This window comes from Streptomyces sp. NPDC026394, assembly GCF_055567735.1.
This window is the reverse complement of the sequence record NZ_JBVHPX010000011.1, coordinates 1-115,343: the sequence shown is the minus strand read 5'-3', so window position 1 is coordinate 115,343 and position 115,343 is coordinate 1. Positions and strand designations below refer to the sequence as shown.

Sequence of the window (115,343 nt, the reverse complement as noted above, 5' to 3'; positions counted from 1 at the left end):
CGCCCTGGCGCTGATCCTGCTGGTCTTCGTCGTCCGGCTGTTCCAGGTGCAGGCCGTGGACGCCGACGCGTACGCGGCCAAGGCCAACGTCAACCGGTACGTTCCGGTCAAGCTGGCCGCCGAGCGGGGCGCGATCACCGACCGGGACGGCGTGGACCTGGCCACCACGGTCGACGCGTACGACATCACCGCCGACCCCAGCCTGCTCGCGCCCGACAAGATCAAGATCCAGGACGCCCCGCGGCAGGCCGCCGCGCTGCTCGCGCCGATCCTCCACGAGGACCGGGCCGCCCTCGCCAAGAAGCTCGCCACGCCCGGCTCCCGCTACGTACGGCTGTCCCGGCAGCAGACCCCGCAGGTCTGGAAGCAGATCAAGGACCTGCGCAAGGAGCTGGACGCCAAGGCGGCCGAGCAGCCCAAGAGCGAGCGCCGCCCCAACGTCCTGGTCGGGATCTTCGCGGACAAGCACAGCAAGCGCGTCTACCCGAACAAGGACCTCGCCTCCGGGGTGCTCGGCTTCGTCAACAGCGAGGGCCGGGGCGGCGGCGGTCTGGAGGCCCGGCTCGACCGGCAGCTGGCGGGCAAGGACGGCAAGCTGGTCTACGCCCAGTCCGGCGGGCGGCGGGTGCCCACCGCGGGCGCCCAGGAGCACCCGGCCGTGCCGGGCACCGACGTCGAGCTGACCCTGGACCGCGACATCCAGTGGATGGCCCAGCAGGCCATCACCCGGCAGGTCGCCGCGTCGCAGGCCGACCGGGGCTACGTCGTCGTGCAGGACACGAAGACCGGCGAGATCCTGGCCCTGGCCAACGCCCCCGGCTTCGACCCCAACGACATCTCGAAGGCCGACCCGGAAGCGCTCGGCAACGCCGCCCTCACCGACGCCTTCGAACCCGGCTCCACCAGCAAGCTCATGTCGATGGCCGCCGTCCTGGAAGAGGGCGCGGCGACCCCCGCCACCCGGGTCACCGTCCCCAACCGGCTGCACCGCGGCGACCGCAACTTCTCGGACGACATCGACCACCCCACCTGGCACCTGACCCTCAACGGCGTCCTGGCCAAATCCAGCAACATCGGCACGATCCTGGCCACCGAACAGCTCGGCAGGACCCGTCAGGAAGCCAACCGGGTGCTCTACTCCTACCTGCGCAAGTTCGGCCTCGGACAGCCCACCGGACTCGGCTTCCCCGGCGAGACCCCGGGCCTGCTGGCCCCGCCGCAGAAGTGGAGCACCTCGCAGCAGTACACGATCCCCTTCGGGCAGGGCCTGTCGCTCAACGCGGTCCAGGCCGCCTCGGTCTACTCCGCCATCGCCAACGGCGGCGAGCGCATCGCCCCCACGCTCATAAGGGGCACCACGGGCCCGGACGGCCGGTACCGGCCCGCGCCGCAGCCGCACAAGAGCCGGGTGGTGAGCGAGAAGACCGCCAGGACGCTGGCCACCATGCTCGAATCGGTGGTCGACGACAAGGAGGGCACCGGCGCCAAGGCGAAGATCGACGGGTACCGCGTCGGCGGCAAGACCGGCACGTCCAACCGGGTGGACCCGAAAACCGGCCGCTACCACGGCTACACCGCCTCCTTCGCCGGGTTCGCGCCCGCCGACCAGCCCCGTGTCACCGTCTACTGCGCCGTCCAGAACCCGACCAGGGGGAGCTACTTCGGCGGCCAGGTGTGCGGCCCGATCTACCAGCAGGTCATGGAGTTCGCGCTCAAGACGCTCCAGGTCCCGCCGAGCGGCGCCCAGCCCCCGCGCCTGCCCGTCACCTTCAAGCCAGGCGAATGAAAACGAGGCAGCACCGCCGTGACGACCATCACCCCCGACCCCGGGAACCGCTCCAGCTCGCGGCCCTCACTTCGCCCCGAGGCCGCCGCGCCCGGTACGCTCACCGCCGTGTCACACGCTGATCAGTCCCACCACGCCCAGAAGGACGCCCCCGGAAAGTTTCCGGGAGCGCCCCGCCCAGAGCGGGTCCGCGCCACCCCCCTCGCGGACCTCGCCGAGCAGTTGGGCACCTCGGTGCCGGCCGCGGCGGACGCCGCCGACGCTGTCGTCACCGGCATCACGCACGACTCCCGGGCCGTGCGCCCCGGCGACGTCTACGCCGCGCTGCCCGGCGCCCGCTTCCACGGCGCCGACTTCGCCAACCAGGCCCGCGACCTCGGTGCCGCGGCGGTCCTGACCGACCCGGCGGGCCGCGAGCGCGCCGCCGCGACGGGCCTGCCCGTCCTGGTCGTGGACGAGCCGCGGGCCCGTATGGGGGCGCTCGCCGTCTCGATCTACGGCGACCCCGGCAGCGATCTCCTGCAGATCGGCATCACCGGCACCTCCGGCAAGACCACCACCGCGTACCTCATCGACGGCGGCCTGCGCGCCGCGGCCGAGAGGGCCGCCCGGGAGGAGCGGCGCGCAGCGGCTCTGCCGGGGGACGGCGGCGGGCGCCGGGCGGGCCTGACGGGCCTGATCGGTACGGTCGAGTCCCGGATCGGCGACGAGCGCCTGAAGTCGGAGCGCACCACGCCCGAGGCCACCGACCTCCAGGCACTGTTCGCCGTCATGCGCGAGCGCGACGTGCGGGCGGTGACGATGGAGGTCTCCAGCCACGCGCTGGTCCTCGGCCGCGTCGACGGCTGCGTCTTCGACGTCGCGATCTTCAACAACCTCAGCCCGGAGCACATGGAGTTCCACTCCGGGATGGAGGACTACTTCCAGGCCAAGGCGCAACTGTTCACCAAGGCGCGCAGCAAGGCCGGCGTGGTCAACCTGGACGACGAGTACGGCAAGCGGCTGGCCGCCGGCGAGTCCGAGGTGCCGGTCACCACGTTCTCCGCCGAGGGCCACCCGGACGCCGACTGGCGCGCCGCCGACGTCGAGGTCGGCACGCTCGGCTCCACCTTCACCGTGCTGGGCCCCGACGGCGTGTCCGTACGGGCCGCCTCGCCCATCCCGGGCCCGTTCAACGTCGCCAACGCGCTCGCGGCCGTCACGGCGCTCGTCGTGGCCGGTGTGGACCCGCAGACCGCCGCCGACGGCGTCGCCGCGGTGCCCGGCGTCCCCGGCCGCCTGGAGCGCGTCGACGTGGGCCAAGACTATCTCGCGGTCGTGGACTACGCCCACAAGACCGACGCGGTCGAATCGGTCCTGCGCGCCCTGCGCAAGGTCACCGGGGGCCGTATCCACGCCGTGCTGGGCTGCGGCGGCGACCGCGACCCGCACAAGCGCAAGCCGATGGGCGCGGCGGTCGCCCGCCTCGCCGACACCGCCGTACTGACCTCCGACAACCCCCGTGGCGAGGACCCCCTCGCGATCCTCGCCACCATGCTGGCGGGCGCCGCCGAGGTGCCCGTCCACGAGCGCGGCACCGTGCTGGTCGAGGAGGAGCGGGCCACCGCCATCGCGGCCGCCGTCGCCCGCGCCGAGCCCGGCGACACCGTGATCGTCGCGGGCAAGGGCCACGAGCAGGGCCAGGACATCGCCGGAGTGGTCCGCTCCTTCGACGACCGTCAGGTGCTGCGCGAGGCCATCGAGGCTTCGTTGAACTCGCAGCAGCCGAACCACCAGGGATGACACACCGCCATGCGCGCAAAACCCTTCGAACGGCACGACCTGCCCACGGCCGGGGGTGAGAAGTGATCTCCCTGTCCCTCGCCGAGATCGCGACCATCGTCGGCGGGCAGCAGCACGACATACCGGACCCGGAGGCCCAGGTCACCGGCCCGGTCGTGTTCGACTCCCGTGAGGTGTGCCCCGGCAGCCTCTTCGCGGCCTTCGCCGGCGAACGCGTGGACGGCCACGACTACGCCGCACGCGCCGTCGAGGCGGGCGCGGCGGCGGTCCTGGCCGCCCGTCCCGTCGGCGTCCCCGCGATCGTCGTGGACGACGTGGTCGCCGCCCTCGGGGCGCTGGCCCGCGCCGTCGTCGGCCGGCTCGGCGCCTGCGTCGTCGGGCTCACCGGCTCGGCCGGCAAGACCAGCACCAAGGACCTCATCGGCCAGCTCCTGGCCCGCCGGGGGCCGACCGTGTGCCCGGTGGGCAACCTCAACAACGAGATCGGGCTGCCGGTGACCGCGCTGCGCGCGGACGACGGCACGAAGTTCCTCGTCCTGGAGATGGGCGCCCGCGGCGTCGGCCACATCCGCTACCTCGCGGAGCTGGTCCCGCCGCGCATCGGCGTGGTCCTCAACGTGGGCTCCGCGCACATCGGCGAGTTCGGCGGCCGCGAGCAGATCGCGCAGGCCAAGGGCGAGCTGGTCGAGGCGCTGCCCACCGCGGACGAGGGCGGCGTCGCCGTGCTCAACGCCGACGACCCGTACGTACGCGCCATGGCCTCCCGTACGAAGGCCCGTACGATCTTCTTCGGCGAGTCCGCCGAGGCCGACGTGCGGGCCGAGAACGTCCGGCTCACGGCGCTCGGGCAGCCCGCCTTCACGCTTCACACACCCTCCGGGTGCAGCGACGTGACCATGCGGCTGTACGGTGAGCACCACGTGTCGAACGCGCTTGCCGCGGCCGCCGTCGCCCATGAGTTGGGCATGCCCGTGGACGAGATCGCCGTCGCGCTCTCCGAAGCCGGCACGCTCTCCCGCTGGCGGATGGAGGTCACCGAGCGCGCGGACGGTGTGACGGTCGTCAACGACGCCTACAACGCGAACCCGGAATCCACGCGGGCGGCGCTCCGCGCGCTCGTGGCGATGGGCGAAGCCTCCAAGGAAACGGGAGGCCGTACGTGGGCGGTGCTCGGTGAGATGGCCGAGCTCGGCGGGGAGTCACTCGCCGAACACGACGCGGTCGGGCGCCTGGTCGTCCGGCTCAACGTCAGCAAGCTCGTGGCGGTCGGCGGCAGGGAAGCGGCCTGGCTCGACATGGGCGCCAAGAACGAGGGTTCGTGGGGTGAGGAGTCGGTGCACGTGTCCGACGCGCAGGCGGCGATCGACCTGTTGCGCAGCGAGCTGCGGCCGGGTGACGTCGTGCTGGTGAAGGCGTCCAGGTCGGTCGGCCTGGAACGGGTCGCCGCGGCATTGCTGGGCGACGCCGGTGTCGAGGGCGGAGCCGCCACCCGATGAAGCAGATCCTCTTCTCCGGAATGATCGGACTCTTCCTGACGCTGATCGGCACCCCGCTGCTGATCAAGCTGCTGGCCAGGAAGGGCTACGGGCAGTTCATCCGTGACGACGGCCCGCGCGACCACCACAGCAAGCGCGGTACGCCCACCATGGGCGGCATCGCCTTCATCCTGGCCACGCTCATCGCCTACGCGCTGACCAAGGTCATCACCAGCAGCAACCCGAGTTTCTCCGGTGTGCTGGTGCTGTTCCTGATGGCCGGCATGGGCCTGGTGGGCTTCCTCGACGACTACATCAAGATCGTCAAGCAGCGTTCGCTGGGCCTGCGGGCCAAGGCGAAGATGGCCGGCCAGCTGATCGTCGGCATCGCCTTCGCGGTGCTCTCGCTCCAGTTCGCCGACCTGCGCGGCCAGACCCCGGCCTCCGACCGGCTGTCCTTCACCCAGGACTTCGGCTGGCAGATCGGCCCGGTGCTCTTCGTCATCTGGGCACTGTTCATGATCCTGGCGATGTCCAACGGCGTGAACCTCACCGACGGCCTCGACGGCCTGGCCACCGGCGCCTCGGTGATGGTCTTCGGCGCGTACACCTTCATCGGCATCTGGCAGTACCAGGAGTCCTGCGCCAACGCGATCAGCGCCGGGCCCGCCTGTTACGAGGTACGCGATCCGCTCGACCTCGCGGTCGTCGCCTCCGCCCTGATGGGTGCCTGCTTCGGCTTCCTGTGGTGGAACACCTCGCCCGCGAAGATCTTCATGGGTGACACCGGTTCGCTGGCCCTGGGCGGCGCGCTGGCCGGTCTGGCCATCTGCTCCCGCACGGAGCTGCTGATGGCCGTCCTGGGCGGCCTCTTCGTCCTGATCACCATGTCCGTGGTCATCCAGGTCGGGTCCTTCCGGCTCACCGGCAAGCGGGTCTTCCGGATGGCGCCACTACAGCACCACTTCGAACTCAAGGGGTGGTCCGAAGTCCTTGTCGTGGTCCGGTTCTGGATCATCCAGGGCATGTGCGTGATCGTCGGCCTGGGCCTCTTCTACGGCGGCTGGCAGGCCGCCAAGTGACCGGCCTCGACCTCGCCGGACAGCACGTGACCGTGGCCGGTCTCGGCGTGAGCGGCGTTCCCGCCGCCCGCGCCCTGGCCGGCCTCGGCGCCGTCGTCACCGTCGTCAACGGCAGTGACGGCGAGCGGGAACGGGCTCAGGCGGCGCCGCTGGAGGAGCTGGGCATCACCGTCCGCCTCGGCGACGGCGACACGCTCCCCGAGGGCACCGACCTCGTCGTCACCACCCCCGGCTGGAAGCCCGCCAGCCCGCTCTTCCGGGCCGCCGAGGCGGCCGGCGTCCCCGTGTGGGGCGACGTGGAGCTGGCCTGGCGGATGCGCGGCCCGGACTCCCCGCCCTGGCTCGCGATCACCGGCACCAACGGCAAGACCACGACCGTACGGATGCTGGCCGCCATCCTGGAGGCCGAGGGGCTGCGTACCGCGGCCGTCGGCAACATCGGGGTGCCGCTGGTGGACGTGGTGCTGGAGCCGTCCGGTACTTATGACGTTCTCGCCGTCGAGCTCTCCAGCTACCAGTTGCACTGGGCGCCCTCCGTACGCGCCCACTCCGCGGCGGTCCTCAACCTCGCCCCGGACCACCTCGACTGGCACGGCTCCATGGAGGCGTACGCCGCCGACAAGGGCCGGATCTACGAGGGCAACACCGTGGCCTGCGTCTACAACGTCGCCGACCAGGTGACCGAGGACCTGGTGCGGGAGGCCGACGTCGAGGAGGGCTGCCGCGCCATCGGCTTCACCCTCGGCACCCCGGGCCCCTCCCAGCTCGGCGTCGTCGAGGGCATCCTCGTCGACCGGGCCTTCGTCGAGAACCGGCAGAAGCAGGCACAGGAGCTGGCCGAGGTCTCGGACGTGACGCCCGCGGCCCCGCACAACATCGCCAACGCGCTCGCCGCGGCGGCCCTGGCCCGCGCCTTCGGCGTCAGCCCCCGGTCCGTACGCGACGGCCTGCGCGCCTTCCACCCGGACGCGCACCGCATCGAGCACGTCGCGGACGTCTCCGGGGTCGCGTACGTCGACGACTCCAAGGCCACCAACACCCACGCCACCGAGGCGTCGTTGGCGGCGTACGAGCACATCGTCTGGATCGCCGGCGGCCTGGCCAAGGGCGCCACCTTCGACGAACTGGTCCGGAAGTCCGCCGGGCGGCTGCGCGGCGCGGTCCTCATCGGCGCCGACCGGGCGCTCATTCGGGAGGCCCTGGCGCGACACGCCCCGGATGTCCCGGTGGTCGACCTCGACCGGACCGACACTGGGGCGATGTCCGAAGCCGTACGGGAGGCAGCGCGCCTGGCCCGGCCGGGCGATACGGTCCTGCTGGCCCCGGCCTGCGCCTCGATGGACATGTACCTGAACTACAACAAGCGGGGCGAAGCCTTCGCCGACGCGGTCCGCTCGCTGGCCGCACAGGAACAGTAGTCCGTACGTCCCCGCCGCCGTCGAGGACGCACGGCGCAGCGCACCCGTGGAGGGGACGAGGATGACGGCCCGATCGGCGAAGGCCGCGCCGCCGCGCCCGGCACGGCGCCCCGGCCCGCGCCTGCCGCGCGGCGGCGCCCCCCGTAACCCGCGCGGCCTGTACACCCAGGTCCGCCGGGCCTGGGACCGGCCGCTGACCGCCTACTACCTGGTGGTCGGCGGCAGCCTGCTGATCACCGTGCTCGGCCTGGTGATGGTCTACTCGGCCTCCCAGATCAAGGCTCTCCAGCTCGGTCTGGCACCGACGTACTTCTTCCGCAAGCAACTGTTCGCGGCGGTGCTCGGCGGCATCCTGATGCTGGTGGCGGCCCGGATGACGGTCCGGCTGCACCGCACGCTGGCGTATCCGCTGCTGGCCGTCTCGGTCTTCCTGATGACCCTGGTGCAGATCCCCGGGATAGGGGTCGCGGTCAACGGCAACCAGAACTGGATCAACCTGGGCGGCCCCTTCCAGATGCAGCCCAGCGAGTTCGGCAAGCTGGCGCTGGTCCTGTGGGGCGCCGACCTGCTGGCGCGCAAACAGGACAAGAAACTGCTCGCCCAGTGGAAGCACCTGCTGGTGCCGCTGATCCCGATGGCCTTCCTGCTGCTCGGTCTGATCATGCTGGGCGGCGACATGGGCACCGCGATCATCCTGACCGCGATCCTGTTCGGCCTGCTGTGGCTGGCCGGCGCCCCCACCCGGCTCTTCGTGGGTGTGCTCGGCGCGGCCGTCGTCATAGGGGCGCTGCTGATCAAGACCAGCGCCAACCGGATGGCCCGGCTCGCCTGCATCGGCGCGACCGACCCCGGGCCGCAGGACCAGTGCTGGCAGGCCGTGCACGGCATCTATGCGCTGGCCTCCGGCGGATTCTTCGGTTCGGGACTGGGCGCCAGTATGGAAAAATGGGGTGAACTCCCTGAACCGCACACCGACTTCATCTTCGCCATCACCGGGGAGGAACTGGGGCTTGCGGGGACGCTGTCGGTGCTCGCCCTCTTCGCGGCTCTAGGCTATGCGGGTATCCGCGTGGCCGGACGCACGGAGGATCCCTTCGTGAGGTACGCAGCGGGAGGCGTGACCACCTGGATCACGGCCCAGGCCGTGATCAACATCGGTGCGGTGCTCGGTCTGTTGCCGATCGCCGGTGTCCCGCTGCCGCTGTTCTCCTTCGGGGGCTCCGCCCTGCTGCCGACGATGTTCGCCATCGGTCTGCTGATCGCCTTCGCGCGTGACGAGCCCGCTGCACGGGCGGCACTGGCCATGCGGCAGCCTGTTTTCGGCAGGAAACTGGCTGGGGTGAGACGGAAGACGATGAGACGGCGCGTCAAGAAGCGACCGTCCGGAGAGCGGTGAATTTCGGTGCATGTCGTACTCGCCGGTGGGGGGACCGCCGGCCACATCGAGCCCGCGCTCGCCCTCGCGGACGCCCTGCGCAGGCAGGACCCGACCGTGGGGATCACGGCACTCGGCACGGAGAAGGGGCTGGAGACCCGGCTGGTGCCGGAGCGGGGCTACGAGCTGGGGCTGATCCCGGCCGTACCACTGCCGCGCAAGCCCACGCCCGAACTGATCACCGTCCCCGGGCGGCTGCGCGGCACGATCAAGGCCGCCGAGCAGATCCTGGAGCGCACGAAGGCGGACTGCGTGGTCGGCTTCGGCGGCTATGTCGCGCTGCCCGGCTACCTGGCCGCCAAGCGGCGCGGGGTGCCGATCATCGTGCACGAGGCCAACGCCCGCCCCGGGCTGGCCAACAAGATCGGTTCGCGGTACGCCAAGTACGTCGCGGTCAGCACCCCGGACAGCAAGCTGCGGGACGCCCGGTATGTCGGTATTCCGCTGCGCCGCTCCATCGCGACCCTCGACCGGGCGGCGGTCCGCCCCGAGGCGCGGGCCGCCTTCGGGCTGGACCCCAACCTGCCGACGCTGCTGGTCTCCGGCGGCTCGCAGGGCGCCCGGCGGCTCAACGAGGTCATCCAGGCCGCCGTGCCGGCGCTCCAGCGCTCCGGCATCCAGGTGCTGCACGCGGTCGGCCCGAAGAACGAAATGCCGCACGTGGACAACATGCCGGGTATGCCCCCGTATGTACCGGTACCGTACGTGGACCGGATGGACCTCGCGTACGCCGCGGCCGACATGATGCTCTGCCGCGCGGGCGCGATGACCGTCGCCGAACTGTCCGCCGTCGGGCTCCCGGCCGCCTACGTACCGCTGCCCATCGGCAACGGCGAGCAGCGGCTGAACGCCCAGCCGGTGGTCAACGCCGGCGGCGGCCTGCTGATCGACGACGCGCAGCTCACGCCGGAGTGGGTGCAGGGCCAGGTGCTCCCGGTGCTCGCCGACCCGCACCGGCTGTACGAGATGTCCCGCGCGGCGTCCGAGTTCGGCCGCCGGGACGCGGACGAGCTGCTGGTCGGCATGGTGTACGAGGCGGTCGCTGGCCGCTGACGGACGGTACGGCCGTGCTGCCCCGGGGGTGAACCCCGGGGTGGCGGCCGGAAGGAGAGGGAGCGTGGCCGGACCGACGACCGCCCGACGCGGTGAGAAGAAGTCCGCGCGCTCCGGCCCGCCCTCGTCCGGGAAGGCCGGGAAGACCGGCAACGCCGGGTCCGGCAGCGGCGGCGGGGGCAAAAAGCCCGCGAAGCGGGGCGAATCCGGCTTTCCGGGCGGGCGCTCCGGCCTGCGGGCCCACTTCAAGGTGCCGCCCCGGCGCACTCTGATCATCACACTGGCCGGTGCGGTGCTGCTGGCCGGTTTCGGCGCCTGGTCCCTGTACGGCTCCACCTGGCTGCGCACGGAGGCCGTCAAGGTGAGCGGTACGGGCGTCCTGACGGTCGATGAGGTCGTACGGGCCGCCGCGGTGCCGATGGACACCCCGCTCGCCTCGGTGGACAAGAAGGCCGTCGCCGACCGGGTGCGCGCGAAACTCCCGCGCGTCAAGTCCGTTGCGGTCAGGCGCTCCTGGCCGCACACGGTCAGCCTGAAAGTGACCGAAAGGCAGCCGGAACTCGTTATTCAAACGGGCGGAAAGTTCGTCGAAGTGGACGCCGAAGGGACGCGTTTCGCCACGGTCGCCGCCGCCCCGAAGGGTGTTCCGCTTCTGGAAATGGCCGTACGTGACAGCCCGGGACTGCGGCGGTTCGGCGCCGACCGGCTCCGGCGCGCGGCCGGCACCGTCGTCACCGCCCTGCCGAAGGCGCTCCACCAGGACGTTCGCACCGTCGAGGTGCGCTCCTTCGACGCCATCACCCTGAAGCTGACGGGCGGCCGTACCGTCGTTTGGGGGAGTGACGAACGCAGTACGGCGAAGGCCAAGGTGCTCGCCGCGGCCCTGAAAGCGGCGCGTGACGCGCGCCACTTCGACGTGAGTGTTCCCACCGCACCCGCAGTGTCGGGGAGTTGACGTGTGTACCCGCAGGCCAGCACCCTGGATGGCTACCACTATGGGTGATCACATAGGGTGAAAAGAAAAACGGGAGGTTCGGCGTGTTCGTTGAACGTGCGCCACTTGTCGACTTAGTGTCTCGTTCCAAAGAGTCCCAGGAACACAGGCACTGGTAACCCTAAACTTCAGCGTTAGGGTTCGGGTCGGCACTACGAACCGTCCCATCGGCATCAGTCGACGTCCGCACCCCGGTGCGGCGGCGACACGTAACTCGAGGCGAGAGGCCTTCGACGTGGCAGCACCGCAGAACTACCTCGCAGTCATCAAGGTCGTCGGCATCGGCGGCGGTGGCGTGAACGCCATCAACCGGATGATCGAGGTCGGGCTCAAGGGCGTCGAGTTCATCGCGATCAACACCGATGCACAGGCCCTGCTGATGAGCGACGCCGACGTCAAGCTGGACGTCGGCCGGGAACTCACCCGTGGTCTGGGCGCAGGCGCCAACCCAGACGTCGGCCGCAAGGCGGCCGAGGACCACCGTGAGGAGATCGAGGAGGTCCTCAAGGGGGCCGACATGGTCTTCGTGACCGCGGGAGAGGGCGGCGGCACCGGCACCGGCGGCGCCCCCGTCGTCGCCAACATCGCCCGCTCGCTCGGCGCCCTGACGATCGGTGTGGTCACCCGCCCGTTCACCTTCGAGGGCCGTCGCCGCGCGAACCAGGCCGAGGACGGCATCGCCGGCCTGCGCGACGAGGTCGACACCCTCATCGTGATCCCCAACGACCGACTGCTGTCCATCTCGGACCGCCAGGTGAGCGTGCTCGACGCGTTCAAGTCCGCGGACCAGGTACTGCTGTCGGGTGTCCAGGGCATCACCGACCTGATCACCACCCCGGGTCTGATCAACCTCGACTTCGCCGACGTCAAGTCCGTGATGTCCGAGGCCGGCTCGGCCCTCATGGGCATCGGCTCGGCGCGCGGCGACGACCGCGCGGTGGCCGCCGCGGAGATGGCGATCTCCTCGCCGCTCCTGGAGGCGTCCATCGACGGCGCCCGCGGTGTGCTGCTCTCCATCTCCGGCGGCTCGGACCTCGGTCTCTTCGAGATCAACGAGGCCGCGCAGCTGGTCAGCGAGGCGGCCCACCCCGAGGCGAACATCATCTTCGGCGCGGTCATCGACGACGCGCTCGGCGACGAGGTCCGGGTGACCGTCATCGCCGCGGGCTTCGACGGCGGCCAGCCGCCGGCCCGTCAGCAGACCGTGCTCGGCAGCCAGAACAACGGCAAGCGCGAGGAACCGGCCCCGGCCCCCAGCCGCCCGGCCCCGCAGGCCGAGTCCCGGCCGTCGTCCTTCGGCGGCCTGGGCTCGGTGCCGGTACGGGACGAGGAACCGGCCCCGGCCGACCCGTCCCCGCTCGGCGAGGTGCCGCCGCCCCCGACCGCCTCGCCGCAGGTTCCGCCGGCCCGTCCGTACTCGGACACCGCGGCCGAGGAACTGGACGTCCCCGACTTCCTGAAGTGACCGAAGTCCCGACGTGATAGGGCAACAGCACCCGGTGCTGACGAACGACACGAGCGGCGCGCACTTCGCCTCCACCGACCGGTGGGGCGGGGTGAGCGCCGCTCCGTATGCCGAGCTGAACCTCGGGGGCGCGGTCGGTGACGACCCCGGCGCGGTACGGACCAATCGCGAACGGGCGGCCGAGGCGCTGGGCCTGGACCCGGCCTCGGTCGTGTGGATGAACCAGGTGCACGGCCGTGACGTGGCCGTGGTCGACGGCCCCTGGCGCGACGGCTCCGAGATCCCTTGCGTGGACGCGGTGGTGACGGCCCGCCGGGGCCTGGCCCTCGCCGTCCTGACCGCCGACTGCACCCCGGTGCTCCTCGCCGACCCGGTCGCCGGGGTCACCGGTGCCGCGCACGCGGGGCGTCCGGGGCTGGTGGCCGGGGTGGTTCCGGCGACCGTCGAGGCGATGACCGCGCTCGGCGCCGACCCGGCCCGGATCGTCGCCCGTACCGGACCCGCGGTCTGCGGACGCTGCTACGAGGTGCCCGAGGCGATGCGTGCCGAGGTCGCCGCGGTGGTGCCCGAAGCCTGGGCCACCACCTCGTGGGGCGCGCCCGCGGTGGACATGGCCGCCGGGGTCCGTGCCCAACTCGCCGCGCACGGCGTCCGGATGGGTGAGCATTCCCACATCTGCACGCTGGAGTCGGCGGACCACTTCTCGTACCGGCGGGACCGCGTCACCGGGCGGCTCGCGAGCTATGTATGGCTGGGATGCTGAGCTGTGACGGATCGTAGGACCGAACTGGCGGACAATCTGGCGCGCGTGGAGGAACGAATCTCCACCGCGTGCGACAAGGCCGGTCGCAAGCGGGAGGACGTGACCCTCATCGTGGTCACGAAGACCTACCCGGCGAGCGACGTGCGGCTGCTCGCGGAACTCGGCGTCCGCCAGGTGGCGGAGAACCGCGACCAGGACGCGGCACCGAAGGCCGCGGCCTGCTCGGATCTGCCCCTTACCTGGCATTTCGTCGGTCAGTTGCAGACCAACAAAGTGCGGTCTGTGGCCAATTACGCCGATATTGTGCAGTCGGTCGACCGCGCCAAGCTGGTCACCGCGCTGTCGAAGGAAGCGGTACGGGCCGGCCGTGAGCTCGGCTGCCTGCTCCAGGTGGCGCTTGACGCCGAGTCGGGTGACACCCGGGGAGAGACCGGAGCGCGTGGCGGGGTCGCCCCGGCCGGTGTCGCCGCGCTCGCCGACGCCGTCGCGTCCGCCGAAGGGCTGCGCCTGGACGGCCTGATGACGGTGGCTCCGCTGACCGGCCGTTATGCCGGCCTTCCCGGTGCCGCTTTCGAGCGTTTGATGGAAATCTCATCCGGCCTGCGCGTGAACCATCCTGCTGCGAACATGGTGTCGGCAGGGATGAGCGCGGACCTCGATGAAGCCGTGGCTGCCGGGGCGACACATGTGCGCGTCGGCACTGCGGTACTCGGAGTCCGACCACGGCTCGGGTAACGTCGCCAAGCAAGTCGGACCACAGCACAAAATATGGTCATTGCCCCCAAAAGGAGGGCAGACCGCGTGGATTCAAGGCACCTGGTGACGGAGCCGATCCACCACAGAGCGGAGGACGCAGAGAATGGCCGGCGCGATGCGCAAGATGGCGGTCTACCTCGGCCTCGTGGAGGACGATGGGTACGACGGCCGGGGGTTCGACCCCGACGACGAGTTCGAGCCCGAGCTTGACCCGGAGCCCGAACGGGGGCGGCGACAGCAGACCCAAGTACCCACCGAGCCGCACCCGGAACGGGACGAACCCGTCCGAGTCGCCCAGCCGCCCGCTCAGCGTGAGTCCGCCCCTCTGGCTGCCGAAAGCGGACGACCCGCCCGAATCGCCCCCGTGGCGTCCATCACACCCGACCGTCCGAATCTGGAGAAGAACGCACCGGTGATCATGCCCAAGGTTGTGTCCGAGCGGGAGCCGTACCGCATCACGACGCTGCACCCCCGGACCTACAACGAAGCCCGTACCATCGGGGAACACTTCCGTGAGGGCACTCCGGTGATCATGAACCTCACGGAGATGGACGACACGGACGCGAAGCGACTTGTCGACTTTGCGGCCGGTCTCGTCTTCGGCCTGCACGGCAGCATCGAGCGGGTGACGCAGAAGGTGTTCCTGTTGTCGCCTGCTAACGTCGATGTCACGGCGGAGGACAAGGCCCGTATCGCAGAGGGCGGGTTCTTCAACCAGAGCTGAGACGCAACACCGGGCACACCGGGCCGAAAGCGCCCAACACGACAGCATGGCAAGGGGAGAGGACACCGCGGATGAGCATCGCTGGACAGGTGATCTACATCGCGTTGTACTGCTTCCTCATCGTGTTGATCTTCCGGCTGGTGATGGACTATGTCTTCCAGTTCGCCCGTTCATGGCAACCCGGCAAGCCGATGGTGGTCGTTCTGGAGGCCACCTACACTGTCACTGATCCGCCACTCAAGCTCTTGCGGCGGGTCATTCCGCCGCTGCGTCTCGGGGGCGTGGCGCTCGACCTGTCCTTCTTCGTATTGATGATCATCGTCTACATCCTGATCACCGTCGTGAGGTCGGTGTTGTTGGTGTGAACGATACGGTCTTGCCGATTGCCGACGACTACGTTGAGGTGAAGTAGAGATGCCGTTGACCCCCGAGGACGTGCGGAACAAGCAGTTCACGACCGTCCGCCTCCGAGAAGGCTATGACGAGGACGAGGTCGATGCCTTCCTCGATGAGGTCGAAGCCGAACTGACCCGACTGCTGCGGGAGAACGAGGACCTGCGCGCCAAGCTGGCCGCCGCGACGCGGGCCGCCGCGCAGAACCAGCAGCAGAACATGCGCAAGCAGCAGGAGCAGCAGCAGGACCAGGGGCAGCAGCACCAGCAGGGCAGGCCCGGCGCTCCTGTGCCCGCCGCCATATCCGGTCCGCAGCCGGTGCCGCCGCAGCAACAGCAGCAACAGCAGCAGTTGGGCGGCCCACCGCAGCTGACCGGAGGAGCCCCGCAGCTCCCGGCCGGGCCCGGTGGCCACGGCCCGCAGGGCCCGCACGGCCCCGGCCCGATGGGGCCCGGCGGTCCGCTGGGCGGCCCGATGGGTGGCCCCGGTGGACACGGCGGCCCGCAGCTGCCGCAGCCGGGCCAGGGTCCGGGCGGTGACAGTGCCGCTCGCGTGCTGTCGCTCGCGCAGCAGACCGCCGACCAGGCGATCGCGGAGGCCCGTTCCGAGGCCAACAAGATCGTGGGCGAGGCGCGCTCGCGTGCGGAGGGGCTGGAGCGGGACGCCCGTGCGAAGGCGGACGCACTGGAGCGGGACGCGCAGGAGAAGCACCGCGTCGCGATGGGGTCGCTGGAGTCGGCCCGCGCCACGCTGGAGCGCAAGGTCGAGGACCTGCGCGGCTTCGAGCGCGAGTACCGTACGCGGCTGAAGTCGTACCTGGAGAGCCAGCTGCGCCAGCTGGAGAACCAGGCCGACGACTCGCTGGCGCCGCCGCGGACGCCGGCGACCGCCTCGCTGCCGCCGTCGCCGTCGATGGCTTCGGCCGGTGCCGGGTCCATGGGGGGCAACCACTCCATGGGTGGCGGGCAGTCGATGGGTGGTCACGGTGGTGGCTCGGGCAGCGCGCCGTCGTACGGCGGGCAGCAGCAGATGTCGCCGGCGATGACGCAGCCGATGGCTCCGGTGCGGCCGCAGGGGCAGCAGCCCATGCAGCAGGCGCCGTCGCCGATGCGTGGGTTCCTCATCGACGAGGACGACAACTGAGCGGAGCCGCGCTTCGCGCGTAGTCGTTGCGTGTAGCGCGTGGTCGGCAATCAGGGCTGGGCCCCTGGGGTGATTCCCCGGGGGCCCGGTTCTTTTGTTTGCGGCCTGCGGCCCGGCCCCGGTAGGGGTGCGTGTGCTGCGCGGTCTGTCCGGTGGTGGGGGGCTCAGGGCCACGCCAGCGTGGTCACTCTCCCCCAGCCTTCGGCCGGGGGTCCCCACGGCATCCTTGAGCTTCAGTGAATCGGATTCGTGGGCCAGCGTCCGGACCGCCTGCGGCGAGACCCCTGCGTGCCCCCGAGCCCTGGCCGTTCGGCAGCTTTCGGTGCGAATTGGGCTGATGTCGCATAGAAACGCCCGAGTGCTGGTACGGGAACGGCCCCCGACGCGTGGTGCGTCGGGGGCCGTGGTGTTGCTACACCGGTTCGGTGACTACGCCTCGGTCTTCTTGAGGCGGAACGTGAGGGCCAGGCTCTCGTCCTCGAACGCCTGGCCGTACGTGGCGTCGGCCTCGCCCTGTGCGAAGTCGGTGGCCAGAACCTCGTCCGAGATGAGGGACTGGTGGTCGGTCAGAGCGGTGCGGGCCTCTTCGTCGGTGGTCCGCCAGCGGAGGGCGATGCGGTCGGCCACGTCCAGGCCGCTGTTCTTGCGGGCTTCCTGGATGAGGCGGATGGCGTCGCGGGCCAGCCCCGCGCGGCGCAGGTCGGGGGTGATTTCCAGGTCGAGGGCCACGGTGGCCCCCGCGTCGGAGGCCACCGACCAGCCCTCGCGCGGGGTCTCGGTGATGATGACCTCGTCGGGGGAGAGGGCGACCGTTTCGCCGTCCACCTCGACGGTGGCGGTTCCCTCGCGCAGGGCGACGGAGAGGGCTGCGGCGTCGGTTGCGGCGATGGCCTTGGCCACTGCCTGGACGCCCTTGCCAAAGCGCTTGCCCAGGGCGCGGAAGTTGGCCTTCGCGGTCGTGTCGACCAGGCTCCCGCCCACCTCGGAGAGGGAGGCGAGGGTGGAGACGTTCAGCTCTTCGGTGATCTGGGTGCGCAGTTCGGGAGAGAGTGCTGCGAAGCCGGAGGCTGCCACCAGCGCGCGGGAGAGGGGCTGGCGGGTCTTGACGCCGGACTCCGCGCGGGTCGCGCGGCCCAGTTCGACCAGGCGCCGCACCAACTGCATCTGGCTGGAGAGCGTCGGGTCGATGAGGGCGGTGTCGGCCTCGGGCCAGGTGGAGAGGTGGACCGAGTCGGGAGCGTCGGGGGTGACCGGGACGACCAGGTCCTGCCAGACGCGTTCGGTGATGAACGGGGTGATGGGAGCCATCAGCCGGGTGACCGTCTCGATGACCTCGTGGAGCGTGCGCAGGGCCGCCTTGTCACCCTGCCAGAAGCGGCGGCGGGAGCGGCGTACGTACCAGTTGGAGAGGTCGTCGACGAAGGAGGAGAGGAGTTTGCCGGCGCGCTGGGTGTCGAAGGTTTCGAGGGCGTCGGTGACATCCCGGGTGAGGGCGTTCAGTTCGGACAGCAGCCAGCGGTCGAGGAGGGGGCGGTCGGCCGGTGCGGGGTCGGCCGGGCTGGGGGACCAGCCGGAGGTGCGGGCGTACAGGGCCTGGAAGGCGACCGTGTTCCAGTAGGTGAGGAGGGTCTTGCGGACCACTTCCTGGATGGTGCCGTGGCCTACACGGCGGGCTGCCCAGGGGGAGCCGCCCGCCGCCATGAACCAGCGGACGGCGTCGGCGCCGTGCTGGTCCATGAGCGGGATCGGGTCGAGGGTGTTGCCCAGGTGCTTGGACATCTTGCGGCCGTCCTCGGCGAGGATGTGGCCCAGGCAGACCACGTTCTCGTAGGAGGACTTGTCGAAGACGAGGGTGCCCACGGCCATGAGGGTGTAGAACCAGCCGCGGGTCTGGTCGATGGCCTCGGAGATGAACTGCGCCGGGTAGCGCTTCTCGAACAGTTCCTTGTTCTTGTACGGGTAGCCCCACTGCGCGAACGGCATGGAGCCGGAGTCGTACCAGGCGTCGATGACCTCGGGGACGCGCGTCGCGGTGCCCTGGCAGGTGGGGCAGGGGAAGGTGACGGCGTCGATGTAGGGGCGGTGCGGGTCCAGGCCGGACTGGTCGGTGCCGGTGAGCTCGGTGAGCTCGGCGAGGGAGCCGACGCAGGTCAGGTGGTCCTCGGCGCAGCGCCAGATGGGCAGCGGGGTGCCCCAGTAGCGGTTGCGGGACAGCGCCCAGTCGATGTTGTTGTTGAGCCAGTCGCCGAAGCGGCCGTGCTTGACCGACTCGGGGAACCAGTTGGTGCCCTCGTTCTCGCGCAGCAGGGCGTCCTTGACCGCGGTGGTCCGGATGTACCAGGACGGCTGGGCGTAGTAGAGGAGCGCGGTGTGGCAGCGCCAGCAGTGCGGGTAGCTGTGCTCGTAGGCGACGTGCCGGAAGAGCAGGCCGCGGGCGTCGAGATCGGCGACGAGGTGTTCGTCGGCCTTCTTGAAGAACTGGCCGCCGACGAGGGCGAGGCCCTCCTCGAAGGTGCCGTCGGGGCGTACCGGGTTGACGACCGGCAGGCCGTAACCGCGGCAGGTCTTGAGGTCGTCCTCACCGAAGGCGGGGGCCTGGTGGACCAGGCCCGTACCGTCCTCGGTGGTGACGTAGTCGGCGTTGACGACGAAGTTGGCGTCTTCCAGCTCGACCAGGTCGAAGGGGCGGCGGTAGGCCCAGCGCTCCATGTCGCGGCCGGTGAAGGTCTGTCCGGTCGTGGTCCAGCCTTCGCCGAGGGCCTTTTCGAGGAGGGGTTCGGCGACGACCAGGTTCTCCCGGCCGTCGGTGGCCACGACGTAGGTGACGTCGGGGTGGGCGGCCACGGCGGTGTTGGAGACCAGCGTCCAGGGGGTGGTCGTCCAGATGAGCAGGGCCGCTTCGCCGGCCAGCGGGCCCGAGGTGAGGGGGAGACGGACGAAGACCGAGGGGTCGACGACGGTTTCGTAGCCCTGGGCCAGCTCGTGGTCGGAGAGGCCGGTGCCGCAGCGGGGGCACCACGGGGCGACGCGGTGGTCCTGCGCCAGCAGGCCCTTGTCGAAGATCTGCTTGAGGGACCACCAGACCGACTGGATGTAGTCGGGGTCCATGGTGCGGTACGGGTCGTCCAGGTCCGTCCAGTAACCCATCCGGGTGGTCAGGTCGGCGAACGCGTCGGTGTGGCGGGTCACCGACTCGCGGCACTTGGCGTTGAACTCGGCGATGCCGTACGCCTCGATGTCCTTCTTGCCGTTGAAGCCCAGCTCCTTCTCGACGGCCAGCTCGACCGGCAGGCCGTGGCAGTCCCAGCCGGCCTTGCGGCCGACGTGGTAGCCCCGCATGGTGCGGAAGCGCGGGAAGACGTCCTTGAAGACGCGGGCCTCGATGTGGTGGGCACCGGGCATGCCGTTGGCGGTCGGCGGGCCCTCGTAGAACACCCACTCGGGGCGTCCCTCGGACTGCTGGAGGGTACGGGCGAAGACCTTCTGCTCGCGCCAGAAATCGAGCACCGCGTGCTCAAGGGCGGGCAGGTCTACCTGGGCGGGTACCTGGCGGTACTGAGGCTGTGACATCGGGGCGTTCCTCCGGCGGACACCTGCTGCGTTCTCCGTCCGGAGGGACGAGAGCCTGGGCTCCCGCGGTACCACCCTCCTTGGCGGTGCGTGCTCCACCGCCCCCTCATTGGGGTCGCGAAGCCGGTTCTACTGACCCGTGGGCCGCTTGCGGGCCGCCCGTGGGCGTTCTTCCGGCGGCTCGGGGGTGATCTTCACGTCGCGCACGCCTCCGGGCTCGCACCGTCCCCGGATCGCTCATCGCTGCGTACGACGCTACTCGTCCCGTCGGCGCCTTTCGCTGCCCACAGTGTACGGGGCACCGACGGGGCGGACCGACCGGTTTTCCGGGCTGCGCCGAGTGAGGTAGCGGGCGCCGAGAGCGTGACCCGAATGGCGATACGCAGGGCGCGGGAGTCGGCGCCCGCGCGTCGGGCGGCCCGTGGCGGGCTCCCGGCGGGCCGTGGGCTGGCGGATTACCGCGCGGGCAGGGGGGCACAACGGATGCAGACCCGGCTGCCGTGGGGGAGACCGGGCGGGAAAGGGCGGTGCGTCCCGTTGCCGCGTGCCTTGAGGCGATTTATCGTTCCGGTCACGATTCGCGAACATGATCACATACGTGAAGGGGTCGCGGCCATGGTGGCGAAGAAGACCGCCGCGAAGAAGAGCACGGCGGACGCCGGGAAGGCCGTGGCCGACAAGCCCGAGCCCACGGCGAAGAAGCGGGTGTCCGCCACGGCGATGAGCGCGGAGGCCGTGCCGGACGCCCCGGCGGAGGAGCCGGAGCACCCGCCCGCGGCCAAGAAGGCGGCCAAGAAGGCGGCGAAGAAGACGCCGGGGAAGACGCCGGGGAAGACGCCGGGGAAGAGGGCCGCCGCGAAGAGGGCGGCGAAGGAGGCCGGGGAGCCTCCTGCGGACGGCGGGCCCGCGCCCCGGAAGGCCGCCGCGAAGAAGGCGGCCAAGAAGACCGCACCTGCCGAGAAGGCGGTGCCCGCGAAGAAGACGGGAGCCAAGACGGTGGTGGAGAAGCAGACTCCGGGCGGGGCACCGGCCGCCGAGGCGGAGCAGGACGGGACGGCGGGCGCGGTGCCCAAGGCGCGCGCCGCGGACCCCGGCGAGCTGGCGGTACGGCCCGGCGAGGACCCCTGGACGCCGGCCGAGGTGGCCGAGGCCCGCACGGAACTGCACGACGAGGTCGCCCGGCTGCGTACCGAGATCGAGGCGTCCGAGGACGCGCTCGCCGGGCTGATGCGGGACTCCGGCGAAGGCACCGGCGACGAGGCCGACACCGGCAGCAAGAACATCACCCGCGAACACGAGATGGCGCTGGCCTCCAACGCCCGCGAGATGCTGCTCCAGACCGAACGCGCGCTGGAGCGCCTGCACGCGGGCACGTACGGCCTGTGCGAGAACTGCGGCAAGCCGATCGGCAAGGCCCGGATGCAGGCGTTCCCCCGGGCGACGCTGTGCGTGGAGTGCAAGCAGCGGCAGGAGAGGAGGTAGGGGCGGGAGGGCGGTAGAGGCGGGAGCCGCGGTGGGGGTGGAGGGTGCCGGGAGGCCGGCCGGGACGGTGAGAGGCGCGTGGCCGGTGACCGCCTCCGGATGAATCACCCGAGGCCGAGGGGACCGTACCCGCGGTGTCCGTACGCCTGTGCCGTACCCTCGTCCTCAGCCGGGGGCGGCCTGGCGTGCGGGACTCGACGGGCTGAGGGGCTCACAACGTGGCAGAGGCGGAGCGCATCACCGGTACGCCGGAGACCGGACCGGATTCCGAGCCGGGGACGGCGGCGGTGCCCGGAGCCGGGGGGAGCGCCGAGGGGACGGCGTCGCGGGAGCGGCAGCCGGACGAGGACCGGGACGAGAACGCGGACGGCGGCGAGGCCGGCGCCACCGCGGCGAAGGCCAAGGGCCGGGGCAAGCGGCGGATCGGCACGCTGTTCCTGGTCGCGGCCGTCGTCTACCTCCTCGACCTGGGCAGCAAGGCGCTGGTGGTCGCGAAGCTGGAGCACCACGCCCCCATCGAGGTGATCGGTTCGCTGCTGCGCCTGGAGGTGATCCGCAACCGCGGTGCCGCCTTCAGCATCGGCGAGGCACTGACGATCTTCCTCACCATCATCGCGGCGATCGTGATCGTGGTGATCATCCGGATCGCCCGCAAGCTCTACAGCCTGCCGTGGGGCATCGCGCTCGGCCTGCTGCTGGGCGGCGCCTTCGGCAACCTCACCGACCGGATCTTCCGTACGCCGGGCGTCTTCGAGGGCGCGGTGGTGGACTTCATCGCCCCCGCCCACTTCGCGGTCTTCAACCTCGCGGACTCCGCGATCGTCTGCGGCGGCATCCTGATCGTGATCCTGTCCTTCCGCGGCCTGGACCCGGACGGCACGGTCCACAAGGACTGACAGCGGCTTCGCGGCGGCCGGACACCGTACGTACGGGGTCCGGGCGACGGGGCCGGCGGGAGTGTCACAGCGGGCTGACATACTCGGTGATGTGAGCACGATTCCCGAGATCCGCACCCTGCCCGTACCGGACGGCCTGGAGGGCGAGCGCGTCGACGCCGCGCTGGCCCGTATGTTCGGCTTTTCCCGTACGAAGGCCGCCGAGCTGGCGGCCGGCGGGAAGGTCCGGGTGGACGGCGCCGAAGTCATGAAGTCCGAGCGGGTGCACGGCGGTGCCTGGCTGGAAGTGGAGATGCCGCAGGCCGCGCCGCCGGTGGAGATCGTCGCCGAGCCGGTCGAGGGCATGGAGATCGTGCACGACGACGACGACATCGTCGTGATCGTCAAGCCGGTCGGCGTCGCCGCGCACCCCAGCCCCGGCTGGACGGGCACCACCGTCATCGGAGGGCTGGCCGCCGCGGGCTTCCGTATCTCGACCTCCGGCGCCGCCGAGCGCCAGGGCATCGTGCACCGCCTCGACGTCGGCACCTCCGGCCTGATGGTGGTGGCCAAGTCCGAGCGCGCGTACACCCTGCTCAAGCAGCAGTTCCGGGAGCGTACGGTCGACAAGCGCTACCACGCCCTGGTGCAGGGCCACCCGGACCCGATGAGCGGCACTATCGACGCCCCCATCGGCCGGCACCCGCAGCACGACTACAAGTGGGCGGTGACGGCCGACGGCAAGCCGTCGGTCACCCACTACGACCTGATCGAGGCGTTCCGGGCGGCCAGCCTGCTGGACATCAAGCTGGAGACGGGGCGTACGCACCAGATCCGGGTCCACATGTCCGCGCACCGCCATCCGTGCGTCGGCGACGTGACCTACGGCGCCGACCCGACGCTCGGCAAGCGGCTGGGCCTCACCCGGCAGTGGCTGCACGCGATGCGGCTGGGCTTCGAGCACCCGGCCGACGGGCAGTGGGTGGAGTTCGAGAGCGCCTACCCCGAGGATCTTCAGCGCGCCCTGGACCGGGTGCGGGCCGAGAGCGCCTGAGCCGGACGCTCCGACCCGGCCGTCCGGGCGGTACGCGCCGCGCCGGCCGTCCGGGCGCCGTGCGCGGGTAGGCCGGACGGCCGTGCGGCCGGACCGCTCGTCCGAGCGGTTTTTGTGCGCTTCATGGCAGGCTTGGGTCGGTACGTGATCGATCTCGACCCCGGAGTGCAGCCACCGTGGACCAGCTGGCCCTGATGTTCGTCCTACTTCTCGGGGCCGTGGTCATGGTCCCGGTCGGTGACCGGCTGGGCCTGCCGTCGCCGGTCCTGATGACGCTCGCCGGCGCGGTGCTGGCGCTGCTGCCGTTCGTGCCGAACGTGGAGGTACCGCCGGAGTTCATCCTCCCGCTGGTGCTGCCACCCCTGCTCTACGCGGCCGTGCAGCGCACCTCCTGGCGGCAGTTCACGGCCAACATCCGGCCCATCTTCCTGCTGGCGGTGGCCCTGGTCTTCGCGACCACGGCCGCCGTCGCCGCCGTGGCGCACGCCATCGTCCCCGGGATGCCGATCGCCGCCGCGGTGGTGCTCGGCGCGCTCGTCGCACCGCCCGACCCGGTCGCCGCGACCGCCGTCGCGGGCAAGCTGGGGCTGCCCCGCCGCATGGTCTCCATCCTGGAGGGCGAGGGGCTGTTCAACGACGTCACCGCGATCGTGCTGTACCACGTCGCGCTCGCCGCCGCCGTCAGCGGCTCCTTCTCGGTACCCTCCGCAATCGGCTCGCTGGTGCTGTCCGCCGTGGTCGCGATAGCGGTCGGGCTGGTGCTGGGCTGGATCACCAACAAGCTGATGGGCCTGCTGGGCGACCCGACGCTGCAGATCGGCCTGACGCTGCTGGTGCCGTTCGTCGCGTACGTCCTCGCCGAGGAGTTCGAGGGCTCCGGAGTGCTGGCGGTGCTGACCACCGCGCTGTTCCTCGCCGAGTACGCGGTGGACGCCGACGACGTGATGGGTCGGCTGGCCGGCTACACCTTCTGGGAGATCGTCGACACCCTCGTCACCGGTGTCGCCTTCGGGCTGATCGGCCTGGAACTGCACAACGTCATCAAGGTGGCCTCCGGCCGCTGGGGCGAGATGCTCGGCGTCGGCGCCGCCGTCGTGGTGGTCGTGGTGGGCGTCCGGCTGCTGTGGCTGCTGCCCGCCGCCTGGCTGGCCAAGCGGATGCACAAGCGCCGCGACTTCGACGAGGACATCCCGCTGAGCTGGCGGGAGACCGTGATCATGTGGTGGTCCGGGATGCGCGGTGTGGCGTCCGTCGCGCTGGCGCTGGCCATCCCGTACACGATCGACGGCGGCGCGGACTTCCCGGCCCGTGACGAGATCCTGTTCATCGCCTTCGCCGTGGTGCTCTCCGGGCTCGTCGTCCAGGGCCTGTCGCTGCCCACCCTGGTCAAGAAGCTGCGGGTCAAGGCCGACTCGGAGGCCGAGGAGAAGCTGGAGCACGAGCTGGCGCTCCGGGTGATCAAGGCGTCCAAACGGCGTCTGAAGGAGATCCTGGAGGTCGAGGAGCTGCCGGAGGAGATCAGCGAGCAGCTCGCCCGGCGCGCCTACGACATGGGTGCGCGCATCGCGCCGGACATCGTGGACGACGACCGCCGGGAGCACTTCGAGAAGCGCATCACCCGGATGAAGAAGGTGCAGAGCATCCAGAGCGAGATGCTCTCGGCCGCCCGCCACGAGGTGCTGGCGGCGCGCAGCGAGCCGGGCGCCGACCCGGAGATCGTGGACCGGGTGCTGCGCCAGCTGGACATGCGCAGTCTGCGGGGCGCTCCGCTGCCGTAGGGCGAGGACCGGGTGCGGCGCCTGCCCCGGCATCGCGCCCCGGCATCGGCAGCCGGGTGCTGTCAGCCGTCCAGCCCCGGCCCCTTGTCCAGGGTCCCCGGGCGCCGCTCCCCGTCCGTCCGCGCCAGCCGGGCGGTGTCCTCCCCGCTGTCGGGCGCGGCGGCGGTGACCACCCGCGGCAGCGCGTACGGGTGTTCCGCGCGCAGCCAGTCGATCATCCGCTCGCGGACCTCGCAGCGCACCGACCAGATGGAGTCCGAGTCCCGGGCGGTGACCAGGGCGCGTACCTGGATGGTGGTCGGGGTGGTGTCGGTGACCACCAGGCTCCAGCCGCGGCCGTCCCAGTCGGTGCTGTTCTGCAGGATCTCGTGCAGCCGCTCGCGCATCTTCTCCACGGGGGCCGCGTGGTCCAGGTGGAAGAAGACGGTCCCGGTCATCTGCGCGCCCCCGCGTGACCAGTTCTCGAACGGCTTGCTGGTGAAGTAGGACACGGGCATGGTGATCCGCCGCTCGTCCCAGGTCCGTACGGTCAGGAAGGTCAGGGTGATCTCCTCGACGGTGCCCCATTCCTTGTCCACGACCACCGTGTCCCCGATGCGGACCATGTCGCCGAAGGCGATCTGCAGGCCGGCGAAGAGGTTGCCGAGGGTGGACTGCGCGGCGACACCGGCCACGATGCCGACCAGTCCCGCCGAGGCCAGCATGGACTGGCCGACCGTCTGCATCTTCGGGAAGGTCAGCAGCATCGAGGCCGCGGCGACGACGATGACGATCGCCGTGACCACCCGCTGGATCAGGGTGACCTGGGTACGGACCCGCCGGACCCGGGCCGCGTCCCGCGCGCCGGCCGCGTACCGGGAGTACGAGGACTCCACGATGGCCGCCGACGCCCGGATGGCGAGCCAGGCGGTGGCCGCGATCAGGACGAGGGAGAGAATCTGGCCGAGGCCCGCCTCGTGGTCCTCGATGAACGCCAGGCCCGTTCTGTCGTAGAAACCGCGCAGCAGCGCGGTGACCAGCACCACCTGCAGGGGGACGCGGCAGCGCCGCAGCAGTCCCCACAGTGGCGTGTCCGGGCGGGCCGTGTCGGCCCGGCGCAGTGCCAGGTCGGCCAGCCAGCCCAGGACGAGCGTCACGACTATGGAGCCGCCTACGACGATGAGCGGACGAAGCACGTCCTCCATGGACACTTCCGGTCCTCCTAGGTGTGGTCAGCTTCGTGCCGGTACCTACTGACCGTAACTGGCACGATGGTGGAAGTGCGATCCAATGACAGGGAAGTGAATTCAGTGGCCTCTTCGCCCGCCTCGCCGTCCGCGCCGTCCGCGAAACCCTCGACGGTGGTTCTGTTCCATTCGGTGTGCGGTCTGCGGCCCGCGGTGCACGCCGCCGCCGACCGGCTGCGCGCGGCCGGCCACGAGGTCGTCGTACCGGACCTCTTCGACGGGCGGACCGCGGACACCGTCGAGGACGGAGTGGTGATCAAGGACGAGATCGGCAAGGACGAGCTGCTGCGCCGCGCGGTGACCGCCGCCGCGCCGTACTCCGACCGGGGCGTGGTCTACGCGGGCTTCTCCTTCGGCGGCGCGGTCGCGCAGAACCTCGCCCTGGGTGACGAGAAGGCGCGCGGCCTGCTGCTGATGCACGGCACCTCGGACATCGCCGACGACGCGGCGGTCGACGAGCTGCCCGTCCAGCTCCACGTCGCCGACCCGGACCCGTTCGAGCCGCACGACTGGCTGAACGCCTGGTACCTGCGGATGGGGCGGGCCGGCGCGGACGTGGAGGTCTACCGCTACCCGGGCGCCGGACACCTGTTCACCGACCCGGACCTGCCGGACTTCGACGAGGAGGCCGCCGAGAGCGCCTGGAAGGTCGCCCTCGGCTTCCTCGACTCGCTGTAGAGGGGGGTACGGGGCGGGTCAGCGCACCGGCTGCCGGACCCGCTCCACCCGCTGGGTCCCCGACAGGGTCCGGTAGGAGCGCGCCAGTGCGGTGGTGGCGTGCGGATCGGTCCGGTCGGAGACGGTGAAGTAGTCCATCTGTGTGCGCTCGGCGCTGACGTCCAGGACGCCGTAGCCGTGCGAGTCCATGTCCAGCCACTTCACATGGCGGTTGGCGGCCCGGACCGCGGCGACGCCGACCAGCGAGACGGTGTGCGGCGCGACGTGCAGGAAGTCGTCCACGTTGTCGGAGGTGACCGAGGTGACCACGAACTCGGTGGCCACCGGCGGCGTGGCCGGGTAGGTCGCGGCCTTCACCGGCACCTCGTTGGCCCACGCCATGTGGATGTCGCCGGTCAGGAAGACGGTGTTGTCGATACCCCGGTCGCGCAGGTGGGTCAGCAGCTCGCGCCGGTCGTCGGTGTAGCCGTCCCACTGGTCGGTGTTGACCGCCAGGCCCTCCTTGGGCAGGCCGAGGAGTTCGGCGAGCGGCGCCAGCAGGTGGGCCGGTACGGAGCCGAAGGCGACCTGGGAGATCATCACGGAGGTGCCGATCAGCCGCCAGGCGGTGTCCGAGCGCTCCAGCCCGGCCTTGAGCCAGTCCAACTGGGCGCGCCCGGTGATCGAGCGCCCCGGGTCGTCCACCGTCCCGCTGCCCGGCTCGGCCTGTTCGTCCCGGAAGGTCCGCAGGTCGAGCAGGTGCAGGTCGGCGAGCTTGCCGAAGCGCAGCCTGCGGTAGGTGGTGCCCGCCGTGGAGGTCCGCACGGGCATCCACTCGAAGTAGGCGCGCTTGGCGGCGGCCATCCGCGTCGCCCAGTCGCCCTCGGTGCCGGGGGTGTGGTTCACGGCGCCGCCGGACCAGGCGTTGTCCGCGAACTCGTGGTCGTCCCAGATCGCGATGAGCGGGTGCGCGGCGTGCATGGCCCGCAGGTCGGGGTCGGTCTTGTGGACGCCGTGCCGCGTGCGGTAGTCGGCGAGCGTGATGATCTCGTGGGTGGGGGAGTGCTGCCGTACGACCTTCCCCGAGGCGGGGAAGCCGCCGGTCGCGTACTCGTAGAGGTAGTCGCCGAGGTGCAGCACCGCGTCCAGGTCGCGGCGGGCCGCCAGGTGCCGGTACGCGGAGAAGTAGCCCGCCTCCCAGTTGGCGCAGGAGACGACGCCGAAGCGGATGCTGGGTGCTTTCGCGTCGTGGGCGGGGGCGGTGCGGGTGCGGCCCACGGGGGAGCGGGCGCCGACGGCGGTGAAGCGGTAGTAGTAGGCGGTGGCCGGCGCCAGGCCGCGTACGTCGGCCTTGACGGTGTGGTCGGCCGCGGCCGTGGTGGTCGCGGTTCCCCGCGCGACCACCGAGCCGAAGTCCTTGTCGGTCGCCACTTCCCAGTCCACCGTGGTGTCCGGGCCACGGCCGGAGCCGGGCACCGCGCCGGGCTCGGGCGTGACCCGGGTCCACAGCAGGACGCCGTCCGGGAGCGGGTCGCCGGAGGCCACGCCGTGCTGGAAGACCTGGGCGTCCGTACGGGGGCGGGCGTCCGTGCCGGTCCGGGTGTCCGGGCCGGTCTGAGTGGCACGGGCGGGGGCGGCGGTGGCGAAGGGCAGCAGGGCGGCGGAGGCGGCCGCGGCCGTGACAGCGGTGCGACGTGATATCTGGTCATGATCGGTCACGGCCGATCACCATACTGTCGGGTAGGGCGCTACGGGAGGGCTCGCGCAGGAAGTTCGCCCTCCCGTCAGCACCTGGCCACCGGGCCGGTGCTCCGGCCTCCGCGGTTACTTCTTCGCGTCCTTCGCGGGCCCGAACTCGTCGTCGATCATCTTGTTGAAGTTGGCCGTGGCCAGCTCGTGGTACTGCTCCTTGGTCATCTGCTTCTGCGGGACCGGCGGCAGCGTCAGCTTCTTGTCGCCGTGCAGGAACGCCGGCGTCCCGGTCACGCCCTTGCGGCCGAAGAGCGCGGTCATCTCCATGGTCCAGCGGTCGTACGTACCGTTCTTGACCGCCGCCTGGAACTTCTTGTTGTTCTTCAGCTCGGGCACCTGATCGGCGACCTCGATCAGCTTCGTGTCCTTGGCGTAGGCGTCGTCGGCCTCTTCGGGGTGGTTCTTCTCCGCGTACAGCGCGGTCTTGTACTTGAGGAACGCCTCCGGACCGACGTCCAGGGCCGCGCCGAGCGCGCTGAGCGCGTTCTTGGAACCCTCGCCGCCCTGCCCGCCGTCGATGAAGGTGTACATCGTGAAGCGGACCTTGTAGCGGCCGTCCTCCATGCCCTTCAGGAGGGCCGGGCCCGCGCTCTGCTCGAAGCCCGCACAGGCCGGACAGCGGATGTCCTCGAAGACCTCCAGGGTCTCCTTCGCCTCCGGCTTGCCGATGACGATCTCGGTGCCGTTCTTGCCGCTGGTGTTGGCGGGTTTGACCAGGTCGGCTTCCTTGGCCGCCTCCCAGCCGGTGGGCTCGTTCGCCTTCATGACCCCGAAGCCGATGCCGCCGGCTATGACGAGGACACCGACCACCGAGCCCGCCACCACGAGCTGCCGGCGGATCTTCTCCTTCTTCTTCTGCCGCTCGCGCTCGGCACGGATCCGCTCGCGGGCCGCCTGCTTGCTCGCCTGGCTGTTGCGGTCGCTCATGGTGCTTACCGACTCCCTGTTCCTGGTACGTGCCGTGGTGGACCCCCCGTCGTACGGGCGCCCCGCACGCCGCGTCAGTACGCGGCGCAGGGGCCGGGCAAGGGAGGGCCGCGCCGCACGACGCAGTGTCCGAGCCGGGGGAGCGGCCGGGGAAGAGGGAGCTGGCGTACGGGCCGGGCGCGGCGGTGCTCCGGGCCGGGTCCGGCGGCTGCCACCGCGGCCGCCAGCCGCAGCGGCCGGAAGGCGAACCCCGGCACGGCGCGCAGCAGCCGCTCCAGCGCGGTGGCCACCGCGGCGCGTACCGCGCGCAGGGGGGCGCCGGAGGGCGTCCACGGCCGTGCTCCGGTCCGCTCCATGCCCGGAGTCTGCCATGGGCACGGCGACTTGCCGGGTCAAGATTTGGCATCGGCAGGGGCGGTGACCGGTACGTACGGCAGCGGCCGGCGCGCGAGATGCACGCCGGCCGCTGCCGTACGCCGGAAACCTGGACCGGAGCCCCGGGCCAGGGCTCCGGGAAAAGCTCCGTCAGCCCTTCATGGCCTTGTCGACCTCGGCCGTGAACGCGTCCGGCGTGGACGGCGCGACCTTGCCGTTCGCGGAGTCGGTGCCCAGCACCGTGTCGTCCAGCTTGACCGTCGGAGTGCTCTTGACGTCCTTGAAGCCGTTGAAGGCCTCGGACATCTCCATCGCCCAGCGGTTGTACGTACCGGCCTTCACCGCGTCCTGGAACTTGGCGTTGCCCTTCAGCGCGGGCACCGTGTCGGCGACCTTGAGCAGGTAGTCGTTGTCGGCGAACTTGTCCTGCCGCTCGTCGGGGTGGAACTCCTTCGAGAACAGCGCTTCCTTGTACTTCAGGAACGCGTCCGGACCCACGTTGAGCGCGGCACCCATCGCGCTGAGCGCGTTCTTGGAGCCGGTGCCCTGGAGGTTGTTGTCCAGGAAGGTGCCCAGGTGGATGGAGGCCTTGTACTTGCCCTCCTTCAGGTCCTTCTGGATCGTCTCGCCGACGTTCTGCTCGAAGCTCGCGCAGCCCGGGCAGCGGGCGTCCTCGAAGAGCGACAGGGTGTGCTTGGCGTCCTTCTTGCCGACGGTGATCTCCGTGCCGTTCTTGCCGGAGGTGTTGGCCGGCTGCACCAGCTTGGCGCTCGCCGCGTCGGACCACTTGGCGGAGCCGCCGCCCGAGTCGCCGCCGCCCGAGTTGGCGACGGCGACGCCGATGCCGCCCGCGACGGCCAGCACGGCGACGATCGAACCGCCGACGGTCAACTGCCGGCGGACCTTCTCCTTCTTCTTCTGCCGCTCGCGCTCGACGCGCAGCCGCTCGCGGGCTGCCTGCTTGTTGGCCTGGCTGTTGCGGTTGCTCATGACTGTCCTGCTCCTGGGAAAGGTGTGAACGGGTGCCTGTCCATAAGCCGCGGCCCGAAGGCTACGCGGCGAGGGAGCAGGGCGGTCCACGCCGTACGACGCAGTGCACGAGCAGCGGGACGGCCCGCGGAGCCGGTTCCGTACGCGCGGGCCGGGCGGCCGGACGGAGCGGCACGGGCAGCGCCCGGACGACCGCCACCGCCAGCAGCAGCGGCCGGAACGCGAACGCCGTCACCGCTCCCAGCAACTGGGCCAGCGCCGCCTCGCCCCGCCGCAGCCAGGCCGCCGCGAGCAGCCCGACGGCGACGTGCACGGCGAGCAGCAGCAGCCAGGTCGCGACGGGCGTCCGGTCCTCCGGCGACAGGTGCGCCAGGGGCGTGCCCACGTCACCGCCGCCGCACAGCAGATCCACGCCCAGGGACCGCAACGGCCCGGTGACCGGACCGCCGGCCCGCCCGTAACAGGTGTGCTGGCCGGCACTGAAGACCGTGTCGGCGGCCAGCTCCAGCGGTACGAGCAGGGCGGCGATGCGCCAGTAGCCGCGCTCCCGGCCGGCCAGCGCGTACGCGACGGCGAAGACGGCGGCCGACAGGAGGGCGACGGTGGTCAGCGGCAGCGGCATCCGGGACAGTAGCACATGACCCGCAGCGGACAGCGTCACGCACAGCGCCGTGAAGAGCGCTGCGCGCAGTGCCCGCAGGTGTGCCGCCGAGATGTCCATTGCAGCGAGTCTGCCATGGTCCGGTGTAAGTGGGCACTAAGAGGCGCGAACCCGTCGCTTCTCCGCCCCCTCACCCGGTGGCGCGGCTCACAGACCGGGAATGCGGCCGTTGCGGAAGAGATCCACGAACGTCTGGTGGTCGGCGCGGGCCCGGGCGCCGTACGCGTGCGCGAAGTCCACCAGCAGGCGGCCGAAGCCGTCCTCGTCGGCGGCGATGGCCGCGTCGATGGCGCGCTCGGTGGAGAACGGCACCAGGGAGTGGCCGCTCTCGTCGTCCGCGGCGGCGTGCATCGTGGCGGTCGCCCGGCCCAGGTCCGCGACGACCGCCGCGATCTCCGCCAGGTCGTCGATGTCCGACCAGTCCAGGTCGACCGCGTACGGGGAGATCTCGGCCACGAGCTGGCCGGCGCCGTCCAGCTCGGTCCAGCCCAGCCACGGGTCGGCGTGGTCCTGGAGGGCCCGCTGCGAGATCACCGTGCGGTGCCCTTCGTGCCGGAAGTAGCCGCGCACCCGCGGGTCGGTGATGTGCCGGGAGACCGCCGGGGTCTGCGCCTGCTTCATGTAGATCACGACGTCGTTCTCCAGGGCGTCGCTGTTGCCCTCCAGCAGGATGTTGTACGAGGGCAGGCCCGCCGAGCCGATGCCGATGCCGCGGCGCCCCACCACGTCCTTGACGCGGTAGGAGTCCGGGCGGGTCAGGCTGGACTCGGGCAGCGTCTCCAGATAGCCGTCGAAGGCCGCCAGGACCTTGTAGCGGGTCGCGGCGTCCAGCTCGACCGTGCCGCTGCCCGCGGTGAAACGGCGCTCGAAGTCGCGGATCTCGGTCATCGAGTCCAGCAGGCCGAAGCGGGTCAGCGAGCGGGCCATCCGCAGCGCGCCCAGCAGCGGCCCCTCGGCGGTGTCCAGGGTGAAGGGCGGCACGTCGTCGTCCTTGGCGCCGGTGGCCAGGGCGTGGATGCGCTCACGGTAGGCGGCGGCGTAGATCCCCACCAGCTCGCTGATCTGCTCGTCGCTCAGCGCCTTGGCGTAGCCGATCAGGGCGACGGAGGCGGCGAAGCGCTTGAGGTCCCAGGTGAAGGGGCCGACGTACGCCTCGTCGAAGTCGTTGACGTTGAAGATCAGCCGGCCGGTGGCGTCCATGTACGTGCCGAAGTTCTCGGCGTGCAGATCGCCGTGGATCCACACCTGGCCGGTGCGCTCGTCCTCGTACGGGCCGCTGCCCGGGCCGCCGTCCAGGGCGTGGAGGTCGTGGTAGAAGAGGCAGGCCGTGCCCCGGTAGAAGGCGAAGGCGGAGGCGGCCATCTTCCGGAATTTCACACGGAAGGCCGACGGGTCGGCGGCGAGCAGCTCCCCGAAGGCGGTGTCGAAGACGGCGAGGATCTCCTCGCCGCGCTGAGCGGCGTCCGGCGCCGGGACGAGCTGGGACGACATCGCGGGGTGCCTCCTGAGGCAGGTGCTGCGGACGGGTGTGCCGTCTCTTCCAACGGCCGAGGCTACTCACGAGTGCCCGCCCGTCACCCGACCCCCACCCCTCACGGAGGCGCTGCGCGCCGCCGCCCGGGCGGATTCTCTTCGTGGAGCGGCCGCCGTCCCCGTCAGGTTGTCGGCGGAGGGTCGTAGACTTCGAGACCGTCCCCGTTCTCGCCCGCCGCGGCCCGGTCCCGGCTCGGCCGAGGCGTCGGCGTGCCCGCAGTACCCAGTCTCCGGAGGTCTTCCGCCGTGGCCAAGCCGCCCTTCACGCACCTGCACGTGCACACCCAGTACTCGCTGCTGGACGGCGCCGCGCGGCTGAAGGACATGTTCGAGGCGTGCAAGGAGATGGGGATGACCCACATCGCCATGTCCGACCACGGCAACCTCCACGGGGCCTACGACTTCTTCCACTCCGCCCAGAAGGCCGGCATCACGCCGATCATCGGCATCGAGGCGTACGTGGCGCCCGAGTCGCGGCGCACCAAGCGCAAGATCCAGTGGGGCCAGCCGCACCAGAAGCGCGACGACGTCTCCGGTTCCGGTGGTTACACCCACAAGACGATCTGGGCGTCGAACAGCACCGGGCTGCACAACCTCTTCAAGCTCTCCTCCGACGCGTACAAGGAAGGCTGGCTGCAGAAGTGGCCCCGGATGGACAAGGAGACGATCTCCCAGTGGTCCGAGGGCCTGATCGCCTCCACCGGCTGTCCCTCCGGTGAGCTCCAGACCCGGCTGCGTCTCGGCCAGTTCGACGAGGCCCTGAAGGCCGCCTCCGAGTACCAGGACATCTTCGGCAAGGACCGCTACTTCCTGGAGCTGATGGACCACGGCATCGAGATCGAGCGCCGGGTCCGCGACGGCCTGCTGGAGATCGGCAAGAAGCTCGGCATCCCGCCGCTGGTCACCAACGACTCGCACTACACCTACGCGCACGAGGCGAGCGCCCACGACGCCCTGCTGTGCATCCAGACCGGCAAGAACCTCTCGGACCCGGACCGCTTCCGGTTCGACGGCACCGGCTACTACCTGAAGTCCACGGACGAGATGTACGCCATCGACTCCTCGGACGCCTGGCAGGAGGGCTGCCGCAACACCCTCCTGGTCGCCGAGCAGATCGACACCACCGGCATGTTCGAGAAGCGCGACCTGATGCCGAAGTTCGACATACCCGAGGGCTACACCGAGGTCACGTGGTTCAAGGAGGAGGTGCGGCGCGGCATGGCCCGCCGCTACCCCGACGGGGTCCCCGAGGACCGGCAGCGGCAGGCCGAGTACGAGATGGACATCATCCTGCAGATGGGGTTCCCGGGGTACTTCCTCGTGGTCGCGGACTTCATCATGTGGGCGAAGAACAACGGCATCGCGGTGGGTCCGGGCCGAGGCTCCGCGGCCGGCTCGATCGTCGCGTACGCCATGGGCATCACCGACCTCGACCCGATCACCCACGGACTGATCTTCGAGCGGTTCCTCAACCCCGAGCGCGTCTCCATGCCCGATGTCGACATCGACTTCGACGAGCGCAGGCGCGTCGAAGTGATCAGGTACGTGACGGAGAAGTACGGCGCCGACAAGGTCGCCATGATCGGTACGTACGGCAAGATCAAGGCCAAGAACGCGATCAAGGACTCGGCCCGTGTGCTGGGTTACCCGTACGCCATGGGCGACCGCCTCACCAAGGCCATGCCCGCCGACGTCCTCGGCAAGGGCATCGACCTCTCCGGCATCACCGACCCCCAGCACCCGCGCTACAGCGAGGCCGGCGAGATCCGGGGGATGTACGAGAACGAGCCGGACGTGAAGAAGGTCATCGACACCGCCAAGGGTGTGGAGGGCCTGGTCCGGCAGATGGGTGTGCACGCGGCCGGCGTGATCATGTCCAGCGAGCCGATCGTCGACCACGCCCCGCTCTGGACGCGGCACACCGACGGCGTGACCATCACGCAGTGGGACTACCCGCAGTGCGAGTCGCTCGGCCTGCTGAAGATGGACTTCCTGGGCCTGCGCAACCTCACCATCATGGACGACGCCGTCAAGATGGTGGAGGCGAACAAGGGCAAGAAGCTGGAGCTTTTGGAGCTCCCGTTGGACGACCCCAAGACCTATGAGCTGCTCTGCCGCGGTGACACCCTCGGCGTCTTCCAGTTCGACGGCGGTCCGATGCGTTCGCTGCTGCGCCAGATGCAGCCCGACAACTTCGAGGACATTTCCGCCGTATCGGCCCTGTACCGTCCGGGCCCGATGGGCATGAACTCGCACATCAACTACGCGGAGCGCAAGAACGGCCGCCAGGAGATCACGCCGATCCACAAGGAGCTGGAGGAGCCGCTCAAGGAGGTCCTGGGCCTGACCTACGGCCTGATCGTCTACCAGGAGCAGGTCCAGAAGGCCGCCCAGATCGTCGCCGGGTACTCCCTCGGCGAGGCCGACGTCCTGCGCCGCGTGATGGGCAAGAAGAAGCCCGAGGAACTGGAGAAGAACTTCGTCCTCTTCCAGGCCGGTGCCCGGAAGAACGGCTTCAGCGACGAGGCGATCCAGGCCCTGTGGGACGTGCTGGTCCCGTTCGCCGGCTACGCGTTCAACAAGGCGCACTCCTCCGCGTACGGACTCGTCACGTACTGGACCGCCTACCTGAAGGCGAACTACCCGGCGGAGTACATGTCCGCGCTGCTCACCTCGGTGCGCGACGACAAGGACAAGTCGGCGGTCTACCTCAACGAGTGCCGCCGCATGGGCATCAAGGTGCTCCCGCCGAACGTGAACGAGTCGCTGGCGAACTTCGCCGCCCAGGGCGACGACGTGATCCTCTTCGGCCTCACCGCCGTCCGCAACGTCGGCCAGAACGTGGTGGACTCGATCATCCGCTGCCGCAAGGCCAAGGGGAAGTACACCTCCTTCCCCGACTACCTCGACAAGGTCGACGCGGTCGTGTGCAACAAGCGCACCACCGAATCGCTGATCAAGGCGGGCGCCTTCGACGAGATGGGGCACACCCGCAAGGGCCTGACCGCGCACTACGAAGCCATGATCGACAACGTGGTGCAGGTCAAGCGCAAGGAGGCCGAGGGACAGTTCGACCTCTTCGGCGGGATGGGCGACGACAGCGCCGACGACGGCCCCGGCTTCGGCCTGGACATCGAGTTCTCCGACATCGAGTGGGACAAGACCTACCTGCTCGCCCAGGAGCGCGAGATGCTCGGCCTGTACGTCTCCGACCACCCGCTGTTCGGTCTGGAGCACGTGCTGTCCGACAAGGCGGACGCGGCGATCTCCCAGCTCACCGGCGGTGACTACTCCGACGGCTCGATCGTCACCATCGGCGGCATCATCTCCGGCCTCCAGCGCAAGATGACCAAGCAGGGCAACGCCTGGGCCATCGCCACCGTCGAGGACCTGGCCGGTTCCATCGAGTGCATGTTCTTCCCGGCGACCTACCAGCTCGTCTCCACCCAACTCGTCGAGGACACCGTCGTCTTCGTCAAGGGGCGGCTGGACAAGCGCGAGGACATCCCGCGGCTGGTCGCCATGGAGATGATGGTCCCCGACCTCTCGGAGGCCGGAGCCAACGCCCCCGTGACGATCACGATCCCCACGGTCAAGGTCACCCCGCCGCTGGTCGAGAAGCTGGGCGAGGTCCTCACCAGCCACCGCGGCGCGACCGAGGTACGGATCAAGCTCCAGGGGGCGCGCAAGACGACGGTGCTCCGGCTGGACCGGCACCGGGTGACCCCGGACCCGTCGCTCTTCGGTGACCTGAAGGTGCTGCTGGGGCCGTCCTGCCTGGCGGGCTGAGCCGGTGAGCGCTGCCCGGGGCCCCGGCTCCGGGCAGCGCGGTCGCGCGCTACCCGACCGCGTACCACCGCGCAACGCAGGGGCCCAACTGGTGACAGGGCATGGCGTGAACCGGATGTCTACGCGAGTGGCGCTCCTCGCGGGAACGAATTTTCGGCCCACGAGCGGCACGGCTTCACGGGCCGGGGCGGCGCGGGCCTGCTCTCCGGCAGCCGCCGGCGTGCAGGAGGCGCACGGCGCGCAGGAGGGGCGCACCCCGCACGGGTGCGCCCCTCTACTGCTGTACGGCGAAGGTCAGTTGTGACCAAAACGGCGCTGGTGCTTACGGGCGACGTCGCGCGGGGTCGCGTCCACGGACTGAGCCGACGTCTGGGCCTCCATCGCCGACCGCTCGGCGTCCTGGCGGCTGCGCTCGGCGGACTGAGCGCCCTTCTGCTGCTGATTGCGGTCGCGATTCTTGTTCTTGGCCATGACCGTGCCTCCTGAAGGGGATCCTGGGATCGGGGCCGTGACCAGGCTTACACGGACCGTTGATGCGCGCATTTCGGGCAATTACCGTGCGTAATGCGCCGTGTCGCGTGCGGTGTTCGCCCTGGATGCCGAATCCGCCACGCCGATGATCGAGTTCGGGCAGTTAACCCCCGCGCGGTCGGGCAGACTCGAAGGTAAAGCGGGAGGAAACCTCGTGCCACAGGCCGAGCCGGGGGGCGTCCGACTTCAGCACCTCAGGGAAGAGGGTGGAACGTGGATCGCTGCGTCGTCCTGGTGGACGCCGGATACTTGCTGGGCGCCGCCGCGAGCCTGCTCGCCGGAGAGCCCACCCGGTCCCGGATCACCGTTGATCACGCCGCCCTCATCCAGGGTCTGCGGCAGCGCGCCGAAGCCGACACCGAACGGCCGCTGCTGCGCATCTACTGGTTCGACGGCGCGCCCGACCGCGTACCGCAGCCCGAGCACCGCCGGCTGCGCGTCATGCCCCGGGTCACCGTCCGGCTCGGCGCGCTGACCCGCAGTGACGGCCGCTGGGCGCAGAAAGGCGTCGACGCCGCGATGCACGCGGAGTTGACCGAACTGGCCCGTAACCGCGCCTGCTCCGACATCGTCCTGGTCACCGGCGACGGTGACCTGCTGCCCGGCCTGATGTCGGCCAAGGAGCACGGCGTCGCCGTACACCTGTGGGCCGTGCAGGCCGCCGACGGCGACTACAACCAGTCGGAGGACCTCGTCGCCGAGGCCGACGAGCGGCGGGTGCTCGACCGCGCGTGGATCACCCGCGCCGTACGGCTGAAGGAGCTCGGCGGCCCCTGCGCGCCGCCGCCCGCACCGCGCCCCGAGATCGCCGCCATCCTCTCGGCGCCGCTGCCCGAGTCCGCCGTCGCGGCCGCCGCGGCCGCGGCCTCCGCCGCACACGACGCGGAACGGACCGCCGCCCGGGAACGCAACGGCGCGAACGGCGCGGCACGGCCGGCGGCCGCCCCCGCGGAGCGGACCGGCCCCGCGGACGCCTGCGACCGGCCGGGACCCGCCGCCGAGCGGGACGGCGAAGGCGGCACGGCGGGCGGCCGGGGCACGCCGGTCCCCACCCCGAAGGACCTCGCCGACCTGAACCGCGGCCCCGGCGCCGGACCGGGCGGCTCCGCCCCGGCGCCCGTGCCCAGCGCGACGCTGCGCTGGTCCTCGGACAAGGGCTGGGTCGAGCGCGGCGGTCCGGTCGGCGAACCGCCCGAGACCGCCTCGCTCCCGACCCTGGCCCAGCTCACCAGCGCCGAGCAGCGCTGGGCCGACCGGGAGGAGGACATCACGGCCGTCAGCGGCGACCCCTTCGAAGTGGGCCAGGTCTTCGCCCGCCGCTGGACGGAACGGCTCTCCGACACGGCCCACCTCCAGCAGATCTCCACGGAGTATCCCCGCATCCCGCACCGCATCGACGGCGAACTTCTCCGCTATGCCGCCCGCTTCGGCCTGCTCGCCCACAAGGACGACCAGATCGACGAACACGACCGCTATGCGATTCGCGCCGGATTCTGGCGCGAAGTCGACCTTCGGACGGCGGCGTCGCACGTGCCGGTGGGGGAGTAGGAACGGCCCCGGTGGGGGCGGACCGGGTACGGGAGCCCCGCGCGTCGCCCGGCCCTGACCGGTGGGGGCGGGCGCCGGTCACCCGGGTGGGCGCCTCACCCGGTGGCGAGGCCCGCGTCCCGGTGACGGAGGCGGCAGCCGCTGCCCGGCGGGCGGCGGCGCGCTCCTGACCGCCGGGCGGAGCGGCGGGCCGCGGCCGCCGCGAGCAGGGGGTGCGGGCAGTCGCGGCCCCGGCAGCGCGTACGCTCGTTGCTCGTGAGGATGGGTGCGAAGCGGGTGGAGTGCGGCGAGCCGGTGTGTGCCGTGCGCGACCTGGTCAAGACGTACCCCGCGGTACGCGGGCGGCGGGGAGCGGCGGGGGCACCGGCCGTACGGGCCAGTGACGGGATCAGTCTGGACGTGCGCCAAGGGGAGATCTTCGGGCTGCTCGGGCCGAACGGAGCCGGCAAGTCGACGCTGGTCCGCCAGCTCACCGGGCTGCTGCGTCCCGACTCCGGCCGTGTCACCGTGCTGGGCCACGACCTCGTCCGCCATCCGGAGCGCGCCGCCCGCCTGCTCGGCTACCTGGGCCAGGAGTCCAGCGCCCTGGACGAGATGACGGTCGCCCTCGCCGTGGAGACCACCGGCCGGCTGCGCGGCCTGCCGGCCCGGGAGGCCCGAGCCGAGCGCGACGCCGTCGTCGAGGAGCTGGGGCTCGGCGACCTCGCCGGGCGCCCGCTCAAGCGGCTCTCCGGGGGCCAGCGCCGCCTCGCGTGCTTCGCCGCCGTCCTGGTCGGCGAACGGCCGCTGCTGGTCCTGGACGAGCCGACCACCGGCATGGACCCGGTGGCGCGCCGCGCCGTGTGGGCCGCCGTGGACCGGCGCCGGGCGGAACGTGGCGCCACCGTGCTGCTCGTCACCCACAACGTCATCGAGGCGGAGAGCGTCCTGGACCGGGTCGCGGTGATCGACCGCGGCAAGGTCATCGCCTGCGACACGCCCGGCGGGCTGAAGGACCTGGTGGGCGAAGAGGTCCGGCTGGAGCTGGTGTGGCGGGAGCGGGCGCCGCTGGACGTGCCCGAGGTGGCCGCCCTGGGCGAGGCCGCGCGGACCAACGGACGGCGCTGGACCCTGAGACTGGCCCCGGACCGGGCGCGGGAGGCGGTGGCCGCCGTGACGGCCGGCCCGGCCTTCGCCGCGCTGGACGACTTCACGCTCGCGACGCCGAGCCTGGAAGATGTGTATCTCGCGCTGGGGGGCCGTACGGAGGAAGGCTTGGTGAAGGCGTGAGCGTGGTTCCCGCGGAGGCGCAGGCGAAGGCGGCGGAGCAGGCGGAGACGGAGGCTCGGACGGTGGGACCGGCCGCGGCCGGGCCTGCCGCCGGACCGGAGAGCGCCGCCGGGCCGCGCCCGGACCCGGACGTCCCGGCCGCCGCGCCCCTGGCGCCCGCCGCCCGTCTGCTGCCCGCTCTCGCCGCCGTGTACCGGGCCCAGTTGTCCCGGGCCCGGGTGGCGCGGATTCCGCTGCTGTTCGTGGCCACCTTCCAGTCCGTCGGGATCATGGTCCTGATGCGCGGAGTGGTCGACGGCGGCGACGCCGCGCGGGCCGTCGTCGCCGGCTCCAGCGTGCTGGTCGTGGCGTTCGTGGCGCTGAACCTGCTGGCCCAGTACTTCGGGCAGCTCCGCGCCAGCGGCGGGCTCGACCACTACGCCACGCTGCCGGTGCCGCCCGCCGCCGTGGTGCTCGGCGCGGCCGCCGCGTACGCCTCGTTCACCGCGCCGGGGACCGTGGTCACGGCCGTGACCGGCTGTCTGCTGTTCCAGCTTCCGATGACGAACCTGTGGGTGCTGATCGCGGTGATCCCGCTGGCCGGAGCGGCCCTAGCCGGGCTCGGCGCGGCGCTGGGCCTGCTCGCGCCGCGACCGGAACTGGCCACCCTATGCGGCCAGTTGGGCATGTCCGCGGCCCTGCTGCTGGGCGTGCTGCCGGCCGCCCGGCTGCCCGTACCGATCTCGTACGCGCGGGACCTGCTGCCGTCGACGTACGGCGTCGAGGCCCTGGCCCGCGGGTTCGACGCCCGACCCGACTGGCTGGCGGTCCTCGCGGACCTGGGGGTCTGCGCGGCGGTCGGCGTCCTGTCGCTGGCCGTGGCGACGTGGGCGTACCGCCGGGCGGCCGTACGGTGACGGACCCGGCGGACGGCCCGGCGGGGCGCGGGGCCTCCGCAGGCCCCCCGGGCGGTGCCGGGCAGACCGGCCGGAACCGGCCGCTCGGCCGTCCTGCCGACAGCGGCACCGTGCCCACCTGGCACGATGACAGGGTGACCGCACCGCAGACGCCGCAGCCGCACGAGAACCAGCCGCACGACAACCGGGCGACCGAGCAGACGTACAACCCCTGGGCCAGTCCGTCCGGGGCGACGTCCGACCATCCGACCTCCGGGGGGTCCGCCGTGCAGGACCGGGCCGAGTTCCGCCGTGAACTGTTCGAGGCCGCGCTTGTCGCGCTCGTGGTGACGGTGTGCGGTGTGCTGCTGGGCGCCCTGTGGGCGTGGCTGGCACCGCGCGTCCCGCTGATCGCGGACGGCAGTGGCAACGTCTACCTCCAGAACGTCGAGGGCGAGGAGGCCATCGGCGGGGACGGCACGTTCATCCTGCTGGCCCTCGGCTTCGGGGTGGTGTGCGCGGCGGGCGCGTTCCTCTTCCGCCGGGGCGGGGGCATCCCGCTGGTGGTGGCGCTGGTGGTGGGCGGACTGCTCGGCTCCGTGGCAGCCTGGCGGTTCGGTATCTGGCTGGGCCCGACGTCGGACCTGGCGGAGCTCGCGGCGGAGGTCCGCAAGGGCGTCCCGTTCGACGCGCCGCTGCGCCTCCAGGCCAAGGGCGCGCTGATCGCCTGGCCGGCCGGCGCCATGATCGCGCATCTGCTCCTGACCGGCCTCTTCGGCCCCCGCGACCCGGAGCCGCCGCAGCCGGAGTGGTACCCCGGAGGGCAGCAGAGCCCGCAGGCCCCGCCGCCTTCGGACAGCTGACAGCCGGCGGCTGACGGGGTCCCGTCGCGCGTCGGGTCCGTCCGCTCGCTCAGGCGGGCCGACGGCCGTGGTTGGCCTTGCCCTTCTTGATGCGCCACTTCCGCTTACGGGTCTTCTTCGACATGGGCGAACCTCCTCCACGGGTCGTAGCGGAGGACGGGGCAGGCGTAAAGGCCCGGCGTCGTGACGGGCGGGGCGTACGGGGCACATCCGGCCGCGCGCGGCACGGCGTACGGCGCGTGGAGCGCTTCCCGGCACCCCGGCGCACGCGGAGCGCGCACCTGGCAGAGCCGCGCCCTCGCCCTCGGCCGCCCTCGGCCGCGTGCGGACTCAGTCGCGCGCGATGTCCGCGAGCGTCGCCTCCGTGAGCTGCTGGAGGTCGGCGGGGGACAGCTCGACCTCCAGGCCGCGGCGCCCGGCCGACACGCACACCGTCCCGTGCGCGGCCGCCGACGCGTCGAGCACCGTACGCAGGCGCTTGCGCTGGCCGAGCGGGGAGATACCACCGCGTACGTAGCCGGTGCTGCGTTCCGCGGCGGCCGGGTCGGCCATCGCGGCGCGCTTGCCGCCGGCCGCGGCGGCCAGGGCCTTGAGGTCCAGGGAGCCGGAGACCGGTACGACGGCGACCGTCAGCGCGCCGTCCACCTCGGCGAGGAGCGTCTTGAAGACCTGGTCGGGGGAGACCCCGAGCGCCTCGGCGGCCTCCTCGCCGTACGAGGCGGCGGCCGGGTCGTGCTCGTACGCGTGGAGGGTGAAGTCGACGCCCGCCTCGGTGAGGGCGACCGTCGCCGGGGTGCCGCCGGCCGGCTGCTTCCCGTTCTTCGGCTGCTTGGTCCGCTTCGGCTTCTTGGACATGGTCGTCGCGCCTCGGCTCGCTCGTAAGGTCGTCGGTACGGGGACGGGTGCGGGGGTGGCGGCAGGGGCGATGCCCCCGCGCTCAGTTGGGGCTGGTCGGGTGGCGGGTCAGGTCCACCGCGGGCAGCGACGGGAGCTTACCGATCACCGCGGTCTCCTGGCGAAGGAGTTTCAGCTCCTGGGTGAGCCGGGCCGCCACGTCCGGCGCCTCCAGGAGCCGCTGCTTGGCCGGGATGTCGAGCACGGCGGCGGCCGCCACCAGGTACGACAGCACCGACGGCTCGCCGGGCAGGTCCTGGCCGCCGGCGAGGGTACGCTCGTTCGCCCAGGCCAGCCGCTTCTGGTAGGTGCGGAAGGCCCGTACGACACCGGAGGCCAGCGCTCCGGCGCCCTCGCCCTCGCTCTCCGCCAGCTCCTCCACCTCGCCCATCAGGTACGGGCCCGAGGCGTCCACCGACAGCAGCGTGAAGCGGGTGGTGCCGGTGGCCAGCACCTCGTACCCGGAGGCTTCGGCCCCGGCGCCGGGGGAGAGCGCCGCGTCCGCGGCGGCCTCGGCACCCTCGTCGGAGGCGAGGGCCGAACCGGGGGCGCCGCTCTTCTCCCGGATGGTGGCCGCGTCGGCCACGCACCCCACGGTGTGGAAGGCGCTGATCGGGTCGGGGCCGAAACCGGCGCCGGGACCGCCGGCGGGCAGCGCGGTGCTGTCCGGCAGGCCGGGGGCGGAGGGCGCCACCTCGCGGCCGTCGCGGATCGCGACGACCCCGAAACGACGTTCGTCTTCGGGCAGGGCGAGGAGGTCGCGCATCATCGCCCGGTACCGCGCCTCGAAGACGTTGAGCGGGAGGACGAGTCCCGGGAACAACACCGAGTTCAGCGGGAAGAGCGGTAGGCGCACGGAGGTCACAGCCCGTAAGCCTAGAGCCTGTGGAGACGGGAGTGGTTCGCGGCCCGCGATCCGGGACGCGCGGGGAAGGGGCGAGCGGCCCCTCTTCCGGCGGCGTACGGCCCGGACCGGCCCCGCGTAGGTGTTCCGGAGCCCGGCCCGATCCGCGCGCCCCCGCGCACTCCCGCGCCCGCCGTGCCGCGCCCGCCGTGCCGCGCCCGCCGTGCCGCGCTCGCCGCGGCGCCCCGCCGCAGTCCCCGGCTACTGCCGCCGCAGCAGCCGCGACGCGCCCGCCGCGACCGTCGTCGCCAGGACCCACCCGGCCAGGATCATGACCGCGGCGACCCACTGGGAGCCGCCGTCCGGTTTCCACGACGAGCCCTGGTAGAGATCGATCACCGGCAGCAGCAGATCCAGGGAGTAGAGATACGGATTCCAGGGCGGCGCCTCGCCGGGCTTGAGGGCCGGGGGCGGGGACTGGGCGAAGTACACCGTGCCGAGGGCCCACAGGATCACCATCCACACCGCGGCCCGCCCGGGCCGGTAGCCGTACGCCACCGTCCAGTCCTGGAGGAACCCCCACAGCTTGGCGGCCATCGGCAGGGTCTCGCGCCGCCGTCGCTGCTTGGCGAGCAGTACCTCGCGGGCGTCGGAGTCCTCGCCGCTGCCGCGCAGGGCGGTGGCGAGCATCTCGTAGGGCTCCGGCGCGTACTCCGGCGTGGCGGCGGCCACCCACTCCAGCCGCCGGGACAGCGGGAAGTGGCCGCGCGGGATGAGCGTCTCGTAGTTGAAGCCCGCCATCCACAGGCCGCCGAGGCCGGGCCAGCTCGCCGCCTTGTCGACCAGGTTGACGACCCGCGCGCCGGAGAGGATGACCCGCCCGCGCTGCGGCCGCTCGCCCAGGAAGCGCAGCTCCGGCGTCTGGATGCGGCGCAGCGACAGCTCCTGGTCGGCCTCCATGATGAAGCGGGCCTGTTCGAAGTCGACGGCGTCGCCGAACCGCCCGTCGTCCAGCCGCATGCCGCCCTCGCACTCGAAGCGCTGCATACGGGTGCCGCGGGTGGGGGTGTGGGCGATGCCGTACGGGGGCGTGGCGGTGGTGCTGGAGAACGGCGAGCTGGCCAGGCCGGCGCCGGTCAGGTACAGGGTGCGCTCGACCGTCATCTGAGGGGCGTTCAGGGCGCGCCGCCCGTACGGGTTGCTCAGCCGGCTGCCGCGCAGGCTCAGCGACACGCCGATCGTCGCGCCGCGCAGCGACAGCTCACCGTAGGACTCCATCATCTCGGCCTGGAGGTCCTGGGCGACGGTGAGCCCGTCCGCCATCACGGAGCGGCCCTGCCGGTCCTTGTGCACCACGGTCTGGTTGAGCAGCAGGTCCGTACCGATGTGCGCGTCCGTCAGGCGGATGCCGGAGCGGACGACGCAGCGCGGCAGGTGCAGGTCGCCTTCGGTGTGCAGCCGGGCGGCCTCGACCCGGGGGATGGCGCAGCCGACCATCCGCAGGGTGGTGAAGCGGCTCTCCGGCAGGACGACCTCGTTCTGGAAGCGGCAGTCGCGCAGCTCCACGAATGGCTTGATCGTGCCGCCCGCGAGGTCGAGAGTGTCGGTGATGTACGCACCGGCCAGTTTCAGCGCGGAGACCCGTCCGGGCTGCGCGGGCGGCCCTTCCAGGAGCAGGAGCGCGACGATCCGGGCGCGCACCCGCCGCTCCGGGCCCCACCGGAACTGCCCGTGCGGGTCGTCCCTGGCCGGGTCGCCGGTGCGCAGGTCGCAGGTGCTGCCGTTGCGGAACGCCTGCCACAGGCTCCACTCGGCAGGGTTCAGCATCAGGGCCGCGGGTGCGTCGCCCTCCTCCGGCGTGGCCACCGTGCCTTCCCCCTTTCCCCGCTCCCCCGAGCGGGTCCGTACGGTCCCGCGTGTGCGGGGCCCGCGTCCAACCGTTTGTGCACGCCGCCGGCCCGCTGAGGCGTGCCGCAGCGTGCCGCCGTACGGGCCGGACCGGCCCCGGGGGCCGCTTCCGCGACCTGTCCCCCGCGCGTCCGCCCCGTCACTCCCTGCGCCCGTACGCCCGTACGAACCCCATGCCCGCTACGTGACCACCTGAACACGCGCGGTGAGGTTCACTTCGAGACGGTCCTGCGGACGGCTGTGAGGCCCAGCCCCGGCCCGGTCCCGGTGCCGTGCGTCACCGACTGAGCTGTGTATCACCGGCTGATACGGGCGCTCGGCCCCGGGAACGGGTCTGAGACACTGGAGGGGTGATCTCCCGAATCGATCTGCGCGGTGCCGCCCTCCCCGAGGGCGGCGCCCTGCGCGACCTGCTGCCCCGTGCCGAGTTCGACGTGGAAGCCGCCCTGGAGAAGGTGCGGCCCATCTGCGAGGACGTGCGCCATCGTGGGACGGCCGCGCTGATCGAGTACGCCCATCGGTTCGACGGGGTCGCCATCGAGCGGGTACGCGTGCCCGCCGAGGCGCTGGAGCGGGCGCTCGCGGAGCTGGACCCGGCCGTCCGGGCCGCCCTGGAGGAGTCGATCCGGCGCGCCCGGATCGTCCACCGTGAGCAGCGCCGCACGGACGTCACCACCAAGGTCGTCCCCGGTGGCACGGTCACCGAGCGCTGGGTCCCGGTCGAGCGCGTCGGCCTGTATGTACCCGGTGGCCTGGCGGTTTACCCGTCCTCCGTCGTCATGAACGTGGTTCCGGCGCAGGAGGCGGGCGTCGAAGGCGTCGCCGTCACCTCCCCGCCGCAGGCGGAGTTCGGCGGCCTGCCGCACCCGACGATCCTCGCCGCCTGCGCCCTGCTCGGCGTGGACGAGGTGTACGCGGCCGGCGGCGCCCAGGCGATCGCCATGTTCGCGTACGGCACCGAGGAGTGCCGCCCGGTCAACCTGGTCACCGGCCCCGGCAACATCTACGTCGCCGCCGCCAAGCGCCTGCTCAAGGGCCGCATCGGCATCGACGCGGAGGCCGGCCCCACCGAGATCGCGGTCCTCGCGGACGCCACCGCCGACGCCGCGCACGTCGCCGCCGACCTGATCAGCCAGGCCGAGCACGACACGCTGGCCGCCGCCGTCCTGGTCACCGACTCGGCCGAACTGGCCGCCGCCGTCGAGACCGAGCTGAAGACCCAGGTGGCCGCGACGAAGCACACCGAGCGGATCAGCACCGCGCTGGGCGGGCGGCAGTCCGCGATCGTGCTGGTGGACGGCGTGGACGAGGGCCTGAAGGTCGTCGACGCGTACGGCGCCGAGCACCTGGAGATCCAGACCGCCGACGCGTCCGCGGTCGCCGCCCGGGTGCGCAACGCCGGCGCGATCTTCGTCGGCCCGTACGCGCCCGTCTCGCTCGGTGACTACTGCGCCGGCTCCAACCACGTCCTGCCCACCGGCGGCTGCGCCTGCCACTCCTCGGGCCTGTCCGTCCAGTCGTTCCTGCGCGGCATCCACGTCGTGGACTACAGCCGTGACGCGCTGGCCGAGGTCGCCCACCATGTGGTGACCCTCGCCGAGGCCGAGGACCTCCCGGCCCACGGCGCCGCGCTGAAGGCCAGGTTCGACTGGAAGGTCCCGCAGGGCAAGTGAGCGAGCACGTGACGAAGATCGACGACCTCCCCATCCGGGACGAGCTGCGCGGCAAGTCCCCCTACGGCGCGCCGCAGCTTGACGTCCCCGTCCGCCTGAACACCAACGAGAACCCGTACCCGCTGCCCGAGCCGCTGGTGCGACGGATCGCCGAGCGGGTCACCGAGGCGGCCCGCGAGCTGAACCGCTACCCCGACCGGGACGCGGTCGAGCTGCGCACCGAACTGGCCGCCTACCTGACGCGCACCGGCGGCCACGAGGTCACCGCGGCCCACGTCTGGGCCGCCAACGGCTCCAACGAGGTCATCCAGCAGTTGCTCCAGACCTTCGGCGGGCCGGGCCGCACCGCCATCGGCTTCGAGCCGTCGTACTCCATGCACGGCCTGATCTCGCGCGGCACCGGCACCGGCTGGATCTCCGGGCCGCGCAACGACGACTTCACCATCGACGTCGAGGCGGCCGTGGCGGCCATCGGCGAGCAGCGGCCCGACGTGGTCTTCGTCTGCTCGCCCAACAACCCCACCGGCACCGCCGTCGCCGCCGAAACGGTTCTCGCGCTGTACGAGGCCGCGCAGGCCGCCCGCGCGGACACCGGCGGCGCGCTGGTCGTCGTGGACGAGGCGTACGGCGAGTTCAGCCACCGCCCCTCGCTGCTCCCGCTGATCGAGGGCCGCCCCAACCTGGTCGTCTCGCGCACCATGTCCAAGGCGTTCGGCGCCGCCGGGCTGCGCCTGGGCTACCTGGCCGCCGACCCGGCCGTGGTCGACGCCGTCCAGCTCGTCCGCCTGCCGTACCACCTCTCGTCCGTCACCCAGGCCACCGCGCTGGCCGCCCTGGAGCACACCGACACGCTCCTGAAGTACGTCGAAGAGCTCAAGGCGGAGCGCGACCGGCTGGTGGACGAGCTGCGCGCGGCCGGCTGCCAGGTGGTCGACTCCGACGCCAACTTCGTGCAGTTCGGCAGGTTCGACGACCAGCACGCGGCCTGGCAGGCCATCCTCGACCAGGGCGTCCTGGTCCGTGACAACGGCGTACCGGGCTGGCTGCGGGTCACCGCGGGAACCCCCGCCGAGAACGACGCGTTCCTCGACGCGGTCCGTGCAGTACTGAAGGAGAACCGATGAACCGCGTTGGGCGCGTGGAGCGCACCACGAAGGAGACCTCGGTGCTGGTCGAGATCGATCTCGACGGCACCGGCCAGGTGGACGTGTCGACAGGCGTCGGCTTCTACGACCACATGCTCGACCAGCTCGGCCGGCACGGCCTCTTCGACCTCAAGGTCAAGACCGACGGCGACCTGCACATCGACACCCACCACACCATCGAGGACACCGCCCTCGCGCTGGGTGCCGCCTTCAAGCAGGCCCTCGGCGACAAGGTCGGCATCTACCGCTTCGGCAACTGCACCGTCCCGCTGGACGAGTCGCTGGCCCAGGTGACCGTCGACCTCTCGGGCCGCCCCTACCTGGTGCACACCGAGCCGGAGAACATCGCGCCGATGATCGGCACGTACGACACGACGATGACCCGGCACATCCTGGAGTCCTTCGTCGCGCAGGCGCAGATCGCCCTGCACGTCCACGTCCCGTACGGGCGCAACGCCCACCACATCGTGGAGTGCCAGTTCAAGGCGCTGGCCCGCGCGCTGCGCTACGCCAGCGAGCGCGACCCGCGCGCCGCCGGCATCCTCCCGTCCACCAAGGGAGCGCTGTGAACGGCCTGTCCACCGTCTTCATCGTCCTCGGCCTCTTCCTGCTCGGCGGGCTCTACTCCTTCTGGAAGCAGGGGATGGGCAAGAGCGTGCTCGTCCTGCTGGGCATCGGCTCGGCCATGTGCCTGGTCGCCGGCATCCTCCGCCTGGAGGTCTGGAATTGAGTGCCGCACCCGCCAAGAAGGTCGTCGTCTTCGACTACGGCTTCGGCAACGTCCGCTCCGCCGAGCGCGCCCTCGCCCACGTCGGCGCGGACGTGGAGATCACCGGTGACTACGACAAGGCGATGAACGCCGACGGTCTGCTGGTCCCCGGCGTCGGCGCCTTCGCCGCCTGCATGAAGGGCCTGCGCGAGGCCCGCGGCGACTGGGTCATCGGCCGCCGGCTGTCCGGCGGACGTCCGGTCATGGGCATCTGCGTCGGTATGCAGATCCTCTTCTCCCGCGGCATCGAGCACGGCGTGGAGACCGAGGGCCTGGACGAGTGGCCTGGCACGGTCGGCCCGCTCAAGGCCGACGTCGTGCCGCACATGGGCTGGAACACCGTACGGGCACCGGAGGGCACGCGGCTCTTCGACGGCCTGCCCGCCGACGCCCGCTACTACTTCGTGCACTCCTACGCCGTACGCGAATGGGAGCTGGAAGTCGGCAATCCCAACATGCGCGCGCCCCAGGTCACCTGGGCCACGCACGGCGAGCCGTTCGTGGCCGCCGTCGAGAACGGCCCGCTGTGGGCCACCCAGTTCCACCCCGAGAAGTCCGGCGACGCCGGCGCCCAGCTGCTGTCCAACTGGACCAAGACCCTCTAGGACCCTCCGCGATGAGCAAGCTCGAACTCCTCCCCGCCGTCGACGTCCGCGACGGCCAGGCGGTCCGCCTCGTGCACGGCGAGTCCGGCTCCGAGACGTCCTACGGCGACCCGCTCCAGGCCGCGCTGGCCTGGCAGCGGTCCGGCGCCGAGTGGCTGCACCTGGTCGACCTCGACGCGGCGTTCGGCACCGGCGACAACCGCGCGCAGATCGCCGAGGTCGCCAAGAGCATGGACATCAAGGTCGAACTCTCCGGCGGCATCCGCGACGACGCCTCCCTGGAGGCCGCGCTGGCCACCGGCTGCAAGCGCGTCAACCTCGGTACGGCCGCGCTGGAGACCCCCGAGTGGGTCGCCAAGGTCATCGCCGAGCACGGCGACAAGATCGCGGTCGGCCTGGACGTCCGCGGCACCACGCTGCGCGGCCGCGGCTGGACCCGCGACGGCGGCGACCTCTACGAGACGCTGGCCCGCCTCGACTCCGAGGGCTGCGCCCGTTACGTCGTCACCGACATCAACAAGGACGGCACTCTCCAGGGCCCCAACCTGGAACTGCTGCGGGGCGTCTGCGCCGCGACCGACAAGCCGGTCGTCGCGTCCGGCGGCGTCTCCTCCCTTGACGACCTCCGCGCGATCGCCACCCTGGTACCGGAAGGCGTCGAAGGCGCCATCGTCGGCAAGGCGCTCTACGCCAAGGCGTTCACCCTGGAAGAGGCATTGGAGGCCGTGTCGTCATGACCATCGAGCGCGCGCAGACCGACAGTCCCTGGGAAGAGATCATCGGCTTCGCGCGCGCCGTGGCGGCCGGCGACCGCGTCCTGGTCGCCGGCACGATGCCACTGGTCGACGGCGTGCTGTACGGGGAGGGCGACCCGTACGAACAGACGAAGGTCGCCTTCTCCAACGCGCTGGTGGCCCTGGAGCCGTTCGGGCTCGGGGCCGGTTCGGTCGTCCGCACCCGGATGTACCTGACCCACGCGCGGGACGTGGACGAGGCGGCCCGCGCCCACAAGGAACTCTTCGACACCGTACGGCCCGCCGCGACCCTGGTCGTGGTCTCCGGCTTCGCCGACTCGCGCGTACTGGTCGAAGTCGAACTCGAAGCATTCAGAGAGGCCACGAGCACATGACCCTGGCGGTCCGAGTCATCCCCTGCCTGGACGTGGACAACGGCCGGGTCGTCAAGGGCGTCAACTTCAAGAACCTGCGGGACGCCGGCGACCCCGTCGAAATGGCCAAGGTCTACGGCCAGGAGGGCGCCGACGAGCTGACCTTCCTCGACATCACGGCCTCCTCCGGCAACCGCGAGACCACCTACGACGTGGTCCGCCGCACCGCCGAACAGGTCTTCATCCCCCTCACCGTCGGCGGCGGCGTCCGCACCCCCGAGGACGTCGACAAACTCCTGCGCGCCGGCGCGGACAAGGTCGGCGTCAACACCGCCGCCATCGCCCGCCCCGACCTGATCCGCGAGATCGCCGAACGCTTCGGCAGCCAGGTCCTGGTCCTGTCCGTCGACGCCCGCCGCACGGAGACCGGCTCCTTCGAGGTCACCACGCACGGCGGCCGCCGCGGCACCGGCATCGACGCCGTCGAGTGGGCCCACCGCGCCGCGGAACTGGGCGCCGGCGAGATCCTCCTGAACTCCATGGACGCCGACGGCACCAAGGACGGCTACGACACGGAGATGATCGCCGCCGTCCGCAAGCACGTCACGGTCCCCGTCATCGCCAGCGGCGGCGCGGGCCGCCTGGCGGACTTCCCGCCCGCGGTCGAGGCCGGTGCCGACGCGGTGCTGGCCGCGTCCGTCTTCCACTTCGGGGATCTGCGGATCGGTGAGGTGAAGGAGACGTTGCGGGGGGCTGGGCATCCGGTGCGGTGAGGGGCGTGGGGGTCGGCGCACCCTCGGTTCACCCCTGGTAGTGAGTCTGGTAGTGATCAAGGTGGCGCCGGGTCTAGCCTGCGCACATGCCTGGAATCACGATTGAGTTCACCGAGGAAGAGCTGGCCGAGCTGCGCGCCGAGGCCAAGGAGCAGGGCGTCGCGATCAAGCGGCTGGCGCACGGAATACTGACCGAGAGCGTGGTGCGGCGGCGGCAGAAGCAGCGGTTCGTCGAGGGAGCCACGAAGAAGGCGCTGGAGTACAAGGCCGAATTCGAACAGGTCTTCCCGGAAGGCCTGCGGTGATCCTCCACGCCGACGCCGGGTGGATCCTCAACGTACAGATCGAGGTCTCGCCCGAGAACACCCCCGTACGGGACTGGGGTGCTCTGTACTGCATGGCCCAGCGTCATCAGTACGAACGCTTCGCGGGAGAGGCGTACTACGAGGAAACGGCCACCCGGGCCGCCAGCTTCCTGCACACGGCGCTGCTCCTGCAGCCGTTCTCGGACTACAACGCCGCGATCGGGGCGGCCTGTGCCGAAACATACATGGCGGAGTCCGGTGAACCGGTTGCTCCGCCGCTGGGTGCGATGGCGCATCTGGTGCGCGAGTTGCGCAGCGGTGAAGCCGGTTTGCTGGAAACGGCACTGCGCCTGCGTGACTGGAAAGTGAAGTAGGACGTAACCAGGTGCGGCTCGCGCGGTGAGTGACCGCGCGGACCCCGGCGCGTAACGGGCCCATCGGGACAGCCGCTGACCGATTCTCCCGTGGTGCTTGTGTTCATGGACGGGGGCTCCCTACCGTTCTCGCGTTCGGATCCCGGATGCCCACCGGAAGGACGCCCCGCCATGATGTTCTCCCCGACCGGCCGTCACCGAGCACCCCGTCGCCGCAGCGGTGCGGGCCGATTACTCACCCGCGCCTCGACCGCGGCCGCCACCCTCGCGCTGCCGGTCGTCGGCGCGTCCGTCGCCTCCGCCGCGGACGGCGGGACGTACACCGTCGCCCCCGGTGACAGCCTCTCCGAGATCGCCGCGAAGCAGGGGGTCAAGGGGGGCTGGACGAAGTTGTACGCGAGCAACCGCTCGGCGGTCGGCGGTGATCCGGACCTGATCAAGGTCGGTACGAAACTGAAGCTGAGCGGTACGGCCGCGGCCCCGCAACGGCGCGCCTCCCGCGCCGCCGAGCGGCCCGCCGCGCGTGCCGCGGGCGGGGACGCCGTACGGCCCGTCAGAGCGGGCACGCTCACCGCCGGGTTCGGGGCCGGTGGCGGCCACTGGGCCAACGGGCACACCGGGCAGGACTTCGCCGTGCCCGTCGGCACCGCCGTCCGCGCCGCCCGCGGCGGGACCGTCGTGAAGGCGGGCTGGGGCGGCGCGTTCGGGTACGAGGTCGTCATCCGGCACCACAGCGGGTCGTACACGCAGTACGCGCATCTGTCGCAGATCCGGGTGCCGGTGGGCGCCACCGTCGGCGCCGGTGAGCGCATCGGGCGGTCCGGCGCCACCGGCAACGTCACCGGACCGCATCTGCACTTCGAGGTACGGTCGACGCCCGCCTACGGGTCGGCGGTGGACCCGATGGCCTGGCTGCGCCGGCACGGGGCGTTCGACTGAGGTGAAGGCTTGCGCTTCACCGCCTGCCCTTGCGGGCCGCCCGTACGTACTCGCGGTTCATCTTGGTGATGCTGAACAGCGGGATGCCCTTCGGACAGGCGGTGGCGCACTCCCCGGCGAGGGTGCAGCCGCCGAAGCCCTCGTCGTCCATGGTGGTGACCATGTCCAGCACCCGGGACTCGCGTTCGGGCGTGCCCTGCGGGAGGACGTTGAGGTGGTTGACCTTCGCCGAGGTGAACAGCATCGCCGAGCCGTTCGGGCAGGCCGCCACGCACGCGCCGCAGCCGATGCACTCGGCGTGCTCGAAGGCGAAGTCGGCGTCCGGCTTCGGTACGGGCGTGGCGTGCGCCTCGGGCGCTGCGCCCGTCGGCGCGGTGATGTAGCCGCCGGACTGGATGATCCGGTCGAACGCGGACCGGTCGACGACCAGGTCCCGTACGACGGGGAAGGCGGCCGCGCGCCACGGCTCGACGTCGATCGTGTCGCCGTCCCGGAAGGACCGCATGTGGAGCTGGCAACTGGTGGTGCGCTCCGGGCCGTGCGCCTCGCCGTTGATGACCAGGCTGCACGCGCCGCAGATGCCCTCGCGGCAGTCGTGGTCGAAGGCGACGGGATCGTCGCCCTTGAGGATGAGTTCCTCGTTGAGGGTGTCGAGCATCTCCAGGAAGGACATGTCGGGGGAGATGCCGTCCACGTCGTAGGTGGACATGCCGCCGTCGGCGTCGGCGTCGCGCTGCCGCCAGACGCGCAGGGTGAGCTTCATGCGTAGCTCCGCTGGGTGGGGTGGACGTACTCGAAGACCAGGTCTTCCTTGTGCAGGACGGGTGCGGCACCGGTGCCGGTGAACTCCCAGGCGGCCGCGTAGGAGAACGCCTCGTCGCGGCGCTCGGCCTCGCCGTCGGGGGTCTGCGACTCCTCGCGGAAGTGGCCGCCGCAGGACTCGGCGCGGTGCAGCGCGTCGAGGCACATCAGCTCGGCCAGTTCCAGGTAGTCGACGATGCGGTTGGCCTTCTCCAGGGACTGGTTGAGCTCTTCGCCGGTTCCGGGCACCTTGATCCGGCGCCAGAACTCCTCGCGGATCTGCGGGATGCGGTCGAGCGCCTTGCGCAGGCCGGTCTCCGTACGGGCCATGCCGCACAGTTCCCACATCAGTTCGCCCAGTTCGCGGTGGAAGGAGTCGGGGGTGCGGTCGCCGTCGACGGCCAGGAGGAGGTTGAGCTGGTCCTCCGTCTCGGCGAGGGCTTCCTGGACGGCGGGGTGGCCGGCGGTGACCTCGTCGTGGTGCGGGTTGCGGGCCAGGTAGTCGTTGATCGTGGACGGCAGCACGAAGTAGCCGTCGGCGAGGCCCTGCATGAGGGCGGACGCGCCGAGCCGGTTGGCGCCGTGGTCGGAGAAGTTGGCCTCCCCGACGGCGAACAGGCCGGGCACGGTGGTCTGGAGGTCGTAGTCGACCCACAGGCCGCCCATCGTGTAGTGCACGGCGGGGTAGATCCGCATCGGGACCTCGTACGGGTTCTCCGCGGTGATCCGCTCGTACATGTCGAAGAGGTTGCCGTACCTGTCCTCGACGGCCTTGCGGCCCATCCGGGCGATGGCGTCGGCGAAGTCCAGGTAGACGCCCTGGCCGCCGGGGCCGACGCCGCGTCCCTCGTCGCACACGTTCTTGGCGGCGCGGGAGGCGATGTCGCGGGGGACGAGGTTGCCGAAGGAGGGGTAGATCCGCTCCAGGTAGTAGTCGCGTTCCGCCTCGGGGATCTTGTGGGGCGGGCGGTCGTCCCCCTTGGTCTTCGGCACCCAGATGCGGCCGTCGTTGCGCAGCGACTCGCTCATCAGCGTCAGCTTGGACTGGTGGTCGCCGGTGCGCGGGATGCAGGTGGGGTGGATCTGGGTGAAGCAGGGGTTGGCGAAGTACGCGCCGCGCCGGTGGGCGCGCCAGATCGCGGTGGCGTTGGAGTTCATGGCGTTGGTCGACAGGTAGAAGACGTTGCCGTAGCCGCCGGTGGCGAGGACCACGGCGTCCGCGAAGTACGTGTCGATCCGGCCGGTGATCAGGTCGCGGGCCACGATGCCGCGGGCCCGGCCGTCGACGACGATCAGGTCCAGCATCTCCGTACGCGGGTGCATCTCGACGTTTCCGGCGGCGATCTGCCGGGAGAGCGCCTGGTAGGCGCCGAGCAGGAGCTGCTGGCCGGTCTGGCCGCGGGCGTAGAACGTACGGGAGACCTGGACACCGCCGAAGGAGCGGGTGTCGAGCAGGCCGCCGTACTCCCGCGCGAAGGGCACGCCCTGGGCCACGCACTGGTCGATGATCTCCACGGAGATCTGCGCCAGGCGGTGCACATTGGACTCGCGGGCCCGGAAGTCGCCGCCCTTGACGGTGTCGTAGAACAGGCGGTGCACGGAGTCGCCGTCGTTGCGGTAGTTCTTCGCGGCGTTGATGCCGCCCTGCGCGGCGATCGAGTGGGCGCGGCGCGGCGAGTCCTGGTAGCAGAACTGGACCACGTGGTAGCCCTGTTCGGCGAGGGTGGCGCCTGCCGAGCCGCCCGCGAGGCCGGTGCCGACGACGATGACGGTGTGCTTGCGGCGGTTGGCCGGGTTGACCAGCTTGGCCTGGAAGCGGCGGGTGTCCCAGCGGTCGGCGACCGGGCCCTCGGGCGCCTTGGTGTCGGCGACCGGCTCCCCGGTCCGGTAATCGGTGTACGTGGTCATGGTCAGCTCACTGCTCCGGTCACGACGGCCACCGGTACGGCGACGAAACCCGCCGTCAGCACCAGGGCGAGGAGGTTGGCGACGGTCTTGAGCACCCGGTCGCGGGCGGCGCTGCCGACGCCCAGCGTCTGCGCGGCGCTCCAGAACCCGTGCCGTACGTGCAGGCCGAGGGCGAGCATCGCCACGATGTAGAGCGTGGTGACGGGCCAGCGGTCGAAGGAGGCGATCAGGTTCTGGTACGGGTGTCCGGCCTCGGCCCGCGGGTTCACCGTCAGCGTCGTCAGGTCCAGGATGTGCCAGACGATGAACAGGGCGAGGATGACGCCGCCCCAGCGCATGGTGCGGGTGGCGTAGCTCTGCCGCGGCTTCTTGTGCACGTACGTGCTCGGTCGCGCCCTGATGTCGCGGCGGCTGAGCTGGAAGGCGGCCACGCCGTGCGTCACGACGGCGGCCAGCAGCACCACCCGGGCGATCCACAGGAACCACTCGTGGTGCAGGAAGGGTTCGCCGACGGTCCGCAGCCAGTGCGCGTAGCCGTTGAGCTCGTCGGGCCCGAAGAAAATCTTGAGGTTGCTCAGCATGTGCGCGACAAGGTACAGCAGCATCACCATGCCGCTGACCGCCATCGCGGTCTTCTTGCCGACGGTCGAGCGCCACAGTAGGCCCGCGAAGGACGGCCGTCGTTCCGTCCGGGTGTCCAGTGCCATGAGTCCCGACGGTAAGGACCGGTCGGCCCATCAGTCCAAGACATGGTCCGGCTCATCTCCATAGGCTCTCTCTATCGCCGCCTATCATCGGCCGTATGCAGCCGCAGCAGCTCCGCTACTTCGTGGCGGTCGCCGACACCCGCCACTTCACCCGCGCCGCCGAGCGCGAGCACGTCGCTCAGCCCTCTCTCTCGCAGCAGATCAAGGCCCTGGAGCGGGAACTGGGCGCCGATCTGTTCCACCGGGCGCGCGGCCACATCACCCTCACCGACGCGGGCCGCACCCTGCTGCCGCTGGCCCGGCGCATCCTCGCCGACACCGAGACCGCCCGGCGCGAGGTGCAGGAGGTCGCGCAGCTCAGGCGCGGCCGGCTGCGGCTCGGCGCGCCGCCCAGCCTGTGCGCGAGCCTGGTCCCGGACGTGCTGAGCGTCTTCCACACCGCCTATCCGGGCGTGGAACTGGTCGTCCACGAGGACGGTTCGCAGGATCTCGTCCGGGTCCTGGCGGCCGGCGAGCTGGACCTCGCCCTCATCATCACGCCCCTGCCGGAACAGGCCCCGGCGCTGGCCACCGCCGAACTGCTGCGCGAGGAACTGGTCGTGGTCTCCGCGCCGGACCGCCCGGCCCCGGTGGGCGGCCGCCGCCGGATGCGCGTCGAGGATCTGCGGGACCGGCCGCTGGCGATGTTCCGGCGCGGCTACGACCTGCGGGAATTCACCACGGCAGCGTGCCGGGCGGCCGGCTTCGAGCCGGTCTTCACCGTGGAGGGCGGCGAGATGGACGCGGTACTGGGCTTCGTACGGGCCGGGCTGGGCGTCGCGGTCGTGCCCAGCATGGTCGCCGAACGCTCGGGGCTGCACGTCACCCGCTTCGCGACGCCGGGCATGCACCGGGTGATCTCGGTGGCACACCGGGGGGACGTCTCACCGCCGCGGGCCGCCCGGGAACTGCGGCGCATCCTGCTGACGCAGTTGGGGCTGGCGCGGCCGGGCGGCTGACGTGCCACGACGTGTCATGGCGCGCCGCCGGCCCCGCCGGGGCCCGGGCGCAGAGCGCTTTTCAGCCATGCGGCCGAGAAAATACGCGCCCCCACCCGGGGTGCTGCCCAGGTGGCAGGGGGCGCGAACCGGCGCGCGGCACAGTGGTCCCAGCGAGAACAGGCTGTTTCCGGGCACAATCCAGGGCGACCATTGCCCTTTCTACGTTTGCGGCGGTAAAAAAGCTGCACTTGCCGAACAACGGCACAGCAATGGGCGCCACGGGGGAAAGGCACAGGACAGCCGATGTTGCTGGAAGAGGTTTACGCGGGCGCGCCGACCGTCAAATCGGGGCGGCATCTCACCACGGTCAACGAATTCACCGACCAGTCACCCGCACTCCGCCCGGAAGTACTCGCGGAGGCGACCAGCCGACTGATCGAACTGGGCAGTTTCGAGACCGGGAAGATCCTGGTCGAGGAGGACAAGGGCGCGATTCTCGGCAGCGCGGTGTCGCTGGCCGTCGGACTGCCGCTCGCCGTCGCCCGCTGGTACACCTACGACCTGAGCGGGCACGGCATCTCGGTGCCCCTGGACAGCGAGTACTTCGCGGGCACGCTCTACGTCAACGGTGTCGAGCCGGGCGACCGGGTGACGATCGTCGACGACACCATCAGCACCGGCGGCACCCTGATCGCCCTGATCGAGGCCGTCCGGGCGGCCGGTGCCCGGGTGGAGGAAGTTCTGGTGGCGGTGGAGAAACCGGAGAACGGCGGCCGGCAGCGGGTCGCCGAGCGCTTCGGCGTCGAGGTCCGCTCGGTCATCCGCATCGCGGTCGACCCGGAGTCCGGACGCGTGGCCGTCCTGGGCTGAACACCGCACGGAGGACGCCGCACGGAGGACGCCGCGCGGGGCAGCCGCCGTACGCCCGTGCGCCGCGCGTCCCCGCTTTCCGCACGTATGCCGGAACACCACCGTTCACACCCGCCCGAGGAGTTTCGTGTGAGCACGACCAGCCCCGGCGCCGAGACCGGCCGCACGCCGCTGTACGAACTACGCCACATCGCCGAGCCCGGAGCCGCCCGCATATTCGCCAAATGTGAATTCCGTAATCCCACCGGAAGTCACAAGGACCGGGTCTTCTCCTACATGATCGATGAACTGGAGCGGGCCGGGACGATCAGCCCCGGAATGACCTTGGTCGAATGTTCGACCGGAAATGGCGGCGCCGCCCTCTCCCGGGTCGGCGCCCAACGCGGATACCGCATTGTCATCATCATGCCGGAAGGCATGACCGAAGAACGCAGGAAACAGATCGCGTCCTGGGGCGGGACGGTCGTGGAGACCTCCGCCGACGGCTTCCTGCTGGAGGGCGAGGAGACCGCCCGGCGGTACGTGGCCGAACATCTCGGCAGCCACTTCCTCGACCAGTCCACCAACCAGCTCAACTGGCGCGCCTGGCGCTCCTGCGGCCGCGAACTCGTCGCCGACCTGCGCGCGGCGGGCGGGACTCCCGGCCACTTCGTCTGCTCCGTCGGCACCGGCGGCACCTTCACCGGCATCGCCGACGTCCTCAAGAGCACGTACCCCGCCCTGCGGACCCGGGCCGTCGAGGTGGACCGCTCGGCCGCCCTGTACGCCAAGCGCCACGGCCTGCCCTTCGAGCACCACAGCCACAACCTGATGGGCCTGGGACCGGGCAAGGTACCGGCCAACCTGCGCGAGGAACTCGTCGACGAGGTCGAACTGATCACCGGCGACGACGGCTGGAACACCATGAAACGCCTCATCTCCGAGGAAGGGCTGCCCGTCGGGCCCACCGCGGGCGGCAACATCTTCGCCGCCCAGCGGCTGGCCAGGACCCTGCCGCCCGAAGAGATCGTGCTCACCGTGCTGTTCGACTCCGCCTGGAAGTACCTCAGCATCTGGGACGGCCGCTACGAGCAGTACGGGGCGGGGACGGACTCATGAGCGCCGAGCAGCTCTCCACGGCGGAACCGGACCTCGCGGCGCGCCTGGCCGCCGTCACCGCCCGGCTGGACCTGGCCTGTACGCGGGCCGGGGTGCCGCCCCGGGACGTACGGTTCGTCGCCGTCAGCAAGTTCCACGGCGCGCCCGCGATCGCCGCTGCTCTGGAGGCCGGGCACCGGCACTTCGGCGAGAGCCGGGTGCAGGAGGCGCAGGGCAAGTGGCCGCCGCTGCGCGAGCGCCACCCCGGCACCCTGCTCCACCTCATCGGCCCGTTGCAGACCAACAAGGCCGCGGCGGCCGTCCGCGCGTTCGACGTGCTGCACAGTGTGGACCGGCCGCGCCTGGCCGCGGCCCTGGCCGCCGCCATGGACCGCACCGGGCGCCGCCCGGACTGCTTCGTCCAGGTCAACACCGGCGGTGAACCGCACAAGAGCGGCGTGCCCGTAGCCGAGGCGGACGCGTTCGTCACGGAGTGCGTGGACACCTACGGCCTGCCCGTCGTCGGCCTGATGTGCATCCCGCCCTACGGGAGCGACCCCCGCCCGCACTTCAGGACGCTGCGCGCGCTGGCGGCCGCGTCGGGCCTGCGGCAGCTCAGCATGGGGATGAGCGCCGACTTCGAGACCGCGGTGGCCGAGGGCGCGACCACGGTGCGGGTCGGCGAGGCGGTCTTCGGGCCGCGCCCGCGGTACTGAGGAGGTGCCGTGACCGCGCTGTTCGTCTTCAGCCTGTTCTCCGCCCTGGTGGACGTCTTCGCCTCCGAACGCCTGCAGCACGTGGACCCGGGGAGCGTGGCCGCGGTCGCCTTCACCCTGACCGGGGCGTTCTTCTGCCTGCTCACCGCCGTCCGGCTGCGCCCGGCCCGGCTGCTGGCCGTCGTCCGGGCGCACGCCGTCGACCTCCTCGTCCTCAACATCACCACCGCCGTGACCTGGCTGACGCTCCTGTACGCCCTCAAGCTCATGGAGCCGGCCGTCACCAACGTCGTGTCCATCGCCATCGGCCCCGCCTTCACCGTCCTCCTCCAGGCCCTGTGGTGGAAGCGGGACCGCGTCCTGCCCGGCGAGCTGCTGTCCGCGATCGGCATCCTGCTCACCCTGGCCGGGCTGGTCTGGGCGTCGCTGGACGGCCGCAGCGGCGTCGGCGACCGGGCCGCCCTGGCCATGACGCTGGGCCTGTGCGCCGCGGTCGCCTCCGGCGCCGGCGGGGCCGCCAACGTCGTCTTCTCCGCCCGCCTGGGCGCGGCCGGGGTGGACGTACCGACCGTCATGGGGCTGCGGTTCGGCCTGGTGGCGGCGGTCGGCTGGACGCTGGCGTCCTTCTCCGGGGCCGAGCAACTGGGCCGGGCGCTGGTGCCCGGCGCGGTGGTGGCCGTCATCGGCGTCTCGATCCCCGCCTATCTGGTGCAGATCGGGGTGCGGAAGGTGACGCCGATGACCGCCTCCATGATCTGCGCGCTCGCCCCCGCCATGACCCTCCTCGTCCAGCTGGCCGACTCCCGGCTGACGTTCTCGGTGCCGTCGACCCTCGGCATCGCCGTGATCACCGTCTTCATCGCGATCGGGCTGCTGGCCCGCCGGGGCGCGCCCCCGGCCGCGGTGGCGCAGGAAAGCAGGACCCATGCAGTGTCTGATCGTTGACGCCTACTCCACCGGCCGCTTCCTGCCCGCCGCCCTCGCCGGACACGGCGTCAAGTGCGTCCACGTGCAGAGCACCCCGGCCCTTCCCGCCCACCTCCTGCGGACCTTCCCGCAGGGCGCCTTCACCGAATGCCTGGTGCACGACGGCGACCTGGAGGCGCTGCTGGACGCGGTGCGCCCGGCCGCCCCCGCCTTCGTCCTGCCCGGCAACGAGAGCGGCGTCGACCTCGCCGACACCCTCGCCCGCCGCCTCGGCCTGCCCGGCAACGCCCCGGACGAGCGGCGGGTACGGCGTGACAAGTACGACATGGCGATGGCCGTCCGGGCCCACGGGCTGCGCGCCCCCGACACCCTGCGCACCTCCCGCTTCGACACCGCCCTCGGCTGGGCACGGGCCCACGGCCGCTGGCCGCTGGTCGTCAAGCCCGCCGACAGCGCGGGCACCGACAACGTCTTCTTCTGCGCCGACCCGGTCGAACTGTGCACCTCCTTCGGCCACATCCTCAGCTCGTCCAACATCCAGGGCAACCGCAACAGGACCGTCGTCCTCCAGGAACACCTGACGGGCACCGAGTACTTCGCCAACACCGTCAGTGCCGACGGCCGCCACCACATCGCCGAGATCTGGCGCTACCACAAGCGGCGCGGCCGCAGCGGGGCGGCGATCTACGACTACGAGGAGCCGCTGACCGCGCACGACCCCGCTGCCGCCGCCCTCGCCCCGTACCTGCTGGGCGTCCTGGACGCGCTCGGCGTGCGGTGGGGGCCCGCACACTCGGAGGTCATGCTGACCGACGAGGGGCCCGTCCTGATCGAGACCGGCGCCCGGCTGGCCGGCAGCATCCTGCCGCACGTGGTCAGCCGCTGCTTCGGCACCAACCACGTGGAACTGACCGCCCTGGCCGGCAGCGACCCGGCGGCCTTCGCCGCCCGCACCGCCGTCCCGGCCGAGCCGCGCACCGGACTGCGCTACGTCTCGCTGATCTCCCCGTTCGCGGGGCGGCTGACGTCCCTGGACGGCTTCGAGCGGCTGCGCGAGCTGCCGTCGTACGCCGACCACCACCTCGGCGTCCGGGCCGGCGACTTCCTCAGCCCCACGGTGGACTCGGCGACGTCACCCGGCGTCTGCTACCTCCTGCACGAGGACGAGCGGCAGATAGAGACCGACTACCGGCGGCTGCGCGCGCTGGAACTCCAGGAGACGGGCGGGCTCTACGAGGTCGACAGGGAACGGTGAACGCGGTGCCCGGGGGCCGTCGGAGCGGCCCCCGGGCCCGCCTGCCTACAGGCCGAGCCCGGCCTCCAGAACCTTGGCCACCGCGTCCTTGTCCCCGTCCAACTGCACATCGGCCACCGTCTGCCGTCCGAACGTGAACAGCAGCAGCTCGCCCGGCTCACCGGTGGCCGTGACGACCGGCGTGCCCCGGTGGGCCACCGCGGTCCGGCCGTCCGGCCGCCGCAGCACCAGCCCCACCGGCGACTTGCGCCCCAGCAGCCGCGCCATCTTCTCCAGGCGGGACCACAGGGCGTCCGAGAAGACCGGGTCCAGCTCACGCGGCGTCCAGTCGGGCCGCGCCCGCCGTACGTCCTCGGAGTGGATGAAGAACTCGACCGTGTTGGACGCCTCGTCGAGCTGCTTGAGCGAGAACGGCGACAGCTTGGGCGGACCGGTCCTGATCAGTTGCAGCAACTCCTCGAACGGCTTGGCGGCGAACTCCCGCTGCACCCGCTCCAGGCGGCTCGCCAGCGGTTTGAGGACCAGGCCGCCGGCGGCGTCCGCACGCCGCTCGCGCACCACGACGTGTGCGGCGAGGTCCCGTGCGGTCCAGCCCTCGCACAGCGTCGGCGCCTCGGGCCCGGCGCTCTCCAACAGGTCGGCAAGCAGCAGCCGTTCGCGCTTCGCATGGGTCGACATACGCCCACCCTACGACCGGGGCGCGGCGGGTGCCACGGCGCCGCGCTCCGGACACGGCGCCGGGTTTGTCCGGATGCGCGGCCGGACACCGGCCCACCGTACGGTGCCGGCCCCGCGTCCCGGCCGTACGGCGTCAGCCCCGCAGCAGCAGGACGACCGTGACCAGCAGCCCGGCGGCGAAGATCGCGAACAGCACCGCCGACGCGACCTTCGCCGTGCGGTCGGCGTCCGGAGGCGGCGGTTGGCGGGTCATGGAGGCAGGATGCCGTACGCCACCCGCACCGCGCGCCGCCGGCGCACGGCACAATGGACGTATGAGCAGCCGCGTCCTGAACTCCCAGCTCGACCCGGCCGTCGCCGCCCGCCTCAAGCGCGACGCCGACGGTCTGGTCCCCGCCATCGCCCAGCAGTACGACACCGGCGAGGTGCTGATGCTCGGCTGGATGGACGACGAGGCGCTGCACCGCACCCTCACCACCGGCCGCTGCACGTACTGGAGCCGCAGCCGCCAGGAATACTGGGTCAAGGGCGACACTTCCGGCCACGTCCAGCACGTGAAGTCCGTCGCCCTGGACTGCGACGCGGACACGGTCTTGGTCAAGGTCGACCAGGTCGGCGCGGCCTGTCACACCGGAGCCCGTACCTGCTTCGATGAGGATGTGCTCACCGAAGGGCAGTAGGCTCCGCGCCATGACCTCGGGAACCACCGGCACCGCCACGCCAGACCTGGAGAACTTCCGTACGCTCGCCAAGGACCGGCGGGTCATCCCCGTCACCCGGCGCCTGCTCGCCGACGGCGACACCCCGGTGGGCCTCTACCGCAAACTGGCCGCCGAACGTCCGGGCACCTTCCTGCTCGAATCGGCCGAGAACGGCCGCACCTGGTCCCGGTATTCCTTCATCGGCGTCCGCAGCGCCGCCACCCTGACCGTGCGCGACGGGCAGGCCCACTGGCTGGGCACCCCGCCGGTCGGCATGCCCGCCGGCGGCGACCCGCTCGCCGCGCTCCGCACCACCGTCGAGGCGCTGCACACCCCGCGCGACCTGATCGAGGGCCAGGGCCTGCCGCCCTTCACCGGCGGCATGGTCGGCTACCTCGGCTACGACATCGTGCGCCGGCTGGAGAAGATCGGCGACAGCACCGCGGACGACCTCGGCCTGCCCGAGCTGACCATGCTGCTCACCTCCGACCTGGCCGTACTGGACCACTGGAACGGCACGGTCCTGCTGATCGCCAACGCCATCAACCACAACGACCTGGACACCGGCGTGGACGAGGCGTACGCGGACGCCGTGGCCCGGCTGGACGCGATGGCCTACGACCTGGCCCGCCCGGCCCCCGCGAGCGCCGCGGCCCTGCCGCCCTCCGAACTGCCCCCGTACACCGCGCAGTGGGGCGGCCCCGCCTACCAGGAGGCGGTCGAGAACGTGAAGGAGCGCATCCGCGCGGGCGACGCCTTCCAGGTCGTGCCCTCGCAGCGCTTCGAAACCGCCTGCACCGCCTCCGCGTTGGACGTCTACCGGGTGCTGCGGGCCACCAACCCCAGCCCGTACATGTACCTGCTCCGCTTCGAGGACGGCATCGACATCGTCGGCTCCAGCCCCGAGGCGCTGGTCAAGGTCGAGAACGGGCAGGCCACGCTGCACCCCATCGCGGGCACCCGGCCGCGCGGCGCGACCGTCCCCGAGGACCAGGCCCTCGCCGACGAGCTGATGGCCGACCCCAAGGAACGCGCCGAGCACCTGATGCTCGTCGACCTCGGCCGCAACGACCTGGGCCGGGTCTGCGAGCCCGGCAGCGTCGAGGTCGTCGACTTCATGTCCGTCGAGCGCTACAGCCATGTCATGCACATCGTCTCCACCGTGACCGGGCGGCTGGCGCCCGGCCGTACCGCCTTCGACGTGCTCACCGCCTGCTTCCCCGCGGGCACCCTCTCCGGCGCCCCCAAGCCGCGCGCGATGCAGATCATCGAGGAGCTGGAGCCGACCCGGCGCGGCCTGTACGGCGGCTGCGTCGGCTACCTGGACTTCGCCGGCGACTCCGACACCGCCATCGCGATCCGTACCGCGCTGCTGCGGGACGGCACCGCGTACGTCCAGGCCGGCGCGGGCGTCGTCGCGGACTCCGACCCGGTGGCGGAGGACACGGAGTGCCGCAACAAGGCGGCCGCCGTGCTGCGGGCCGTGCACACGGCCAACGGACTGGGGGCCTGAGCGGGGTCATGGGCAGGGGTCTTCGGACCGGTGCCTGAGCAGGGCCCGCACGGGGTGGGGGGACCGCGCGGAGGAAGCGGGCGCGCCGCCTCCGTACAGTGGTGGGTGTGACTGCCGTAGACCCTTCCCGTACCGGCGCGACAGTGTCCTCGTCGTCCTTGTCGTCCTCGCCGCCCAAGCCCGCACGCAGCGGCAGGAGCCTGGCCCTCGCGCTGATCGCCGGCGCGGCCGGCGCCGCCGTCGTGCTGCTGGCCTCCGGCCGCACCTGGGCGAAGGCCACCGCCGTCGTCGCCCAGGGACAACTGCCGCAGACCGCGTCGGGGCAGGACGTCACGGGCGTGCCCGGGGCGCTCGCCATCGTCGGGCTCGCCGCCCTGGTCGCCCTCTTCGCCGTCCGCGGCGCGGGCCGGACGGCGGTCGCCGTGCTGCTCGCCCTCAGCGGCCTGGGCACCGTCGTCGGCGCGTACCTCGGTATCTCCGACACCGCCGCGCTCCGCGAGAAGGCGGCCACCGCGACCGGACTGTCCGACGCCGGCGTGCAGGACGTCTCGCACACCTTCTGGCCCTGGGTGGCGGTCGCCGGCGGCCTCCTGCTGCTGGTCGCGGGGGTGCTGGCGCTGCTGTACGGGCGCCACTGGCCCGCGATGTCCGCGCGCTACGAGCGCGCCGGCGCGGCTCCCCGCGGCCCGCGCCGCTCCGCCGCCGCCGACCCGGACCGCCCGGAAGAGATGTGGAAGTCCCTGGACCGGGGCGAGGACCCGACCCGGTAGTGGCCGCACCCCGGCCATCGGGGACAATGGACCGCGAGGGATCACCGCGCCCCGACTCAGGCGCGAAAAAGCTACGAGGAGCACTCATGTCGAGCAGTGGCCACGGACACACTCCCGCCGCCTGGACCGGCGTCATCATCTCGTTCATCGGCTTCTGCGTCGCCGGCGCCTTCATCGTGCTGGCGAACGTGCCCGGCTTCTGGGCGGGCATGGTCCTGATCGGCCTCGGTGCCGTCGTGGGCGGTGTGATGCGCCTGGCCGGGATGGGCCAGGGCGGCAAGAAGGGCTCGACCGCCCACGGTCAGGCCAGGGTCCGGCCCCAGGAGGGCTGAGTCCCCGCCGGGCCTGGCCCGGCGACAGCGGATCCTGCGACGGCGCGGCCTCGTGGCCCGTACGGAGAGGTGCCCCGGTGGCGCCACCCGTGCGGCGGCCCGGGACCGCGCCGTTCGCCTGTCCGGCGGCGTCGGGGCGGTCGGGACGGTCTGGACGGTCGCCCGTACGGCGGCCGCCGCGCTGCGTCCCCGCCGGTACGGCCGCACAATCGCCACGTGAGTGAACCCGTGGCACCGGCCGGCGGGCCGGGCTCCGTGTCTTGGCCCGGCCGTCCGGGGCCTGCGCACCTGGAAGCCGCCCGCCAGGGCTCCGCCCGCCCGCACGGGCGGCGTGGCCCCGTCCGGCGGCTGGCTGCGCCGCTCGGCGCCATGGCGGCCGTCGTCGCCTCCTTCGCCTTCGTGGGGCTCGTCGACCCCAACGAGCCCGGTCATTACCCGGCCTGCCCCCTCCTCGCCCTCACCGGCATCTTTTGCCCGGCCTGCGGCGGACTGCGCAGCGCGCACGCCGTCGCGCACGGCGACTTCGCCACGGCCGCCGGCGCCAACGTGCTGGCAGTCGCCGGTTACGCGGCTTTCGTGCTCTTCTGGGCGGCCTGGACCGTACGGGCGGCACGCGGGCTCCCGACGGCGGGCCCACGGCCCGGAGCGGCGCACTGGTGGGCGCTGGCCGGGCTGCTCCTCGTCTTCACAGTCGTACGGAATCTTCCGGTGGGGGAGGGGCTGACTCCCTGACGGACCGGGGCCGCCCGGGGGCCGGGGCGGGGTGGGCAGGAGGGTTCCCCTCCGTTTCCGTACCGCCTCCGGACGCGGTACGGGAAGCCCGGCACGGCATCTGGATCAAGGTCGCGAGATCCTTGCCTCGCAGCGCCGAAAGCTCGCCCGACCTGCTGTTTTCCCGTCCGCGGTGAGGCGCCTCCGTCCACCTGGTGGGACTGCCGTCAACCGGATGTGAGACCTTTGCCCCTCGCCGGATACCATCGGAGAGCCTGACGGGGTGACACTGGCCCGGAGGGCGACTGTCACCCTCCACCGCTCAAGAAGGAGGCCGCTCGCGTGAGTGTGCTCGACGAGATCATCGAGGGAGTCCGCGCCGACCTTGCCGAGCGGCAGGCGCGCGTCGGCCTCGACGAGCTCAAGGAGCGGGCCCTCAAGGCGCGCCCGGCCAAGGACGGAGTGGCGGCCCTCAAGGGCGACAGCGTCACGGTGATCTGCGAGGTCAAGCGCTCCAGCCCGTCCAAGGGCGCGCTCGCCGCCATCGCCGACCCGGCCGGCCTCGCCGCCGACTACGAGGCGGGCGGCGCGGCGGTCATCTCCGTACTGACGGAGCAGCGGAAGTTCGGCGGTTCGCTCGCCGACCTGGAGGCCGTACGGGCCCGGGTCGACATCCCCGTCCTGCGCAAGGACTTCATCGTCACCGCCTACCAGTTGTGGGAGGCCCGTGCATACGGCGCCGACCTGGCGCTGCTGATCGTCGCCGCGCTGGAGCAGGAGGCGCTGGTCTCGCTGATCGAGCGCGCCGAGTCGATCGGTCTGACGCCGCTGGTCGAGGCGCACGACGAGGAAGAGGCCCAGCGGGCCGTGGACGCCGGTGCGCGGATCATCGGGGTCAACGCCCGCAACCTGAAGACCCTTGAGGTCGACCGCGGGAACTTCGCGCGGATCGCGCCGGAGATCCCGGACCACATCGTCAAGATCGCCGAGTCGGGTGTGCGCGGGCCGCACGACCTGATCGCCTACGCCAACGAGGGCGCCGACGCCGTACTGGTGGGCGAGTCGCTGGTCACCGGCAAGGACCCGAAGACCGCCGTCGCCGACCTGGTCGCGGCCGGCTCTCACCCAGCCATCCGGCACGGACGGGGCTGACACCCACCGTGGCCACCGCCCGCCTCCACCGCCCCGGCCCGGGAACCCTCCCGGGACCGGCCGGCGTGCTCGCCGCGGCCGGTGCCGCGCGCGATCCGCACGCGGCGCTGGGGCGCGGGTGCCGGCCGCGAGGCTGCCGGGCGCCGGCCCGCCGGGTGCGCGGGCGGCGCGTCAGGTATCACATCGGCGCGGAGCCGGGCCAGATCAACGGCAGGCGATGGCGTCGTAACGGCGCGCTGTAGCCGCTCGTTGCCGGGCGTGGGTGATTGGTCCCTCTATGGGGGTCTCGTCCCCGGCGCCCGCTCGTTCGCGCCATGTCGCCCTTCGGTCTGTGTGCCGTATTGCCCGTCCCGCTGCTCCCTGCCTGCCCGGCGGGCTGTCCCGGACGGGCCGTGTGCCCGCAGACCGTGGCGTGCGCAGCGTTCCCGCGGTCCCGTCTCCGCCTTTCCGCCTCCACCTCGTGTCCGTGCGCCGTTCCGCGACGCCGCGCGCGAGAGAGCGCATCGGGCGCGGGCGCGCCGCATACCGTGATGCCCGCATATCCATACTTCCGGGGCAGTTGCCCCGATCAAGGAGTACGACGGATGTCTTCTGACTTCTTCATCCCGGACCCGGAGGGCCAGGTCCCGAACGCCGGGGGCTACTTCGGTGACTTCGGCGGCAAGTTCATCCCCGAGGCGCTGGTCGCCGCGGTGGACGAGGTGGCCGCCGAGTACGAGAAGGCCAAGGCCGACCCGGCCTTCGCCGCCGAGCTGAACGACCTCATGGTCAATTACACCGGGCGGCCCAGCGCCCTGACCGAGGTGCCGCGGTTCGCCGAGCACGCCGGCGGCGCCCGGATCTTCCTCAAGCGCGAGGACCTGAACCACACCGGCTCGCACAAGATCAACAACGTGCTGGGCCAGGCGCTGCTCACCCGGCGCATGGGCAAGACCCGCGTCATCGCCGAGACCGGCGCCGGCCAGCACGGCGTGGCCACCGCCACCGCCTGCGCCCTCTTCGGCCTCGAATGCACCATCTACATGGGGGAGATCGACACCGAGCGGCAGGCCCTGAACGTCGCCCGGATGCGGATGCTCGGCGCCGAGGTCATCGCCGTGAAGTCCGGCAGCCGCACCCTCAAGGACGCCATCAACGAGGCGTTCCGGGACTGGGTCGCCAACGTCGACCGCACCCACTACCTCTTCGGCACGGTCGCCGGGCCGCACCCCTTCCCGGCCCTGGTCCGCGACTTCCACCGGGTCATCGGCGTCGAGGCCCGCCGCCAGATCCTGGAGCGCGCAGGGCGCCTCCCGGACGCCGCGGTGGCCTGCGTCGGCGGCGGCTCCAACGCCATCGGCCTGTTCCACGCGTTCCTCCAGGACGCCTCCGTACGCCTCGTCGGCTGCGAACCGGGCGGTCACGGCGTCGAGACCGGCGAGCACGCCGCCACCCTCACCGAGGGCACCCCCGGCATCCTGCACGGCTCCCGCTCCTACGTCCTCCAGGACGAGGACGGACAGATCACCGAGCCGTACTCGATCTCCGCCGGGCTGGACTACCCGGGCATCGGCCCGGAGCACTCCTACCTGAAGGACTCCGGACGCGGCGAATACCGCGCCGTCACCGACGACGCGGCCATGCAGGCACTGCGGCTGCTGTCGCAGACCGAGGGCGTCATCCCGGCCATCGAGAGCGCCCACGCGCTGGCGGGCGCCCTGGAGATCGGCCGTGACCTGGGCACGGACGGGCTGATCCTGGTCAACCTGTCCGGGCGCGGCGACAAGGACATGGACACCGCGGCCCGCTACTTCGGGCTGTACGGGGCGCCCGCCGACGACACGGTGGAGGCCGATGACACCGACGCCACCGACACCGCGCTCGGCGCGCACGACGAGGGGAGCAAGTGATGGCGGGCAACGTCGGGCTGCTCAGCAGCACCCTGGCCGCGGCCAAGGAGGAGAACCGGGCCGCCCTGGTCGGCTACCTGCCGGCCGGCTTCCCGACCGTGGACGGCGGGGTACGGGCCGTCACCGCGATGATCGAGGGCGGCTGCGACGTGGTCGAGGTCGGGCTGCCGCACAGCGACCCGGTCCTGGACGGCCCGGTCATCCAGACCGCCGACGACATCGCGCTGCGCGGCGGCGTCAAGATCAAGGACGTCATCCGCACGGTCGGCGAGGCGCACGCGGCGACCGGCGCGCCGGTGCTGTGCATGACGTACTGGAACCCGGTGGACGCGTACGGCGTCGAGCGCTTCGCCGCCGACCTAGCCGCCGTGGGCGGGGCCGGCTGCATCCTGCCCGACCTGCCGGTCGAGGAGTCCGGGGTATGGCGCGCGGCAGCCGAACAGCACGGCCTGGCCACCGTGTTCGTGGTCGCGCCGAGCAGCCGGGACGAACGCCTCGCGAAGATCACCGAGGCGGGCAGCGGCTTCGTGTACGCGGCCTCGCTGATGGGGGTCACCGGCACCCGTGAGTCGGTCGGCCGCGAGGCGCAGGGGCTGGTCGGGCGCACCCGGGCCACCACCGACCTGCCGGTCTGCGTCGGCCTCGGCGTCTCCAACGCCGAACAGGCCGCGGAGGTGGCGCAGTTCGCGGACGGGGTCATCGTCGGGACGGCCTTCGTCAAGCGGCTGCTGGACGCCGGGGACGACCTGGAGGCCGGCCTCGCGGGCGTCCGCGCACTCGCCGGTGACCTGGCGGCGGGCGTACGCAAGCGCGGGTGACGCCGGGCGGCGTGCGGTCGCACGTCTGAGTGGGCGTCGGCGGATGTCCGGGCCGGTGCCCGGCGAGGCTGTCCCTCGTTAGGACGAAGAACGCGGCGGAGGGGTGCGACGGCGCCCCTCCGCTTCGTTGTTCAGGGGCGTGAGCCAGAACAATCAAGACAAAAAGAGCAGCGCCCGTGAGCGGCTGCAAGCCCAGCGCGCGAAGGAGAAGGCGCGCGAACGGCGCGGCCGCCAGTTGAAGGTCGCCGGGGCAGTGGTGGCGGTGCTGGCCGTCGCCGGTGGCGTAGGCGTCTGGGCCGCCTCCTCCTCGGGCGACGACTCCGGCGGCGGCAAGGTGGCCCTGCCCAAGGGCACCCAGGACAGCGACAAGCCCGCGGTGCCGGTCGGCAAGAAAGAGGCCCCGTCCACGCTCACGGTGTGGGAGGACTTCCGCTGCCCCGCCTGCGCCCAGTTCGAGAAGGGCTTCCGCGGCGCCATCCACGAGCTGGAGGACGCCGGGCTGCTCAGGACCGACTACCACCTCGCGACGATCATCGACGGCAGCATGCGCGGCAAGGGGTCGGTCACCGCCGCCAACGCCGCGCTCTGCGCCCAGGACGCGGGCCGCTTCCGTGAGTACCACGACGTGCTGTACGAGAACCAGCCGCCGGAGCAGCAGGACCGGTTCGCCGACAAGAAGTACCTGATCGAGCTGGCCGGGAAGGTGAACGGGCTGGTCAGCGACACGTTCAAGCAGTGCGTCGACAAGGGCACCTACACGGACTTCGTGTACAAGTCCAACACCGCCTTCACCAACTCCGGCCACCAGGGCACTCCGACGGTCCTGCTGAACGGCAAGAACCTCGCGGAGGAGAAGAACCTCACCCCCGACGGGCTCAAGCAGAAGGTGCGGGACGCCGCCAAGGACAAGAAGGCGGGCGGGGCTTCCGGGGCCTCCGGGGGCAAGGCGTCCGGCGCGAAGCCCGGCGGTGCGGGGGCAGAGCGGGGAGCCGGCACGGTCGGCGCCTCGGCGGGCAGCGGGTCAGGGCACTCGGCGGGTGCCTCGGCCGGTACGGGCCACGGTGCCGGGCAGAGGGCCGGCGCGGGCCACGGTGCCGGAGCCGGGGACGGGGCCGGAGCGGGCCACGGTGCCGGTCAGGGGCACAGTGCCGGGGCGGACACCGGGCAACCGGGCGGGAGCACGGACCGGGTTCCGGCTCCTTGACCGGTCTTTGATCGGGACCTGGGTCGGCGCCGTGCGGCACCTGGGTCGGCGCCGTGCGGCACCGGGATTGGCGCTGGGGCCGGCACTGGGATGGGTACCGTGCGGCGACGGGGGCGGCAGCGGGATTGGCGCTGGGATGGGCACCGTACGGCGACGGGGTCGGCAGCGGGACCGGCTCCTGGACCGGCACCGTGCGGCGACGGTGCGGCGCGGTGCCTTCCGTGTCCGTCTCCGCGCTCGGGCTCGGGTCGGCGCTCGCGTTCGGGGCCGCGCTCGCGCTCGGGTCGGCGCTCGTGCTCGGGTCCGCGCACAGGCCGGTGCCGGGCGGGGCCGGTCGCCGACCGCGTTCCGGAGGCCGACCGGGTACGTGACCGGGCTTCGGCCGGACCCGCATCTGACCGCTGGACGGGCTCGTAGCCGACCGCCGGACAGGCCCGTGCCCGATCGCCGACCGGGTCCGTAACCGACCGTCGGCAGTGACGGTCGTTACACAGCCGTAGCCGGGTGGGTTGTCGCCGCGCCCACCTGGCGCGGTAGCGTCGTCCCTGCCATGGACCTCGCATTCATTCCCAGCCCGTCGACGGGCGTCGTACACCTCGGCCCGATCCCGCTGCGCGGGTACGCCTTCTGCATCATCATCGGCGTCTTCATCGGCGTCTGGCTCGGCAACAAGCGCTGGATCCAGCGCGGCGGCCGCTCCGGAACCGTCGCGGACATCGCCGTGTGGGCCGTGCCCTTCGGGCTCGTCGGCGGCCGCCTTTACCACGTCATCACGACGTACGAGCCGTACTTCGGCGAGGGCGGTCACCCCCTCAACGCCTTCAAGGTCTGGGAGGGCGGCCTCGGGATCTGGGGCGCCGTCGCGCTCGGCGCGGTGGGCGCCTGGATCGGCTGCCGCCGCCGCGGCATCCCGCTGCCCGCCTACATGGACGCGCTGGCGCCCGGCCTCGCCCTGGGCCAGGCGATCGGCCGCTGGGGCAACTGGTTCAACCAGGAGCTCTACGGCCGCGCCACCGACCTCCCGTGGGCGCTGAAGATCAGCGACGACCCCTCCATCGGCCGGGTCGGCGGCACCTACCACCCGACGTTCCTGTACGAGTCGCTGTGGTGCATCGGTGTCGCGCTGCTCGTGATCTGGGCGGACAGGCGCTTCAAGCTGGGCCACGGGCGGGCGTTCGCGCTGTACGTGGCGTCCTACTGCGCCGGCCGCGCCTGGATCGAGTACATGCGGGTCGACGAGGCCCACCACATCCTGGGCCTGCGCCTGAACGTCTGGACCGCGCTCATCGGCCTCGTCGTGTCCGTCGCCTACATCGTGGTCTCCGCGAAGAAGATCCCGGGCCGCGAGGAGGTCGTCGAGCCGGGCGCGCTGGAAGCGGCCGCGGACGACACCGGGACGGGGAAGCCCGGCGCCGAGTCGAAGAAGGCCGGCGCCAAGGCGGCGAAGGCCGAAGCCGAGACCACCAAGGCGGCGCCCAAGACGGTCAAGGGAGCGCCCAAGGCCGCGGGCAGCGGCACGGAGCACGCGGCCGACGGTGCGGCGAAGCTGACGAAGGACGCCGGGACCGGGAGCCGGAGCGGCAAGGACTCCTGACGCGCGGCGCCACACCGCGAAGAGACCGGCGGAGGCCGCCCGACCCCACCGGGGCCGGGCGGCCTCCGCCGTTTCCGGCGGTACGCGCGTCACGGGAATTTCTTTTCCCGCCCGGGACGCGGCCGGGTCAGGAATGGGCAGTCAGGGGAAATCCCCATTCCCGATACCGGTCGGCCCATGCGCTACCTGTCACAGGATTTCGATGGACTTCACCTTCGGCGGACGGTTGGGGTAGGAAATGTCGGTCCACCGGTTTACCCGCACCGAATCGCCGTTGTCGTCGTAGTAGATCAGGTCGTTGTTGCCCGTGTAGATCCTGTCGACCCACCAACTGCCGAAGTCGATTCGCCCGCGGTTGGCGTAGCAGTCCACGCTGTTCTTGCCGCCGCTGTGCGACCAGATCTTCAAGAAGTTCTCCCCGCCGCGGCACTCGACCTTGTTGATGGCGAATGCGTTACCGGTAGGCATGGCCATGGTGAACGCGGCAGCCGCGGCGAACGCCACGGCGACGGAACGCCCGACCCTTTTCGTCTTGGACAGCATGTGTTCTCCTCAATTCGAATGTCGAACCGGAGGGCACGCGGCGACCGACGCGCATCGCGGCGTGCCGAACGAGTATCTGCATGACCCGGAACCGCGGCCACCAGATCGCCTCGTCCTGACAAAAAAGACGATCCTGTAAATCTCCTGTACATGGCAATCTTCTTCCTGGCCCCCGGCTGGAATACGCCCCCGATTGTCCGGATCAGCTCCATGTCAGGGGAGTTGTCGGTTTCTGACCTGAGTGTCAGTTCTCCGGGCTGCCGTCGTAAAAGGCCTGCTCCGGGCCGGTCTCGGGTGGTTCAGCCGCCTGCCAGGGCTATGAGGAACCGCGTCTCCGCGTCGTCCCGCCGCGCGCAGATCGCGAGGGCCGCGTTGAGGGCGGCCAGAGCCCGGCACCAGCCCAGTACGCGGTCGGGGGACTGACCGGGCACCAACGCGGCCAGTGCCTCGGCCCGTTCCTCCAGCGCGGCGAGCGTCGTGACACCGCCCAGTACCCAGTCCACCGCGTCGAAGTCGGGGTCGCCCCACGCGGGGCGCGGATCGATGGCCACCATGCGGGCGCCCGGACCTGAGAGCACATTGCCCGGATGGAGATCGCCGTGCACCAGGGTCCGGGGCCCGTTGGTGGCGAGGTCCAGAGCCGCCGCCCGGGCCCGGCCGAGCACCGCCGGGCCGAGCGGGCCGCTGTCGCCGGACGCCGCCAGCCTGCGGCCCGTCTGATGGAAGAGGAAGTCCACCCGGTGCGCCAGAGGTTGCACCGCCGAGGGCTTGTCCGGCGGGGGAGCAAGGCTCCGCAGGTCCCGCAGGAGGGGCGCGACCTCGGGCAGCCGCCAGTCCAGGTGTCTCACCGGCACGCCCGGCTCCACGTCCGCAAGCAACAGGGCACCGGCCGCGAGGTCGTGCGCCAGCAGGGGGACGACCGACGGGGTCCCTGCCCAGGCGGACAGGGCTTCGGCCTCCTCGCGGGCGAGGGCGGGCTCCGGCGTGAGCTTCAGCCATGCCGAGGTGTCGGTGTCACGACGCCGGCAGCGGAACACCCGTGAGGTGCCGCCACCGTTCGCCTCGGCAAGTTCCAGGCGCCAGCGGGCGGTGAGGGCGCCGACGAGATCCGGCAGTGCGTCGCACCAGGCGCGCACCTTCTCCCCGAACCGGACGACGAGCCGGTCGCGCACCTCCGGCGCGACATGGGCCAGTTCTCGCACCGCGGCTCCCGCGGTTGGATGGTGTCGTCCGCTCATGTCCCGCCCCCTCGCACGCCGTCAGTCTGTGCACGCGCAGCCTGTACACCGGCAGTACGTACACGTGCAGTCCGTACACCGGCAGTTCGTCCACCGTCGGTGAAGCTGTGATCAGACTCCCGCGCCGGGCCCCCGGCCGCATTGCGGTTTCCCGCAGGATCGTCTGCGGTTTCCCGCACCCCGCCGTCCCGCGCGGTGTGATCCACCCCTCACTGCCGTCTGAGCCGCCCACAAAGCCCCAGGTCAGCGCAGTAAGTTCGGCCTTCCTTGCTAGCGCGGCCGGGTGTACGGCGCATAGCTTCGAGGTGTTGGAGGGGGAAGCGCCGGCATCGGCCCACACCTCGCGAGAAGGGAACGGGTCCCCATATGTCTGTCATGGACGCTTCGGCGGCCACGCACATAGCCCACCGCGACAACCACACCCACCGCGACGTCAACGGCGGCTGGCTGCGGCCCGCCGTGTTCGGCGCGATGGACGGGCTGGTCTCCAACCTCGCCCTGATGACGGGCGTCGCCGGCGGCGCGGTCTCCCAGCAGACCATCATCATCACCGGTCTCGCGGGCCTGGCCGCGGGTGCGTTCTCCATGGCGGCCGGCGAGTACACCTCGGTGGCCTCCCAGCGGGAGCTGGTCCTCGCCGAACTGGACGTGGAGCGGCGGGAGCTGCGCAAGCACCCCAAGGACGAGCTGGAGGAGCTGGCCGCGCTGTACGAGTCGCGCGGTGTGGAGCCGGAGCTGGCCCGTGAGGTGGCCAGGCAGTTGTCGAAGGACCCCGAGCAGGCGCTGGAGATCCACGCCCGCGAGGAGCTGGGTATCGACCCGTCCGACCTGCCCTCGCCCACCGTCGCCGCCGTCTCGTCCTTCGGCTCCTTCGCGCTGGGCGCCCTGCTGCCCGTCCTGCCATACCTGCTGGGCGCCTCCGAGCTGTGGCCCGCGGTGCTGCTGGCGCTGGTGGGGCTCTTCGGGTGCGGGGCGGTCGTGGCGCGGGTGACGGCGCGGTCCTGGTGGTTCAGCGGCCTGCGGCAGCTGGCCCTCGGCGGCGCGGCGGCGGGTGTGACGTACGTCCTGGGCGCACTGTTCGGTACGGCCGTAGGGTGACCCCTCGTGCAGTGCTATGCGGACCACCGTATAACTAAAGCGTTACTGAGCGGTTTGGTCTCGTGAGGGGCCGGGCATAAGGCCCAAGCGTTGCGGGCAATGTCGCCTGCTCGAAAACGACGCACACGGCGCCGGTGGGGGTCGATCCGTCCGCCCGTGCCCCCGGTCCACCGCCACGAGTGGTGTCCGCATGCTGGAAGGCTCTATCCGCTTTTCGAGAAGCGAGCCATCCTGTAACCTGCACGAAATTTCGCGGAGGGCCAACGTCGTCCCTCGGCACTTCACATGCCACGACGACGTTGGGAGAGCCGATGCGTTCCGCGTCCACGCACTCCGCGACCACCGGCAGCGCCAGCGCCGCCCCCTGGTCGCCCATGGACGGGCGCCCCGCCCCGCAGGGAATGTACGACCCCCGCAACGAGCACGACGCCTGCGGCGTCGGCTTCGTGGCGACCCTTACCGGCGAGCCCAGCCACGCCCTGGTCGAACAGGCCCTCACCGTCCTGCGCAACCTTGAGCACCGCGGCGCGACCGGTTCCGAGCCCGACTCGGGTGACGGCGCCGGCATCCTCCTCCAGGTCCCGGACGCCTTCCTGCGCGAGAGCGTCACCTTCGCCCTGCCCGACGCCGGCGCGTACGCCGTGGGCATCGCCTTCCTGCCGTCCGTGGCCGAGGATGCCGCGGCCGCCGTCTCACGGATCGAGACGATCGCGTCCGAGGAGGGCCTGGACGTCCTCGGCTGGCGGGTCGTCCCGGTGGCCCCGCAGCTGCTCGGCAACGGCGCCCGCGCCACGATGCCCGCCTTCTCCCAGCTGTTCGTGGCCGACAAGCACGGCGAGGACACCGGCCTCGCCCTGGACCGCAAGGCGTTCGTGCTGCGCAAGCGCGCCGAGCGCGAGGCGGGCGTCTACTTCCCGTCGCTGTCGGCCCGCACGATCGTCTACAAGGGCATGCTGACGACCGGGCAGCTCGAGCCGTTCTTCCCGGACCTGTCCGACCGCCGCTTCGCCACCGCGATCGCGCTGGTGCACTCCCGCTTCTCCACGAACACCTTCCCGAGCTGGCCGCTGGCCCACCCGTACCGCTTCGTCGCCCACAACGGTGAGATCAACACCGTCCAGGGCAACCGGAACTGGATGCGGGCCCGCGAGTCCCAGCTCGCCAGCAAGCTCTTCGCGGACGCCACCGGCGACAGCGCGAACCTGGAGCGGCTCTTCCCGGTCTGCACGCCGGACGCCTCCGACTCCGCCTCCTTCGACGAGGTACTGGAGCTGCTGCACCTGGGCGGCCGCTCGCTGCCGCACTCGGTGCTGATGATGGTCCCGGAGGCGTGGGAGAACAGCACCTCCATGGACCCGGCGCGGCGGGCGTTCTACGCGTACCACTCCACGATGATGGAGCCCTGGGACGGCCCGGCCTGTGTCACCTTCACCGACGGCACCCAGGTCGGCGCGGTCCTGGACCGCAACGGCCTGCGCCCCGGCCGCTACTGGGTCACCGACGACGGCCTGGTGGTGCTCTCCTCCGAGGTCGGCGTCCTGGACATCGACCCGGCCAAGGTCGTGCGCAAGGGCCGTCTGCAGCCCGGCCGGATGTTCCTGGTGGACACCGCCGAGCACCGCATCATCGAGGACGACGAGATCAAGGCGCAGCTCGCCGCCGAGCACCCGTACCAGGAGTGGCTGGACGCGGGCCTGATCGAGCTGGCCGACCTGCCCGAGCGTGAGCACATCGTGCACACCCACGCCTCGGTCACCCGCCGCCAGCAGACCTTCGGCTACACCGAGGAGGAGCTGCGCGTCATCCTGGCACCGATGGCCAAGGCCGGTGCCGAGCCGATCGGTTCGATGGGCACGGACTCGCCGATCGCCGCCCTCTCCGAGCGCCCGCGGCTGCTGTTCGACTACTTCACCCAGCTGTTCGCGCAGGTCACCAACCCGCCGCTGGACGCCATCCGCGAGGAACTGGTCACCTCGCTGATCTCCTCGCTCGGCCCGCAGGGCAACCTGCTGGAGCCGACCGCGGCGTCCTGTCGCAGCGTCATGCTGCCGTTCCCGGTGATCGACAACGACGAGCTGGCGAAGCTCATCCACATCAACGCCGACGGGGACATGCCGGGCATGAAGGCCGTCACCCTGTCCGGCCTGTACCGGGTCTCCGGCGGTGGCGAGGCACTGGCCGCCCGGATCGCCCGGATCTGCGCCGAGGCCGACGCCGCCATCGAGGACGGCGCCCGCCTGATCGTGCTCTCCGACCGGCACTCGGACGCCGAGCACGCCCCGATCCCGTCCCTGCTGCTCACCGCCGCGGTGCACCACCACCTCATCGGCACCAAGCAGCGCACCCAGGTCGGCCTGCTCGTCGAGGCCGGTGACGTGCGCGAGGTGCACCACGTCGCGCTGCTCATCGGGTACGGCGCCGCCGCCGTCAACCCGTACCTGGCGATGGAGTCGGTCGAGGACCTGGTCCGCGCCGGTACGTTCCTGCCGAAGGCCACCGACCCCGAGCCCGCGATCAAGAACCTGATCAAGGCGCTCGGCAAGGGCGTCCTGAAGGTGATGTCCAAGATGGGCATCTCCACCGTCGCCTCCTACCGGGGCGCGCAGGTCTTCGAGGCCGTCGGCCTGGACCAGGGCTTCGTGGACGCGTACTTCCACGGCACCACCACCAAGATCGGCGGCGCCGGCCTCGACGTGATCGCCAAGGAGGTCGCCGCCCGGCACGCCAAGGCGTACCCGGCCACCGGCATCGCCGCCACCCACCGCGCGCTGGACATCGGCGGCGAGTACCAGTGGCGCCGCGAGGGCGAGCCGCACCTGTTCGACCCGGACACGGTCTTCCGCCTCCAGCACTCCACCCGCTCGCGCCGCTACGACATCTTCAAGCAGTACACGGACCGGGTGAACGAGCAGTCGGAGCGCCTGATGACGCTGCGCGGCCTGTTCTCCTTCAAGTCCGACCGCCCCGCGGTGCCGCTGGAGGAGGTCGAGCCCGCCTCCGAGATCGTCAAGCGCTTCTCCACCGGCGCGATGTCGTACGGCTCCATCTCCCAGGAGGCGCACGAGACCCTCGCCATCGCCATGAACCAACTGGGCGGCAAGTCCAACACCGGTGAGGGCGGCGAGGACCCGGAGCGCCTGTACGACCCGGCCCGCCGCTCCTCGATCAAGCAGGTCGCCTCCGGCCGCTTCGGTGTGACCAGCGAATACCTGGTCAACTCCGACGACATCCAGATCAAGATGGCGCAGGGCGCCAAGCCCGGCGAGGGCGGCCAGCTGCCCGGCCACAAGGTCTACCCGTGGGTCGCCAAGACCCGGCACTCGACGCCCGGCGTGGGCCTGATCTCGCCGCCGCCGCACCACGACATCTACTCCATCGAGGACCTCGCCCAGCTCATCCACGACCTGAAGAACGCCAACCCGCAGGCCCGCATCCACGTGAAGCTGGTCTCCGAGGTCGGCGTCGGCACGGTCGCGGCGGGCGTCTCCAAGGCGCACGCGGACGTCGTCCTGATCTCCGGCCACGACGGCGGTACCGGCGCCTCCCCGCTGACCTCCCTGAAGCACGCGGGCGGCCCCTGGGAGCTGGGGCTGGCCGAGACACAGCAGACGCTGCTGCTCAACGGCCTGCGCGACCGGATCGTCGTACAGACCGACGGTCAGCTCAAGACCGGCCGCGACGTGGTCATCGCCGCCCTCCTGGGCGCCGAGGAGTACGGCTTCGCGACCGCGCCGCTGGTGGTCTCCGGATGCGTCATGATGCGCGTGTGCCACCTGGACACCTGCCCGGTCGGCATCGCCACCCAGAACCCGACACTGCGCGAGCGCTTCAGCGGCAAGGCCGAGTACATCGTCAACTTCTTCCAGTTCATCGCCGAGGAGGTCCGCGAGATCCTCGCCGAACTGGGCTTCCGCTCGCTGGAGGAGGCGGTCGGCCACGCCGGACTGCTCGACACCTCCAAGGCCGTCGACCACTGGAAGGCGCAGGGCCTGGACCTGGCCCCGCTGCTGCACGTGCCCGAGCTGCCCGAAGGTGCCGTACGCCACCAGGTCACCGTCCAGGACCACGGCCTGGAGAAGGCGCTCGACAACGAGCTGATCAAGCTGTCCGTCGACGCGCTGTCCGCGGACACCGCCGAGGCCGCACAGCCCGTACGGGCCCAGGTCGCGATCCGCAACATCAACCGGACCGTCGGCACCATGCTCGGCCACGAGGTGACCAAGAAGTTCGGCGGCAAGGGCCTGCCCGACGACACGATCGACATCACCTTCACCGGCTCGGCCGGCCAGTCCTTCGGCGCGTTCCTGCCGCCCGGCGTCACGCTGCGGCTGGAGGGCGACGCCAACGACTACGTCGGCAAGGGCCTGTCCGGCGGCCGGATCGTGGTCCGCCCGGACCGCGGCGCCGACCACCTGGCCGAGTACTCGACCATCGCGGGCAACACCCTCGCCTACGGGGCCACCGGCGGCGAACTGTTCCTGCGTGGCCGTGTCGGCGAGCGGTTCTGCGTCCGCAACTCCGGTGCCACGGTGGTGTCCGAGGGCGTCGGCGACCACGGCTGCGAGTACATGACCGGCGGCCATGCCGTCATCCTGGGCGAGACCGGGCGCAACTTCGCGGCCGGCATGTCCGGCGGCATCGCATACGTGATCGACCTGGACCCGGCCAACGTCAACCGCGAGCTGACCGCCGCCGTCTCCACCGAGCTGGACGCCACCGACCGGCAGTGGCTGCACGACGTCGTGCGCCGCCACCAGGAGGAGACCGGCTCCACCGTCGCCGCGAAGCTGCTCGCCGACTGGGACGCCGCGCTGCCCCGCTTCAGCAAGGTCATTCCGGCCACCTACCAGGCAGTGCTCGCCGCCAAGGACGCCGCCGAGCGAGCCGGGCTCTCCGAGTCCGAGACCCACGAGAAGATGATGGAGGCGGCGATCAATGGCTGACCCCAAGGGCTTCCTGACCACCGGCCGCGAGGTCGCCGAGACCCGCCCCGTCGAGGAGCGCGTCCGGGACTGGAACGAGGTCTACGTCCCCGGCTCGCTGCTGCCGATCATCAGCAAGCAGGCCGGACGCTGCATGGACTGCGGCATCCCCTTCTGCCACAACGGCTGTCCGCTCGGAAACCTCATCCCCGAGTGGAACGACTACGCCTACCGCGAGGACTGGACGGCCGCCAGCGAGCGGCTGCACGCGACCAACAACTTCCCGGAGTTCACCGGTCGCCTGTGCCCGGCCCCCTGCGAGTCGGCGTGTGTGCTGGGCATCAACCAGCCGCCGGTGACCATCAAGAACGTCGAGGTCACCATCATCGACAAGGCGTGGGACAACGGGGACGTCACCCCGCAGCCGCCGGAGCGGCTCAGCGGCAAGACCGTCGCGGTCATCGGCTCGGGCCCGGCCGGCCTGGCCGCCGCCCAGCAGCTGACCCGGGCGGGCCACACCGTCGCCGTCTACGAGCGCGCGGACCGGATCGGCGGACTCCTCCGCTACGGCATCCCCGAGTTCAAGATGGAAAAGCGCCACATCAACCGCCGTATCGAGCAGATGCGGGCGGAAGGGACCAAGTTCCGTACGGAGGTGGAGATCGGCCGGGACATCGACGCCGCCAAGCTGCGCAAGCGCTACGACGCCGTCGTGATCGCCGCCGGCGCCACCACCTCCCGCGACCTGAAGGTCCCCGGGCGTGAGCTGAACGGCGTCCACTTCGCGATGGAGTACCTGCCGCTCGCCAACAAGGTGCAGGAGGGCGACCTGACCGTCTCCCCGATCACCGCCGAGGGCAAGCACGTCGTGGTCATCGGCGGCGGCGACACCGGCGCTGACTGCGTCGGCACGGCGCACCGCCAGGGCGCGGCCTCGGTCACCCAGCTGGAGATCATGGGCAAGCCGGGCGACGAGCGGAACCCGGACCAGCCCTGGCCCACCTTCCCGATGCTCTACAAGGTCACCTCCGCGCACGAGGAGGGCGGCGAGCGGCTGTACTCCGTCTCCACCACCCACTTCGAGGGCGACGAGGACGGCAACGTCCAGTGGCTGCATCTGGTCGAGGTGGAGTTCAAGGACGGCCGTCCGGAGCCCAAGCCGGGCACCGAGCGCAGGATCCCCGCGCAGCTGGTCACCCTGGCCATGGGCTTCACCGGCACCGACCAGGACAACGGTCTGGTCTCACAGTTCGGACTGGAGCTGGACGCGCGCGGCAACATCGCCCGCGACGCCGACTTCGCCACCAACGTCCCCGGCGTGTACGTTGCCGGTGACGCCGGTCGCGGCCAGTCGCTGATCGTCTGGGCCATCGCCGAGGGCCGTTCGGCGGCCCGCGGTGTGGACCGCTACCTCGCGGGCGCCAGCGCGCTGCCCGCCCCCGTCAAGCCGACGGACCGCGCACTGACCGTGTAGCGGCCCGGCTCACAGATGTCCCGTACAACGACGTGCGGAACACCCGCGGCGCCTGCCTCCCTCCCCGACCGGAGGGCAGGCGCCGCGATCTATGCGTGCCGGATTCAGCGTCCGGTTTCGGGCACCAGTGAGCCGTCCGACGTGTGGGGGAGCACCCTGGCACGGGCCTCCCGGGCCGGACGCGCGGTGCCGTTGAGGTCCTTGTGCAGGGTGCGGGCGAGGTCTTCGATCGTCCGGACACCGGCGTCCATGCCCGGGTGGTCCGCGGTCAGGACGACGAGCCCGTAGTCGTGCCCGCCGCCGGTGACCGCGCCGACACTGTGCACCCGCCAGCCGCCGCTGCTCCGTTGCAGCCATCCGTTCTTGACGTGCACCTTCGCACCGGCCGGCGCCCCGGCCGGCACGCCCCAGCGCTGTTCGGGCACGACCCGGCTCATGAGGTCCAGGGCGTAGGCGCGGGAGGCGCCACCGAGCACGGAGTTCTCGGAGGTGAGGAGCCGCAGCAGAGTGAGCTGATCGGCGGCGTTGATCTGGGTCAGCCCCCAGTACCCTTCCGTGTCCGGAACGGTGTTGTGCATTCCGGCGAGCCGCAGGAAGCCGTTTATCCGCCCGAGGCCGGCCCGCTTCCACAGCGTGGTGGTGGCGTCGTTGTCCGACCTCGTAATCATCTTTTCCGCGAGCTTTTTCTCGTCCGCGGTCAGAGCGCGCCGTTCGTCCTGGGCCTGCCGCAAGAGGGTGCCCAGCACCACGACCTTCACGACGCTCGCCGAGTCGTACTGCCGGTCCGCGTCGTACGCGCACCGGGTGTCGCTCGTGCGGTCGTACAGAGCGAACGACGTATGGCCGGAAGTGTGCGAACCCAACACCTGGCCGAGGTCCTTCGAGAGCCGGTCGGCGAGCCCGTCCTTGGCGGACGTGCAGGTCACCTTCGGGGACGTCGGCTGCGCCGGTGTCGCTGCGGCGGCCGTCGCCGGGGTCGCGGCGGCGAGGAACGAGGAGAGGGCCGCGGTGAGCACCGGCACGGCGAAGAGACGCCGCCGGGCGGAATCCGAGGTACGTATTCGATGGCGCAAAATGTTCCTTCGCATTTCTGGTCGTGTTCACTGACGGTGCGTGGAAAGGAGGGAATACGACAGGGGTGTGGCCGGGACGTTGCTCGGGGAATTCAGTCACTGACCCTGTAGGTCGCGCGCGTCGGGGGAGCGCAATTCACGCCGCAGGAGCATCCTGCATGAACGTTTCTGTGTCAATGGTGGAAATAACGCCGCAGCGGTCGCGTACCGGCCACCGGGGAAGGCGTACGACTGCCCGCGTGGGGGCGGGCAAGGGCGGGGCGGGGGTGGGCGCTATTCCCCGACCTGTGTGATCCGGTCGTCGCCCAGGCGGGTCTGGACGTCCTGGAGCAGGAGCTTCAGCAGGCCGGCGAGTTGCTCCTGCTGGTCCGGCTTCAGGCCGCTGACCAGTTCGGTCTCCCGGTGCAGTACCTGGTCCACGGTCTCTTCGACGAGCGTGTGTCCGGCCGGGGTCAGCTCCACCCACACCGTGCGGGGGCGGCCCTGGCCCGGGCGGCGTACGACCAGTCCCTCACGCTCGGCGCGGGCGACGCGCTGGGAGATCGCGCCGGCCGTCACCATGGAGCGGGCCGCGAGTTCGCGGGTGCTGAGGGTGTACGGGTCGCCGGCCCGGCGCAGCACGCTCAGCAGGTCGAGGGTGGCGGTGTCCACCCCGGCGCGGGCCAGCACCCGGCGCCGGTCGTCGCCCAGCAGCTTCGCCAACTGCCACAGGGGCGTGACGATCCCGATGGACGAGACGGGCATGCCGGGGCGCTCGCGTTCCCAGGCGTCGGCGATCTCCTGGACGGGGTACGGGGCGTCCGCGCTTGCCATGGGCCCTCCTGCGGATGTTACGTTCAGACCTAAATTCAGGCCTGAATTTAGGTCTGAACAACGACGTCGGGAGCTACCTTATGTCACGCACCATCCTGGTCACCGGCGGCGCCACCGGCATTGGCCTGGCCGTCGCCCGTCACTTCGCCGCGCAGGGCGACGCGGTCACCGTCACCGGCCGCCGCCCCGCGCCCCTGGAGAAGGCCGCCGAGGAGACCGGCGCCCGCGCGGTCGTCTGCGACCACACCGACCCCGCCGCGCTGGCCCGCCTCCTGGACGAGCTGCCCGAGCGGATCGACATCCTGGTCAACAACGCCGGCGGCAACACCGACTTCGACGACGCGCCGGGCGGCGATCTGGCCTCGTACGCACGGGCCTTCCGCGCCAACCTCGACGCGAATCTGCTCACCGCGGCCCTCACCACCAAGGCCGTCGAGGACCGGCTCGCCGAGGGCGGCGCCGTCGTGCACATCGGCTCGATCGCCGCGGCACGGGGAGCGGGTTCCCTGGGTGCGTACGGCGCGGCCAAGGCGGGGCTCACCACCTGGAACCTCGACCTGGCGAACACGCTGGGACCGCGCGGCATCACCGCCAACGTCGTCTCGCCCGGCTACATCGAGGACACCGAGTTCTTCCGGGACCGGCTCTCCGACGATCGGCGGGCGGGGCTGGTGGACGCCACCGCCACGGGCCGGGCCGGGCGCCCGGAGGACGTCGCGGCGGCGGTCGCGTTCCTGGCGTCCGAAGGGGCGCGGCACATCACGGGGCAGGTGCTGAACGTGAACGGGGGTGCGGACAAGACGCGCTGAGCGCGTACGGGGGCGCTCACAAGGTGTGGTGAGCGCGTACGGGGTGCGGATCAGACGCGATGAGCCCATACGGGAGAGGCGTTTCGTACGGGGTGCGTGGTGCGCCGTAAGTGCGAGGTGCGCCGTACGGGGTGCGAGGTGCGCCGTACGAGCGCGGTGCGCTGAAGGGGGAGGCCCGGTTACGGGGTCCGGTGCGCTCTAGTGTGCCTCCCCGTCCCGGTCCTCCTCCTCGGCGAGGCGGGCCGGGAAGCCGCCCGTGGCGATCGGCCCCCACCGCAGCGGCGTCACCCGGATCAGCGACTTGCCCTGTGTGATCATCGCGGCACGGTACTCGTGCCAGTCCGGATGTTCGCCCGCGACGCTGCGGTAGTACTCGACCAGCGGCTCGACCGAGTCCGGCGCGTCCAGGATCTCCGCCTCGCCGTCGATCTGCACCCAGGGGCCGTGCCACTCGTCGGACAGCACGAGCACGCTCACCGTGGGCGCCCGGCGGGCGTTGCGTACCTTGGCGCGCTCCGGGTACGTCGCCATCACCAGCCGCCCGGAGTCGTCGACACCGCAGGTCAGCGGCGATGCCTGGGGCGTGCCGTCGGAGCGCCGGGTGAGCAGGACCGCGCGGTGCCGGGGGCGCGCGAACTCCAACAGGCCGTCGAGGTCCACCCGGGTGTTGGTCGCGATGGAAGGGCTCATACGGGCGAGCCTAGGCCGTGGAGCGCACTCTAAGGGGGCGACGTTCCGGGGGACGGTGCGGTCCGCCGCGCCCGCGCTATTGACTAAAAGTCAGCCGGGAACGACGCTGCTGGGCAACCGTCGTAGCCGCACCCCGGGAGGACTGGTGGGTACAGGTTCGAGCACCGACGCACGGACCGGCGCGGGCGCGGGCGGTGAGGCGTTCCGCGCTCTGACCGAAGCGCTCGGCGCCCCGGCGCCGCCCGGTCTCGCCGCTGCCGCGCCCGAAGAACTCGGCGTACTGACGCGCGCGTTGCGCACCCGTAAGGAGAGCCGCGCCGCGGGCCTCAACGACGCGGCCGAAGAGGCCCTGAAGCTGGTGCCCGCCCTCGCCCGCGGCCCCGTGCGCCGCATCCTGTTCCGCTGACCCGGCCGACCGAACGGTGACCCCCATGGACACGCTCAGCAACCGCGCCGAGGCACAGAAGATCGCCCAACTGCTCGATGTCCTGCCGGAACAACTGGAGTTCCTGCACGGGCTGCCCGCCGAGGACGTACGGCAGCTCCGCGCCCGTACCGTGGACACGCTCTTCGACGACGTGCCGGACATGCTCGACCGGATCGCCGCCGCCACCAAGCTCGTACCGGCCGGAGTCGCCGCCGCGATCTCGCAGAAGGCGCTCGGGCCGCGGCTGGCCGCCTCCGTGGCCGGGCGGCTGGACCCCGGCCGCGCCGCCGACATCATCGAGAAGCTGCCGGTCGCCTTCACCGCCGAGTCCTGCGGTCACCTGGACCCGCGTCGGATCGCCGGGGTCGTCGACCGGCTGGACGAGGACCTCGTGGTCCGTATCGCCGTCGCCCTCGCCGAACGCGGCGACCACCTGACGATGGGGCGCTTCGTCGGCCACCTGCGCGACCGGGCCCTGGAGCGGATCCTCCACCTCATCGACGACGAGGTGGTGCTGCGCGTCGGGTTCTTCATCGACATGCCGGAACGTCTGGACGCCATCCTGGAACTGATGGGGGAGGAGCGGCTGGCCTCGGTGGTGGCCGCGGCCGGCCACGGTCTGTGGCCCGAGGCGCTGGCCGTGGCCGGGCTGGCCGGGCCGGAGCGCCGCGCGCGGGTGGCCGCGCTCGCCGCCCGCCAGGACCCCGTCGAGCTGGACGGGCTGGTCCGTACCGCGCACGAGCAGGGGCTGTGGGAGTCGCTGCTGCCGCTGGTGGCCCTGCTGTCCGAGGAGGACCGGCGCGCGGTCGCCGGACTGCCGTCGCTGCGCGACGGCCAGGTGCTCGGCACGGTCGTCCGGGCGGTCGTCGTGACCGGACTGTGGGCGGAGTTCCTGCCACTGGTCGCGGAGTTGCCGCCGGAGTCGCGCAAGGTGGTGGCCGACACGGCGGGGGCGCTGCCGGACGCGGAGCTGGACGCGATGGTGCTGGAGGTCGGGAAGCAGGACCTGTGGGACGCGGTGCTGCCACTGGTGGAGATCATGGACGAGCCGGCCAAGGAACGCGTCTTCGCGCTGCCGGCCTTTCAGGGGCAGGGGGAGGAGTAGGGGCTCTCTGGAGAGAGGGGCAGGGACTGGGACGGCGCCCATGCGGGGCAGGCCCCAGGCGGCGAGGTTCGCCGTCCGCTCAATCCGCCCTGGGCGCAGAGCGGATGGCTTCACGGGGGTCGTCCGCTAGCGTCCCGACCATGACTGCTTCTCCCGATGCCGGTCGCGCCTCCACCGGTCCCCTCCCGATCGTCCCCGACGTCTGGCACCTGCCGTTCCCGGTGGGCCATGTCTACCTCGTACGGCTGTCCGACGGCGGATTCGCGGCCGTCGACACCGGCGTTCCGGGCTCGGCCCCCGCGATCCTGGAGGCGGTCACCCGTCTGGCCGGGAGGCCGGACGCGCTGCGGCAGATCGTGCTGACCCATTCCCACGTCGACCACATGGGGTCGGCCGCCGACCTGGTGGCCGCCACCGGCGCCCGTGTCCTGGCGGGCGCGGCGGACGCCCCGGCCGTCTCCGGCACCGCGCCCGAGCCGCCACCGGCCCTCACCGCCACCGAGGCGCCCCTGCTCGAACAGGTCCTGGCAGGCATGGCGGAAGCGGGCACGCCGCCGCTGAAGCATGTACAGGTGGACGTCGAACTGCACGACGGCGACATCCTCGACGACTGGCCCGAGCCCGCCCACGTCCTCCACGTCCCCGGCCACACGCCGGGCAGCACGGCGCTGCACCTGCCGGCCGCGGGTGTGCTGTTCACCGGCGACCTCATAGGGACGGGGCCGGACGGCCGGGTCGTCCTCGGCCCCTTCAACGTCGACCGGGCGGCGGCCGTCGTGTCCTTCCGGCGGCTGGCCGCGCTGCCCGGCGTGGACACGCTGTGCGTACCGCACGGCATTCCGGTCCGTACGGGCGCGGCACGTGCCCTGGCCGCGGCCACGCCCGAGACCGACTGGCTGTGAGCCGGGCGGCACCGGTGTGGGGCCGCGGTCGCCGGGCCGCGTAGGCGACCGTCCTGAACGGCCAGTCCGCGGCCAGCCAGTCCCGTACCGCCTCGTACAGGGGCAGGACCAGCTCGGCGCGGTCGGCCCGGACCCAGGAGCGGACCGTCGTGTCCGGGGCTTGGCCCGGGGTACTGCCCGGCGCCCCGGACGTCGTATCGCCCGGTTCCGTCCCGGTATCGCCGTGTCCCGCCGGACCGTTTCCGTCCTGTCCGTGTCCCTGCGGTCCGTGTCCCTCCGGTACGCGTCCGTCCTGCCCGTGTCCGTCCTGTACGTGTCCGTCCCGTACGGGGTAGATGTACACGCATCCGATCACCTCACCGTCCGGTATCCCGATGACGGAGTACGTGAAACCCGTGCGCCGCTCGAAGTCCCGGGCGTGCCGCCGCAGGTCGCCGAGGTTCTCCTCAAGGGGCGGCCCGGCCTCGGGCGGCCAGTCGCGGCCGGTGAACCCGGGGGTCGCCCTGATGTGCGTGATGCCGGCGCTCCAGGCGGCGTGGTCGGCGGCGTTGTGGTCCGGAAATGAGCGGTTCCAGTCGGAAGCGGCCGGTGATCAGTCCGCCGGGGACGGTGAAGTCGGCAGGCACGAAGGGCGGATTGCTCAGGAGGCGAGAATAGGGTCCGGCGCGCTGCCCGACCGTGGCGCGGAACGGAACGGAAAGGCTTGTCCATGCAGCTGCACACCCAGGAGTGGGGTACCGGCGACCGGGTCGCGGTGCTGGTCCACGGCATCATGTCGGACCACCGGACCTGGCGCCGGGTGGGCCCCGCGCTGGCCGCGCGCGGCTACCGCGTCATCGCCGTCGACCTGCGCGGCCACGGTGCCAGCCCGCACGGCCCGTACAGCGACGAGCTGTTCGCCGACGACCTGGTGGAGACCCTGCCCGCGGGCGTGGAGGTGGCCCTCGGACACTCGCTCGGCGCGATGGCGCTGTCACTGGCGGCCGAGCGGCTGCGCCCGCGGCGCGCCGTCTACTCGGACCCGGCCTGGACCCTCGGCAACACCGAGCGCCCGATGGACCCCGCGCTGTTCGTCGAGTTCAAGCGCGCCACCCGCCAGATGATCCGTAGCTTCAACCCGCGCTGGGAGGAGGCCGACGTGGAGATCGAGATGGCGACGATCGAGGCGTGGGATCCGGACACGGCGCTGGCACTGTCCGGCGGTGACCTCAGGGAGCGCATACCGGAGCGGCCGGTGGTGCCCTCCTTGGTGCAGGTGGCCGGGGAGGGGTTTCTCTTCACGGAGGCGGACAAGGAGCGGGTGGCGGCGCGCGGCTTCGAGGTCCGTACGGTCGAGGGCGCCGGGCACACCATCCACCGGGACGATTTCGACGGCTTCATGAAATCGCTGGAAGGGTGGATCTGACCCGGCAGCACGGAGCTGCCGGTTTTGGCATCCGATGTTCAAACTTGTACCACCTGGGGGCCGGCGGGATGCGGCGGTGGGCGCCGGTCCCCGCCCGGGGCGCTTTGCCGCGGTCCGTGACGGCTGATTAGGGTGTGGTCCGTGGTCGTAGCAACCACCCGCCCCGGTCGGCCCGCGGACCGGCGACCCGAAATCCCCTGAGGCAGCACAGCGATGACCGAACCGGCGATACCGGCCCGGGGCCCCGCCGCCGCGCCGGGACGCCCAGCGCCGGTCTCCGCGCCGTCCGCCCGGCCCCTCACCGAGGAGCGCATCACGGCCCTCGTACTGTCGTACCGCCAAACGCTGTTACGGTACGTCACCGGCCTGCTGCCCGCCGACCCGCAGCGCGCGGAGGACGTCGTCCAGGAGACGCTGCTGCGTGCCTGGCTGGAGAGCGACCTCTCCCGTGCGGGGAGCCGCCGGCGCGAGGCCGGGTGGGAACCCGGTCTGCCCTGGCTGTTCAGGGTCGCCCGCAACGTCGTGATCGACTGGAGCCGGCGCGACAGCTCCCGGCCGGCGGTACCGACCGGACTGCCGCCGGAGACGGCCGGCCCGGCGGACGAGGTCGCGCGCGTCGTGGAGCGGACGCACGTCGTCGAGTTGCTCGCCCAACTGTCCCGCCCCCATCGAGAGGTTCTGGTGTACACATACCTGCTCGGCTGTTCCGGACCCGACACGGCGCACGCGCTGGGCATACCGCCCGGCACGGTCAAGTCCCGGCTGCACCACGCGATGCACCACCTGCGGCGGGCCGCCGCCCCCGACGCCCGGGACCGCGGATGAGCGGCCCGGGCCGTATCGCGCCGCCGGGAACGGCGGCCGTCGTGGCACCGGCGCAGTCCCCGGTGCCGCTGGCCCTCGGTATGCCGGACCGCACTTCCTGGCTGATCCTCATCGGCTTCCTCGTCGTCCTGATCCTGCTCGTCTGGCTGCTCGCCCGGACCGTGCGCAAGCAGGGCGGCCTCCGCCGCACCTGCCGCCGGATCGCCTGGGAGGTCCGGATGACCGCGCGGGCGTTCACCGCGCCGCTCCGCGCCTACCTGCGGCACCGGCGCTGCGCCCGGACCCTGGCGGCGTTCTTCGCCGACCCGGCCGCGTACGAGGTGTCCCGCGCGGCGCTCGACCGCGCGGACGCGGACGCGGGCGACGACTGCTACGCGCCGACCGTCCAACTGGCCCAGGCCGGGGACCGGGTGCACGTCGTCGTCGCCGGCCGCGACCCGGCCGGTGCCGCAGGACCGGTTCTGCCGTGGACGGACGCGGCCGCGGAACCGGGGGAGTGGACCTGGTCGGCGCCCGCCGAAGCGGTACGGGGGTCGTCGGCGGCGCACGGACGCGCCGTACGGCTGCCGCTCGTCCTCGGCGTGGACCGCAAGTCGACGGGCGTGGTGCTCGTCGACTGGCTGCGCGGCCCCGCGGCGCTGGGCGTCGAAGGCGACCCGCGGGTGTCCCGCAGCGTGCTCCAGGCGCTGACGGCCCAGGTGGACCGGATGCCGGACGGGCCGCCGGTCCTGGTGGCGCACGGCGTGCACCCGCGTTTCCCGGGCCGCCCGCTGGACGAGATCCTCACCGAACTGTCCGCTGACCGGTGGACGGACCCGGAGCACGGAGTGCAGCAGGGACCGCGAACCGTGGACGTGACGGCGGTCCCGGTGGTCGTCTGCTGGACGCCCACGGCCGACCAGGCGGCACGGCTGGCGGAGCTGTGCGCACGGGGACGCGTCCGCGCGCTCGTCGGCGGGCGCCTGCCGGGCGCCTGCTGGGTGCTGCACGCCGAGCCGGACGGGCGGCTGCTCGGCCCCGGGCCGCGGGTGGACGTGGAGTCGCCCGCACTCGGCGGCGCCGTGGCCCGCACCGTACGGCGCAGGCAGCCCGCGCCGCACTGCGTCCTGCCGGGCGCCGGAGCGGGCACGGGCACGGGGGCGAATCCGGTTACGGGCATGGGGCCGGGCGCCGGTCACGGCGGTCCCGCCGGGCCCGTACACGAACCGGGCTCCGCCAAGCCGGACCTGCACAAGCCCGCGTCCGCCCCGGCTCCCGCCGAGCCGGTGTGGGAAGAGACGGCCGTGCTTCCGCCGTCCGCGCAGCCCGCCCAGCCCGCCCCGGCCCCTTGGCCCGCCGCGCCGCCCGCGCGCGGTGACCACGGAGGCGGCGCCCACCAGGGCGCAGCACCCCGCGAAACCGCCGCTTTCGACGCCGACTTCGCCGAGCCCGAGCCGGGCGCCCCCGCTCCGGCCGCCGCTCCCGGGGCGGCGCCCGCACCCGTACCCGCGCAGCGGCCGGACGCCCCCGGCGCCCGCCCGGCGGCAACCGGCTCCCCGGCCGGAGCCCAGCCCGAACCCGACACCGGCCACGACACCGGCTCCGGCGCCGACTTCGCGGAGCCGGACCTGGCCGAGCCCCGGGCCGCCGCCGCGCCGCCCGGCCTGGCCGGGGTGTCCGCCGCCTCCGGCACCCGCGGCGCCTCCGACGCCGACTCCGACCCCGCCGATCCTCAGGAACGGACCCCTCGTACCCCGTGAGACTCTTCGTCACCCTCGCTCCGGCCGCTCCGGCCCGGCCCGGCTCCCCGCAGCCCGCCCCCGAGCGGCGCGACCTGGTTCTGCACACCCCGGGCACGACCACCGTCGGCGCCCTGTCCGCGCGTCTCGCCGGTGACCACGCCACCGGCGACACGCCCCCCGCCCTCTTCCTCGGCGACCGTGAACTCCCCGCCGACCTGCCGGTGTCCGCCACCGGCATCCGCGACGGCGCGACGATCGGCATCGGCGGCCCCGTACCGCCCGAGCCGGACGGCGGCTACGGCCCCGACCGCACCGAGCTGCCGCCCCCGTCCCGCTCCGCCGACGGCGAGCGGCTGCCGCGCGCGCCCCGCGTGGAACTCCAGCTGATCGGCGGCCGGGGCGCCGGGCGGGTCTGGCCGCTGGACCTCGGTACGCACACCATCGGCCCGGCAGCGGGCAGTTCGGTACGGCTCCAGGGCCGCGACGTGCCCGGCGCCGGCATCCGGATCACCGTCCGCCCGGACGGCACGGTGCTGCTGGACGCCGGTTCGGCGGCCGCCCGCCCGTCCGCCGACCGCACGGCGGCGCACAGCAGCGGGCAGACGCCCGGCCACCGCACCGACGTGGCCCTGTCGGTGCCCGAGCCGCCGCCCGCCCGGCCCCGGGCGGACGCGACCCCGCTGCCGCCCCCGCCGCCGCCCGAGCTGCCCGACCCGTACGCCGACACCCACCTGCCGGTCCCCGAGGGCTGGGCGGAGTGGCCGCTCGGCGGTGAGCTGCGGCTGGGCGAGTTCCTGCTGCGGATCGCCGAGCCCACCGAGGCGGACGCCGCGGTGACGGCCTCCGAGGACGGCGCCCACCTGGACTTCAACCGGCCGCCGCGGATCGTCCCGCCGCTGGTGCCGGAGCGGTTCACGCTGCCCTCACCGCCCGCGCCGCCGCCCCGGCGCACCATCCCGCTGCTGGTGGTGATCGCGCCGATGTTCATGGGCATCGGCATGGTCGTCTTCCTGCACTCGTACTTCTACCTGATGTTCGCGTTCTTCAGCCCGGTGCTCGCCATCGGCAACTACATCAGCTCCCGGCGCAGCGGCTGGCGCGACTTCCTCACCTCGGTCGCCAACTACCGCGCCCGGCGCGCCTCGCTGGAGGACGACGTCAAGGGCATGGTGGAGCGCGAGCGCGGCCTGCGGGTCGCGGCCGGGCCCGACCCGGCCGCCGCCGGCATGTGGGCCGTCGGCCCCGGCGCCCGGCTGTGGGAACGCCGCCGCGGCCACCCCGACCACCTGCTGCTGCGGGTCGGCACCGTCCGCCAGGCGTCGCTGCTGACCATCGAGGACAGCTCCCGCGAGGACAACCACCGCTCGGTGAACTGGCAGATCCCCGACATGCCGATCGGCGTGGACCTGTGCGGGGACGGCGTCATCGGCATCTCGGGCGAGACCGACGCGGCCCGTGCCCTGGCCCGCTGGACGGTGGCGCAGGCCGCGGTCCTGCACAGCCCCCGTGACGTACGGATCACCGTGCTCACCGACGCGGCGGGCGCGCCCGCCTGGGAGTGGGTGCGCTGGCTGCCGCACGCCCGCCCCGGCGAGGGCGGCGTCGCCGCGCCGCCCACCGGCGGGCCCACCGTGACCGTCGGCAACGACCCGGAGACGGTCGCCAACCGGGTCTCCGAACTGGTCTCCGCGATCCGCTCCCGGGCCCGTTCCCGGGAGTCCGCGATGGGCGGCGCGCTGCTCGCCGAGCCCGACCTCGTCGTGGTGCTGGACGGCGCCCGGCGGCTGCGGGACGTGCCCGGTGTGGTGCAGGTGCTCAAGGAGGGCCCGTCCGTACGGGTCTTCCTGATCTGCCTCGACCAGGAGGAGCGGATGCTCCCCGAGGAGTGCGTCACCGTCTGCACGGTCGGCGCCCGCGAGGTGACGCTGCGCCGTACCGGCAGCGCCGACCTCACCGGCATCCGTCCCGACCTGGTGGACACCGGCTGGTGCGAGCGGATCGCCCGCGCCCTGGCCCCCGTACGCGACGTCACCCCGGACGGCTCCGACGGCCTGCCGGACCGCGTCAAGCTGCTGGACCTGCTGGGCCTGGAGCCGCCGCAGGCCGCCGAACTGGCCGCCCGCTGGACCAAGCGCCCGGCCTCCACCGGCGTCCTGCTGGGCGCCGGCTACACCGGACCGGTCACCTTCGACCTGGTCAAGGACGGCCCGCACGGCCTCATCGCGGGCACCACCGGCGCCGGCAAGTCCGAACTCCTCCAGACGCTGGTGGCCTCCCTGGCGGCGGTCAACCGGCCGGACGAGATGACGTTCGTGCTCGTCGACTACAAGGGCGGCAGCGCCTTCGCGGGCTGCGAGAAGCTGCCGCACGTGCTGGGCATGGTCACCGACCTGGACAGCCACCTGGTCGAGCGGGCCCTGACCTCGCTGACCGCCGAACTGACCCGCCGCGAACGCCTCCTGGCCGACGCGGGCGCCAAGGACCACACCGAGTACCGGGCGATGCGCCGCCGCGACCCCGCGATGCCGCCGTTGCCGAGGCTGCTGCTCATCATCGACGAGTTCGCCACCCTCGCCCGCGACGTGCCCGAGTTCGTCCCCGGGCTGGTCGGCATCGCCCAGCGCGGCCGTTCACTCGGCCTGCACCTGCTGCTCGCCACCCAGCGTCCGGCCGGTGTGGTCACCGCCGACATCCGCGCCAACACCAACCTGCGGATCTCGCTGCGGGTCACCGACGCCCTCGACAGCCAGGACGTCCTGGAGGTCAACGACGCGGTGAGCATCTCCAGCGACACCCCGGGCCGCGCCCTGGCCCGGATCGGGCACCGCTCGGTGCTGCCGTTCCAGACGGCCTTCGTCGGCGCCGTACGCGACGGCGCGCAGGCCGCGCCCCAGGACACCGGGGACGGCGGGCAGGGCGCGCAGCCGCAGTCCGACGCCGACGTGTGGACCAGCGAACTCACCTGGTCGCTGCTGGGCCGTACGGCCGCCGAACCCGTCGAGGAAACCACGGATCTCTTCGACGCCATCCAGGAGGCGATGGACGACCGCGACGCGCCCACCGACCTGACGGCCCTGGTCGACGCGGTCCAGCAGGCCGCCGCCGACCTGGAGATCGAGCGGCAGCCCAGCCCCTGGCTGCCCGCGCTGCCGCACGCCGTCAGCCTGGCCGAACTCCCCGACCGGCCCGACCCGGCCGACGGGCGTCTCGCGCCGGTCGTCTGGGGTCTGGCCGACCTGCCGGGCGCCCAGCGCCAGGAGCCCCTGGAGCTGGACCTCACCCGCTTCGGGCACCTGTACGTGCTGGGCACCCCGCGCTCCGGCCGCTCCCAGGTCCTGCGCACCATCGGCGGTGCCCTGGCCCGGCGGCACTCCAGCGCCGACGTGCACCTGTACGGCATCGACGCGGCCGGCGGCGCCCTGTCGCCGCTGTCCGCGCTGCCGCACTGCGGCGCCGTCGTACCGCGCGCCGACCTGGAACGGCTGGGCCGCCTGCTGTCCCGCCTGACCGCCGAGATGAGCGCCCGCCAGGAACTGCTCACCTCGCACGGCGCGGCCAACCTCACCGAGCTGCGTGCCTTCCTGCCGCCCGCCGAGCGCCCCGCCCACATCGTCGTCCTGATCGACGGCTGGGACTCGCTGGCCGCCCTGCTCAACGACCACGACGGCGGCCGCCCGGTCCAGGAGCTGACCTCGCTGATCCGCGAGGGCGCGCCGATGGGCCTGCACGTCATCGCCACGTCCGAACGCGCGCTGATGACCGGCAAGGTCGCCTCGCTCAACGACGAGCGGCTGCTGCTGCGGCTGACCGACCGCAACGAGTACAGCCTGGCGGGCATCCCGCCGAAGCAGGTGCCGGCCGTCGTCCCGCAGGGCCGCGGCTGGCGTGGCGGCAGTGCCACCGAGGTGCAGGTCGCGCTGCTCGGCGAGCGTACGGAAGGGCCGGTCACCGGCCGGGACCAGGCCGAGGCGCTCAAGCGCATCGGTGAACGGGCCGAACAGCGTGACCGGGACGTGCCCGCCGCACGCCGCCCCGCGCGCGTGCTCAGCCTGCCGCGTCAGGTCTCCTTCACCGACGCGTACGACAAGGTCCCGGCCGCCGACCGGCGCCCGCTGTGGGGCCTGCTCGGCGTCGGCGGCGACGAACTGGGCGCCATCGGCGTGGACTTCGCGGCCGACGCGCCGTCCTTCCTCGTCAGCGGCCCGCCCGGCAGCGGCCGGTCCACCGCGCTCACCACGCTCGCGGTGTCGCTGCTGGCCGGCGGCACCCGGGTGGTCGCGCTCACCCCGCGCGAATCGCCGCTGCGGGGCCTGGCCCGGCACCCGCGCGCCGTGGTCATCCAGGACCCGGACCCGCTGGCCGACGAGGTGACCGCGGCGCTCAACGCCGAACCGGGCCCCGCCGTGATCCTGGTCGACGACGCCGACCTGCTCGCCCAACTGCCCGCGGCCGACGCGGCGCTGCGCGAGGTCGCCACCACCGGGCGGGACCGCGGCATCGGCCTGGTCGCCGCCGCCACCGCCGAGACGCTGACCTCGGTGGGCATCGGCTGGCTCGGCCTCGTACGGCGGGTGCGCAAGGGCGTGCTGCTGTCGCCGCAGTCGCCGAGCGAGGGCGACATCCTCGGCGTACGGGTGCCGTACGACCTGCTGCGCGGCCGTCCGACGCCGGGCCGCGGCCTGACCGTCGACCCGGTCAGCGGCGCGCTGGTGTCGGTGCTGGTGCCGGAGACGGTGCTGCGCGACGGCGACGCGGGCTGACCCGCCGCAGGGCGCACACGACGGTGCCCCGCCACCGGACCTCTCGTCCGGCGGCGGGGCACCGTCGTGCGGTGCGGAAGGTCAGCCGGCCTTCTTGGTGCCCGCCGCGATGTCCGCGTCCATCTTCTCGATGTTGTTCTTGATCTGGTTGAACTGGTTGGCGAAGGAGTTGATGCTCTCCACGGCCTTCTGCAGCGACGCGGTGAGGTTGGTGTACGACTCCTTCAGCGCCGGGCTGCTCTGCTGCATGAACATGCCGTTGTCCAGCAGGCCCTCGACGGAGGTCTTGGTGCTCAGCAGCAGCGGGTTGATGTCGTTGACGGCCTGGTTCATCACGCCGGAGACGCGCTGGATCTCGTTGTAGTCGATGTTGATGTTGCCTGCGGGCATGGTGCTGGCTCCCTGAATCGCTGTGATGGGTGGAGATCCGGACGGGGTCCGGGGTGCGGCGGGCCGGAGGGACGGGCCGTCAGTCGTCGGACTTCTTCGGCTTCCAGCCGGTGTCCCCTTCGGCGTCGTCGCTCGTCCACTCCTCCGTCTTGCCGTCGGTCACCACGGTCTTGGTGCCGCTGCCGTCCTCGTTGACCTCGATGGTGGTGGTCACCTCGCGGCCGTTGAGTTCCACGGAGGAGTGGGTCGTGCCTTTCACCGTCTGCTCGTTGCCGTCCTCGTCGGGACCGACGGTGGTGTAGGTGGTCTTGGTGTCCCGGTGACCGGTCTTCTGGTCGGTGACCGAGGTGGTGGTGCCGGTGGTGGTGCTCTCGTTGCCCTCGGTGTCCTTCGTCTTGCTCTTGAAGTCGTCCGTGGTGGTCTTGTGCTCCGGCGTCTCGGTCTTCGTGGACGTGCCGGTGGTGTTCGTGACGTTGCCGAAGACGTCCGTCGACTTCGAGTCGTACGTACCGTCGTCGTGGTAGTTCGTGGTGTCGGTCGCCTTCAGGCCGGTCTTGGTCTCCATGGTCGTGGTGACCTTCGTCGGCTCGCCGTCCGGCCCGTACTCGTACGTCGTCGTGGTCTTGTTGCCGTGCCCGTCGTCGGTGGTCCACTCGTGGGGACGCTCACCGGGCTTCTCGGGCTCCTTCGGCAGCAGCTTCGGGTCGAGGTCCGGGTGCTCCTTCTTGGCCTTCTCGACCGCCTCGTGCCACGCGTTCCACTCCTTGTCGCGGGCCTTCCACAGGTCGGAGGAGATCTGGGCGCTCTGCTTGGCCGCCTTGTTGGCCAGGTCGAAGTCCCAGTCGGCCCACTTCTTCGCGACGCCCTCGTAGAGGTTCTTGAGCTTCTCCAGCTTCTCTTCCGAGCGCTTGAAGGAACCTTTCCACGTCGCGTAGTACTTGCGGATCGCCGCGACGGCCACCCGGGAGCCGACCTCGTCGACCGAGTACTCCTGCTTGCTCTCGCGGGCCTGCTTGACCTCGTCCTTCAGCTTGCCGGACTTCTGCGCGACATCGTTGAGCAGCTCGTAGTCAACGGCTATGTCGGACACGGTCGCACCCCTCGCGCGGTTCGGAGATCACTTCACGTCTCACATGGTCACACGCACGGGAAAGCGGAACGGTTCACCCCTGATCCGCGGAAGCGGCCCGAAGTGATGTCGTTCACACAGTGAACCGATCGCCCCGCCGATACGTGAACGTAGGTGTGGTGTCCCATGATCCCGCTGCGCGGAACGCGCCGGTCGTGACACCTGTGAACGGTCTGCTGCACGAAGGGAAGAGGCTTGGCTACGCGTCCCGGTGACTGGGGGGCCCTCGGTCTCGACGGCGACCCGACCCCGGGTGACGCCGCCGCCATCACCACCATCGCCGACGCGATGCGCGACCTCGCCACGCACGCGGGCACCATCAACAACGGCCTCAAGGCGCTCCAGCAGACCGCCGGTGACGGCCAGCGCTTCATCGGCAAGACCGCCGACCAACTGCGCGACATGGTCGACGACCACCTGCACAACTTCGTCGGCCATGTGTCGGACTCCTTCCATCAGGCCGAGGCGGCGCTGCGCAAGTACGCCACCGCCGTCACCGACGCGCAGGCCGACGCCGACGCGGCACTGACCGCCGCCCAGGGACTGGACGAGGACGACCCGCAGCTCCAGACCCACAAGGACCGGGCCGACGACGCGAAGTCCGCCCTCAGCTCCGCGGCGAGCACCCTGGACAAGTCGCTGACCTCGGCCGGGTCGCTGATGGTCCAGCCGGTCAGCGACTGCGACCTGTTCTGGGAAGCCTTCCAGTGGCTGACCATCATCCTCTCGGTCATCGCCATCTTCACCGGCGGCGTGCTCGCCATCCTCGCCTGGGGCATGAACGCGGTCCTGCTGATCAAGACCATCGTCGACTTCAGCCAGGGCAAGGCCAGCGGCCTGGAGCTCGGCCTGGCCTTCCTCGGCGTGCTCTTCCCCACCACCAAGGCGCTGCCGGTCGGCTCCATCCTCAAGGGCCTGGGCAGCGTCCTCAAGGGCGGCGTCGAGGGCATCGCGGGCGCCGGGAAGAACATCATCAAGGAGATCGGCCACTTCTCCTCGCTGCACAACATGCCGAAGATCGTGGTGGCGCCGATCGTGCTCGGCATCCACGCGGCCCCCGCCTTCAACGTCGTCAACGGCGTGAAGGGCCTCGGCAACCTCGCCAAGGGCGGCTGGGAGTCGCTGGTCAAGACCGTTTCCAAGGACTGGGTGGATGTCACCAAGGGCATCACCGGGGACTGGAACAAGCTCGGCGCGTACGCGAAGGTGAACTTCGAGCGGCTCGGCCGGGCGGGCATCGCCACCGTCGTGCCCCTGGACTTCACCGAGATGGGCGTGCTGGGCTTCGGCGGCGCCGCGCGGCTCGCCTTCGCCGAGCGCGTGCTGGGCATCAAGCAGCCGGACCTGCACCAGTTGCTGGCCAACGCGGGACGTACGGACGCGGCGCTGGCCAAGGGCGCCCCCACCGGTGACTTCGGCGCGCTGGCGCCGTTCCGGCCCGTCGGCGGGAACGGTGTGCACTTCGTGCCCGGCAGCTTCGTGGACCTGTCGGCCCTGCACTTCGTCCCCGGCGGCTTCCACGGCGTGTTCTTCCCCGGGGTGCACATCCCCTCCGTGTCACCGGGCGGGCTCACCAAGTTCCCGGGCGCCCTCGTCCCGAACAACATCGGCGGGCTCCACCTGGACGGGCTGGGCGCGTTCCGGCCCGGCGGCCTGGGGACGTTCAACGTCAACGGTGTCGGCAACCTGACCCCCAACGGCATCGGTTCCTTCGGACCCGGCGGACTGAACCTCAACGTCCCCGGCAACCTGGGCGGGTTCGGGGTCAAGGGCCTGGGGAACGTCCCGCACGTCGGCGTGAACATGCCGAACGGGGTCACCGTGCCGCAGGGGATCACCGTGCCGAACGGAATCACCGTGCCGCACACCGGTGTGAACACGCCGCACGGCATCACCGTGCCCAGCGGCTCCCTCACGCACACCGGCGCGCACTTCGACCAGCCCGGCCTGATCGCCACCCCCGACCTGCACATGCCGGGCATGACCACGCTCGACAACGGCCTGAGCGTCCCGGACGTGCACGGCGCCGGTGCCACCCAGCTCATCCAGCAGACGGACTTCGCGGCCGGCCAGGTCCGTATGGACAACAACCTGCTGCTGAACGCCGACACCGCCATCGACCTGCTCAAGGACGCCCACGGGTCGTCCTCCGTCCTCGGCCACGTGCCGGAGAGCACCAGCGTCCACGTCCCCGAGACCTCGTTCGAGAACACCTTCGTCCACGGCATCGGCGACGGTCACTCCATGGCCCGCGGCGCGATCGGGCACGGCGAGGCACTGGAGGACATGACCTTCCCCGAGCTGACCGCGCTGGCCAACGGCGACGTCGCGGTGACCGCCTTCCACGGGGACGGCATCAGCTTCCGCATCGGTGAAGCGCCCCCTCGTACGATCACCGCCGACCACCTGGCGGCCACGGCGCCCGGCACGCCCGTCACGACGGCCCCCCAGAACCTGACGGGCAACCTGGCGGGCACGCAGCACGTACCCGGCGGCGCCACGCAGATGCCGGGAGTGCACGGCGGTGCGGAAACGATCCGGCCGACGGGCGTCGGGGCGCAGGGCGATGTCCCGCTCATCGCGGGCGCGGTGCCTCCGCCCCGCGACCTGGCCAAGGCACCCGCCGACGTACCGGCGTCGGTCGGAGCCAACGACCCGGTGCGACTGAAGACTCCGGACTTCAAGGCCGACAAGACACCCGGCACCGGCGCGGGCGCCACGGCCAAGGCGACGCCCCAACCCGTCGTCAACGAACACGACATGGCGATGAGCCTGCTGGACACCGGCGACCGCAAGCCGGTCCCGTCCGCCGGCCACAGCGCCACCTCGAACAGCCCCTCCGGGGTGTCCGCCCTCCCGGACCTGGACGGTGCCGGCGCCCGCGGCGCCACCGGCCCCGCGGACCACAGCGTCCTCGACCTGATCGCCCACCCGGGCGGCCCGGCGAAGGCGGAGAACGAGGCCGCGGCCGGCGTACCGGCCGCCGTGAAGGCCACCGACAGCGCGCCCGCCCCGACGCCCGTACCCGCGCCGAAGGCCGAGACACCCACCCCCGCGCCCGGGGCGAAGGAACCCGGCACCGTCACCGCGCCCCCCGGCAGCCGCTTCGGCGGTTTCTCCGGCGCCGCGGCCATGAACCACCGTCTGCGCGTCCGCAACGACCTGATCCTGGGCGGCTCGGTCGGCCCGGAGGCCGGGGCCAAACTCAACGCGTGGGCCGGGTACGAGAACGCGCTGTCGCAGCTCGGCAAGGCGGAGCGCAAGGTGGACGAGCTGGCGCCGCCGCCCGGCGTGACCGCCGGCGAGCCCTCGCCCGCGCTGGCCGAGGCCCTGGACGACCTGGGCGTCCAGCGCGCCGAGGTGGCCAAGGCGGAGGCCAAGCTGGACGAGCTGGGCATCGACGCCGCGCGCACCCGCACCCAGATCAACGCCCTCACCGGCGGCATCTTCGGTGAACACGGCCTCGGTGGCGGACCGCGGCCGCACCCGCAGCCGGAGACGCAGGCGGTCCCGTCCGTGGACAAGGGCAAGGGCACGGCGGACCTCGCGGACACCGAGCCGGTGCCGCCCGTGGACAAGGGCAAGGGCACAGCGGGCTCCACGGACTTCGAGCCGGTCCCGCATGTCGACAAGGGCGAGGCGGACTTCGAGCCGGTCCCGACGATCGACAAGGGCAAGGGCAGGGCGGACTTCGAGCCGGTCCCGACGATCGACAAGGGCAAGGCCAAGGCCGACTTCGCCGACTCCGCGGACTTCGGGCCCGTCCCGGAGACGCACGTCCCGCGGCCCCCGGCGCAGGACCGGCTCGGCCACGCCCCCGGTTCCGGCATCGGCGAGCGGGCCGCGGCCCGGCACGAGATCGTCACCGGTGGCGCGAGCGGGCCGGAGGCCGAGCTGCGGCTCGGTGCCTGGGAGCGGTACGAGCAGGCCTCGGCCGACCTGGCCCGTGCCCAGGGCAAGGCGGACGCACTGGCGCCCACGGCGGACCGGCCCGGCCCGTCCCAGCCGTCCGCGGCGGCCGTCGACGCGCTCGCCGACCTGGACGTCAAGCGCGCCGAGTTCCACGATGCCGAGGCCCGCCTCGGCGAACTGGACATGGACCCGAACGCGATACGGCGGCAGATCGACGACGCCAACCACGCGATCGCCGTCGACCGCGCGCAGCGCGGCGAGTACGTCGGCCCGCTCGGCGGCGCGCCCGACCCGCACGGCGGCGACCCGCTGCCGCTCGGGCCGCACGACTGGTCCCCCGACCCACGGGCGCCGCACGCCCTGTGGCCCGAGCCCGGCACCCACGCGGCGGGCCGCACCATGGTCAACCAGTCCTTCCGCGACCTGCCGTTCGCGGGCCACCAGCCGCTCACGGGAGGCGACTACCTGAGCTGGATGCGGTCGAGCACGGGGGAGGGCCGGCCGCTGTCCTACGTGGTCAACACCATCGTCTCGTACAGCGAACTCGGGGGCGGCAAGCTCCAGGACTTCCTCAACTCGATCACCCGCGGCCTGGAGGGCTACGACGGCCGCCTCGGCGTGGTGATCGGCGTCAACGGCAAGCTGGAGGACCTCGCCGCCATCCACCGCGCGATGGACGACGCCCTCGCCTCCACGCACTTCGACCACCCGCTGGCGATGGTGGCCACCACCTTCTACGGCGAGAATTTCCCGTACGGCACCATGCGCAACCTCACCATGACCAGCCCGGCGGCCCGGTCGATGGCGCACTCGATGATGCACGGCGGCGGGGCGGGCGGCCCCAGCCACCCGTACTGGGCCTTCATGGACTTCGACGTGTACGAGCACACCGTCCCCAGCGGCCGGCACGTCTTCGACCACTTCGACCGGGAGCTGAACCTCGGCGAGGGCGGCGCCGTGGACGACTGGGCCAAGAATCTCCCCGACGACACGGGGCCCGCGGCGAAGGTGTCCGACGACTCCGTGACGGTGCCGGGCGTCCCCGACACCCCGCCGCTGCGCCCGCTGGTGATGACCGGCGGCTACCGGGTGCCGGGGAAGACCGGCGAGACGGTGATCGTCGACGGCGTCGCGGTGGACCGCTCGGCCGAGGAATTGATCAAGGCGACCAAGACCCGCGGCGACACCCCCGACGGGATGGTCTTCACCCAGCAGGACGTGGACAAGTTCGCGTCCGTCGTCGACTCCGACATGCGCATCCGCGCCAAGATGGCCGACTGGCACGGACTGCTGCCGTACGGGCCCGAGCCGAACCTCTTCGTGGACGCCGCCGTCACCATGGTGGACGACGTACCGCTGGCCGCGGGCCCCTGGCGGCCGGTCCGGTTCGGCGGCGGCACCGGCGAGTACAAGGGCCTGCGGGAGCGCCTGAACCACTTCCACGCCTGGGAACTGGACCAGACCCTGCCGGACGTGCCGGGCAACGCGGTCGCGCGGGAGATCGCCGCCGCCAACTCCGCGCTGCCCGACCGCGGCACCGCGTTCGTCGCCGACTTCGTGAACGGCGCGGTCCCCACCGACCTGTCCCGCCTGATGGCCGGCTACTACAAGCACGGCAAGGCCGGCGGCGTCGGCAACATGCCGCAGGAGCACCTGACCCCGAAGAACGTGGTGGAGCACGTCTTCGCCCGGGACACCTTCGACCTGGACCCGAGCCTGTCGCGGGCCAAGGACGACACGAAGATCGCCAAGCTGCGCGAAGAGCTGCTGAAGGGGAAGTCACCGGAGCAGGGCTTCCGGGACGACCCGCTGAAGCCCGTCGGCATCGACGGACGGCCCCCCGAGCTCAACGAACCTCCCCGGGCCACCCTCGACCGGCTGGGCGCCGGACTGGGCGGCGACTCCAACACCCTCGGCCTGAACATCTCCATCCGCGTACCCGGCCGGCCGGACGGGCTCGTGGTGGGCATCGTGCCGGCGGACAAACGGTTCCTCAGCCATGCGCTGATCACCGCCACCGAGGAGGGGACGTACAAGCGGCTGCACAACTACGTGATCGCCGATCTGCTGCCCCACGGCGGCCTGCCGAACGACTCGCTGCTGCGCGCCCTCCCGGAGCCGCCCCCGGCCTCCGCCGGCGCCAAGGGCGGCCGGATCACGCCCGGCGCGATCCCGGACGCCCGGACGCTGCTGACGCAGGTGCAGCGGCAGATGGGCAAGAACGGCTTCGAGGACCTGGTCAACGACACCTTCACGCGGGGCCTCGACGGCCGCGCGCTGACCGTCGGGCTGGTCAGCGGACGCCTGGGCCCGGACGTGTCGGACATCGGCCCGATCGAGCGGATCGTGCTGGACCGCTACGCCCAGGCGCTCAACCGTCCCTTGGAGATCCGGGGCGCGGACGGCTCCGTCCACACGGTCGACCTCACGGCCCGCAAGCCGGGCCCGCCGCTGTACGTGACCTGGGTCCCGGGCCACGGCGGCCCGCACTCCGGGCACTGGGACGTGAGCAACGCGGCGCCGCCCCCGCCCGCTCCCGCGCCCGCGCGGCTCGGCTTCGAGCCCGGCTCCGGAATCGGCGAGCGGTCCGCGGTCCGGCACGACATCGTCACCGGTGGCGCGGGCGGGGTGGAGGCCGACCTGCGGCTCGGTGCCTGGGAACAGTACGAGCGGGCGTCGGCCGACCTGGCGCGTGCCGAGAACAAGGTGGACGAGCTGGTGCCCGAGGCAGGGCAGCCCGGCCCGTCCCAGCCGTCCGCCGCGGCCACCGGCGCCCTCGACGACCTGGGCGTCAAGCGCGCCGAGTTCGCCAAGGCGGAGACCCGCCTGGACGAGCTGGGCATGGACCCGAACGCCATCCAGCGGCAGATCGACGACGCCAACCACGCGATCGCCGTCGACCGCGCGCAGCGTGGCGAGTACGTCGGCCCGCTCGGCGGCGCGCCGTCCCGGCACACCAACCTGACCCAGGCGTTCGACGACCTGGAGGTGGCCGGCGGCTCGTCCGCGCACCACGTCGACGACCTGGAGATGACGGAAGCCCCCGGCCCCGTCGGCGCGGGCGACGACGCGGCCCCGACCCCGCACGGCGACGGGCCGACGGGCGGCACGGGACCGTACGGCGACCTGGGCCACGGCGGCCCGCCGACCGCCGGACCGCTGCCGCGCGACCTGGCATGGCAGCAGGACGTCCCCAACCTCGGCAACCAGGTCACCCGCGGCGACATCACCGTCAACGGCGCCTTCCAGCGGCTGCCCGGATTCGGCCAGCGCCCGCTGACACCGGACCAGTACACCAACTGGATCCACGCCAGCCTGGACCAGCAGCTCCCGATGGCGTACGTGGTGAACACCGTCGTCCGGCACAGCGACATCGCCGGGGAAGCGGGACGCCGGCGGCTGCGGGACTTCCTCACGGCGATCACCACCGACCCGCGCGGCGAATACCGGGGCAGGTTCGCGGTGGTGATCGGGGTGAACGGCCGTACGAACGAGATGGCGGCGGTCAACGCCGCGGTCCGCGACGTGCTCGACGGACTGGACGACGTGCCCTACCCGGTGGCCGCGGTCGGCATCGGCTGGACCGGCGGCAGGGACAACTTCCCCTACGGAACCATCCGCAACGTCACCATGACCAGCCCGCCGAGCCGGTACCTGACGCGCTCGATGATGTACGACCCGCACCAGCCGGCGCACCCGTACTTCTCCTTCATGGACTTCGACACCTACCAGCGGCTCGTACCCACCGGCGACCACGTCTTCCAGCACTTCGTCAAGGAGTTCGCGATGGGCGGCGACGGCATCCCGCCGCTGCGCCCGCTGTCCATGTCCGGCGGTTACCGCCTGCCCGAGGGGCAGGTGCCGGGCGCCGACACCGCCCAGCTCATCGAGGACACCAACGTCCGCCTGGCCAAGGAGCACGCCAAGGCCGTGGCCAAGGGCAAGGAGGTCGGACCGCTGCGCACGGTCTCCGCGGCCGACCTGCCCGCCTTCGACACCGCCGTCCGCGCGGACATGCGGGCCCGCACCCGCCTGGCCGGTATCCACCCGCAGTTGCCGTACTCGCCCGAACCCAACCTCTTCACCGACGCCGCCGCGACCCTGCTGGACCGGGTCGGCCCCGGCTGGCAGCCCATCAGGTTCAGCGCCGGCAAGAGCGAGTTCAACGGCCTGGCCGAGACCCTGAACTCCTTCAACGCCTGGGAACTCGACCGCACCCTGCCGGTACTGGACCGCTCGGCCTTTCCCGGCGACTCCCTCGTCCACCGGCTCACCGACCGGGAGATCGAGGCCGTCGCCCAGCGCCCGTACGACCGGACGTACGGCGCCGACATCGAGACACCGACGGCCGGACAGATCGACGCCGTACGGCAGCGGCTGGCCGCCCGCGGACCGGGCGGCGGCAGCGACGGACCGCTCAGTACACCGGAGATCGACGCGGTCAGCCGGCTGCTCACCCCCGGGGAACTGAACGCCATCGCGACCCGGCAGGCGGAACGGCTGATCGCCGCGCACACCAACACACTGCCGGACCGCGGCGTACCCTTCGTGGCCGACTTCGAGGGCGCGGCCACCCCCACCGACCTGTCCCGGATGATGGAGGGCCTGTTCGGAGACCGGCCCGCGCTGCCGCAGGACCACAACGACGTCCGGCAGGCGATGGGCCGGATGTTCGGCCGCGACTCGTTCACGGACGTCGACCCCCAGACGTCCAGGAGGGTCAAGAGCGGCCTGCACTGGGCCGAGCGCCGGGACGACCACCTGACGAAGAACTCCGCCACCGGACTCTCCAGCGACCCGCTGGCACCCGTCGACCCGGGACGCGGCAGGACCCACTCGCCACGGGACCTCGTCAACGGACTCGACGGCCTGGGGGCCGACGGCAACACCCTCGGTTTCAACGTCTCCGCGCCCATCCCGGGCGACACGGGCCTCTCGCTGCGGGCGGGCGTGCCGCTGAACGACAAGGCGTTCGCGAGCCTGGCGGCGGCGACGCACCCCGAGCCGGCCGCGTTCATGCGCAACCTGCACCTCGTCGTCGCCGGATACCCGCCGGTGCACTCGCCGCCCCGGTCCCTGTTCCACGCCCTGGAGAACGCCGCCGACGGCACCGGCACGCCGGGCCACACCCCCGGCAACCTGCTCGACGCCGTGGAGCAGTACCTCAGGAGCAAGCCCAAGGGCATCAAGGACCCCGTCGTCAAGCTGGTGCTGGCCGAGGCGGACCGGGCCGGCACGGGTTCCCGCGACCTGTTCGCCACCCTGGCGACCGGGCGGCTCGACCCGCACGGCTCGTTCGCCGCCGGCTCGCCGGCCGAACTCTCGGTACGGCTCTACGCCCAGGGACTGGGCGCCCGCATCCGCATCATCGACGAGGACGGCATGGTGGTGCACGAGGCCGCACCGGGCACGACGGGCGCGCGGACCCGCCCCCGCCCCGGCCTCGACTTCCGCTGGGAACCGGACCCCGATGGCGGCTGGCACTGGACCGTACGGGAGTCTGACGACATGGAGGAGCCGGCCGACCAGCCGGTCAAGCGTCCCCGCAAGGGCAAGGGGCGCGCCGTCAGGAACCTCCGGCCGGACGACGAGGACACGACCATGGGCGACGCATGACCACCGCAGAACACCCGGACACCGGGACGGTCCACACAGTCGCCGCCGGGCACCCGGCGGCGCACGCCACCCTGGGCGCCGCTCTGCACGCGGCCGCGCCCGGCGACGAGATCCGCATCGCGCCCGGCACCTACGAGGAAGTCCTGCGGATCGACCGCGACGTCGTCCTGCGCGCACACGGCGGCACGGTCACCCTCGCCGCCCCCGGCGGCACCACACCGGCGCTCGAAGTGCTGCCCGGCGCCCGGCTGACGCTCGACGGCCTGACCGTGCGCGGCGGCGCCGCCGACCGGCCCGCCGTCCTGCTGTCCGGCGGCGTCACCCACTGGCACGGCGGCGGCACCGACCGCGGACGCCTGGAGGTGCTGCGCGAGGCCGCGCTCACCATGACCGGTGCCCGCCTGACCGGCGCGGCCCTGGCCGGGGCGCTGATCCGTACCATCGGCGCGGTCCGCCTCACCGACTGCGTCCTCGAAGGCGCCCAGGGCACCGGCGTGGTCGTGGGCGGCGACTCCCGTCTGGAGCTGACCGGCACCCGGATCAAGGGGGCCACCGGCTCCGGAGTGCGGGTCCGCGAGGACGCGCACATCGTGCTGCGCGACTGCCTCATCGACGGCGCGGGCCGCAGTGGTCTGCTGTTCGAGGACCGGTCGGCGGCCCTGCTCGTCGACTGCCGCATCCGCGACTGCGGCGGTGAGGCCGTACGGGTGCTGGACTCCTCGCCGGTGCCGCGCGACGGCGACCCGTACGAAGCCGCCGACGGGCAGATCCCGGCGCGGGCCGGCGGCGGACTGCTGCTGTACGGCTGCGAGCTGACCGGCGCGGGCGCGGACGCCCTGCACGTCGCCGGGTCCGGCGACGCCGTGCTCGACGGCTGTGTGCTGCGCGACGGCGGTGGCGCCGGCGCCACCGCGGGGGAGCGGGCCCGCGTACGGCTGGCCGACACCCGGATCGTACGGACCACCGCCGCCGCCCTGACGGCCCACGGCACGGCCCGCCTGGAGGCACGTGGCACGACCGTACGCGGCTCGTCGGCCAACGGCGTGCTCGCCACCGGCTCCGCCACCGTCTCCCTGACCGACAGCGAAGTGACGGACTGCCGCTTCAGCGCCGTGCACGCCGGTGGCGACGCCGAACTGACGCTGACCCGGCTGCGCGCCGGAACCACCCCCGAACACGGACTGCACGCCGTCGCCGACAGCCGCCTCACCCTCACCGAGGTGCACCTCACCGACTGCGGCATGTCCGGCCTGGACCTGTCCGGTGAGGCCGCCGCCGAAGCGGCCGAACTGTCCGTCGTCCGCTGCCGCAACGGCGTCGTCGCCGCCTCCGGCGGCACCGTGCGCCTGACCGGCTGCACGGTCACCGACGCCGAACGCGCCGGACTCACCTTCGGCGGCGGCGACGCGGAACTGACCGGCGGCCGCGTCCTGCGCGCCGGCACCGCCGGACTGGTCTTCCAAGGCGGCGCCACCGTACGGGCCGCGGACGTGGACATCACCGAAGCGGCCGGCTCCGGCATGGTGGTGGCGGCCGGCGCCACGCCCGACGTCCGTGCCGTACGGATCGTCCGCCCCGGCAAGAACGGTCTGATCGTCGACGCCAAGGGTGCCGGCTCCTTCGAGGACTGCGAGATCACCGGGCCCGGCTTCCCCGCCGTCCACCTCGGCGAGGCGGCCGCACCCGCCCTGACCCGGGTCCGCGTCCAGGACGCCGAGGCCGACCTGAGCACCGAGGACGGCGCCGCGCCGACGGTGCGCGACTGTGTGTCCTGGCGGGTCCAGGACGCGCAGTGGCCCGCGCCCTTCGCGCCCGTCCCGGCCACCGCCGCGGCCGCCGCGAGCGGCGCGCAGTCCGCCGGCGCACCGACCGGGGACGGCACCACGACCACGGTCCCGCCCACCGAGGCCGACCTCGACGACCTCCTCGGCGAACTGCACGAGCTGATCGGCCTGGAACGCGTCAAGCAGGACGTCGCCTCTCTCGTCAAGCTGATGCGCATGGTCCAGCGCCGCGAAGCGGCCGGGCTGGCCGCGCCGCCGCTCAGCCGCCACCTGGTCTTCGCGGGCAACCCCGGCACCGGCAAGACCACCGTCGCCCGACTCTACGGCCGCATCCTGGCCGCCGTCGGCCTGCTGGAGAAGGGCCACCTCGTCGAGGCGGACCGCTCCGCGCTGGTCGGCGAGTACGTCGGCCACACCGGCCCGAAGACCCAGCGGGTCTTCATGGAGGCGATGGGCGGCGTGCTGTTCATCGACGAGGCGTACTCGCTGGCGCCCGCCCATGCCACCGGCGGCAACGACTTCGCCCAGGAGGCCATCGCCACCCTCGTGAAGCTGATGGAGGACCACCGCGACGCGGTCGTCGTCATCGTCGCCGGATACCCGGTCGAGATGGAGCACTTCATCGACTCCAACCCCGGCCTCGCCTCCCGCTTCAACCGCACCCTGCTGTTCGAGGACTACGGCACCGAGGACCTGGTGCGGATCGTCGAACAGCACGCCTCGGCCCACCAGTACGAACTCACCGACGCGGCACGCGACACCCTCGTCGGCTACTTCGACCACGTCCCGCGCGACGGCCGGTTCGGCAACGGGCGCTCCGCCCGGCAGACGTTCCAGGCGATGACCGAACGCCAGGCGTACCGCGTCGCGGAGAACGACGCCCCGTCCGAGGCGGACCTGCGGACACTCTCCGAACTGGACGTCCCGGAACTGGAGCTGCCGCGGCAGGACCTGCCGCAGGCGGAGCCGCCCGGCGGCACCGCCGGACCGCAGGCACCGCCGCAGCCGTACCCGTCCGGCCCCGGCGGGCCCGTCCAGCGGGCCTGACCAGCGTCCCGCCGGGCCCGGTCCGGTTCCGGTCCGACACCCCCGACCATCCCCAGGAGGAACCCCCGTTGTCACAGCCGAACAAGAGCGCCGGACCGGACCGCTCCGGCGCATCCGACCCGTCCCGGTCCGGTTTCGCGGAAGCCTTCTCCAAGGGCGCGCGCACACCGAAGCGCGGCCTGGCACCCGGGCGCCGGGTGTGGAAGACGGCGCTCGGTCTGCCCGTCCTGGCCGGGGTCGGCGTGGGCGCGGTGGCGCTCGCCACCCTCGGCGTCTCCCAGGTGCGCTTCGGCGACGGCCAGGAGCAGGCCGTCGCCGCCAAGCAGCCGCAGCAGACGAAGACCGGCAACCCGCTGCCGTCGGCCAAGCCCGGCAAGGCACCCGGCGCGACACCGGACGACAAGAAGCCCGACCCGGCCGCGCCGGGGGCGGAGAAGACCCCGGCCGGCACTCCCACCCCCAAGAAGACCCCGAAGTCCGAGCCCAAGAAGCCCGACCCGCCGAAGGTCAAGGGCGCCAACGCCAAGGTCACGTACGAGGGCATCGCGGGCCCCGGCTGCCCGACGCCCCCGCGCGGCGGCTACCACCAGGCCGGCGTCCACGGCGAGGTCGGCGTGGGCTGGTACGGGCTCAGCGGCGGCAGCACCCGCGACGGCGGCTGCAGCGGCCAGTTCACGTCCGTACCGATGTCCGGCGACCCGAACAAGGACACCGACAACAACATCATGTGGTGGTGGGAGCCGGGCCCGGAGTCCCGTAGCTGCCAGGTGCAGATCTACGTCCCCTGGGGCCCCAGCGAGCGTGACGTCCAGGGCAGCCCGACCCACTACCAGGTGCTTACCGACCCCTTCAACGCGGGCACCAAGGTCGGGGACTTCGCCATCGACCAGGTCGCCCACCGGGGCAGCTGGCAGACGGTCGGCACCTTCCCGGTCCGCCAGAACAAGATCGGCGTCAAGCTGATGGACCGCGGCGACAACCACTCGCCGGGCCGGGACCGCGCCCACCACGGGGCCGGGGCCGCGAAGGTGGTCTGCCACGGCTGAGGCGGGGTGAGACCGGCCTTCGGGCAGGGGGCCGCCGCCGTGCTGCCGGGGGACCGTTGCGAGCTGCCAGGTGCCAGCAGGGCCGCCGGGTGCGGCTACGTGTCGCACTCCAGCTCCGTACGGCACAGCCCGCAGCGGGCCCGCAGCCGGCCGCGCACCGGGACGCGGATGCGCTGGTGGCACGTCGGGCAGGGGAAGGACACGCGCAGCGGCGCACTTCCCTCGAAGGCGTAGCCGCCGGCCGGTGTGCGGCTGTCGGGCCGGCCGGCGCGCCGCGGGTCCTGGGCCGCGCGCCGGGCTCCGGCGTAGCGGCGGCGGCCCGCCCAGCCGGCCGCGGCCAGCGGCGGCTGCTGCGCGTCGCGGCGGGCCAGCGCCATGCCCGCCTTGTAGGCGTCGTACGCCTGCGGGCTGGTGAACCACGGCGCCGGGTCCTCGCCGAAGAGCAGCGCGCGCTTGGCGAGGACGTAACCGAACTCCTCCGGCGTCAGGTAGCCCAGCTTCTGCGAGAACGGCCCGTGCTCGCGGTACGCGTCCAGAAGCAGCCAGCCCGCCCCCAGGTAGGTGGTAGCGGTGTCGGTGAGGATCTCATTGGCGCGGGTGCCGGGGAAGGACAGGTCGAGGCGGTGCAGATAGACGTGCATCACCTCGTGGGCGAGGGCGGCGCCGATGTCCCGGCGGTGTGTCTTGAAGCGGCTGTTCAGCTCGACGAAGTACTCGGGGCCCGCGGTCAGTTCGACGTTGGCCGCGAGGGTCATGTCGCGGAAGGCGACGATCACCCGCGCGTCGGGCAGCCGCAGGTGCTGCACCATGGCGCGGGCCACCCGCTGCGCGCCCGCGTACAGCTCTTCGCCGTCGTCGAAGGCGACTTCGGCGGGCGGCACGCTCGTGTCGAAGGTGCGCACCGTGTCGTACGACAGGCGCTTGTAGAGCGCGGTGACGGCCGCGCGCACCGTGTCCAGGTGCGGATAGCCGTGCTCGATGTCACCGCCGGAACTGCCCGGACTTCCCGTCGCCGCCACACGGCCACTGTACGTCTCGCCGGGAACGTCCGGTATGGGCGGCAGGCGACATGGGTAGAACAGGAGTTGGTCAGATGTACACCCTTGCCACTGTGATCGCCGAGTCCACATAATCCAAGGGCGCTTTGCGGGCTCATCCCCCACTGGGTCCGGACGCCTTGCGGCGTGCTGCCGACTTTCGCGCACGTTCTACGGCGGTCCTTTCCGGTTCTCGCGTTGGCATGGGCCTGACATCGGCGTGCAACCCCCCACGAAAGGAAGCCCGTTGCGAAGCCAGCTGAAGAACCTGAAGAGAGCCACCGCCACCGCGGCCGTCGCCCTCGCGGCCGTCAGCCTCCAGCCCGCCGCCGCCAACGCCGCGCCCACCCCCACGCCGCAGCCCGACGGCATCCACACCAAGATCGTCGGCGGCACCAAGGCGAGCCAGGACGAATTCCCGTTCATGGTCCGGCTGTCGATGGGCTGCGGCGGCGCCCTCTACGCCAAGGACGTCGTGCTCACCGCCGCCCACTGCGTCGACGGCAGCGGTCCCAACACCTCCATCACGGCCACCGCGGGCGTCGTCGACCTGGAGGACTCCAAGGCCGTCAGCGTCAAGTCCACCGAGGTCCTCCAGGCCCCCGGCTACAACGGCAAGGGCAAGGACTGGGCGCTCATCAAGCTCGCCAAGCCCATCGACCTGCCGACCCTGAAGATCGCCACCGATGACAAGCTCACCACCGGCGAGTTCGACATAGCCGGCTGGGGCGCCGACAAGGAGGGCGGCCAGCAGCAGCGCTACCTCCTCAAGGCCAAGGTCCCCTTCGTCGACGACGCCACCTGCAAGAAGGCGTACGGCGACCAGCTCACCCCCGGCGAGGAGATCTGCGCCGGGAAGCTGGACACCGGCGGCACCGACACCTGCCAGGGCGACTCCGGCGGCCCGATGTTCCGCAAGGACGAGGCCGGCCAGTGGCTCCAGGTCGGCATCGTCAGCTGGGGCGAGGGCTGCGCCCGCCCCGGCAAGCCCGGCGTTTACACCGAGGTGAGCACCTTCGCCGCGGACATCAAGAAGGCGGCTGAGGGGCTGGCGGGCTGAGGTCCGGGTGACTGGCCGTGCGGCTGTGCGGTCGTGCGGCCGTGCGGTCGTCCGGCGGGTTGAGGCCCGACGGATGGTGGTCTGGCGGACTGAGGTTCGGTCGGCTGACCGTGCGGCTGTGCGGCTGTGCGGCCGTGCGGCCGTGCGGCGGGCTGGGGTCCGGCGGTCCGGCGGTCCGGCGGTGTGGCTGTCTGGCGGGCTGAGGTTCGGTCGGTTGGGAGGCCGGAGGGCTGACGGTCCGGCCGACCGACGGTTCGGCCAACTGACGGCCCGGCCGGCCGAGGGGCCGGCGGGCTGAGGCATCGGCGGGCTGGGGGATCGGCCGGCTGAGGGCCGCCACCATGCAGCTCGGAGGCCGCGTCCCGGTGCCGGACGGCAACGGGGCGCGGTCGCGCTTTTCGGCGCCGGGGCCAACGGGTTCTGGCGTGGGCCTGCCGGACCTGCCGGACCTGCCGGGCCTAGGCCGTTTCCTTCAGATCATCGGATCGTTGGTTGATGTGTGTCGTTGACTGACGCCCAATGGGCACGCATCGAGCCGTTGCTGCCGGATCGG

At 72.0% G+C, this 115,343-nt stretch carries 92 protein-coding genes (1 of these 92 running past the window's edge); 67 read left to right on the top strand and 25 right to left on the bottom strand.

What is annotated here, in order from left to right; all coding sequences use genetic code 11:
• The 14 genes from ACZ4QV_RS24660 to ACZ4QV_RS24595 all read left to right on the top strand — a co-directional run.
• On the top strand, positions 1 to 1,786 hold the 3' portion of the coding sequence (locus ACZ4QV_RS24660) for a peptidoglycan D,D-transpeptidase FtsI family protein (RefSeq protein WP_467763448.1). 236 nt of this gene lie to the left of the window's left edge; only the last 1,786 of its 2,022 coding nucleotides appear in the window; its start codon lies beyond the left edge, outside the window; its stop codon occupies positions 1,784 to 1,786.
• An 18-nt stretch (positions 1,787 to 1,804) separates the two neighbouring features.
• Entirely contained in the window at positions 1,805 to 3,568 is a 1,764-nt protein-coding gene (locus tag ACZ4QV_RS24655) for a Mur ligase family protein (protein WP_361142928.1), read from the top strand.
• Positions 3,569 to 3,630: 62 nt separating this feature from the next.
• Positions 3,631 to 5,064, top strand: a complete 1,434-nt coding sequence (locus tag ACZ4QV_RS24650) for a UDP-N-acetylmuramoyl-tripeptide--D-alanyl-D-alanine ligase (RefSeq protein WP_361142925.1) — start codon at positions 3,631 to 3,633, stop codon at positions 5,062 to 5,064.
• A complete protein-coding gene (mraY, locus tag ACZ4QV_RS24645) occupies positions 5,061 to 6,125 on the top strand; it encodes a phospho-N-acetylmuramoyl-pentapeptide-transferase (RefSeq protein WP_030024670.1) in 1,065 nt (354 codons plus the stop codon). The genes ACZ4QV_RS24650 and mraY overlap by 4 nt, the downstream gene beginning before the upstream one ends.
• Positions 6,122 to 7,543 (top strand): UDP-N-acetylmuramoyl-L-alanine--D-glutamate ligase, encoded by a 1,422-nt coding sequence (gene murD / locus ACZ4QV_RS24640; RefSeq protein WP_361142921.1) that lies wholly within the window; start codon positions 6,122 to 6,124, stop codon positions 7,541 to 7,543. Before mraY ends, murD begins: the two co-directional genes overlap by 4 nt.
• A 61-nt stretch (positions 7,544 to 7,604) precedes the next feature.
• Positions 7,605 to 8,939 (top strand): putative lipid II flippase FtsW, encoded by a 1,335-nt coding sequence (gene ftsW / locus ACZ4QV_RS24635; protein WP_361142919.1) that lies wholly within the window; start codon positions 7,605 to 7,607, stop codon positions 8,937 to 8,939.
• A gap of 6 nt (positions 8,940 to 8,945) precedes the next feature.
• On the top strand, positions 8,946 to 10,031 hold the full coding sequence (gene murG / locus ACZ4QV_RS24630; RefSeq protein ID WP_030024673.1) for an undecaprenyldiphospho-muramoylpentapeptide beta-N-acetylglucosaminyltransferase: 1,086 nt from the start codon (positions 8,946 to 8,948) through the stop codon (positions 10,029 to 10,031).
• Between the two features lie 64 nt (positions 10,032 to 10,095).
• Positions 10,096 to 10,986 (top strand): cell division protein FtsQ/DivIB, encoded by an 891-nt coding sequence (locus ACZ4QV_RS24625; RefSeq protein WP_361142916.1) that lies wholly within the window; start codon positions 10,096 to 10,098, stop codon positions 10,984 to 10,986.
• A 274-nt stretch (positions 10,987 to 11,260) separates the two neighbouring features.
• Positions 11,261 to 12,490 carry a cell division protein FtsZ gene (gene ftsZ / locus ACZ4QV_RS24620; RefSeq protein WP_361142913.1) on the top strand — a complete coding sequence of 410 codons (1,230 nt, stop codon included), beginning with the start codon at positions 11,261 to 11,263 and terminating at the stop codon, positions 12,488 to 12,490.
• 13 nt (positions 12,491 to 12,503) lie between these two features.
• Positions 12,504 to 13,253, top strand: a complete 750-nt coding sequence (pgeF, locus tag ACZ4QV_RS24615; RefSeq protein WP_467763408.1) for a peptidoglycan editing factor PgeF — start codon at positions 12,504 to 12,506, stop codon at positions 13,251 to 13,253.
• Between the two features lie 3 nt (positions 13,254 to 13,256).
• Complete coding sequence (locus ACZ4QV_RS24610) at positions 13,257 to 13,988, top strand: YggS family pyridoxal phosphate-dependent enzyme (protein WP_361142907.1); 732 nt, start codon at positions 13,257 to 13,259, stop codon at positions 13,986 to 13,988.
• A 124-nt stretch (positions 13,989 to 14,112) separates the two neighbouring features.
• A complete protein-coding gene (locus tag ACZ4QV_RS24605) occupies positions 14,113 to 14,733 on the top strand; it encodes a cell division protein SepF (protein ID WP_030024677.1) in 621 nt (206 codons plus the stop codon).
• Positions 14,734 to 14,804: 71 nt separating this feature from the next.
• Positions 14,805 to 15,098: a YggT family protein gene (locus ACZ4QV_RS24600; protein WP_030676138.1), complete on the top strand. Its 294-nt coding sequence runs from the start codon at positions 14,805 to 14,807 to the stop codon at positions 15,096 to 15,098.
• A 49-nt stretch (positions 15,099 to 15,147) separates the two neighbouring features.
• Entirely contained in the window at positions 15,148 to 16,269 is a 1,122-nt protein-coding gene (locus ACZ4QV_RS24595; RefSeq protein ID WP_361142902.1) for a DivIVA domain-containing protein, read from the top strand.
• Between the two features lie 429 nt (positions 16,270 to 16,698).
• Here the strand turns inward: ACZ4QV_RS24595 and ileS are convergent, their stop codons facing one another.
• The gene (ileS, locus tag ACZ4QV_RS24590) at positions 16,699 to 19,839 is read right to left on the bottom strand and encodes an isoleucine--tRNA ligase (protein ID WP_361639511.1); all 3,141 of its coding nucleotides are present in this window, start codon (positions 19,837 to 19,839) and stop codon (positions 16,699 to 16,701) included.
• A gap of 615 nt (positions 19,840 to 20,454) precedes the next feature.
• On the opposite strand from ileS, the gene ACZ4QV_RS24585 reads away from it, so the two are divergent.
• The 4 genes from ACZ4QV_RS24585 to ACZ4QV_RS24570 all read left to right on the top strand — a co-directional run bounded on the left by ACZ4QV_RS24585 (position 20,455) and on the right by ACZ4QV_RS24570 (position 25,028).
• Positions 20,455 to 21,321, top strand: coding sequence for a TraR/DksA family transcriptional regulator (locus ACZ4QV_RS24585; RefSeq protein ID WP_361619575.1), 867 nt, complete (start codon positions 20,455 to 20,457; stop codon positions 21,319 to 21,321).
• Between the two features lie 218 nt (positions 21,322 to 21,539).
• Entirely contained in the window at positions 21,540 to 22,217 is a 678-nt protein-coding gene (gene lspA, locus ACZ4QV_RS24580) for a signal peptidase II (RefSeq protein WP_361142893.1), read from the top strand.
• Between the two features lie 91 nt (positions 22,218 to 22,308).
• Positions 22,309 to 23,250: an RluA family pseudouridine synthase gene (locus ACZ4QV_RS24575; protein WP_361142890.1), complete on the top strand. Its 942-nt coding sequence runs from the start codon at positions 22,309 to 22,311 to the stop codon at positions 23,248 to 23,250.
• Positions 23,251 to 23,426: 176 nt separating this feature from the next.
• A complete protein-coding gene (locus ACZ4QV_RS24570; RefSeq protein ID WP_361142887.1) occupies positions 23,427 to 25,028 on the top strand; it encodes a Na+/H+ antiporter in 1,602 nt (533 codons plus the stop codon).
• Positions 25,029 to 25,090: 62 nt separating this feature from the next.
• Here the strand turns inward: ACZ4QV_RS24570 and ACZ4QV_RS24565 are convergent, their stop codons facing one another.
• Positions 25,091 to 26,212, bottom strand: a complete 1,122-nt coding sequence (locus ACZ4QV_RS24565) for a mechanosensitive ion channel family protein (RefSeq protein WP_361142884.1) — start codon at positions 26,210 to 26,212, stop codon at positions 25,091 to 25,093.
• Between the two features lie 66 nt (positions 26,213 to 26,278).
• Between ACZ4QV_RS24565 and ACZ4QV_RS24560 the strand changes: the two genes are divergently transcribed.
• Complete coding sequence (locus tag ACZ4QV_RS24560; RefSeq protein WP_361142882.1) at positions 26,279 to 26,932, top strand: dienelactone hydrolase family protein; 654 nt, start codon at positions 26,279 to 26,281, stop codon at positions 26,930 to 26,932.
• 18 nt (positions 26,933 to 26,950) lie between these two features.
• Here the strand turns inward: ACZ4QV_RS24560 and ACZ4QV_RS24555 are convergent, their stop codons facing one another.
• The 6 genes from ACZ4QV_RS24555 to ACZ4QV_RS24530 form a co-directional block, all read right to left on the bottom strand.
• On the bottom strand, positions 26,951 to 28,630 hold the full coding sequence (locus tag ACZ4QV_RS24555) for an alkaline phosphatase D family protein (RefSeq protein WP_361639509.1): 1,680 nt from the start codon (positions 28,628 to 28,630) through the stop codon (positions 26,951 to 26,953).
• A gap of 105 nt (positions 28,631 to 28,735) precedes the next feature.
• On the bottom strand, positions 28,736 to 29,590 hold the full coding sequence (locus ACZ4QV_RS24550) for a thioredoxin domain-containing protein (protein WP_361142876.1): 855 nt from the start codon (positions 29,588 to 29,590) through the stop codon (positions 28,736 to 28,738).
• A gap of 74 nt (positions 29,591 to 29,664) precedes the next feature.
• Positions 29,665 to 29,946 carry a hypothetical protein gene (locus ACZ4QV_RS24545; protein ID WP_361588297.1) on the bottom strand — a complete coding sequence of 94 codons (282 nt, stop codon included), beginning with the start codon at positions 29,944 to 29,946 and terminating at the stop codon, positions 29,665 to 29,667.
• Positions 29,947 to 30,115: 169 nt separating this feature from the next.
• Positions 30,116 to 30,955, bottom strand: coding sequence for a thioredoxin domain-containing protein (locus ACZ4QV_RS24540; protein ID WP_361142870.1), 840 nt, complete (start codon positions 30,953 to 30,955; stop codon positions 30,116 to 30,118).
• Between the two features lie 61 nt (positions 30,956 to 31,016).
• A complete protein-coding gene (locus ACZ4QV_RS24535; protein ID WP_361588295.1) occupies positions 31,017 to 31,676 on the bottom strand; it encodes a hypothetical protein in 660 nt (219 codons plus the stop codon).
• A gap of 87 nt (positions 31,677 to 31,763) precedes the next feature.
• Entirely contained in the window at positions 31,764 to 33,107 is a 1,344-nt protein-coding gene (locus ACZ4QV_RS24530) for a DUF2252 domain-containing protein (RefSeq protein WP_361142867.1), read from the bottom strand.
• A gap of 288 nt (positions 33,108 to 33,395) precedes the next feature.
• Here ACZ4QV_RS24530 and dnaE point away from each other — a divergent pair, with 288 nt between their 5' ends.
• Complete coding sequence (dnaE, locus tag ACZ4QV_RS24525; protein ID WP_361142864.1) at positions 33,396 to 36,938, top strand: DNA polymerase III subunit alpha; 3,543 nt, start codon at positions 33,396 to 33,398, stop codon at positions 36,936 to 36,938.
• Between the two features lie 294 nt (positions 36,939 to 37,232).
• On the opposite strand, the gene ACZ4QV_RS24520 is transcribed toward dnaE, so the two are convergent.
• A complete protein-coding gene (locus ACZ4QV_RS24520) occupies positions 37,233 to 37,409 on the bottom strand; it encodes a hypothetical protein (protein ID WP_361142862.1) in 177 nt (58 codons plus the stop codon).
• 273 nt (positions 37,410 to 37,682) lie between these two features.
• Here ACZ4QV_RS24520 and ACZ4QV_RS24515 point away from each other — a divergent pair, with 273 nt between their 5' ends.
• The 4 genes from ACZ4QV_RS24515 (at position 37,683) to ACZ4QV_RS24500 (ending at position 42,024) form a co-directional block, all read left to right on the top strand.
• Complete coding sequence (locus ACZ4QV_RS24515) at positions 37,683 to 39,017, top strand: NYN domain-containing protein (RefSeq protein ID WP_361142860.1); 1,335 nt, start codon at positions 37,683 to 37,685, stop codon at positions 39,015 to 39,017.
• A 261-nt stretch (positions 39,018 to 39,278) separates the two neighbouring features.
• Positions 39,279 to 40,286: an ABC transporter ATP-binding protein gene (locus ACZ4QV_RS24510; protein ID WP_361145133.1), complete on the top strand. Its 1,008-nt coding sequence runs from the start codon at positions 39,279 to 39,281 to the stop codon at positions 40,284 to 40,286.
• A 149-nt stretch (positions 40,287 to 40,435) separates the two neighbouring features.
• Positions 40,436 to 41,182, top strand: a complete 747-nt coding sequence (locus tag ACZ4QV_RS24505) for an ABC transporter permease (protein WP_361588323.1) — start codon at positions 40,436 to 40,438, stop codon at positions 41,180 to 41,182.
• Between the two features lie 134 nt (positions 41,183 to 41,316).
• Positions 41,317 to 42,024 carry an ABC transporter permease gene (locus ACZ4QV_RS24500; protein WP_467763407.1) on the top strand — a complete coding sequence of 236 codons (708 nt, stop codon included), beginning with the start codon at positions 41,317 to 41,319 and terminating at the stop codon, positions 42,022 to 42,024.
• A 49-nt stretch (positions 42,025 to 42,073) separates the two neighbouring features.
• On the opposite strand, the gene ACZ4QV_RS24495 is transcribed toward ACZ4QV_RS24500, so the two are convergent.
• From ACZ4QV_RS24495 to ACZ4QV_RS24480, 4 genes are all read right to left on the bottom strand, one after another.
• Positions 42,074 to 42,148, bottom strand: a complete 75-nt coding sequence (locus tag ACZ4QV_RS24495) for a hypothetical protein (RefSeq protein WP_465270599.1) — start codon at positions 42,146 to 42,148, stop codon at positions 42,074 to 42,076.
• Between the two features lie 206 nt (positions 42,149 to 42,354).
• Positions 42,355 to 42,879: a Cys-tRNA(Pro) deacylase gene (ybaK, locus tag ACZ4QV_RS24490; protein ID WP_361142854.1), complete on the bottom strand. Its 525-nt coding sequence runs from the start codon at positions 42,877 to 42,879 to the stop codon at positions 42,355 to 42,357.
• 82 nt (positions 42,880 to 42,961) lie between these two features.
• On the bottom strand, positions 42,962 to 43,783 hold the full coding sequence (locus ACZ4QV_RS24485) for an LON peptidase substrate-binding domain-containing protein (RefSeq protein ID WP_361142851.1): 822 nt from the start codon (positions 43,781 to 43,783) through the stop codon (positions 42,962 to 42,964).
• Between the two features lie 240 nt (positions 43,784 to 44,023).
• Positions 44,024 to 45,589: an oxidoreductase gene (locus ACZ4QV_RS24480; RefSeq protein WP_467763447.1), complete on the bottom strand. Its 1,566-nt coding sequence runs from the start codon at positions 45,587 to 45,589 to the stop codon at positions 44,024 to 44,026.
• A gap of 431 nt (positions 45,590 to 46,020) precedes the next feature.
• Here ACZ4QV_RS24480 and hisD point away from each other — a divergent pair, with 431 nt between their 5' ends.
• The 11 genes from hisD to ACZ4QV_RS24425 all read left to right on the top strand — a co-directional run bounded on the left by hisD (position 46,021) and on the right by ACZ4QV_RS24425 (position 53,361).
• Positions 46,021 to 47,343, top strand: coding sequence for a histidinol dehydrogenase (gene hisD, locus ACZ4QV_RS24475; RefSeq protein ID WP_361619208.1), 1,323 nt, complete (start codon positions 46,021 to 46,023; stop codon positions 47,341 to 47,343).
• Between the two features lie 8 nt (positions 47,344 to 47,351).
• Positions 47,352 to 48,467, top strand: a complete 1,116-nt coding sequence (locus ACZ4QV_RS24470) for a histidinol-phosphate transaminase (RefSeq protein ID WP_361142842.1) — start codon at positions 47,352 to 47,354, stop codon at positions 48,465 to 48,467.
• Entirely contained in the window at positions 48,464 to 49,057 is a 594-nt protein-coding gene (hisB, locus tag ACZ4QV_RS24465) for an imidazoleglycerol-phosphate dehydratase HisB (protein WP_003984418.1), read from the top strand. Before ACZ4QV_RS24470 ends, hisB begins: the two co-directional genes overlap by 4 nt.
• Positions 49,054 to 49,218: a hypothetical protein gene (locus ACZ4QV_RS24460; protein ID WP_199930901.1), complete on the top strand. Its 165-nt coding sequence runs from the start codon at positions 49,054 to 49,056 to the stop codon at positions 49,216 to 49,218. The genes hisB and ACZ4QV_RS24460 overlap by 4 nt, the downstream gene beginning before the upstream one ends.
• Positions 49,215 to 49,862: an imidazole glycerol phosphate synthase subunit HisH gene (gene hisH, locus ACZ4QV_RS24455; protein ID WP_361142838.1), complete on the top strand. Its 648-nt coding sequence runs from the start codon at positions 49,215 to 49,217 to the stop codon at positions 49,860 to 49,862. The genes ACZ4QV_RS24460 and hisH overlap by 4 nt, the downstream gene beginning before the upstream one ends.
• 11 nt (positions 49,863 to 49,873) lie before the next feature.
• Complete coding sequence (gene priA, locus ACZ4QV_RS24450) at positions 49,874 to 50,599, top strand: bifunctional 1-(5-phosphoribosyl)-5-((5-phosphoribosylamino)methylideneamino)imidazole-4-carboxamide isomerase/phosphoribosylanthranilate isomerase PriA (protein ID WP_361142835.1); 726 nt, start codon at positions 49,874 to 49,876, stop codon at positions 50,597 to 50,599.
• Complete coding sequence (locus ACZ4QV_RS24445) at positions 50,596 to 50,991, top strand: RidA family protein (RefSeq protein WP_361142833.1); 396 nt, start codon at positions 50,596 to 50,598, stop codon at positions 50,989 to 50,991. The genes priA and ACZ4QV_RS24445 overlap by 4 nt, the downstream gene beginning before the upstream one ends.
• The gene (gene hisF, locus ACZ4QV_RS24440) at positions 50,988 to 51,743 is read left to right on the top strand and encodes an imidazole glycerol phosphate synthase subunit HisF (protein ID WP_031003945.1); all 756 of its coding nucleotides are present in this window, start codon (positions 50,988 to 50,990) and stop codon (positions 51,741 to 51,743) included. The genes ACZ4QV_RS24445 and hisF overlap by 4 nt, the downstream gene beginning before the upstream one ends.
• An 86-nt stretch (positions 51,744 to 51,829) precedes the next feature.
• Positions 51,830 to 52,048: a hypothetical protein gene (locus ACZ4QV_RS24435; RefSeq protein WP_030375788.1), complete on the top strand. Its 219-nt coding sequence runs from the start codon at positions 51,830 to 51,832 to the stop codon at positions 52,046 to 52,048.
• On the top strand, positions 52,045 to 52,422 hold the full coding sequence (locus tag ACZ4QV_RS24430; RefSeq protein ID WP_361142827.1) for a hypothetical protein: 378 nt from the start codon (positions 52,045 to 52,047) through the stop codon (positions 52,420 to 52,422). Before ACZ4QV_RS24435 ends, ACZ4QV_RS24430 begins: the two co-directional genes overlap by 4 nt.
• Before the next feature lie 171 nt (positions 52,423 to 52,593).
• On the top strand, positions 52,594 to 53,361 hold the full coding sequence (locus ACZ4QV_RS24425) for a M23 family metallopeptidase (protein ID WP_361142824.1): 768 nt from the start codon (positions 52,594 to 52,596) through the stop codon (positions 53,359 to 53,361).
• Between the two features lie 16 nt (positions 53,362 to 53,377).
• On the opposite strand, the gene ACZ4QV_RS24420 is transcribed toward ACZ4QV_RS24425, so the two are convergent.
• The 3 genes from ACZ4QV_RS24420 to ACZ4QV_RS24410 are packed head-to-tail and all read right to left on the bottom strand — an operon-like array spanning position 53,378 to position 56,777.
• The gene (locus ACZ4QV_RS24420) at positions 53,378 to 54,124 is read right to left on the bottom strand and encodes a succinate dehydrogenase/fumarate reductase iron-sulfur subunit (protein WP_361142821.1); all 747 of its coding nucleotides are present in this window, start codon (positions 54,122 to 54,124) and stop codon (positions 53,378 to 53,380) included.
• Positions 54,121 to 56,070 (bottom strand): fumarate reductase/succinate dehydrogenase flavoprotein subunit, encoded by a 1,950-nt coding sequence (locus tag ACZ4QV_RS24415; RefSeq protein WP_361588284.1) that lies wholly within the window; start codon positions 56,068 to 56,070, stop codon positions 54,121 to 54,123. The genes ACZ4QV_RS24420 and ACZ4QV_RS24415 overlap by 4 nt, the downstream gene beginning before the upstream one ends.
• 2 nt (positions 56,071 to 56,072) lie before the next feature.
• Positions 56,073 to 56,777, bottom strand: coding sequence for a succinate dehydrogenase cytochrome b subunit (locus ACZ4QV_RS24410; protein ID WP_361142815.1), 705 nt, complete (start codon positions 56,775 to 56,777; stop codon positions 56,073 to 56,075).
• A gap of 95 nt (positions 56,778 to 56,872) precedes the next feature.
• On the opposite strand from ACZ4QV_RS24410, the gene ACZ4QV_RS24405 reads away from it, so the two are divergent.
• The 6 genes from ACZ4QV_RS24405 to ACZ4QV_RS24380 all read left to right on the top strand — a co-directional run bounded on the left by ACZ4QV_RS24405 (position 56,873) and on the right by ACZ4QV_RS24380 (position 62,602).
• Positions 56,873 to 57,775, top strand: a complete 903-nt coding sequence (locus ACZ4QV_RS24405) for a LysR family transcriptional regulator (protein ID WP_361142812.1) — start codon at positions 56,873 to 56,875, stop codon at positions 57,773 to 57,775.
• A 285-nt stretch (positions 57,776 to 58,060) separates the two neighbouring features.
• Positions 58,061 to 58,627, top strand: coding sequence for a phosphoribosyltransferase family protein (locus ACZ4QV_RS24400; RefSeq protein ID WP_361142809.1), 567 nt, complete (start codon positions 58,061 to 58,063; stop codon positions 58,625 to 58,627).
• Positions 58,628 to 58,756: 129 nt separating this feature from the next.
• Positions 58,757 to 59,725 carry a PLP-dependent cysteine synthase family protein gene (locus ACZ4QV_RS24395; RefSeq protein ID WP_361142806.1) on the top strand — a complete coding sequence of 323 codons (969 nt, stop codon included), beginning with the start codon at positions 58,757 to 58,759 and terminating at the stop codon, positions 59,723 to 59,725.
• On the top strand, positions 59,722 to 60,420 hold the full coding sequence (locus ACZ4QV_RS24390) for a YggS family pyridoxal phosphate-dependent enzyme (protein WP_361142803.1): 699 nt from the start codon (positions 59,722 to 59,724) through the stop codon (positions 60,418 to 60,420). Before ACZ4QV_RS24395 ends, ACZ4QV_RS24390 begins: the two co-directional genes overlap by 4 nt.
• Before the next feature lie 9 nt (positions 60,421 to 60,429).
• Entirely contained in the window at positions 60,430 to 61,365 is a 936-nt protein-coding gene (locus ACZ4QV_RS24385; RefSeq protein ID WP_361142801.1) for an EamA family transporter, read from the top strand.
• On the top strand, positions 61,346 to 62,602 hold the full coding sequence (locus ACZ4QV_RS24380) for an ATP-grasp domain-containing protein (protein ID WP_361142799.1): 1,257 nt from the start codon (positions 61,346 to 61,348) through the stop codon (positions 62,600 to 62,602). The genes ACZ4QV_RS24385 and ACZ4QV_RS24380 overlap by 20 nt, the downstream gene beginning before the upstream one ends.
• Before the next feature lie 45 nt (positions 62,603 to 62,647).
• Here ACZ4QV_RS24380 and ACZ4QV_RS24375 read toward each other — a convergent pair whose 3' ends face one another.
• A complete protein-coding gene (locus ACZ4QV_RS24375; RefSeq protein ID WP_361142796.1) occupies positions 62,648 to 63,280 on the bottom strand; it encodes a TIGR03085 family metal-binding protein in 633 nt (210 codons plus the stop codon).
• A gap of 314 nt (positions 63,281 to 63,594) precedes the next feature.
• Here ACZ4QV_RS24375 and hisI point away from each other — a divergent pair, with 314 nt between their 5' ends.
• The 11 genes from hisI to lgt all read left to right on the top strand — a co-directional run bounded on the left by hisI (position 63,595) and on the right by lgt (position 73,964).
• Entirely contained in the window at positions 63,595 to 63,960 is a 366-nt protein-coding gene (gene hisI, locus ACZ4QV_RS24370) for a phosphoribosyl-AMP cyclohydrolase (protein ID WP_125056869.1), read from the top strand.
• Between the two features lie 10 nt (positions 63,961 to 63,970).
• On the top strand, positions 63,971 to 65,494 hold the full coding sequence (locus tag ACZ4QV_RS24365; protein WP_361588280.1) for an anthranilate synthase component I: 1,524 nt from the start codon (positions 63,971 to 63,973) through the stop codon (positions 65,492 to 65,494).
• Positions 65,495 to 65,601: 107 nt separating this feature from the next.
• Positions 65,602 to 66,264, top strand: a complete 663-nt coding sequence (locus ACZ4QV_RS24360) for a TIGR02234 family membrane protein (RefSeq protein ID WP_467763406.1) — start codon at positions 65,602 to 65,604, stop codon at positions 66,262 to 66,264.
• Positions 66,265 to 66,350: 86 nt separating this feature from the next.
• On the top strand, positions 66,351 to 66,596 hold the full coding sequence (locus ACZ4QV_RS24355; RefSeq protein ID WP_361142790.1) for an HGxxPAAW family protein: 246 nt from the start codon (positions 66,351 to 66,353) through the stop codon (positions 66,594 to 66,596).
• A 216-nt stretch (positions 66,597 to 66,812) separates the two neighbouring features.
• A complete protein-coding gene (locus ACZ4QV_RS24350) occupies positions 66,813 to 67,328 on the top strand; it encodes a DUF2752 domain-containing protein (protein WP_467763405.1) in 516 nt (171 codons plus the stop codon).
• A 321-nt stretch (positions 67,329 to 67,649) separates the two neighbouring features.
• On the top strand, positions 67,650 to 68,459 hold the full coding sequence (trpC, locus tag ACZ4QV_RS24345) for an indole-3-glycerol phosphate synthase TrpC (RefSeq protein WP_361142787.1): 810 nt from the start codon (positions 67,650 to 67,652) through the stop codon (positions 68,457 to 68,459).
• 8 nt (positions 68,460 to 68,467) lie between these two features.
• Positions 68,468 to 68,701 (top strand): tryptophan biosynthesis modulator TrpM, encoded by a 234-nt coding sequence (gene trpM / locus ACZ4QV_RS24340; RefSeq protein WP_467763404.1) that lies wholly within the window; start codon positions 68,468 to 68,470, stop codon positions 68,699 to 68,701.
• Positions 68,702 to 69,043: 342 nt separating this feature from the next.
• Positions 69,044 to 70,348, top strand: coding sequence for a tryptophan synthase subunit beta (gene trpB, locus ACZ4QV_RS24335; RefSeq protein ID WP_361588277.1), 1,305 nt, complete (start codon positions 69,044 to 69,046; stop codon positions 70,346 to 70,348).
• Entirely contained in the window at positions 70,348 to 71,166 is an 819-nt protein-coding gene (trpA, locus tag ACZ4QV_RS24330) for a tryptophan synthase subunit alpha (RefSeq protein ID WP_361142781.1), read from the top strand. Before trpB ends, trpA begins: the two co-directional genes overlap by 1 nt.
• 139 nt (positions 71,167 to 71,305) lie before the next feature.
• Positions 71,306 to 72,370 carry a DsbA family protein gene (locus ACZ4QV_RS24325; protein ID WP_361588275.1) on the top strand — a complete coding sequence of 355 codons (1,065 nt, stop codon included), beginning with the start codon at positions 71,306 to 71,308 and terminating at the stop codon, positions 72,368 to 72,370.
• Positions 72,371 to 72,920: 550 nt separating this feature from the next.
• Positions 72,921 to 73,964: a prolipoprotein diacylglyceryl transferase gene (lgt, locus tag ACZ4QV_RS24320; RefSeq protein WP_361588273.1), complete on the top strand. Its 1,044-nt coding sequence runs from the start codon at positions 72,921 to 72,923 to the stop codon at positions 73,962 to 73,964.
• A gap of 189 nt (positions 73,965 to 74,153) precedes the next feature.
• Here the strand turns inward: lgt and ACZ4QV_RS24315 are convergent, their stop codons facing one another.
• Both ACZ4QV_RS24315 and ACZ4QV_RS24310 read right to left on the bottom strand, forming a co-directional pair.
• Complete coding sequence (locus ACZ4QV_RS24315; protein WP_361142770.1) at positions 74,154 to 74,507, bottom strand: beta/gamma crystallin domain-containing protein; 354 nt, start codon at positions 74,505 to 74,507, stop codon at positions 74,154 to 74,156.
• A gap of 299 nt (positions 74,508 to 74,806) precedes the next feature.
• Positions 74,807 to 75,745, bottom strand: coding sequence for an aminoglycoside phosphotransferase family protein (locus ACZ4QV_RS24310; RefSeq protein ID WP_361588271.1), 939 nt, complete (start codon positions 75,743 to 75,745; stop codon positions 74,807 to 74,809).
• A gap of 366 nt (positions 75,746 to 76,111) precedes the next feature.
• Between ACZ4QV_RS24310 and ACZ4QV_RS24305 the strand changes: the two genes are divergently transcribed.
• From ACZ4QV_RS24305 to ACZ4QV_RS24295, 3 genes are all read left to right on the top strand, one after another.
• Complete coding sequence (locus ACZ4QV_RS24305; protein ID WP_361588269.1) at positions 76,112 to 76,843, top strand: VIT1/CCC1 transporter family protein; 732 nt, start codon at positions 76,112 to 76,114, stop codon at positions 76,841 to 76,843.
• 311 nt (positions 76,844 to 77,154) lie between these two features.
• Positions 77,155 to 81,786, top strand: coding sequence for a glutamate synthase large subunit (gene gltB / locus ACZ4QV_RS24300; protein WP_361588267.1), 4,632 nt, complete (start codon positions 77,155 to 77,157; stop codon positions 81,784 to 81,786).
• Positions 81,779 to 83,239, top strand: coding sequence for a glutamate synthase subunit beta (locus ACZ4QV_RS24295; protein ID WP_361142761.1), 1,461 nt, complete (start codon positions 81,779 to 81,781; stop codon positions 83,237 to 83,239). Before gltB ends, ACZ4QV_RS24295 begins: the two co-directional genes overlap by 8 nt.
• Positions 83,240 to 83,343: 104 nt before the next feature.
• On the opposite strand, the gene ACZ4QV_RS24290 is transcribed toward ACZ4QV_RS24295, so the two are convergent.
• Both ACZ4QV_RS24290 and ACZ4QV_RS24285 read right to left on the bottom strand, forming a co-directional pair.
• Positions 83,344 to 84,312 carry a serine hydrolase gene (locus ACZ4QV_RS24290; protein ID WP_361588265.1) on the bottom strand — a complete coding sequence of 323 codons (969 nt, stop codon included), beginning with the start codon at positions 84,310 to 84,312 and terminating at the stop codon, positions 83,344 to 83,346.
• A gap of 273 nt (positions 84,313 to 84,585) precedes the next feature.
• On the bottom strand, positions 84,586 to 85,125 hold the full coding sequence (locus tag ACZ4QV_RS24285) for a MarR family winged helix-turn-helix transcriptional regulator (RefSeq protein ID WP_361142756.1): 540 nt from the start codon (positions 85,123 to 85,125) through the stop codon (positions 84,586 to 84,588).
• An 80-nt stretch (positions 85,126 to 85,205) separates the two neighbouring features.
• Here ACZ4QV_RS24285 and ACZ4QV_RS24280 point away from each other — a divergent pair, with 80 nt between their 5' ends.
• A complete protein-coding gene (locus ACZ4QV_RS24280; RefSeq protein WP_361142754.1) occupies positions 85,206 to 85,934 on the top strand; it encodes an SDR family NAD(P)-dependent oxidoreductase in 729 nt (242 codons plus the stop codon).
• Positions 85,935 to 86,132: 198 nt separating this feature from the next.
• On the opposite strand, the gene ACZ4QV_RS24275 is transcribed toward ACZ4QV_RS24280, so the two are convergent.
• Entirely contained in the window at positions 86,133 to 86,624 is a 492-nt protein-coding gene (locus ACZ4QV_RS24275) for a PPOX class F420-dependent oxidoreductase (RefSeq protein WP_361142751.1), read from the bottom strand.
• Positions 86,625 to 86,769: 145 nt separating this feature from the next.
• Between ACZ4QV_RS24275 and ACZ4QV_RS24270 the strand changes: the two genes are divergently transcribed.
• The 7 genes from ACZ4QV_RS24270 (at position 86,770) to ACZ4QV_RS24240 (ending at position 97,769) form a co-directional block, all read left to right on the top strand.
• Positions 86,770 to 87,030 (top strand): hypothetical protein, encoded by a 261-nt coding sequence (locus ACZ4QV_RS24270; RefSeq protein WP_361142748.1) that lies wholly within the window; start codon positions 86,770 to 86,772, stop codon positions 87,028 to 87,030.
• A gap of 25 nt (positions 87,031 to 87,055) precedes the next feature.
• Positions 87,056 to 88,156, top strand: coding sequence for a hypothetical protein (locus tag ACZ4QV_RS24265; RefSeq protein WP_361588262.1), 1,101 nt, complete (start codon positions 87,056 to 87,058; stop codon positions 88,154 to 88,156).
• A gap of 140 nt (positions 88,157 to 88,296) precedes the next feature.
• The gene (locus tag ACZ4QV_RS24260) at positions 88,297 to 89,058 is read left to right on the top strand and encodes an MBL fold metallo-hydrolase (RefSeq protein WP_361588260.1); all 762 of its coding nucleotides are present in this window, start codon (positions 88,297 to 88,299) and stop codon (positions 89,056 to 89,058) included.
• Between the two features lie 709 nt (positions 89,059 to 89,767).
• Positions 89,768 to 90,463 (top strand): alpha/beta fold hydrolase, encoded by a 696-nt coding sequence (locus tag ACZ4QV_RS24255; RefSeq protein WP_361142740.1) that lies wholly within the window; start codon positions 89,768 to 89,770, stop codon positions 90,461 to 90,463.
• 213 nt (positions 90,464 to 90,676) lie between these two features.
• A complete protein-coding gene (locus ACZ4QV_RS24250; protein ID WP_361142737.1) occupies positions 90,677 to 91,288 on the top strand; it encodes a sigma-70 family RNA polymerase sigma factor in 612 nt (203 codons plus the stop codon).
• Complete coding sequence (locus tag ACZ4QV_RS24245; RefSeq protein ID WP_361588257.1) at positions 91,285 to 93,027, top strand: hypothetical protein; 1,743 nt, start codon at positions 91,285 to 91,287, stop codon at positions 93,025 to 93,027. Before ACZ4QV_RS24250 ends, ACZ4QV_RS24245 begins: the two co-directional genes overlap by 4 nt.
• On the top strand, positions 93,024 to 97,769 hold the full coding sequence (locus ACZ4QV_RS24240; RefSeq protein WP_361588255.1) for an FtsK/SpoIIIE domain-containing protein: 4,746 nt from the start codon (positions 93,024 to 93,026) through the stop codon (positions 97,767 to 97,769). Before ACZ4QV_RS24245 ends, ACZ4QV_RS24240 begins: the two co-directional genes overlap by 4 nt.
• 81 nt (positions 97,770 to 97,850) lie before the next feature.
• Here ACZ4QV_RS24240 and ACZ4QV_RS24235 read toward each other — a convergent pair whose 3' ends face one another.
• Positions 97,851 to 98,159: a hypothetical protein gene (locus tag ACZ4QV_RS24235; protein WP_030020961.1), complete on the bottom strand. Its 309-nt coding sequence runs from the start codon at positions 98,157 to 98,159 to the stop codon at positions 97,851 to 97,853.
• Between the two features lie 79 nt (positions 98,160 to 98,238).
• Positions 98,239 to 99,249 (bottom strand): hypothetical protein, encoded by a 1,011-nt coding sequence (locus ACZ4QV_RS24230; RefSeq protein ID WP_361142729.1) that lies wholly within the window; start codon positions 99,247 to 99,249, stop codon positions 98,239 to 98,241.
• A gap of 234 nt (positions 99,250 to 99,483) precedes the next feature.
• On the opposite strand from ACZ4QV_RS24230, the gene ACZ4QV_RS24225 reads away from it, so the two are divergent.
• The 3 genes from ACZ4QV_RS24225 to ACZ4QV_RS24215 all read left to right on the top strand — a co-directional run bounded on the left by ACZ4QV_RS24225 (position 99,484) and on the right by ACZ4QV_RS24215 (position 112,693).
• Positions 99,484 to 108,816, top strand: a complete 9,333-nt coding sequence (locus ACZ4QV_RS24225; RefSeq protein WP_361588253.1) for a putative T7SS-secreted protein — start codon at positions 99,484 to 99,486, stop codon at positions 108,814 to 108,816.
• Positions 108,813 to 111,647 carry a right-handed parallel beta-helix repeat-containing protein gene (locus ACZ4QV_RS24220; RefSeq protein ID WP_361588251.1) on the top strand — a complete coding sequence of 945 codons (2,835 nt, stop codon included), beginning with the start codon at positions 108,813 to 108,815 and terminating at the stop codon, positions 111,645 to 111,647. Before ACZ4QV_RS24225 ends, ACZ4QV_RS24220 begins: the two co-directional genes overlap by 4 nt.
• Positions 111,648 to 111,715: 68 nt before the next feature.
• The gene (locus ACZ4QV_RS24215) at positions 111,716 to 112,693 is read left to right on the top strand and encodes a hypothetical protein (RefSeq protein WP_361142720.1); all 978 of its coding nucleotides are present in this window, start codon (positions 111,716 to 111,718) and stop codon (positions 112,691 to 112,693) included.
• Positions 112,694 to 112,788: 95 nt separating this feature from the next.
• Here ACZ4QV_RS24215 and ACZ4QV_RS24210 read toward each other — a convergent pair whose 3' ends face one another.
• Positions 112,789 to 113,712, bottom strand: a complete 924-nt coding sequence (locus ACZ4QV_RS24210; protein WP_361142717.1) for a hypothetical protein — start codon at positions 113,710 to 113,712, stop codon at positions 112,789 to 112,791.
• Between the two features lie 265 nt (positions 113,713 to 113,977).
• Here ACZ4QV_RS24210 and ACZ4QV_RS24205 point away from each other — a divergent pair, with 265 nt between their 5' ends.
• Complete coding sequence (locus ACZ4QV_RS24205) at positions 113,978 to 114,790, top strand: S1 family peptidase (RefSeq protein ID WP_361588249.1); 813 nt, start codon at positions 113,978 to 113,980, stop codon at positions 114,788 to 114,790.
• Positions 114,791 to 115,343: the final 553 nt, after the last annotated feature.

Coding starts and splice junctions, on each gene's coding strand:
- mraY (WP_030024670.1), top strand. CDS start 5,061: ATGAAGCAGATCCTCTTCTCCGGAATGATCGGACTCTTCCTGACGCTG.
- ftsW (WP_361142919.1), top strand. CDS start 7,605: ATGACGGCCCGATCGGCGAAGGCCGCGCCGCCGCGCCCGGCACGGCGC.
- ACZ4QV_RS24605 (WP_030024677.1), top strand. CDS start 14,113: ATGGCCGGCGCGATGCGCAAGATGGCGGTCTACCTCGGCCTCGTGGAG.
- ACZ4QV_RS24600 (WP_030676138.1), top strand. CDS start 14,805: ATGAGCATCGCTGGACAGGTGATCTACATCGCGTTGTACTGCTTCCTC.
- ACZ4QV_RS24595 (WP_361142902.1), top strand. CDS start 15,148: ATGCCGTTGACCCCCGAGGACGTGCGGAACAAGCAGTTCACGACCGTC.
- ileS (WP_361639511.1), bottom strand. CDS start 19,839: ATGTCACAGCCTCAGTACCGCCAGGTACCCGCCCAGGTAGACCTGCCC.
- ACZ4QV_RS24585 (WP_361619575.1), top strand. CDS start 20,455: ATGGTGGCGAAGAAGACCGCCGCGAAGAAGAGCACGGCGGACGCCGGG.
- ACZ4QV_RS24565 (WP_361142884.1), bottom strand. CDS start 26,212: ATGGAGGACGTGCTTCGTCCGCTCATCGTCGTAGGCGGCTCCATAGTC.
- ACZ4QV_RS24560 (WP_361142882.1), top strand. CDS start 26,279: ATGGTGGAAGTGCGATCCAATGACAGGGAAGTGAATTCAGTGGCCTCT.
- ACZ4QV_RS24550 (WP_361142876.1), bottom strand. CDS start 29,590: ATGAGCGACCGCAACAGCCAGGCGAGCAAGCAGGCGGCCCGCGAGCGG.
- ACZ4QV_RS24545 (WP_361588297.1), bottom strand. CDS start 29,946: ATGGAGCGGACCGGAGCACGGCCGTGGACGCCCTCCGGCGCCCCCCTG.
- ACZ4QV_RS24540 (WP_361142870.1), bottom strand. CDS start 30,955: ATGAGCAACCGCAACAGCCAGGCCAACAAGCAGGCAGCCCGCGAGCGG.
- ACZ4QV_RS24535 (WP_361588295.1), bottom strand. CDS start 31,676: ATGGACATCTCGGCGGCACACCTGCGGGCACTGCGCGCAGCGCTCTTC.
- ACZ4QV_RS24530 (WP_361142867.1), bottom strand. CDS start 33,107: ATGTCGTCCCAGCTCGTCCCGGCGCCGGACGCCGCTCAGCGCGGCGAG.
- ACZ4QV_RS24520 (WP_361142862.1), bottom strand. CDS start 37,409: ATGGCCAAGAACAAGAATCGCGACCGCAATCAGCAGCAGAAGGGCGCT.
- ACZ4QV_RS24510 (WP_361145133.1), top strand. CDS start 39,279: ATGGGTGCGAAGCGGGTGGAGTGCGGCGAGCCGGTGTGTGCCGTGCGC.
- ybaK (WP_361142854.1), bottom strand. CDS start 42,879: ATGTCCAAGAAGCCGAAGCGGACCAAGCAGCCGAAGAACGGGAAGCAG.
- ACZ4QV_RS24480 (WP_467763447.1), bottom strand. CDS start 45,589: ATGCTGAACCCTGCCGAGTGGAGCCTGTGGCAGGCGTTCCGCAACGGC.
- hisB (WP_003984418.1), top strand. CDS start 48,464: ATGAACCGCGTTGGGCGCGTGGAGCGCACCACGAAGGAGACCTCGGTG.
- priA (WP_361142835.1), top strand. CDS start 49,874: ATGAGCAAGCTCGAACTCCTCCCCGCCGTCGACGTCCGCGACGGCCAG.
- ACZ4QV_RS24445 (WP_361142833.1), top strand. CDS start 50,596: ATGACCATCGAGCGCGCGCAGACCGACAGTCCCTGGGAAGAGATCATC.
- hisF (WP_031003945.1), top strand. CDS start 50,988: ATGACCCTGGCGGTCCGAGTCATCCCCTGCCTGGACGTGGACAACGGC.
- ACZ4QV_RS24435 (WP_030375788.1), top strand. CDS start 51,830: ATGCCTGGAATCACGATTGAGTTCACCGAGGAAGAGCTGGCCGAGCTG.
- ACZ4QV_RS24425 (WP_361142824.1), top strand. CDS start 52,594: ATGATGTTCTCCCCGACCGGCCGTCACCGAGCACCCCGTCGCCGCAGC.
- ACZ4QV_RS24420 (WP_361142821.1), bottom strand. CDS start 54,124: ATGAAGCTCACCCTGCGCGTCTGGCGGCAGCGCGACGCCGACGCCGAC.
- ACZ4QV_RS24415 (WP_361588284.1), bottom strand. CDS start 56,070: ATGACCACGTACACCGATTACCGGACCGGGGAGCCGGTCGCCGACACC.
- ACZ4QV_RS24410 (WP_361142815.1), bottom strand. CDS start 56,777: ATGGCACTGGACACCCGGACGGAACGACGGCCGTCCTTCGCGGGCCTA.
- ACZ4QV_RS24405 (WP_361142812.1), top strand. CDS start 56,873: ATGCAGCCGCAGCAGCTCCGCTACTTCGTGGCGGTCGCCGACACCCGC.
- ACZ4QV_RS24400 (WP_361142809.1), top strand. CDS start 58,061: ATGTTGCTGGAAGAGGTTTACGCGGGCGCGCCGACCGTCAAATCGGGG.
- ACZ4QV_RS24390 (WP_361142803.1), top strand. CDS start 59,722: ATGAGCGCCGAGCAGCTCTCCACGGCGGAACCGGACCTCGCGGCGCGC.
- ACZ4QV_RS24380 (WP_361142799.1), top strand. CDS start 61,346: ATGCAGTGTCTGATCGTTGACGCCTACTCCACCGGCCGCTTCCTGCCC.
- ACZ4QV_RS24375 (WP_361142796.1), bottom strand. CDS start 63,280: ATGTCGACCCATGCGAAGCGCGAACGGCTGCTGCTTGCCGACCTGTTG.
- hisI (WP_125056869.1), top strand. CDS start 63,595: ATGAGCAGCCGCGTCCTGAACTCCCAGCTCGACCCGGCCGTCGCCGCC.
- ACZ4QV_RS24365 (WP_361588280.1), top strand. CDS start 63,971: ATGACCTCGGGAACCACCGGCACCGCCACGCCAGACCTGGAGAACTTC.
- ACZ4QV_RS24355 (WP_361142790.1), top strand. CDS start 66,351: ATGTCGAGCAGTGGCCACGGACACACTCCCGCCGCCTGGACCGGCGTC.
- trpB (WP_361588277.1), top strand. CDS start 69,044: ATGTCTTCTGACTTCTTCATCCCGGACCCGGAGGGCCAGGTCCCGAAC.
- trpA (WP_361142781.1), top strand. CDS start 70,348: ATGGCGGGCAACGTCGGGCTGCTCAGCAGCACCCTGGCCGCGGCCAAG.
- lgt (WP_361588273.1), top strand. CDS start 72,921: ATGGACCTCGCATTCATTCCCAGCCCGTCGACGGGCGTCGTACACCTC.
- ACZ4QV_RS24315 (WP_361142770.1), bottom strand. CDS start 74,507: ATGCTGTCCAAGACGAAAAGGGTCGGGCGTTCCGTCGCCGTGGCGTTC.
- ACZ4QV_RS24310 (WP_361588271.1), bottom strand. CDS start 75,745: ATGAGCGGACGACACCATCCAACCGCGGGAGCCGCGGTGCGAGAACTG.
- ACZ4QV_RS24305 (WP_361588269.1), top strand. CDS start 76,112: ATGTCTGTCATGGACGCTTCGGCGGCCACGCACATAGCCCACCGCGAC.
- gltB (WP_361588267.1), top strand. CDS start 77,155: ATGCGTTCCGCGTCCACGCACTCCGCGACCACCGGCAGCGCCAGCGCC.
- ACZ4QV_RS24295 (WP_361142761.1), top strand. CDS start 81,779: ATGGCTGACCCCAAGGGCTTCCTGACCACCGGCCGCGAGGTCGCCGAG.
- ACZ4QV_RS24285 (WP_361142756.1), bottom strand. CDS start 85,125: ATGGCAAGCGCGGACGCCCCGTACCCCGTCCAGGAGATCGCCGACGCC.
- ACZ4QV_RS24280 (WP_361142754.1), top strand. CDS start 85,206: ATGTCACGCACCATCCTGGTCACCGGCGGCGCCACCGGCATTGGCCTG.
- ACZ4QV_RS24275 (WP_361142751.1), bottom strand. CDS start 86,624: ATGAGCCCTTCCATCGCGACCAACACCCGGGTGGACCTCGACGGCCTG.
- ACZ4QV_RS24265 (WP_361588262.1), top strand. CDS start 87,056: ATGGACACGCTCAGCAACCGCGCCGAGGCACAGAAGATCGCCCAACTG.
- ACZ4QV_RS24260 (WP_361588260.1), top strand. CDS start 88,297: ATGACTGCTTCTCCCGATGCCGGTCGCGCCTCCACCGGTCCCCTCCCG.
- ACZ4QV_RS24255 (WP_361142740.1), top strand. CDS start 89,768: ATGCAGCTGCACACCCAGGAGTGGGGTACCGGCGACCGGGTCGCGGTG.
- ACZ4QV_RS24250 (WP_361142737.1), top strand. CDS start 90,677: ATGACCGAACCGGCGATACCGGCCCGGGGCCCCGCCGCCGCGCCGGGA.
- ACZ4QV_RS24245 (WP_361588257.1), top strand. CDS start 91,285: ATGAGCGGCCCGGGCCGTATCGCGCCGCCGGGAACGGCGGCCGTCGTG.
- ACZ4QV_RS24235 (WP_030020961.1), bottom strand. CDS start 98,159: ATGCCCGCAGGCAACATCAACATCGACTACAACGAGATCCAGCGCGTC.
- ACZ4QV_RS24220 (WP_361588251.1), top strand. CDS start 108,813: ATGACCACCGCAGAACACCCGGACACCGGGACGGTCCACACAGTCGCC.